This window comes from Enterobacter cloacae complex sp. IR5428 (assembly GCF_049238585.1).
Taxonomy (GTDB): Bacteria; Pseudomonadota; Gammaproteobacteria; order Enterobacterales; family Enterobacteriaceae; genus Enterobacter; species Enterobacter intestinihominis.
Map to the genome: position 1 here is coordinate 1 of NZ_JBMKHV010000016.1, position 93,887 is coordinate 93,887.

A 93,887-nucleotide genomic window follows, 5' to 3' on the forward strand; every position below is an offset into this window, starting at 1 on the left:
AATGGCGAAGAAACGGTCTAAATAGGCTGATTCAAGGCATTTACGGGAGAAAAAATCGGCTCAAACATGAAGAAATGAAATGACTGAGTCAGCCGAGAAGAATTTCCCCGCTTATTCGCACCTTCCCAAGCATACTGTTGGTACCTCCCCCCCATTCTTTGCCTGTGTCCAGGAGGAGGATTTTACGTTTTTGCGGCATGTCTGAATCCGTATGCTACCCTTCATCTGACCGCATTATAAAGAATTTACTGAAATAAAATAGATTTTTTGTATTTCTTTGTCTTTTTATAAGGAAAGGTTTTAAACGCGCTTATTTTAAAAGTGCGATTTAAGACTTTAATCGCCTCTTCTCAATTCGATAGTATTAGCGCAAAAATTTTATGTTGTTTTTGAGAGGGTGCGAATATGTTTAAAATAACGGTTTGCTTATTAACGTTTAACTCCGAAAGAACGTTGCACGATGTTATTCCTCCTCTTTTAAAAATAGCGGATGAATTCGTTGTAGTTGATTCCGGAAGTACAGACGCAACGATATATATTTGCCAGAGTTATGGATTGTCGCCCATATTCAAAAAATATAGCTGGCACGGCGAGCAGATGAACCATGCCATATCCCATGCGCACAACGACTGGGTGCTGTGCATGGACAGTGACGAAATACTCGATCAAGAAACCGTTGGTGCTATTTTAAAATTAAAAATGGGCGATGAACCCGAATCGGATATGGCGTGGCGGATATGTCGTCACTGGTTTGTTCTGGGAGAAAATGTCCGAACGATTTATCCAGTCTCATCTCCGGATTATCCGGTGCGTCTTTTTAACCGTACGCAGTCGCGATTTAATAACCGGCCAGTAGACGATCAGGTTGAAGGTTTTCTCCGTTCTGAACGTATTCCTGGCTATGTCAGACATGATACGTTTTATTCACTGCATGAACTTTTCAATAAATTAAACGGATATACCACTCGCCTGGTTCAATATCAGACGATACGTCCCTCTCTTGGTCGCGGCGCGATCAGCGCTATCGGCGCATTTTTCAAATGGTATCTGTTTAGCGGTGCGTGGCGTCAGGGCAAAGTGGGTGTGGTGACAGGGTTTTATGCCACGACGTACAGTTTTTTGAAGTATTTCAAGGCCTGGTATCAGGATCGGGAAAAGAAAGAGTCCGTTGCAAAAGAGCAGTCGGACTCTTATCTGGCAGAATAGGCGTTAGCCGATCAGGCTTTTTTTCCCCAACCCTGCCACTGTTGCTGGACGTATTTAACCAGCGTACTGCTGCTGATGCTTTCGCCAATCACCGTGAAGAAGCGGGTTGCATAGACCGGTTCAGGCGGCTGTTTCAGCGAGCAGTTCTTCACGCCGCGGAATGGATTACGCGGCTGCGTTGTGGGTGGTTGCGCGCTACCCGGACGGGAAGTATCCACCTGAGGTTCATTGAGCAGATCGCTCGGACGCACCAGCGTGATATCGGCGGGTAAGCCCGGCAACATTTGCTGCAAAACGCGAACGGTAGACGGATGCGGATGCCCAATGGCAATCGCCGAACCGTTACGGCGCGCCAGCTGTACCGCGCGGTTGAACTGCACGCGGATATCCGCTTCGTTCTGGGAGTCGTCCAGGAAGACTTTGCGCTTGATGACTTTTACACCCGTCCCCTGAGCGGCACGCATCGCCTGGCTGTTGCCGATGGTCATGCTGTCGAGGAAGTAGAGATTGTAACGCTCCAGCGCCTGCATCACTTTCAGCATACCGTACAGGCTGGAGGTCATCGCGCTGCCCATATGGTTATTCAGACCCACGGCATACGGCACTTTATTGTACGCATCGCGGATGATGCGATCGATCTCGTCGCTGCTCATGTCCGGACGCAGGGTATCTTTTTCCAGCGGCTGCTTGCTGAGAGGGGCCATCGGCAGATGGATGAGGACCTGATGGCCGCCATTGTGCGCTTTGGTCGCCATTTCATGCGCGTGAGGCGCATTAGGCAGGACGGCGACAGAGATGGCTGACGGCATCGCCAGCACCTGATTTTCATAGTGTGGTCGATAACCGAAGTCATCAATCACAATCGCGAGTTTGCCTGCATAAACCGGTGCAGCCAGCGCCAGTGCGCTGACGACGGAAAAAACAATTCGACGAAATTGAAGCAAAACTTATCTTCCCAACCACGGCTGTGGATTGACCGCCTGACCCTGACGACGAATTTCGAAATAGAGTGACGGGCGGCCCTGACCGCCACTGCTGCCCACAAGGGCAATGGGTTGACCCGCGCGCACCTGAGTGCCAACGCTGACCAGCGCGCTCTGGTTGTAGCCGTAAAGACTCATGTCGCCTTTACCGTGCTCGACCACCACCACGAGCCCGTAACCCTGTAGCCAGTCGGCCAGGATCACGCGGCCATCGGCGATGGCTTTCACTTCGCTACCTTCAGACGCACCGATAACGATCCCCTTCCAACGTAGCTCACCCTGCAACTGTTCGCCATAGCGATGCAGGATCGTACCGCGAACGGGCCAGTAAGCCTGACCACGCGGGGAGCCGAGGCCGCCGGTACGCGACATCAGGGAACGTTCATTTTCAGTCGGTTTGTAGGTGGTGCCTTTCCGGGAGGCTTCCTGCTGCTTATTACGCACCGCCTGCGCTTCGCGCGCTTCTTTTTCGGCGCGCGCTTTGGCCGCGGCTTCTGCCCGGGCAATGCTGTTACGCAGTCTGGATTCGTTGGCGCGCATTTCGCTCAGCTGGCTTTGTCCTGCCTGGATAGAGGACTCCAGCCCGGCGAGCGTCTTCTTACGCTCATTGCGCGCCTGCTCAAGCTTCTCCTGCTGCGCCTGCTGATCGTAGAGCAGCGTTTGCTGCTGGCTCTGCTTCTCTTCCAGCTCGGCTTTTTGCGTGGTGACTTCTTCGCGCGTCTGTTTCAGCTGCGCAATGGTCTCCTGACGAGCCTGGTTGAGATAGCCGAAATAGGCCTGTAAACGCTGACCGCGCTGGCTCTCTTCACCGCTGAGGATCAACTGAAGGCCTGTGTGCTCACCCTGGCGGAAAGCGGCATCAAGCTGTGCAGCAAGGTTCCGCTCCTGGGCATCGCGCTGACGCTCCAGTTTCGCAATCGATGCGTTCATTTCATCGATTTGCTTATTAAGCTGGGCAAGGGTGTTTTGTGTTTCACGCAGCTTACGCGCGGCGGCGGAAATAGCCTCTTCCTGCTTTTTAAGCTGGGCAAGCAGGGCAGCGCGCTGCTGCTGCTGCTGGCGTACCACACGCTCTTTGGCGGCGATATCGGCCTGAATGGATTTGAGCTGGTCGCGGTCATCCGCGTGGGCAGATGCGGCGCACAGCAATACGCCAGCGCTGAGTGCGCTGGCGCAAAGCAGAGGTCTGACTGATAACCGAAACGGCTTCACGACCCATGTGATTGAAAAAATCGCCTTTCCCCTCATGGGGAGCGATTATTCCACGATGAACAGCGGCTTGCCAGTCATCTCTTCAGGGATTTCCATACCCATCAGCGACAACATGGTTGGCGCGATGTCGGAAAGCTTGCCGCCTTCCACTGCTTTCACTGACTTATCACCTACATAAATCAGTGGAACAGGCAGGTTGGTATGGGCGGTATGCGCCTGACCGGTTGCCGGGTCACGCATCTGTTCTGCGTTACCGTGGTCAGCGGTGATCAGCAGCTGGCCGCCCACGGATTCAACCGCTTTCGCGACCTGCTCAACGCAGTGGTCCAGCGCTTCAACCGCTTTAACGGCAGCTTCCATCACGCCGGTGTGGCCCACCATGTCGCCATTCGGATAGTTACAGATGATGGTGTCGTATTTACCGCTTTCGATCGCGGCCACCAGTTTTTCGGTCAGCTCCGCAGAGCTCATTTCTGGCTGGAGATCGTATGTGGCGACTTTCGGTGAGTTAATCAGGATGCGGTCTTCGCCTTTAAACGGCTCTTCTACGCCCCCGTTAAAGAAGAAGGTCACGTGCGCATACTTCTCAGTTTCGGAGATGCGCAACTGCGTTTTATCGTTTTTCGCCATCCACTCGCCGAAGGTATTTTCCAGGGAAGCGGGTGGATACGCGCATGGGGCTTTGATATCCGCTGCATACTCGGTCAACTGGATGAAATCGATCTTCGCCACTTTCTTACGGGCGAAACCGTCGAAATCGCTGTTGACGAAGGCGCGGGTGATTTCGCGCGCGCGGTCAGCACGGAAGTTCATGAAGATCAGCGCATCGCCATCTTCCATAGCGGCATCGGCCTGGCCTTCAGCGCGGATCACGGTTGCCTTCACAAATTCGTCGTTTTCATCACGCGCGTAAGCCGCTTCCAGGCCTTCAACGGCGGTCGGGAACTGGAACTCGCCTTTTGCCAGGGTCAGCAGATCATAGGCTTGCTCAACGCGGTCCCAGCGGTTGTCGCGGTCCATGGCATAGTAACGACCAACGATGGATGCCACGCGGCCTTTGCCCAGTGCGGCAAATTTATCTTCAAAGGCTTTCAGAGAACCTTTTGCGCTGCGTGGCGGCGTATCGCGACCATCCAGGAAGGCGTGCAGATAGATTTTTTCCGCACCGCGCTCGGCGGCCAGTTCAACCATCGCCATGATGTGATCTTCGTGGCTGTGCACGCCGCCTGCAGAGAGCAGGCCCATAATGTGCACGGCCTTGCCTGCGGCAACGGCTTTATCTACCGCTCCGGTGAGCGTTGGGTTGGCAAAGAATGTACGTTCTTTGATTTCAACGTCCAGGCGCGTCAGGTCCTGATAAACGATACGGCCTGCGCCCAGGTTAACGTGACCCACTTCAGAGTTGCCCATCTGACGATCCGGCAGGCCGACTTCCAGACCAGACGCATCAATCAGGGTGTGGGGACGTTTTGCCCATAGCGCATCCATAACCGGGGTTTTGGCGTTGAAAATGGCGTTATCCTGTTGATCTTCACGGTAGCCATAGCCATCCAGAATCACCAGTACCATAGGTTTTTTAGAAACCGACATTGCGACAACCTCATGCTCAAGAGACAAAAAATTTGCGTAATTTTACTACAGCTGAATCGATAAAATAGCCGCAGAAGATCAAAGAAAGCGCGGGGGCAAGGCTGTTCTCAGGCCATTTTGAGGCTTTTTTTACGTGGCATGCCGCAGAAAATAGATTAGCTTTATGTCGCTGGCTGTATTTGCCACAGCGCACAGGTATACTCCTGTCCTGGTTTTTTTAATCACTTAGTCGGGAGTTGTTACCCCCCATGCAAGAAATTATGCAATTCGTTAGCCGCCACCCGGTTCTGAGCATCGCGTGGATTGGCCTGCTGGTCGCTGTACTGTTCACCACATTTAAGGGACTGACGTCTAAAATTAAGGTGATCACCCGCGGTGAAGCGACACGTCTGATCAACAAAGAGGACGCCGTGGTTGTCGATCTGCGTCAGCGCGACGATTTCCGCAAGGGCCATATTGCAGGTGCTATCAACCTGCTGCCAGCGGAAATTAAAGCGAACAACATTGGTGAGCTGGAGAAGCATAAAGCCCAGCCGATTATTGTTGTTGACGGCACTGGCATGCAGGCGCAGGAATCTGCCAACGCACTGCATAAAGCAGGCTTTGAAAACGTAACGGTGCTGAAAGAAGGCATCTCCGGCTGGAGCGGGGAGAATCTTCCTTTAGTGCGCGGTAAATAAGGAGTTAAGTGATGGCCAATATTGAGATCTACACCAAAGCAACGTGCCCGTTCTGCCACCGAGCGAAAGCGCTGCTGTCCAGCAAAGGCGTAACGTTTAAGGAACTGCCGATTGATGGTGACGCGATTAAACGCGAAGAGATGATCCAACGCAGTGGTCGCACAACGGTTCCACAGATTTTTATTGATGCGCAGCACATTGGCGGCTGTGATGACTTGTATGCGCTCGACGCCCGCGGTGGACTCGATCCGCTGCTGAGCTAGAGACTTTAGGACAATTAAAAAGGGTTTTTCCATGTCAGAACAAAACAACACCGAGATGACTTTCCAGATCCAGCGCATCTACACCAAGGATGTCTCTTTCGAAGCGCCAAATGCGCCGCACGTTTTCCAGAAAGACTGGCAGCCAGAGGTTAAACTTGATCTGGATACCGCATCCACCCAACTGGCGGATGACGTGTATGAAGTCGTACTGCGTGTCACCGTGACCGCCTCCCTGGGCGAAGAAACTGCATTCCTGTGCGAAGTCCAGCAGGGCGGTATCTTCTCTATCGGCGGCATCGAAGGTAACCAGATGGCGCATTGCCTGGGTGCATACTGCCCGAACATCCTGTTCCCGTATGCGCGTGAATGCATCACCAGCCTGGTTTCTCGCGGTACATTCCCGCAACTGAACCTTGCGCCAGTCAACTTTGATGCGCTGTTTATGAACTATCTACAGCAGCAGGCTGGCGAAGGTGCCGAACAACATCAGGATGCCTGATGAGCACTGTTAATGCGTCAATGACTGTGATCGGTGCCGGCTCTTACGGCACCGCTCTTGCCATCACACTGGCAAGAAATGGTCACGACGTGGTCCTGTGGGGCCACGATCCAAAACATATCGCGACGTTGCAACACGACCGCTGCAACGTGGCGTTTCTCCCGGACGTTCCGTTCCCTGACTCACTGTATCTGGAAAGCGACCTCGCGACCGCGCTGGCGGCCAGCCGCAATATTTTGATTGTGGTGCCAAGCCATGTGTTTGGCGAAGTCCTGCGTCAGATTAAGCCGCTGATGCGTGCGGATGCGCGTATTGTGTGGGCGACGAAAGGGCTGGAAGCGGAAACCGGACGTCTGTTGCAGGACGTTGCCCGCGAAGCGCTGGGAACAGCGATCCCGCTGGCGGTGATCTCCGGGCCGACATTCGCCAAAGAGCTGGCTGCGGGCTTGCCGACGGCGATCTCGCTGGCGTCCACCGACCAGGCATTTTCCGACGATCTTCAGCAACTGCTGCACTGCGGCAAAAGCTTCCGCGTGTACAGCAACCCTGATTTTATCGGCGTACAGCTGGGCGGCGCGGTGAAGAACGTCATTGCCATCGGGGCCGGGATGTCTGACGGCATCGGCTTCGGCGCGAATGCGCGTACGGCGCTGATCACCCGTGGCCTGACCGAAATGTCACGCCTGGGCGAAGCGCTGGGCGCCGATCCGGCCACCTTTATGGGGATGGCTGGGCTGGGCGACCTGGTGCTGACCTGCACCGACAACCAGTCGCGTAACCGCCGCTTTGGCATGATGCTCGGACAGGGCAGCGATGTAAAAAGTGCGCAGGAGAAGATTGGTCAGGTGGTTGAAGGCTATCGCAATACCAAAGAAGTTCGCGAATTGGCGCATCGTTTCGGTGTCGAAATGCCAATAACCGAGGAAATTTATCAGGTATTGTATTGCGGAAAAAATGCGCGCGAGGCAGCATTGACCTTATTAGGTCGTGCGCGCAAGGACGAGCGCAGCAGCAATTAGCCGGGAAGTATCGTCACCTGAATGACCCAGCCAGCGCAGAACTGGCTGGTCATTAACTATCGTCTGGAGCAAGCAATGCCGTGTGAAGAACTGGATATCGTCTGGAATAATATTAAAGCCGAAGCCCGAGCGTTGGCCGACTGTGAGCCCATGCTGGCCAGTTTCTATCACGCGACGCTACTCAAGCACGAAAATCTCGGCAGCGCTCTGAGCTACATGCTCGCCAATAAACTGGCTTCCCCTATCATGCCTGCTATCGCTATTCGCGAGGTGGTGGAAGAGGCCTACGCTGCCGATCCGGAAATGATTGCTTCTGCCGCCTGCGATATTCAGGCCGTGCGCACGCGTGACCCGGCGGTAGATAAATACTCCACGCCGCTGCTGTATCTCAAAGGCTTCCACGCCTTACAGGCGTACCGCATCGGCCACTGGTTATGGAATGAGGGACGCCGCGCGCTGGCCATCTTCCTGCAAAACCAGGTTTCCGTGACCTTCCAGGTCGATATTCACCCGGCGGCGAAAATTGGCCGCGGGATCATGCTCGATCACGCCACCGGCATTGTTGTCGGTGAAACGGCGGTGATCGAAGATGACGTGTCGATTCTGCAATCCGTTACGCTGGGCGGTACCGGTAAAACCAGCGGCGATCGCCATCCGAAAATTCGTGAAGGGGTGATGATTGGCGCGGGTGCTAAAATCCTTGGCAATATTGAAGTCGGACGCGGCGCAAAGATTGGTGCGGGATCGGTTGTGCTCCAGCCTGTACCGCCGCACACCACCGCCGCTGGCGTCCCGGCGCGCATTGTCGGTAAGCCAGACAGCGATAAACCGTCGATGGATATGGATCAGCACTTTAACGGTATTCACCACACCTTCGAATACGGCGACGGTATCTGAACGCTGGAACACTCAAATAAAAAAGCCCGGTGAGTTAATGCACCGGGCTTTTGATTAGTTGCGGTATAACACTTTGATAATGTGATAGCCGAACTGCGTATGCAGTGGGCCGGTTGGCTCCAGCACCGGGCAGGAGAAGACCACTTTATCAAACGCCGGAACCATCTGGCCCTGGCGGAACTCGCCTAAGTCACCACCGCGTTTGCCTGACGGGCAAATCGAGTGTTTCTTCGCCAGTTTGCCGAAGTCGGCGCCGTTTTTAATCTGTTCGAGCAGATCCTGTGCCAGTTTTTCTTCTTTAACAAGGATATGGAGTGCTGCTGCTGTTTTTGCCATGATCGTGCCTTGAGTCAACGAGTTTACGATCGGTATACTACCACGCGTTTTTCCTCCTCTCCCGACTTTCATTGAGTGATCATTTATGCGTTTAAACCCCGGACAACAACAAGCTGTCGAATTCGTCACCGGACCCTGCCTGGTGCTGGCGGGAGCGGGATCCGGTAAAACACGCGTGATCACCAACAAAATCGCCCACTTAATTCGGGGTTGTGGATACCAGGCGCGCCATATCGCGGCGGTCACCTTTACCAACAAAGCGGCGCGTGAGATGAAAGAGCGCGTCGGCCAGACGCTGGGCCGTAAAGAGGCGCGCGGGCTGATGATCTCCACCTTCCACACGCTGGGTCTGGATATCATCAAGCGCGAATACGCGGCGCTGGGAATGAAGTCCAACTTTTCGCTCTTTGATGACACCGACCAGGTGGCGCTGCTCAAAGAGCTGACGGAAGGGCTGATCGAAGATGACAAAGTGCTGTTGCAACAGCTGATCTCGACGATCTCGAACTGGAAAAACGATCTGATGACGCCGGCCCAGGCTGCGGCAAGTGCCAAAGGCGAGCGTGACCGCATCTTTGCCCACTGCTATGGCCTGTACGACGCGCATATGAAAGCCTGCAACGTACTGGATTTCGACGATCTGATCCTGCTGCCGACGCTGCTGCTTCAGCGGAATGAAGAGGTGCGCGAGCGCTGGCAGAACAAAATTCGTTACCTGCTGGTGGATGAATATCAGGATACCAACACCAGCCAGTACGAGCTGGTGAAGCTGCTGGTAGGACAGCGCGCGCGTTTTACCGTTGTAGGCGATGACGATCAGTCGATTTACTCCTGGCGTGGCGCACGTCCGCAAAACCTGGTGCTGCTGAGCAAAGACTTCCCGGCGTTGCAGGTGATTAAACTGGAGCAGAACTACCGTTCTTCCGGGCGTATCCTGAAGGCGGCGAACATCCTGATTGCCAACAACCCGCACGTCTTTGAGAAGCGCCTGTTCTCTGAACTGGGTTACGGGACCGAGCTGAAAGTCCTTAGCGCCAATAACGAAGAGCACGAAGCGGAGCGCGTAACCGGCGAGCTGATTGCCCATCACTTCGTCAACAAAACTGAATACAAGGATTACGCGATCCTCTATCGCGGAAACCACCAGTCGCGCGTCTTTGAAAAGATGCTAATGCAGAACCGCATCCCCTACAAAATCTCCGGCGGTACGTCGTTCTTTTCGCGTCCGGAAATCAAGGATCTGCTGGCCTATCTGCGCGTGCTGACCAACCCGGATGACGACAGCGCTTTCCTGCGCATTGTAAATACGCCGAAGCGCGAGATTGGCTCTGCGACGCTGCAAAAGCTGGGTGAATGGGCGATGACCCGCAACAAAAGTCTGTTCACCGCCAGCTTCGATATGGGGCTGAGCCAGACCCTGACCGGGCGCGGCTATGACGCCTTAACCCGATTTACCCACTGGCTGGGTGAGGTGCAGCGTCTGGCAGAGCGCGAACCCGTGGCGGCAGTACGCGACCTGATCCACGGCATTGATTACGAATCCTGGTTGTATGAAACCTCCGCCAGCCCGAAAGCGGCAGAAATGCGCATGAAAAACGTTAACCAGCTCTTCAGCTGGATGACCGAAATGCTTGAAGGATCTGAGATTGACGAGCCGATGACCCTGACGCAGGTGGTCACCCGCTTCACGCTGCGCGATATGATGGAGCGCGGCGAGAGTGAAGAAGAAGCCGATCAGGTCCAGCTGATGACGTTGCATGCCTCGAAAGGGCTGGAGTTCCCGTATGTCTATCTGGTGGGGATGGAAGAGGGCCTGCTGCCGCACCAGAGCAGCATTGATGAAGATAACGTCGACGAAGAGCGCCGTCTGGCCTACGTGGGGATCACCCGTGCGCAGAAAGAGCTGACGTTTACGCTGTGCAAAGAGCGCCGTCAGTATGGTGAGCTGGTGCGCCCGGAGCCGAGCCGTTTCCTGCTGGAGTTGCCTCAGGACGATCTTATCTGGGAGCAGGAGCGTAAAGCTATTACCGCTGAAGAGCGGATGCACAAGGGGCAAGCCAACGTGGCGAACATACGCGCCATGCTGGCGAAAGCCAAAGAGAAAGGATAACAATTTTGTAGGCCGGGTAAGGCGAAGCCGCCCCCCGGCACGCTTCAAGGGTCACTTCACATCAAGCGCCCAGTGCACATAGCTCTGCCACTGGCACTCCTGCTCGATCAACTCTGCTCCAAGTGGATGATCTTCTAGCCAATTTTCCGGCAGCGTCAGCGTCAGTTTTTCATCGTCTGCCACCAGCGTAATGGCCGGGAGGAGATCGTCGCGACGCCGGCTGGCAAACAGAATCGCCAGACGAAGTAAGCGGCAGAGATGTTCGGCCACGCGCGGCGGTACAGCGTTTTGCTGATGGAGTGAAGAGAGGTCAACGGCGTTGGTTTGATTCAGCAGCAGGGTCGCGAGCAATTTTTTCTGCGCGGGAGTGTAGCCCGGCAAATCGAGATTACGCACCAGCCAGGCTGCGTGTAGCGGCGCTTGTTTGTACTCAACGCTAAGCCCAATTTCATGCAACGCACACGCACTTAGCAGCAAATCGCGGCTTAACGGTTCGATATCCCAACGTGATTTAACCTGATCCGCAAAGAGCGATGCCAGTTGGCCCACTCGCTGCGCCTGATCGGTATCCACAATAAAGCGGCGCTGGACGTTACGTAGCGTACGGCTTCGAATGTCCTGATCCACCGAAAGATGCAGCATCCCATAGACCAGACCTTCGCGCAGTGCGCCGCCTGCCAGGGTCATGCACTGGATGTTTAGCTCGGTGAAAATGGCGATGAGAATGGCTAGCCCGCTGGGGAAGACCAGCGCACGTTCGAGCGTCAGCCCTTCAATTTCCAGCTCTTCCAGACGACCACATTGAATGGCGCGCTGTTTAAGCTGCTGGAGTTTAGCAAGCGTGATCCGCTCATCCATCCCCTGCGCCATCATGATTTCCTGCAACGCCTGTACAGTTCCTGACGCCCCAACACACACTTTCCAGCCGTGGTAGCGCAGTTCGTCCATGACCGGACGCAGCACTTCACGCGCGGCATTTTCAGCCTCGTCGAAGTTTTCTTGCGCGAGATTGCGGTCAGTAAAGTAGCGCTCAAGCCAGGTTACGCAGCCCATCGACAGACTGAACAGCGAGGTCGCCTGGGCACCCGTGCCGGTCACCAGTTCAGTACTCGCTCCGCCAATATCCACCACCAGACGGCGATCGTCGCCCCCGGTAGTGTGCGCCACGCCCTGATATATCAGACGCGCTTCTTCTTCACCGCTGATGACTTGCACCGGGCAGCCGAGAATTTCCTGCGCTTTGGCAATAAAATCGACGGCATTAACCGCCAGACGGAGCGTCGCGGTCGCGACAACGCGGATTTGGGCATGCGGTATGTCCTGCAGACGCTCTGCAAAGAGGCGCAGACACTGCCAGCCACGTTCCATGGCTTCGGGAGAGAGGTGATTATCGCTGCTCAGGCCCGCCGCCAGGCGGACCTTGCGCTTGATGCGCGTCAGCGTCTGTATGCTTCCCGCCACCTCGCGTACAACCAGCATATGAAAACTATTCGAACCGAGATCAATTGCCGCATAGAGCGAGGTGGAACTGAGCATCATTTTTTAACCTGAACGACGACGATTACGCGGCGCACCGCCGGAACGACGCGGGCCATTACCGGTACGTGGACGGGTAAGGCGCTTAGGTGGCGGCAGTTCGCTCATCAGCGCGTCCGGATTGTATTTACTCTGTGGAATAGAGTGACCGATATAGGTCTCAATGGCCGGAAGGTTCAGCGCATACTCTTCACATGCAAGGCTGATGGAGTGACCGCTTGCGCCGGCACGACCGGTACGACCGATACGGTGTACATAGTCTTCACAGTCATCTGGCAGGTCATAGTTAAAGACGTGCGTCACGGCTGGAATGTGCAGGCCACGGGCCGCCACGTCGGTCGCGACCAGAATATCAAGGTCGCCACGAGTAAATTCGTCGAGAATGCGCAGGCGTTTTTTCTGCGCCACGTCGCCGGTCAGCAGGCCCACACGGTGACCATCTGCCGCCAGGTGGCCCCAAATATCTTCACAGCGGTGTTTAGTGTTCGCAAAGATGATCGCGCGATCCGGCCACTCTTCTTCGATCAGGGTTTGCAGCAGGCGCATTTTCTCTTCATTAGAAGGATAGAAGAGCTCTTCTTTAATGCGGTGCCCGGTTTTCTGCTCCGGTTCTACTTCCACATATTCCGCATTGTTCATCTGCTCGAATGCGAGTTCACGTACGCGGTATGACAGGGTTGCGGAGAACAGCATGTTCAGACGCTGGTTTGCCGCAGGCATACGGCGGAACAGCCAGCGGATGTCTTTAATGAAGCCCAGATCGTACATGCGGTCTGCTTCATCCAGCACCACGACCTGGATTGCCCCGAGGTTGATATGGTTCTGTTTAGCGTAGTCGATAAGACGGCCTGTGGTCCCAATCAGGATATCCACGCCGCTTTCCAGCACTTTCAGCTGTTTATCGTAGCCGTCGCCGCCATAGGCCAGGCCAAGTTTCAGGCCAGTGGCTTGCGCCAGGGGCTCAGCGTCTGCGTGGATCTGTACCGCCAGTTCTCGCGTCGGGGCCATAATTAGCGCGCGCGGCTGGTTAACTTTGCGGTCTGCAATCGCTGGGTGAGAAAGTAAATAATGAAACGTTGACGTTAAAAACGCCATCGTTTTGCCAGTACCGGTTTGCGCCTGCCCTGCAACATCACGACCGGCCAGCGTCAGCGGCAGGGCGAGAGCCTGAATGGGCGTGCAGTTATGAAACCCTTTAGTTTCAAGGGCTTCGATCACCTTTGGGTGCAGGGCGAAGTCGGAAAACTTCTGTTCTGTTAAATGTGTTTTGCTCATAGTGTGGTAGAATATCAGCTTACTATTGCTTTACGAAAGCGTATCCGGTGAAATAAAGTCAACCTTTAGTTGGTTAATGCGACATCAACACGTCGTTGGTGGAGACAAAACCAACGTACCAGGCTTATTCCTGTGGAGTTATATATGAGCGATAAAATTATTCACCTGACTGACGACAGTTTTGACACGGACGTACTTAAAGCTGACGGGCTGATCCTCGTTGATTTCTGGGCTGAATGGTGTGGTCCTTGCAAAATGATCGCTCCGATTCTGGATGAAATCGCTGACGAATATCAGGGCAAACTGACCGTTGCCAAGCTGAACATCGACCAGAACCCGGGCACCGCGCCAAAATACGGTATCCGTGGCATCCCGACCCTGCTGCTGTTCAAGAACGGTGACGTGGCGGCGACCAAAGTGGGCGCACTGTCCAAAGGTCAACTGAAAGAGTTCCTGGACGCTAACCTGGCGTAAGGTTTCTCCGCTGAGCGTCCAGAGCGCCTAATTAATGGTGAGCTCTGGACGCCCGGCTTTAGTCGTGCTAAGTTAGCTATGACTACGTTTTAAACATATCTTGTTGTTTGAATCTTGTTTTACCCGATACTTCCCGTTGTTAACTTAAACAGTGCGTGAAGTTGCTAGATTCCGGGCTTGTCACTCAATCCGTCTTGTCGTTTCAGTTCTGCGTTCTTTCCCTGTGACCAGACAGCGAACAGACATGAGGTGATGGCCGCTAAACAGGCATGGATGACCCTGCCATACCATTCACAACATTAAGTTCGAGAATCACCCCGAGTTTAAGAACCCACACCATTATGAATCTTACCGAATTAAAGAATACGCCGGTTTCTGAGCTGATCACTCTCGGCGAAAATATGGGACTGGAAAACCAGGCTCGTATGCGCAAGCAGGACATCATTTTCGCCATCCTGAAGCAACACGCTAAGAGTGGCGAAGATATCTTTGGCGACGGTGTGCTGGAGATACTGCAAGACGGATTTGGTTTCCTCCGCTCTGCAGACAGCTCCTACCTCGCCGGCCCTGACGACATCTACGTATCCCCTAGCCAAATCCGCCGTTTCAACCTCCGCACTGGTGACACCATTTCAGGTAAGATTCGTCCTCCAAAAGAGGGTGAACGCTACTTTGCGCTGTTGAAGGTTAATGAAGTCAACTACGACAAACCGGAAAACTCCCGCAATAAGATCCTGTTCGAGAACTTAACGCCGCTGCACGCGAACTCTCGTCTGCGTATGGAGCGTGGTAACGGGTCTACTGAAGACTTAACCGCTCGTGTGCTGGATCTGGCATCGCCAATTGGTCGTGGCCAGCGTGGTCTGATTGTGGCACCACCGAAAGCCGGTAAAACCATGCTGCTGCAAAACATCGCGCAGAGCATTGCTTACAACCATCCAGACTGTGTGCTGATGGTGCTGCTGATTGACGAACGTCCGGAAGAAGTGACCGAGATGCAGCGTCTGGTGAAAGGGGAAGTGGTTGCGTCAACCTTCGACGAGCCTGCTTCCCGCCACGTTCAGGTTGCGGAAATGGTTATCGAGAAGGCGAAACGCCTGGTTGAGCACAAGAAAGACGTGATCATCCTGCTCGATTCCATTACCCGTCTGGCGCGTGCCTACAACACCGTGGTGCCGGCTTCCGGTAAAGTACTGACCGGTGGTGTGGATGCCAACGCCCTGCATCGTCCGAAGCGTTTCTTCGGTGCGGCGCGTAACGTGGAAGAGGGCGGTAGCCTGACCATTATCGCGACGGCGCTGATCGATACCGGCTCCAAAATGGACGAAGTTATCTACGAAGAGTTTAAAGGTACAGGCAACATGGAACTGCACCTTTCTCGTAAAATCGCAGAAAAACGCGTCTTCCCGGCGATTGACTACAACCGTTCCGGTACCCGTAAAGAAGAGCTGCTTACCACTCAGGAAGAGCTGCAGAAAATGTGGATCCTGCGCAAAATCATCCATCCAATGGGCGAAATCGACGCAATGGAATTCCTCATTAACAAACTGGCGATGACTAAAACGAACGACGATTTCTTCGACATGATGAAACGCTCGTAACGCAAATAATCCCAGTAAACGCCACGTTTTTACGTGGCGTTTTTTATTTATGGACTATACGCTATTACCACACACTCCCAATTTTGACCGGTCGGTGCGACAATAAGAAGGTTTGCACAGTCAAAGAAATAATTGATTGAAAAACATACAAAGGGAGTTGTGATAAGCCTTCTTTAATCCTTCTGAGGCAGAGGCTTCATGGTTATACTTCCGGGACTAACATTTGTTGAGAGCAATCCATTGTGAATCTACTCACTGCAGTAACTGAGCTGATCAGTATTTTTTTATTCACAACCTGTTTTTTGTTCATTGCGCGCAAGGTAGCAAAAAGAATTGGGTTAGTGGACAAACCGAATTTCCGTAAACGTCATCAGGGGCTTATTCCGCTGGTGGGCGGCATTTCGGTATACGCAGGCATCTGTTTCACATTCGGGATCGCGGATTACTATATCCCCCATGCCGCACTCTACCTGGCATGTGCCGGTGTGCTGGTACTGGTCGGCGCCCTTGATGATCGTTTTGATATCAGCGTGAAGTTCCGCGCGACGGTGCAGGCGGCCATTGGCATCATTATGATGGTGGTGGGCGGCCTCTATCTCAGAAGCCTGGGCTACGTGTTTGGTCCCTGGGAGCTGGTGCTTGGGCCGTTCGGCTTCTTCCTCACGCTGTTTGCCGTGTGGGCGGCTATCAACGCCTTTAACATGGTTGATGGCATAGACGGTCTGCTCGGTGGGCTGTCCTCTGTTTCGTTTGGCGCAATCGGCATCATTTTATGGTTTGACGGCCAGTACAGCTTGTCAATGTGGTGTTTTGCCATGATTGCCGCCATTCTGCCTTACATCTGCCTGAACCTGGGTGTGTTAGGGCGTCGCTATAAAGTCTTTATGGGCGATGCGGGCAGTACCCTGATTGGCTTTACGGTGATCTGGGTCCTGCTGGAGACCACGCAGGGTAAAACGCACCCTATCAGCCCGGTAACGGCTCTCTGGATTATCGCCATCCCGCTGATGGACATGGTCGCTATTATGTACCGTCGTCTACGTAAAGGGATGAGCCCGTTTTCTCCCGATCGGCAGCATATTCATCATCTGATTATGCGCGCCGGCTTCACGTCTCGTCAGGCGTTTGTGCTGATTACGCTAGCGGCTGCTATTCTGGCTGCGATTGGCGTTGCCGCGGAATACGCTCATTTCATTCCTGAATGGGTAATGTTGGTATTATTCTTGCTAGCATTTTTCATGTACGGTTACTGCATCAAGCGTGCATGGAAAGTTGCGCGTTTTATTAAACGTTTAAAACGCAGGATGCGTCGGAACAGTGGCAAAAACACAACATTAACTAAGTAAAACCGGGACTATGATGACTCAACCGTTGGCGGGAGCGAAATCAGTGGGCACTGAGAACGAGCTGGATATTCGTGGTTTGTTTCGAGTGTTATGGCAGGGCAAACTGTGGATTGTGGGGATTGGCCTGGGGTTCGCGCTGTTAGCGCTTGCCTACACCTTCTTTGCGAAACAAGAGTGGAGCGCCACGGCGATCACAGACCGACCAACGGTGAATATGCTTGGAGGCTACTACTCCCAGCAGCAATTCCTGCGTAATCTTGATATCAAGGCCAATCTGGCGACCCCGGATCAGGCCTCGGTGATGGATGAGTCCTACAAAGAGTTTGTGATGCAGCTGGCGTCGTGGGATACACGTCGCGATTTCTGGTCCCAGACAGACTACTACAAGCAGCGCATGGTCGGTAACAGCAAAGCGGATGCCGCGCTGCTGGATGATTTAATCAACAACATTCAGTTTATGCCTGGCGATGTGCTCCGTAACGTTAGCGACAGCGTGAAGCTGATTGCGGAAACGGCGCCGGACGCCAATAACCTGTTGCGTCAGTACGTTGCTTTTGCCAGCCAGCGTGCGGCCAGTCATCTGAATGACGAGCTGAAAGGCGCCTGGGCTGCGCGTACTATTCAGATGAAAGCGCAGGTCAAACGTCAGGAAGAGGTCGCTAAGGCCATCTTCGCCCGTCGCGTGCATAATATTGAGCAGGCGCTGAAGATTGCGGAACAGCACAATATTTCCCGTAGCGAAACGGATGTTCCGGCTGACGAACTCCCTGATTCAGAAATGTTCCTTCTTGGTCGCCCAATGCTTCAGGCACGTCTGGAAAATATCCAGGCCGTTGGCCCTGACTTTGACCTTGATTACGACCAAAACCGCGCCATGCTCAATACGCTCAACGTCGGTCCAACGCTGGACCCGCGTTTTCAGACCTATCGTTATTTAAGAACGCCTGAAGAGCCTGTAAAACGCGATAGTCCGCGTCGCGCATTCCTGATGATCATGTGGGGGATTGTGGGCGCACTGACTGGCGCTGGCGTAGCGTTATTGCGTCGCCGCACAAACTAAGAACGCCGTCTACGATGAAGGCTGCGGCCTTCATCGTCTAATCGAAGAGAATCGATGTGAAAGTACTAACCGTATTTGGCACCAGGCCGGAGGCCATCAAGATGGCGCCTCTGGTTCATGCGCTGGCCAGAGATCCTGATATTGAAGCGAAAGTGTGCGTGACTGCCCAGCACCGTGAGATGCTCGATCAGGTCTTAACCCTCTTTTCTATCGTCCCGGATTACGATCTCAATATAATGAAACCGGGACAGGGACTGACGGAAATCACCTGCCGTATTCTGCAAGAATTAAAGCCTATTCTGGAGTCGTTCAAGCCGGATGTAGTGCTGGTGCACGGCGACACCACCACCACCGTGGCGACCAGCCTGGCCGCGTTCTATCAGCGTATCCCTGTTGGCCATGTCGAAGCGGGACTGCGTACCGGCAATCTTTATTCCCCGTGGCCGGAAGAGGCCAACCGTACGCTCACCGGTCACCTGGCGATGTACCATTTTGCGCCAACCGAGAACTCACGTCAGAACCTGCTGCGCGAAAATATCAGCGACAGCAAAATCTTCGTTACCGGCAATACGGTCATTGATGCGCTGATTTGGGTGCGTGACCGCGTGCTGGCTAACAGCGAGCTTCAGGCAGAACTCGCTGCGCGCTATCCGTTCCTGAACAACGGCAAGAAAACGATTCTGGTGACGGGACACCGCCGCGAAAGTTTTGGCCGTGGCTTTGAGCAAATCTGCCACGCGCTGGCTGAAATCGCCGCGCAGAATGAGGATGTGCAGATTGTCTATCCGGTGCACCTTAACCCTAACGTCAGCGAACCGGTCAACCGTATCCTGGGCCACGTGGAAAACGTGCTCCTGATAGAGCCGCAGGACTATCTGCCATTTGTCTGGCTGATGAACCACGCCTGGCTGATCCTGACCGATTCTGGCGGCATTCAGGAAGAGGCGCCTTCCCTCGGTAAGCCGGTACTGGTGATGCGCGAAACCACTGAACGTCCGGAAGCGGTCACTGCCGGTACCGTGCGTCTGGTGGGAACGGATCCGCGTCGTATTGTCGAAGAGGTCACGCGCTTACTGCATGACGAAGAAGAGTATCAGGCGATGAGCCGTGCCCATAACCCGTACGGGGACGGGCAGGCTTGTGGACGTATTTTGCACGCACTTAAACACAATCGGGTAACGCTATGAGTTTTACTACCATCTCTGTTGTTGGTCTCGGCTATATCGGGCTGCCTACTGCGGCGGCCTTTGCCTCTCGTCAAAAGCAGGTTATTGGCGTAGATATCAACGCGCATGCGGTAGAAACCATCAACCGTGGCGAAATTCATATCGTGGAGCCCGATCTCGATCGTGTGGTGAAAAAGGCGGTGGACGATGGCTTCCTGCGCGCCAGCACCACGCCGGTAGAAGCCGATGCGTACCTGATTGCGGTTCCAACGCCCTTTAAAGGCGATCATGAACCTGACATGGTTTACGTCGAGGCGGCGGCAAAATCCATTGCGCCTGTGCTGAAGAAAGGGGCACTGGTTATTCTTGAGTCCACTTCACCTGTTGGGGCAACCGAGCAGATGGCACAGTGGCTGGCCGAGGCGCGTCCCGATCTCAGCTTCCCCCAGCAGGCGGGCGACCAGGCCGATATCAACATCGCCTACTGCCCTGAGCGCGTACTGCCAGGCCAGGTGATGGTGGAACTGATTAAAAATGACCGCGTGATTGGCGGCATGACCCCAGTCTGCTCCGCGCGCGCCAGCGAGCTGTATAAGATCTTCCTTGAAGGCGAATGCGTGGTGACCAACTCCCGTACCGCCGAGATGTGCAAACTGACCGAAAACAGCTTCCGCGATGTTAACATTGCATTTGCGAATGAACTGTCGTTGATTTGCGCCGATCAGGGGATTAACGTCTGGGAACTTGTTCGCCTTGCCAATCGTCACCCACGCGTGAACATCCTTCAGCCGGGGCCGGGTGTGGGTGGGCACTGTATCGCTGTCGATCCGTGGTTTATCGTGGCGCAGAATCCGGAACAGGCACGCCTGATTCGCACCGCGCGCGAAGTAAACGACCACAAACCGCACTGGGTTATCAACCAGGTGAAAGCCACGGTGGCGGATTGCCTCGCCGACAGCGGCAAACGTGCCAGTGAGCTGAAAATTGCCTGCTTTGGTCTGGCATTCAAACCGAATATTGACGATCTGCGCGAAAGCCCGGCAATGGAAATTGCCGAAACGATCGCAGCCTGGCACACCGGTGAAACGCTGGTGGTTGAGCCGAATATTCATGCGTTGCCGGCAAAACTTGCCGGTCACTGCACCCTTACCGCACTGGATGACGCGCTGGCGACGGCGGATGTGCTGGTGCTGCTGGTGGATCACAATGCGTTTAAAGCGGTCTCCGCTGATGCCGTGCGTCAGCAGTATATTGTTGATACTAAGGGCGTTTGGCGTTGATTACTCTCAACGGCGTGCTGGAGTCCCTTGAGTGGGAAAGCGTATTTTTTTCGCTCCCCTCAGCGATAGTGCGTCTGCGCGATAACGCTCCTGCGTTGCAGGACGCAGACTTCAGCGCCTGGCAGCGCGTACAGGCTAAGATCCCGGCGGACCGCGCCGATCTGCTGGACGCGCTCCAGCAGCACGGATTCCGGCTGGTCGAGGGCGAGGTTGATCTCTCTGTTACCGTGGCCCGCCACGGCTCACCGGGCGCGGAAATTGCAACGGAGCAGGATATCCCCGCGCTGCGCAAGATGGCGGCGCTGGCTTTCGCTCAAAGCCGTTTCCGGGCGCCCTGGTATGCGCCCGATGACAGCGGCCGCTTTTATGCCCGGTGGATAGAGAATGCGGTTAAAGGCACGTTTGACCACGTCTGTCTGGTGTTCCGTACTGCCGGTGGGCAGATTCAGGGTTTTGTTTCGCTTCGCAGGCTCAACGAGCACGAGGCGCGCATCGGTTTGTTAGCCGGGCGCGGCATGGGCGAAAAACTCATGCAGGCGGCGCTGCACTGGGCGGAGCAACAACAGGTATCGACGCTGCGGGTCGCAACCCAGATGGGCAACACCGCTGCGCTTAAACGTTATATTGCGAGTGGTGCCAGCATCGACGCCACCGCCTACTGGTTATACAGGTGACAAGATGATTCCATTTAACGCGCCACCCGTTGTGGGCACTGAACTTGATTACATGCAGTCGGCTATGGGCAGCGGCAAGCTCTGTGGCGACGGTGGTTTTACCCGTCGCTGCCAGCAGTGGATGGAGCAACGTTTTCACAGTGCCAAGGTGCTGCTGACGCCGTCCTGTACCGCATCGCTCGAAATGGCCGCGCTGCTGCTGGATATTCAGCCCGGCGATGAAGTGATCATGCCGAGCTACACCTTCGTCTCCACGGCGAACGCGTTTGTCCTGCGCGGGGCGAAAATCGTGTTTGTGGATATCCGTCCGGATACCATGAACATCAACGAAACGCTGATTGAAGCGGCGATCACCGACAAAACGCGGGCAATTGTTCCGGTGCATTACGCGGGCGTGGCCTGTGAAATGGACACCATCATGGCCATCGCCAAAAAGCACAACCTGTTCGTGGTGGAAGATGCCGCGCAGGGCGTGATGTCCACCTACAAAGGTCGCGCGCTGGGAACCATCGGTCATATCGGCTGCTTTAGCTTCCACGAAACCAAAAACTACACCGCAGGCGGCGAAGGCGGCGCGACGCTGATTAACGATCGTGCCCTTGTCGAGCGTGCGGAAGTGATCCGTGAAAAAGGGACCAACCGCAGCCAGTTCTTCCGCGGTCAGGTGGATAAATACACCTGGCGCGATATCGGCTCAAGCTACCTGATGGCGGACTTGCAGGCCGCGTATCTCTGGGCGCAGCTGGAAGCGGCAGAGCGAATCAATCTGCAACGCCTCTCCCTGTGGCAAACCTACTACGACGCGCTGGAGTCGCTGGCTAAAGCCGGACGTATTGAACTGCCGACTATTCCGGCAGACTGCATCCACAACGCCCACATGTTCTATATCAAGCTGCGCGATAACAACGATCGCAGCAAGCTGATTGCCTGGCTGAAGGAGGCGGAAATTATGGCGGTATTCCACTATATTCCGCTGCACTCCAGCCCGGCTGGCGAAGCCTTCGGGATGTTTGCCGGTGAAGACCGCTACACCACCAAAGAGAGCGAACGTCTGCTCCGCCTGCCCCTGTTCTACAACCTCGCGCCGGTGAACCAGCGTACGGTGATCAATTCGCTTCTGAGTTATTTCGCCTGATATGTCTCTGGCAAAAGCGTCGGTGTGGACGGCAGCGTCCACACTAGTAAAAATTGGCGCCGGGTTACTGGTCGTCAAGCTGCTGGCCGTCTCATTTGGTCCGTCAGGCGTTGGGCTGGCAGGGAACTTCCGCCAGCTGGTCACAGTGCTTGGCGTGCTGGCAGGTGCCGGGATATTCAATGGCGTCACCAAATACGTCGCGCAGCATCATGACGATGCCGAAAAGCTTCGCACGGTGGTGGGCACCTCCTCTGCTATGGTGCTGGGCTTCTCTACGTTGCTGGCCATCGTCTTTTTGCTGGCGGCGGCACCTGTTAGTCAGGGACTGTTCGGACACACGCACTATCAGGGACTGGTGCGCCTGGTGGCGTTCGTTCAGATGGGCATCGCCTGGGCGAACCTGCTGCTGGCGCTGATGAAAGGCTTCCGTGATGCCGCCGGGAATGCGCTGGCGCTGATCCTCGGCAGCATCATCGGCGTTATCGCCTACTACTTTTGCTATCGACTGGGCGGCTATGAAGGCGCGCTGCTGGGGCTGGCGCTGGTGCCTGCGCTCGTTGTCGTTCCGGCAGCGTTTATGCTGATGCGCAGAGGCAATGTCCCGCTGGGTTACCTGAAACCGCAGTGGGACAAGATGCTGGCGGGGCAGCTAGGAAAGTTTACCCTGATGGCGCTCATCACTTCGGTAACGCTTCCCGTGGCTTACGTGATGATGCGAAACCTGCTGGCAGCGCATTACAGCTGGGATGAAGTGGGGATCTGGCAGGGCGTAAGCAGCATTTCAGATGCTTACCTCCAATTTATTACGGCTTCCTTTAGCGTCTATTTGCTGCCAACCTTATCGCGCCTGACGTCCAGGCAGGATATTACCCGCGAGATTTTTCGCGCCCTGCGTTTCGTGTTGCCGGCGGTTGCGATCGCCAGCTTTACCGTGTGGTTACTGCGTGATTTCGCCATCTGGCTGCTGTTTTCAGCGAAGTTTACCGCCATGCGCGATCTGTTTGCCTGGCAACTGGTCGGCGATGTGCTGAAAGTGGGGGCATACGTTTTCGGCTATCTGGTGATTGCGAAGGCTTCGCTGCGGTTGTATATCCTGGCAGAGATCGGCCAGTTTGCGCTGCTAACGGCATTTTCTCACTGGCTGATCCCCACCCACGGTGCGCTGGGGGCGGCGCAGGCCTATATGGCAACTTATATCGTTTATTTCGCTGCCTGTTGCGGCGTATTTTTACTTTGGCGTAAACGCGCATGACTGCACTGATACACATACTGGGATCGGATATCCCGCATCATAACCAGACCGTTCTGCGGTTCTTCAACGATGAACTGGCATCCGGCACGCCCGATGCGCGTGAGTTTATGGTCGTTGGATGCGATAACGGCCTGAGCGCGGCGTGTCCGGCATTGCATATCACCTTCTGGCCAGACAAAGCGGCGCTGACGAAGGCCGTGGTTGCTAAAGCCAAAGCGGATCGAAGCCAACGTTTCTTCTTCCATGGACAGTTCAATACCGGACTGTGGCTGGCGCTGTTAAGCGGCGGGATCAAACCTTCTCAGTTCAGCTGGCATATCTGGGGAGCGGATCTCTACGAAGTCTCCCGTGGCTGGAAGTTCCGACTTTTCTATCCGCTGCGTCGTCTGGCGCAGGCGCGCGTGGGCTGCGTTTTTGCTACCCGAGGCGATCTCAACTATTTTGCTAAACAGCACCCGAAGGTTCGCGGGGAGCTGCTCTATTTCCCGACCCGTATGGATCCGGCGCTGAACACCATGGCGAATGACACGGTTCGAGAGGGCAAGCTGACCATCCTGGTGGGGAATTCCGGCGATCGCAGTAACGAGCATGTCGCGGCGCTGAGGGCGGTGCATCAGCAGTTTGGCGACACGGTGAACGTGGTGGTGCCGATGGGCTATCCCGCCAATAACGACGCCTACATCGATGAAGTTCGCCAGCAGGGGCTTGCGCTGTTTAGCGCGGAAAACCTGCACATTCTCAGCGATAAGCTGGAATTTGATGACTATCTCGCGCTGCTGCGAAAATGCGATCTGGGCTATTTCATCTTTGCCCGTCAGCAGGGGATTGGCACGCTGTGTCTGCTGATTCAGGCGGGCGTACCCTGCGTGCTCAACCGCGAAAACCCGTTCTGGCAGGACATGGCCGAGCAGCATATTCCGGTGCTGTTTACCTCTGACACGCTTAATGTCGAGGTGGTACGGGAAGCGCAGCGTCAGCTCACGCTGGTGGATAAAAATAGCATCGACTTTTTCAGCCCGAACTACCTCACGCCGTGGCACCGCGCGCTGCGTATTGCTTCAGGAGACAACGCATGAGCCAGTTGCAGTTTAGCGGCTTGCTGGTGGTCTGGCTGCTGAGCACGCTGTTTATCGCCACGCTCACCTGGTTTGAATTCCGGCGGGTACGTTTTAACTTCAACGTATTCTTCTCGCTGCTGTTTTTGCTGACCTTTTTCTTTGGCTTCCCGCTGACCAGCATCCTCGTGTTCCGCTTTGATGTTGGCGTCGCGCCGCCGGAAATCTTGTTGCAGGCGCTGCTCTCTGCGACCTGCTTCTACGCGGTGTACTACGTCACTTATAAAACGCGCCTGCGCGCGGCAAAAGACACCACCCCTCGTCGTCCGCTGTTTACCATGAACCGGGTAGAAACCCATCTGACGTGGGTTATGCTGATGACTATCGCCCTCGTCAGCGTGGCGATTTTCTTCATGCATAACGGCTTTTTACTGTTTAAGTTGCAGTCCTATAGCCAGATTTTCTCCGCCGAAGTCTCCGGCGTCGCGCTCAAGCGTTTCTTCTATTTCTTTATCCCGGCGATGCTGGTGGTCTTTTTCCTGCGTCAGGACAGCAAAGCCTGGCTGTTCTTCCTGGTCAGCACCGTCGCATTTGGCATTCTGACCTACATGATCGTCGGCGGCACCCGCGCCAACATCATTATCGCCTTCGCGATTTTCCTGTTTATCGGCATTATTCGCGGCTGGATCTCGCTGTGGATGCTGGCGGCGGCAGGCGTCTTTGGCATTGTGGGGATGTTCTGGCTGGCGCTGAAGCGCTACGGGCTGAACGTGGCCGGCGACGAAGCGTTTTACACCTTCCTGTATCTGACGCGCGACACCTTCTCGCCGTGGGAAAACCTGGCATTACTGCTGCAAAACTACGACAAGATCGAATTCCAGGGGCTGGCGCCGATTGTTCGCGATTTCTATGTCTTTATACCGACGTGGCTGTGGCCCGATCGTCCCGGCATTGTCCTGAACACGGCGAACTACTTCACCTGGGAAGTGCTGAACAACCATTCGGGTCTGGCGATTTCCCCAACCCTGATTGGCTCGCTGGTAGTGATGGGCGGAACGTGGTTTATCCTGCCTGGCGCGATCGCGGTAGGGCTGATAATAAAATGGTTCGACTGGCTATATACGCTGGGTAACGAAGAGACCAACCGCTACAAAGCCGCTGTTTTGCACAGTTTCTGTTTCGGTGCCATTTTCAATATGATCGTTCTGGCGCGCGAGGGGCTGGATTCATTCGTCTCACGCGTGGTGTTCTTTATGGTCGTTTTCGGACTCTGTCTGCTGCTGGCAAAACTGCTGTACTGGTTGTTTGACAGTGCAGGGCTTGTGCACAGACGTGAGCCACAGGGCAGCACAACGCTGTCGCAAGTCTGAGTAGGGATTATCATGACGGATACAACTTCAGCCCCGCGTTATGCACTGCGCGGGCTACAGCTGATTGGCTGGCGTGACATGCAGCACGCGCTGGATTTTCTGTTCGCGGACGGGCAGATGAAGTCGGGCACGCTGGTGGCCATCAACGCAGAAAAAATGCTGGCGGTTGAAGATAATGCGGAAGTGAAAAGCCTGATTGAAGCCGCGGAGTTTAAATACGCAGACGGTATTAGCGTGGTGCGTTCAATTCGTAAAAAGTTTCCAGACGCTAATGTGTCTCGCGTGGCGGGTGCTGACCTTTGGGAGCGGCTTATGGAGCGCGCAGGCGCTGAAGGCACGCCGGTATTTTTGATCGGCGGCAAGCCAGAGGTGCTGGCGCAGACCGAACAAAAGCTGCGTAGCCAGTGGAATGTTAACATAGTGGGCAGTCAGGATGGCTATTTCAGGCCGGAAGATCGCCAGGCGTTATATGAGCGCGTGCGCGACAGCGGGGCGAAAATTGTCACTGTCGCTATGGGGTCGCCGCGCCAGGAAATACTGATGCGCGATTGCCGTCTGGTCAGCCCGGATGCGCTTTATATGGGCGTTGGCGGCACCTACGACGTCTTTACCGGCCACGTTAAGCGTGCGCCCAAAGTCTGGCAAAATCTGGGGCTGGAGTGGCTCTACCGCCTGCTCTCCCAACCGACGCGTATAAAACGACAGATTCGCCTTCTGCGCTACCTCGCCTGGCACTACACCGGGAAAATGTAATCAATATGCAGCGCGATCTGCTGTTCGCGCTGCAACGCCCCCCGCAAAACTGCTGAGTTTATGTGCAATGCATTCATTTTTTTAATGCATTGTTTGCCATTTGCCAGAATTTAAGAAACCATTCGCTCCGTATTTCAGTACCCCTCAAAACAATACCCGGCAACAAGTCGGGAAACAGCAAACACAACCGAGGAATTATGGCAGAGAAAAAACCGGAGCTTCAGCGTGGGCTGGAAGCTCGACATATTGAACTGATCGCGCTGGGCGGGACTATCGGCGTTGGCCTGTTTATGGGCTCGGCAAGCACGCTGAAGTGGGCGGGGCCTTCCGTCCTGCTGGCGTATATTATTGCCGGACTGTTCGTCTTCTTCATCATGCGCTCAATGGGCGAAATGCTGTTTCTGGAGCCGGTGACGGGCTCTTTCGCCGTTTACGCCCACCGGTATATGAGCCCGTTCTTTGGTTATCTCACGGCCTGGTCGTACTGGTTTATGTGGATGGCCGTGGGGATTTCGGAGATCACCGCCATCGGGGTCTACGTGCAGTTCTGGTTCCCGGAGATGGCCCAGTGGATACCCGCGCTTATTGCCGTAGGGCTGGTGGCGCTGGCGAACCTTGCCGCCGTTCGTCTTTACGGCGAAATCGAGTTCTGGTTTGCGATGATCAAAGTCACCACCATCATCGTGATGATTGTCGTTGGCCTTGGGGTCATCTTCTTTGGCTTCGGTAACGGCGGGCACGCTATCGGTTTTGGTAACCTGACCGGGCACGGCGGCTTCTTTGCGGGCGGCTGGAAGGGCTTTCTGACGGCACTCTGTATCGTTGTCGCCTCCTATCAGGGCGTTGAGCTGATCGGCATTACCGCTGGTGAGGCGAAAAACCCACAGGTCACGCTGCGTAGCGCGGTAGGCAAGGTGCTGTGGCGTATCCTGATTTTCTATGTGGGCGCGATCTTCGTTATCGTGACCATTTTCCCATGGAACGAGATCGGCACCACCGGCAGCCCGTTTGTCTTAACCTTCGCTAAGATTGGCATCACGGCGGCAGCCGCCATTATCAACTTTGTGGTGCTGACGGCGGCGCTCTCCGGCTGTAACAGCGGAATGTACAGCTGTGGGCGTATGCTTTACGCGCTCTCGCAAAACAAACAGCTGCCGGCGGTGATGGGTAAAGTCTCCTGCGTGGGTGTACCGGTGGCGGGCGTAGCGGTGTCGATTGTGATTCTGCTGATTGGCTCTTGCCTGAACTACATCATCCCGAATCCGCAGCGCGTGTTTGTTTATGTTTATAGCGCCAGCGTGCTGCCGGGGATGGTACCGTGGTTTGTCATTTTGATTAGCCAGCTGCGTTTCCGACAGGCGCACAAAGAAGCGATCGCCAGCCATCCATTCCGTTCCATTCTGTTCCCGTATGCGAACTATTTGACGATGGCGTTCCTGATTTGCGTATTAATTGGAATGTACTTTAATGAAGATACCCGCATGTCGCTGTTTGTCGGGATGATCTTCCTGGCTGCCGTCACAGCTGCATATAAACTTTTTGGCCTGGGTCGCCGTGGCTCCGCCCATAAAGTGGAGGAATAAGCGGCAAAATGTGCAAACCATAACCAAACGCGCATTTTTTTCAAAAAAGCACTAGACAGCGGGGTCGGAGGTACGTAATATCCAGCCCCGCAACGGCGCTAAGCGCCCGTAGCTCAGCTGGATAGAGCGCTGCCCTCCGGAGGCAGAGGTCTCAGGTTCGAATCCTGTCGGGCGCGCCATTTTAGTCCCGGCGCTAGAGCTGCGGTGGTCTGAGAAGTAGTCAGAACCGCGTGAAAGAATACAGTGGTGGCTATAGCTCAGTTGGTAGAGCCCTGGATTGTGATTCCAGTTGTCGTGGGTTCGAATCCCATTAGCCACCCCATTATTGAAAGAGTTGTGAATTGCGAAGGTGGCGGAATTGGTAGACGCGCTAGCTTCAGGTGTTAGTGTTCTTACGGACGTGGGGGTTCAAGTCCCCCCCCTCGCACCACGACTTTTAATGAGTTGAACTAAAAATTCAAAAAAGCAGTACATCGGCGAGTAGCGCAGCTTGGTAGCGCAACTGGTTTGGGACCAGTGGGTCGGAGGTTCGAATCCTCTCTCGCCGACCAATTTTGAACCCCGCTTCGGCGGGGTTTTTTGTTTTCTGCGCTTTTTCATCCTGTAGCCATTCCCCGACAACACTCTATATCCTTGTCGCGATTCAGCGACATATAAGCTGTTAATAATAAAGAATTTATTATTTTCTCTCTTAACCTGTCTCCTGGTGACGACAGATTTCCGCCCTTAGCGCGATTTTGTATGGCGTAAGGCGTCTCTTAACAACATAATTTCCTTTTATCTTAAAATGTTGCGCGATGTAAAAGTTATGCGTGTAAACCTGGCACATTACATGCAATAATATGCGTGTAGATGCTCATTCCATCTCTTATGTTCGCCCTAAGGCCTCATAAACTCAGGAATGACGCAGAGCCGTTTACGGTGCTTATCGTCCACTGACAGATGTCGCTTCGGCCTCATCAAACACCATGGACATAACGTTGAGTGAAGCACCAAATATGTTGTCTTACAGACCTGTTTTAACGCCTGCTTTTATAGCAGGCGTTTTTTTATGGGTACAAAAAAGGAGGCCATCTGGCCTCCTGGATAATTACTGCTGCGTTCCGTTATTGTGTAGCGTAAGCAGAAGCCCATCACGCCGCATGGCTGCGGCCTCTTCCGGCTTGTGCTGCTTGTCCAGCGAATCAGCAAGCCAGGCGTAATCAAATGCGTCCGGGCGTTGCTTCAGCGCTGCGCGGAAGGCGAGACTCGCCTCCTGCCACTCGCCGTGTTTCATCAAAGACTGGCCCAGCGTACTCCACAGCAGCGGGCGATCGCCCACGGTTTTGATCTGCTGGCGCAATGCTTTTTCTATTTGTTCCGGATTGTTGGTTTTCAGACGCGGGATGACCATCACCAGGCGGTCATCATACTGTCGCTTGAGACCGTCGAGAAGGATCTCCTGCGCGGTGTCATGGTCGTCACACTCAATCAGATGTTCTGCCATCGCCACCTGAAGGGGAACCTGCTGGCGCGTTTTGCGGCTCTGGTTTTTCCACCAGGTTTTCAGGCCGTCGCTGCCAAGATCGGCGCGCGCCTGATCCATCAGGCCAATCCAGGCCAGACGCTGAAGTTCATCACGATGTTCATCATCACCCACGTCGGCTTTCGCCATGGAAGGGATAATGTCCAGCAGCGAACCCCAGGCACCTGTCCGAATGTATGCCTGCTCCGCAAGACGCAGCACTTCCGGATGACGAGGGGTAATTTCCAGCAGACGGTCAACGCCGTGACGTGCGGCATGGTTTTCATTGCGCGCCAGTTGCAGACGAACGCGGGTGATCTCAACCGGAATCGGATCCTTAGTTGAGAGCTCAGATGCGCGTTCAAGATGCTGATTGGCGCGGGCCTCATCGCCTCGCTGTTGCGCCGCCTCAGCGGCCAGCAGATAGTTAACAACCGGCTGTTCTGCATGGTCGGCATTTTTCGACATCAGCTTTTCAACCTGCTGATAGTCGCCTTCGGCCAGCTTCAGCAACGCTTGCTCGGTCTGCTTACGGGCGCGACGGCGCTTACGGCCAACGAACCAGCCGCGCGTGTGAACCCCGGTACGGAAAATCCGACGCAGGATCCATTCCACTGCCAGCAGGACGACCACACCCAGGATCAGGATGATCACCAGCCCTGTCACGCTGGTTTCGACGTTGTAGTTATCGGTCTGGATCAATACGTAACCCTGGTGACCCGCGAGCATCGGTCCCAGTACAATCCCGGCGATCAGCAGGATGAAGAGTAAGAAGACTTTTAGCATCATCACTCTCCTTGCGGCGCGCTTTCAGGCGCTTCAGCCGGGCGCTCTGCCGGAACGCCCGGCTGGGCCAGCAGGTTACGCACGCGCGTCTGCATGATCTTCTCCAGAATCGGCTGGCTTTCCAGCTTGTCCGGCACGTTCATGGTGATGTTTTGCTGGCTCAGCTTGTCGATATCCTCCAGGAACGCGGTCGTGGTTGCGTCATTGGTATCGTAGTAAGCACGTACCCACGTTGAAACGTTATCCAGCGCCTGTTTGTAGGTCTCTTCCTGGTGACGCGGTACGGCCTGAGCAGCCACCAGCAGGCGGGAGCGAATGTTTTCGCGCAGATAAACATCCTGGTTCGGTGCCAGCAGCGGCACGGCGGTTTCATCGCGGCGGCGAATGGTAATAAAGCTGTCCATAAAGTTCTGCCAGCTCTTTTGCAGGTTGATACGCCATTCGCTCAGGGAGCTGGACAGCTCGGTGCCGTCAGAATCCATCGGGGAGTCATCGTCGTTGTTATCGGCCAGCTGAAGGTTATCAATCTGGTTGGAGAGCTGATTTACCTTAAGGATGATACCGTCGTAGTCGACCTGAGAAACCGCAGACAGGCTGGCGATATCTTCCGTAATAGCGCGGCGTGCGTTGATGAGGCTCGGATCGTTCATATCGGCCAGGCTTGCGTCGGCGCTTTTCAGCAGCGCGGCGGCGGTGGTGACATCCTGATCGCTCCAGAGCTTGCGCCCGGCCAGCTTCACCAGAAAATCGGCCTGTGAGAGCAGCCAGGTTTTGGCATCGGTTCCCGAAATCGTGGCGACTTTCTCCTGCACTTCGCTCAGCTGTTTGGTCAACTCTTCACGTTTGCTGTTCGCGTCGGCGAGGGCGGCAGCCTGCTGTTTGATCACGCCTTCCAGCTCAGCTTTTTGCGTCTCCTGCGCTTTCTGTAGGGCGGTGATTTGGTTAACCAGCGCGTCGCTGGTGGCCGTCTGGTTGGTGCCTTGTTTCTTCACCAGTCCGTAGAGACCCACGCCTGCGGCCAGCGCAATCGCGATGGCAATCACGCTCAGCGTGAGGCTGGTTTTATTGCTGCCGTTTTTCTTCTCAACGGTTTTGTCTGTCGTCTCTGGCTGTGACGTGGTGTCCACAGTCTCCCTGGTCTCTTCAACCACGGCGGAGGATTTTTCGTGTTCCGTCATTATGGCTTCCCATTTGAGAGTTATTGTAATGCGCGCAGCAGCGCATCGTTGTCGGCGTTATCAGCGATCCGAATATCCTGCCAGCCCAGTTCCCGGGCGTGGTTCGCCAGACGCTCGCTGACGACCAGAAGCCGACAGCGGAGTAACCAGTTTTCGCGATACCAAAGCGGAATCAGCGACCAAAGCTGTTGTAACATTTCACCGCTGGTAACCACCAGCGTATTAATGCCGCGCGCATGCCAGCGCATGGCTTCTTCCGCGCCATCATAGTGTTTCGCACAGCGCTGATAGCACTCCACAAACGTCACGTCTGCGCCGCGTTCGCGCAGCGTCTCGCCCAGCAGTTCGCGGCCACCGTTGCCGCGCAAAATGAGCGCACGCTTTCCGGCAATAGTTTGTAATTCAGGTAATTGTAGCAAGACTTCGCTGATTTCCCGATCTAACGGGTAACGAACATCGATTCCGCTCGCGGTATGTAAGGCCAGCGCCGTGGTGCGCCCGATGGCGAAATAGCGGGGTGCGTGGGGCCAGTTAACGCCCTGCTGTTGTAGCTGCGCATGGGCAAATTCCACGGCATGCTGCGATAGCGCAAAGAGCAGATCACCTTCCTGCAAGGCACGCATCTGGTCAGCGAGCGTAGGCAGCTCGCGACCGGGGGAGAATTCAATCAACGGAAAACTCCAGGCCACCTGCCCCAGTGCGCGCAGACGGCTCACTAACTGCTCTCCTGCGGGAGAAGGGCGGGTGACAAGTATGCTCATGCAGGGGGCTCTCCGTTATAGACCTCAGCCAGAATTTCACGCGCGCCGTTACTCAGCAGCTCTTCCGCCAGCGATACGCCAAGCGCCTCGGCATCCTGCGGCTTGCCGCGACGTTCACCGCGAACCATCTGCGAGCCGTCCGGCGCGCCAACCAGCGCACGCAGCCACAGCTCACCGTCAGTTAATTCAGCATAGCTGCCAATTGGCACCTGACAGCCTCCTTCGAGGCGAGTATTCATCGCGCGCTCGGCTTTTACGCGAACGGCGGTATCGTCATGATTCAGCGGCGCGAGCAGTGCCTGAGTACGCGCATCATCCAGACGACACTCAATGCCGACGGCACCCTGGCCGACGGCGGGGAGCGACAGCTCCGGCGGCAACGCCACGCGAATACGTTCTTCCAGCCCCAGGCGTTTCAGGCCCGCAACCGCAAGAATAATGGCATCGTAGTCGCCGTTATCCAGCTTGCCAAGGCGTGTGCCGACGTTCCCGCGCAGCGAGCGAATCACCAGATCCGGACGACGTTCAGCCAACTGACACTGGCGGCGTAAACTTGACGTGCCGACCACGCTGCCTGCCGGCAACGCATCAAGCGAGTCATAGCGATTAGAGACAAACGCATCGCGCGGATCCTCGCGCTCGCAGATGGTCACCAGCCCCAGCCCTTCCGGGAACTCAACGGGCACATCCTTCATCGAATGCACGGCGATATCGGCGCGGTTCTCAAGCAATGCCAGTTCCAGCTCTTTGACAAACAGACCCTTTCCGCCCACTTTGGCCAGCGGCGTATCAAGAATGACATCGCCACGCGTGACCATTGGCACCAGCTCAACGCGTAATCCGGTGTGGCAGGCTTCCAGGCGCTGCTTAACATAATGTGCCTGCCAGAGCGCAAGAGGACTTTGGCGTGTGGCAATTCTCAAAACATTGTCTAACATGCTTGTTACCGTCATTATCAATCGCTAACCATCCTAACATTGTTGACACTCGGATGGCAGTTTTACGGTTGATGAAGAGTGAGAGGGACAGGGCGGCGTTCGCGTCAGCCACCGCCGTATTCAGGAATTTACACGTACAGAACGGTGCTACACTTGTATGTAGCGCATCTTTCTTTACGGTCAACCGGCAAGGTGTTAAATTGATCACGTTTTAGACCATTTTTTCGTCTGTACCACCAGAAAACAACAAGGCGAAAAAGGGTAACGGTTATTTTTTGAAATACTGCGGGTCCGCTGCTTGTTCTGTTTTGAATGGCGTGCGACACCCGGAAACATCAGGCGATACGTCTTGTACCTCTATATTGAGACTCTGAAACAGAGACTGGATGCCATCAATCAATTGCGTGTGGATCGCGCGCTTGCTGCCATGGGCCCTGCTTTCCAGCAGGTATACAGTCTACTGCCGACATTGTTGCACTATCACCATCCGCTAATGCCGGGTTACCTCGATGGTAACGTTCCCCAGGGCATTTGCCTCTTCACGCCTGATGAAACCCAACAGCACTATCTGACTGAACTTGAGCTTTACCGTGGTATGCCGCCGCAGGTTTCGCCGAAAGGCGAGCTGCCGATTACCGGGGTTTACTCCATGGGCAGCACGTCATCGGTTGGGCAAAGTTGTTCTTCTGACCTGGATATCTGGGTCTGCCATCAGTCCTGGCTCGACAATGAAGAGCGCCAGCTGTTGCAGCGTAAATGCAGTCTGCTGGAGAGCTGGGCGGCGTCGCTCGGCGTGGAAGTGAGCTTCTTCCTGATTGATGAAAACCGTTTCCGCCATAACGAAAGCGGCAGTCTGGGTGGTGAAGACTGCGGCTCGACTCAGCATATTCTGTTGCTGGATGAGTTTTACCGTACAGCGGTTCGCCTGGCCGGAAAACGTATTCTGTGGAATATGGTGCCGTGCGATGAAGAAGAGAATTATGACGACTACGTCATGTCGCTTTACTCGCAGGGCGTACTGACGCCAAACGAGTGGCTGGATCTGGGCGGTCTGAGCTCCCTGTCCGCCGAAGAGTACTTTGGTGCAAGCCTCTGGCAGCTCTATAAGAGCATTGATTCACCGTACAAAGCGGTGCTGAAAACCCTGCTGCTGGAAGCCTACTCCTGGGAATACCCCACGCCGCGTCTGCTGGCGAAAGATATTAAGCAGCGTCTGCACGACGGGGAGATCGTCTCCTACGGGCTTGATGCCTACTGCATGATGCTGGAACGCGTCACCGAATACCTGACGGCCATTGATGACGCCACGCGTCTTGACCTGGTGCGTCGATGTTTCTATCTCAAAGTCTGTGAAAAACTGAGCCGCGAGCGCGCCTGCGTTGGCTGGCGCCGTGAAGTGGTCAGCCAGTTAGTCAAAGAGTGGGGATGGGACGAAGCGCGTCTCGCCATGCTTGACAACCGCGCCAACTGGAAAATCGATCAGGTGCGCGAGGCGCACAACGAGCTGCTTGATGCGATGATGCAGAGCTACCGCAACCTGATCCGCTTTGCCCGCCGTAACAACCTTAGCGTTTCTGCCAGCCCACAGGATATCGGGGTGCTGACCCGTAAACTGTACGCCGCGTTTGAAGCGTTGCCGGGCAAGGTAACGCTGGTGAACCCACAGATTTCGCCTGACCTGTCTGAACCGAATCTGACCTTTATCTACGTGCCGCCGGGCCGCGCAAACCGCACCGGGTGGTATCTGTACAACCGTGCGCCAAGCATGGATTCGATCATCAGCCATCAGCCGCTGGAGTATAACCGCTACCTTAACAAGCTGGTGGCCTGGGCCTGGTTTAACGGCCTTCTCACCTCACGCACCCGGTTGTTTATCAAGGGCAACGAGGTGGTCGATTTAGCCAAATTGCAGGAGATGGTGGCGGATGTCTCGCACCACTTCCCACTGCGTCTGCCTGCGCCGACGCCAAAAGCGCTCTACAGCCCGTGTGAGATTCGCCATCTGGCGATCATCGTCAACCTGGAATACGACCCGACGGCGGCCTTCCGCAATCAGGTGGTTCACTTTGACTTCCGTAAGCTGGACGTCTTTAGCTTCGGTGAGCAGCAAAACTGCCTGGTGGGCAGCGTGGATCTGCTGTACCGCAACTCGTGGAACGAAGTGCGTACCCTGCACTTTAACGGCGAGCAGGCGATGATCGAGGCGCTGAAAACGATCCTCGGCAAGATGCATCAGGATGCCGCGCCGCCGGACAGCGTGGAGGTGTTCTGCTACAGCCAGCACCTTCGCGGCCTGATTCGTACCCGCGTGCAGCAGCTGGTGTCTGAGTGCATCGAATTGCGTCTTTCCAGCACCCGGAATGAAACCGGACGCTTTAAAGCGCTGCGCGTCTCCGGCCAGACCTGGGGGCTGTTCTTTGAGCGCCTGAACGTGTCGGTGCAGAAGCTGGAGAACGCCATTGAATTCTACGGCGCGATTTCACACAACAAACTGCATGGCCTGTCGGTTCAGGTGGAAACCAACCACGTTAAGCTGCCGCAGGTGGTGGATGGCTTTGCGAGTGAAGGGATTATTCAGTTCTTCTTCGAGGAGTCGGGCGATAACGCCGGGTTTAATATCTACATTCTGGATGAAACCAACCGTGCCGAGGTGTATCACCACTGTGAAGGCAGCAAAGAGGAGCTGGTGCGCGACGTCAGCCGGTTCTATTCATCCTCGCACGATCGCTTTACCTACGGCTCAAGTTTTATCAACTTCAACCTGCCGCAGTTCTACCAGATTGTGAATGTGGATGGACGAGCGCAGGTGATCCCGTTCCGTACGCAGGCGATTACCCCTGCGGTGCCCGCTAACCAGGAAACTGCGCCGCTGTTGCAGCAGTATTTCTCCTGAACCTTTTCGCCGGGCGGCGCTAACGCTTACCCGGCCTACGGTCCGAGCTGCTGTTGCCGGGTGGCGCTAACGCTTACGCGGCCTACGGTCTGAGCTGCTGTTGCCGGGTGGCGCTAACGCTTACCCGGCCTACGGTCCGAGCTGCTGTTGCGGTTGGCGCTCACGCTTACCCGGCCTACGGTCCGAGCCGCTGTTGCCGGGTGGTGCTAACGCTTACCCGGCCTACGGTCTGAGCTGCTGTTGCCGGGTGGCGCTAACGCTTACCCGGCCTACGATCCGAGCTGCTGGTGCGGTTGGCGCTAACGTTTACCCGGCCTACGGTCCGAGCTGCTGTTGCGGTTGGCGCTCACGCTTACCCGGACTATGGTTCGAGCCGTTGTAGGCCCGGTAAGGCGTAGCCGCCACCGGGCAACAAAACTACCTGAAACTCACGTTCTCACCCGCCTGCGCGGTTGCCGCCTGCTCCAGCAGATCCCAGAACGTTTCGCCGCTGCGGTCGCAGATCCACTCGTCACCTTTTAGATCAAAGTGATAACCGCCCTGTTTCGCCGCCAGCCACACCTGGTGAAGCGGCTCCTGACGGTTAATAATAATCTTGCTGCCGTTTTCGAAGCTTAAGGTCAGGATCCCGCCGTTGATTTCACAATCGATATCGCTGTCGCCGTCCCACTCGTCGATACGCTCTTCGATGGTCATCCACAGGGTATCGGCAAGGCGATGAAATTCACTGTCGTTCATGGTTTTATTCCTGTTTTTCGTGATGGCGGCAGTATAACGCTAAATAATTCCCGTTGCAGGAAAGCGGCAAACTCTTGCTTTTGTGTCTTCTCCTGCGATGATAGAAACAGATTTGAACTTACGGGCAACCTCTACATGAAAAACGTCTTTCGAACGCTTGCCGTTCTTGTCACTCTGTTTAGCCTGACCGGCTGTGGACTGAAGGGACCACTGTACTTCCCGCCAGAGGATAAAAACGCACCACCGCCGACAAAACCAGTGCAAAGTGGTATCGAGTCATCTACGCCGGATACCAACGATCGCGGCAATAACGGCGGCCCGACTCAGGTCAATCTCTGACGATTACGTTCTGTACCCGCGCAATGGAGCAAATGATGCAGTTCTCTAAAATGCATGGCCTTGGCAACGACTTTATGGTCGTCGACGCGGTAACGCAGAATGTCTTTTTCTCCCCGGAACTGATCCGTCGTCTGGCGGATCGGCACGTGGGCGTGGGGTTTGACCAGCTGCTGGTGGTGGAACCGCCTTACGATCCTGACCTGGACTTCCACTATCGCATTTTTAACGCCGACGGCAGCGAAGTTTCCCAGTGCGGCAATGGCGCACGCTGTTTTGCCCGCTTTGTTCGGCTGAAAGGGCTGACCAACAAGCGCGATATCCGCGTCAGCACCGCCAATGGCCGGATGGTGCTCAGCGTCACCGACGACGAACTGGTGCGCGTGAACATGGGCGAGCCGAACTTCGAACCCTCTGCCGTGCCGTTTCGCGCCAACAAAGCGGAAAAGACCTATATTATGCGTGCCGCCGAGCAGACAGTATTGTGCGGCGTCGTCTCGATGGGTAACCCGCACTGCGTGATTCAGGTAGATGATGTGCAAACCGCGGCGGTTGAAACGCTCGGCCCGGTGCTGGAAAGCCACGAGCGCTTCCCGGAGCGGGCGAACATCGGTTTCATGCAGGTGGTGAAGCGTGAACACATTCGCCTGCGGGTTTACGAGCGCGGCGCGGGCGAAACCCAGGCCTGCGGAAGCGGTGCCTGTGCGGCGGTGGCCGTCGGTATCTCGCAGGGGTTACTGGCGGAAGAGGTTCGCGTGGAATTACCGGGCGGGCGTCTTGATATCGCCTGGAAAGGAGCGGGTCATCCACTGTACATGACTGGCCCGGCGACACATGTTTATGACGGGTTTATCCATCTATGAAGCAACCAGGGGAAGAACTGCGGGAACCTGTAACGGAGCTGGATGACAGCGCTGTTGTGGATTACCTGCTGCACAATCCTGAGTTTTTTATCCGCAATGCACGCGTCGTCGAAAGGATGCGCGTGCCGCATCCGGTTCGCGAGACCGTGTCGCTGGTTGAATGGCACATGGCGCGCTCGCGCAACCACATCAATCAGCTCGAAGAGAACATGACGCTGCTGATGGAGCAGGCCAGCAATAACGAAAGCCTGTTCTATCGTCTTCTGCACCTTCAGGCGCGTCTGGCTTCCGCGCACAGTCTCGAAGAGTTCCTCAACCGCTTCCACCGCTGGGCGCGCGAGCTGGGGCTGGCAGGCGCGACGATCCGTCTCTTTCCCGACCGCTGGCGCATTGGCGCGCCGTCCGGGTTTACCCATCTGGCGCTGAGCCGTCAGGCGTTTGAGCCGCTGCGCATTCAGCGTCTGGGCCATGAGCACCACTATCTGGGGCCGCTTAACGGGCCAGAACTGCTGGTGGTGCTGCCAGAAGCCAAAGCTATCGGCTCGGTGGCGATGTCGCTGATGGGGCGCGATGGTGACCTGGGTGTGATGTTATTTACCAGCCGCGACGCGCATCATTATGAACAGGGGCAGGGCACGCAACTGTTGCAGGAGATCGCCCTGATGCTGCCTGAGCTGCTGGAGCGCTGGATTGAGCGCGTATGACGGACGGACTGCTCGCCACTGACGTCACCCGTTTTCTGCGCTATCTTGGCGTAGAACGCCAGCTTAGCCCTATTACGCTGCTCAACTATCAGCGTCAGCTTGATGCCATCATGCAGATTGCCGATGAAATCGGTCTTAAAAGCTGGCAACAATGTGACGCCGCCACGGTTCGCGGCTTCGTTGTGCGTAGCCGTAAAAAAAACTTAAGCCCGGCGAGCCTGGCGCTCCGGCTCTCTGCCCTGCGCAGTTTCTTCGACTGGCTGGTCAGCCAGGGCGGTCTGAAAGCCAACCCGGCAAAAGGGATCGCCACGCCAAAGGCCCCGCGTCATCTGCCGAAAAATATCGACGTCGACGACGTAAACCGCCTGCTGGATATCGATCTTAACGATCCGCTGGCCGTGCGCGACCGCGCGATGCTGGAGGTGATGTACGGCGCGGGCCTGCGTCTCTCTGAGCTGGTGAACCTCGACTTAAAGCACCTCGATCTGGAATCTGGCGAAGTGTGGGTGATGGGCAAGGGCAGCAAAGAGCGCCGCCTGCCGATCGGCCGCAATGCGGTCTCCTGGATTGAGCACTGGCTGGATCTGCGCGGTCTGTTTGGCGCGGAAGAGGATGCGCTGTTCCTGTCGAAGCTCGGCAAGCGGATCTCGGCGCGTAACGTGCAGAAGCGCTTTGCGGAGTGGGGCATTAAGCAGGGGCTGAACAGCCACGTTCACCCGCATAAGCTGCGCCACTCTTTTGCGACGCACATGCTGGAATCAAGCGGCGACCTGCGCGGCGTACAGGAGCTGCTTGGTCACGCGAATCTGTCGACCACCCAAATCTATACCCACTTAGACTTCCAACACCTTGCCTCGGTGTATGACGCGGCGCATCCACGCGCCAAACGGGGGAAATAATGCGTTTTTACCGCCCACTCGGTCAGATCTCAGCCCTGACGTTTGATCTTGATGACACCCTTTACGACAACCGCCCAGTGATCCTGCGTACCGAGCAGGAGTCGCTGGCGTTTGTGCAAAACTACCATCCTGCGCTGAAAGCGATCCAGAACAAAGAGTTCCAGAAGCTGCGTCAGTCCCTGCGGGAAACCGAGCCGGAAATTTACCATGACGTGACCGAATGGCGCCGCCGTGCGGTTGAGCAGGCGATGCTCAATGCCGGCCTGAGCGCGCAGGACGCGGCCATGGGTGCCGAAGCGGCCATGGAAAATTTCGCCAAATGGCGCAGCCGAATCGACGTGCCGCAGGAGACCCACGACACGCTGGCGAAGCTCGCCGAAAAGTGGCCGCTGGTCGCCATTACCAACGGCAACGCTCAGCCTGAACTGTTTGGTCTGGGGAACTATTTTCAGTTCGTGCTGCGCGCGGGCCCGCACGGACGCTCGAAGCCGTTCAACGATATGTATCATCTGGCGGCGGAAAAACTGGATTTGCCGCTCGGTGAGATCCTGCACGTGGGCGACGACCTGACCACGGACGTCGCCGGGGCGATCCGCTGCGGCATGCAGGCCTGCTGGATCAAGCCGGAAAATGCCGATCTGATGACTACCCCGGATAGCCGTCTTCTGCCGCACGTGGAAATTTCACGGTTGGCATCCCTCACGACGCTGATATAATCATCAATTGTTCTGTATAAATTAACAGGGTTTTGGCGAATGGAAACATTTGCCCGCCCGACATGACGTGACGGTGCCAATGGACGTTTCTTACCTGCTCGACAGCCTTAATGACAAACAGCGTGACGCGGTTGCCGCCTCGCGTACAAACCTGCTGGTACTGGCTGGAGCGGGCAGTGGTAAGACGCGCGTGCTGGTTCACCGTATCGCCTGGCTACAGAGCGTGGAGAACTGCTCGCCGTACTCGATTATGGCCGTGACGTTCACCAACAAGGCGGCGGCGGAGATGCGCCACCGTATCGCACAGCTGATGGGCACCAGCCAGGGCGGCATGTGGGTTGGCACCTTCCACGGCCTGGCGCACCGTCTGCTGCGCGCGCACCATATGGACGCTAACCTGCCGCAGGATTTCCAGATCCTCGACAGCGAAGACCAGCTGCGCTTACTGAAACGTCTGATCAAGGCGATGAACCTCGACGAGAAGCAGTGGCCGCCGCGTCAGGCGATGTGGTACATCAACGGTCAGAAAGACGAAGGGCTGCGTCCACACCACATTCAAAGCTTCGGTAACCCGGTTGAGCAGACCTGGCAGAACGTCTACAAGGCCTATCAGGAAGCGTGCGATCGCGCCGGTCTGGTGGATTTCGCCGAACTGCTGCTGCGCGCCCACGAGCTGTGGCTCAACAAACCACATATCCTGCAACACTACCGTGAACGCTTCACCAACATTTTGGTGGACGAATTCCAGGATACCAACAACATTCAGTACGCGTGGATCCGCCTGCTGGCCGGGGATACCGGCAAGGTGATGATCGTGGGCGATGACGACCAGTCTATCTACGGCTGGCGCGGCGCGCAGGTGGAGAACATCCAGCGCTTTCTCAACGATTTCCCCGGCGCGCAAACCATCCGTTTGGAGCAGAACTACCGTTCTACCAGCAACATACTGAGCGCGGCCAACGCCCTGATTGAGAACAACAACGGGCGACTGGGTAAAAAGCTGTGGACCGATGGCGTCGACGGCGAACCGATTTCGATTTACTGCGCCTTCAACGAGCTCGACGAAGCCCGCTTCGTGGTGAACCGCATTAAAACCTGGCAGGAGAACGGCGGTGCGCTGGAGCAGTGTGCCATTCTCTATCGCAGCAACGCCCAGTCGCGCGTGCTGGAAGAGGCGCTGTTACAGGTGAGCATGCCGTACCGCATTTATGGCGGTATGCGCTTCTTCGAACGTCAGGAGATCAAAGATGCGCTCTCGTATTTGCGTCTGATTGCCAACCGTAACGACGATGCGGCGTTTGAGCGCGTGGTGAACACGCCGACGCGCGGCATCGGCGATCGTACGCTGGACGTGGTGCGTCAGGCCTCGCGCGATCGTCAGCTCACGCTATGGCAGGCATGCCGCGAGCTGTTACAGGAAAAAGCCCTCGCCGGACGCGCCGCCAGCGCATTGCAGCGCTTCCTGGAGTTAATCGACGCGCTGGCGCAGGAAACGGCCGACATGCCGCTGCACGTCCAGACCGACCGGGTGATCAAAGATTCCGGCCTGCGCACCATGTACGAGCAGGAAAAAGGCGAGAAGGGCCAGACCCGTATTGAGAACTTAGAGGAGCTGGTGACGGCAACGCGCCAGTTCAGCTACAACGAAGAAGACGAAGACCTGATGCCGTTGCAGGCATTCCTCTCTCACGCCGCGCTGGAGGCGGGTGAAGGGCAGGCCGATACCTGGCAGGATGCGGTTCAGCTGATGACCCTGCACTCCGCGAAAGGTCTGGAGTTCCCGCAGGTGTTCATCGTCGGGATGGAAGAGGGGATGTTCCCGAGCCAGATGTCGCTGGATGAAGGCGGGCGTCTGGAAGAGGAGCGTCGTCTGGCCTACGTGGGTGTGACCCGTGCGATGCAGAAACTGACCCTGACCTACGCGGAAACCCGCCGCCTGTACGGGAAAGAGGTGTATCACCGTCCGTCGCGCTTTATCGGCGAACTGCCGGAAGAGTGTGTGGAAGAGGTGCGCCTGCGCGCCAGCATCAGCCGTCCGGTCAGTCATCAGCGTATGGGCTCGCCAATCTCGGAAACCGATACCGGTTACAAGCTGGGCCAGCGCGTGCGCCACTCGAAGTTTGGCGAAGGCACCATCGTCAATCTGGAAGGCAGCGGCGAGCACAGCCGTTTGCAGGTCGCGTTCCAGGGGCAGGGGATCAAATGGCTGGTGGCAGCCTATGCCAAGCTGGAAAGTGTGTAACTTTCAGAAAAATATCACTATTTTGTAATAATCTGCTAGCCTCATACGTTGAAGGTCAATTAATGCCCTTCAGCGTTCCGTTGCGTGTTGACGCCACAGTTATTGCTGGCGTAACATGCGCGCACGATTACGCTAAGAGGACATTCGCCTTGGACACACCCAGTAGATACTGGCTCAATTCCCTGTCATCCAGGAACAACTCCTAAGGCTATCTCCTCTTGCTGATGGCCTTAGTGGTTGTCAGCGACTGCATCATTCCCGTCGCGCTGAGTCAGGCTGTTTAATGGTCTGAAACCCAATTTGTTTCTGTGTGCCCACCGAACTGTCCGATATTTTTTGCATTGGGAGTCCCGGTCATGTTGAGCGCATTTCAACTCGAAAATAACCGACTGACTCGGCTTGAAGCCGAAGAGTCACAGCCCCTCATTGATGCCGTATGGGTGGATCTGGTCGAGCCGGACGACGATGAGCGCCTTCGCGTACAATCTGAACTGGGGCAAAGCCTGGCGACACGCCCGGAACTGGAAGACATCGAAGCATCCGCCCGTTTTTTTGAAGACGAAGACGGCCTGCACATTCACTCCTTCTTCTTCTTCGAAGATGCCGAAGACCACGCGGGGAACTCCACCGTGGCGTTTACCATCCGCGATGGCCGCCTGTTCACCCTGCGCGAGCGCGAACTGCCTGCGTTTCGTCTCTACCGCATGCGCGCCCGCAGCCAGGCGATGATGGACGGTAACGCCTATGAGCTGCTGCTGGATCTGTTCGAAACCAAAATCGAACAGCTGGCGGATGAAATCGAAAACATCTACAGCGACCTGGAAAAGCTGAGCCGCGTGATCATGGAAGGCCATCAGGGCGATGAGTACGACGAAGCGTTGTCCACGCTTGCAGAGCTGGAAGATATCGGCTGGAAGGTGCGTTTGTGTCTGATGGATACCCAGCGCGCGCTGAACTTCCTGGTTCGCAAGGCGCGTCTGCCGGGCGGTCAGCTGGAGCAGGCGCGTGAGATCTTACGCGATATTGAATCCCTGCTACCGCACAACGAATCCCTGTTCCAGAAGGTCAACTTCCTGATGCAGGCGGCAATGGGCTTTATCAACATCGAGCAGAACCGCATCATCAAGATCTTCTCGGTGGTTTCCGTGGTGTTCCTGCCGCCGACGCTGGTGGCATCCAGCTACGGGATGAACTTTGAGTTTATGCCGGAGCTGAAGTGGAGCTTTGGCTACCCGGGGGCGATTATCTTTATGATCCTCGCCGGGCTGGCGCCGTACCTGTACTTCAAGCGGAAGAACTGGTTGTAAAAATCAGGCGGGTGGCGCTGCGCTTACCCGCCCTACAAAGCACCTAAATTCCTCTGCGAGTCCTGCGCTGGGTATAAATTGCATCCGCAACGAAAATCGCCAGCGCCACCCAGATAAAGGCAAACGTCACCATCTTATCCGCACCCGGCACCTCGCCGTAAAACACCACCGCCAGCAGGAACATCAGCGTCGGGCCGATGTACTGGAAGAAGCCAAGCGTCGAGAGACGCAGACGCGTTGCCGCGCCGGTGAAGCACAGCAGGGGAATCGTCGTGACCACGCCCGCCGCCATCAGCATCAGGTTCAGCGACCATGGGTTGCTGCCCATGTGGCTGGTGGCGCTGTCGGCAATACCGAACAGGTAGATCGCCGCGACAGGCAGCAGCCACAGGGTTTCAAACAGCATTCCCGTCTGCGCTTCCACGGCGATTTTTTTACGCACCAGGCCGTAGAAGGCAAAGCTGAACGCCAGCCCCAGGGCGATAACCGGCAGTGAGCCGAAGGTCCACAGCTGTACCAGCACGCCGCAGAAGGCCAGAATCACTGCCACCCACTGCATCCGGCGGAAACGTTCGCCGAGGAAAATCATCCCCAGCACGATGTTCACCAGCGGGTTAATGAAGTACCCCAGGCTCGCTTCGAGCATGTGATGGTTATTCACCGCCCAGATAAACAGCAGCCAGTTTCCGCCAATCAGCACCGCAGAGAGGGCAAGCAGGAAGACCTTTTTCGGGGTTTTCAGTAGCGTTTTGACGCCTGACCACTGACGGCTGATGCTCATCAGCGCGATCATAAAGAAAAACGACCAGATGACGCGGTGAGTGAGGATCTCGTCCGCCGGGACATAGGCGATAAGCTTGAAGTACGCCGGTGCGATACCCCAAATAAAATAAGCGGCAAGGGCGAGTAAAACGCCCTGCCGCGTCTGTTTAGCATCCATCGGGAAAATCCGTTACAAAAAAGTGAAGTAATTTTACCCGAATTTGCCGTCTCAACCCACCATATAAGTGGCGGTTGCGCTGGCGATATAAACCTGCTCCTCGTTATGCAGCTCAACGCGGGCGACGGCAACTTTATTCCCGGCGCGCAGCAGGCTGCTGGTGCAGGTGAAGCGGTTTCCGCGTCCCGGACGCAGATAGTCGACGCGTAAATCTATGGTGCCCATGCGCGACAGGCGCTGGCGTAACTCATCTTCGTTGATGGTGTCATGGCGCGTCAGCGTGCTGCCCACGCACACCAGACCGGCCGCCACGTCCAGCGCAGAGGCAATCACCCCGCCGTGCAAAATGCTTTGCGCCCAGTTACCGACCATCATTGGCTGATTATTGAAACTCAGCTGAGCGAAGTCTTTTTCGTATCGCTCCAGCTCAAGACCCAGTGCACGGTTGAATGGCATGTGATACACAAAAATCTCGCCCACGAGCTTTAAGGTTTCTTCGGCGGTGAGTGTGGCTGACATCTGACGTGGCATCCTTGTTGTTAACAAAATGTTGATTTTATGCTTCAGGATAAAGGAATGCCACTTTAAGAAACGAGGAAGCGGAAGTTATCGCAGAAGTCTGTAGAATGCCCGGACAAAACTATTCATTAAATGTCACAATTTCAGGAGAACACCACCGATGCGGACGTATCTGGGTTGGTTACTGGCGGCGGTTGCGCTGCCCCTCACAGCATATGCGCAGGAAGCGACGATCAAAGAAGTGCATGATAAACCTGCCGTTCAGGGCAGCATCATCGCCAATATGCTTCAGGAGCATGACAATCCGTTCACGCTCTACCCCTATGACACAAACTACGTGATCTATACCCAGACCAGCGATCTCAACAAAGAGGCGATAAGCTCCTATAACTGGTCTGACAATGCGCGTAAAGATGAGGTGAAGTTCCAGCTCAGCCTGGCCTTCCCGTTATGGCGCGGCATCCTGGGGCCGAACTCGGTGCTTGGTGCATCTTACACGCAGAAGTCATGGTGGCAGCTCTCCAACAGCGGGGAATCTTCACCGTTCCGCGAAACCAACTATGAACCGCAGCTGTTCCTCGGTTTCGCCACTGATTATGAGTTTGCAGGCTGGACGCTGCGAGACGTGGAGGTGGGCTATAACCACGATTCCAACGGTCGTTCCGACCCAACCTCACGCAGCTGGAATCGCGTTTATACGCGTCTGATGGCGCAGAACGGCAATTTCATGGTGGAAGTGAAGCCGTGGTACGTGGTGGGCAGCACCGATGACAACCCTGATATCACCAAATACATGGGCTATTATCAGCTTAAAGTGGGCTATCAGCTGGGTGACGCGGTGCTGAGCGCCAAAGGGCAGTACAACTGGAATACCGGCTACGGCGGCGCAGAGCTGGGCCTGAGCTACCCGGTGACGAAACACGTTCGTCTCTATACCCAGGTGTATAGCGGTTATGGCGAATCGCTGATCGACTATAACTTCAACCAGACCCGCGTTGGTGTGGGCGTCATGCTGAACGATATTTTCTAAGCTGCTCGAATGTTTTTGCGTTAAACGTTGAAGTTTCTCTCTCAGGCGCTGAAAATAGCGCCTGTTTCATTTCTGGCATATGGGGTTAACGTGGCGCAGGCGGAAGTATTGAATCAGGAATCGCTGGCTAAACAGGTTTTGCATGAAACCTTTGGCTACCAGCAGTTCCGTCCTGGCCAGGAAACCATCATTGAAACCGTGCTGGAAGGCCGCGATTGCCTGGTGGTCATGCCGACCGGCGGCGGAAAATCGCTCTGCTATCAGGTGCCCGCGCTGGTACTTAATGGCCTGACGGTTGTGGTCTCCCCCCTTATTTCCCTGATGAAAGACCAGGTCGACCAGCTGCTTGCCAACGGCGTGGCGGCGGCCTGTCTTAACTCGACGCAAACCCGCGAGCAGCAGCAAGAGGTGATGGCCGGGTGCCGCACCGGGCAGATCCGCCTGCTGTATATCGCGCCAGAGCGCCTGATGCTGGACAACTTCCTCGATCACCTGGCGCACTGGAACCCGGTGCTGCTGGCGGTGGATGAAGCGCACTGTATCTCCCAGTGGGGGCACGATTTCCGCCCGGAATATGCCGCCCTCGGCCAGCTGCGTCAGCGCTTCACTGAGCTGCCGTTTATGGCGCTTACCGCCACGGCGGATGACACCACGCGTCAGGATATCGTTCGCCTGCTGGGGCTGAAAGACCCCTATATTCAGGTCAGCAGCTTCGACCGGCCGAACATCCGCTATATGCTGATGGAAAAGTTCAAGCCGCTGGATCAGCTCCTGCGCTACGTGCAGGAGCAGCGCGGCAAGTCCGGCATCATCTACTGCAACAGCCGCGCGAAGGTGGAAGACACCGCTGCGCGTCTGCAAAATCGCGGCTTTAGCGCGGCGGCATACCATGCCGGGTTAGAAAACCACATCCGCGCCGACGTACAGGAAAAATTCCAGCGCGACGACCTGCAAATCGTGGTCGCAACGGTGGCGTTCGGGATGGGGATCAACAAGCCCAACGTGCGCTTTGTGGTGCACTTTGATATCCCGCGCAATATCGAATCCTATTATCAGGAAACCGGCCGCGCCGGGCGTGATGGCCTGCCTGCGGAAGCGATGCTGTTTTACGATCCGGCGGATATGGCGTGGCTGCGCCGCTGTCTCGAGGAGAAACCGCAGGGGCAGTTGCAGGATATCGAACGCCACAAGCTTAACGCGATGGGTGCCTTCGCCGAAGCGCAAACCTGCCGCCGTCTGGTGCTGCTCAACTACTTTGGTGAAGGGCGTCAGGCGCCGTGCGGCAACTGCGATATCTGCCTCGACCCGCCGAAGCAGTACGACGGTCTGATGGATGCGCGCAAAGCGCTCTCGACTATCGGACGCGTGAACCAGCGCTTTGGGATGGGCTACGTCGTCGAAGTGCTGCGTGGGGCTAACAACCAGCGTATCCGCGACATGGGGCACGACAAGCTGCCGGTTTACGGCATCGGGAAAGACCAGAGCCACGAGCACTGGGTAAGCATCATCCGCCAGCTGATCCATCTCGGCTTTGCCACGCAAAATATTGCCCAGCACTCTGCGCTTCAGCTTACCGAAGCGGCGCGACCGGTCCTGCGCGGTGAGGTTGAACTGAAGCTCGCCGTTCCGCGCGTCGTCGCCCTGAAGCCGCGCGTGATGCAGAAATCCTACGGCGGCAACTACGATCGCAAGCTGTTCGCCAAGCTGCGCAAGCTGCGTAAAGCCATTGCCGATGAAGAGAACATCCCGCCATACGTGGTGTTCAATGACGCGACGCTGATCGAGATGGCCGAGCAAATGCCACTCAGCGCCAGCGAGATGCTCAGCGTCAACGGCGTCGGCACGCGCAAACTGGAGCGCTTTGGTAAAGAGTTTATGGCGCTTATCCGTTCCCACGCTGATGGTGAGGATGAGGAGTAGTCAGCCGGGCGAAAAAGTGCCAGGATGATGACTCACTACATTATTTCCCCGCGAGCTAATTATGTTAATGCTATTTCTCACCGTGGCGTTAGTGCACATCGTTGCGCTGATGAGCCCTGGCCCTGACTTCTTCTTCGTGTCACAAACGGCCGTCAGCCGCTCCCGCAAAGAGGCGATGATGGGTGTGCTCGGTATCACCATGGGCGTTATGGTCTGGGCGGCGGTTGCGCTGCTTGGTCTGAACCTGATCCTGGCGAAAATGGCGTGGCTGCATAACATCATCATGGTTGGCGGCGGTCTGTACCTGTGCTGGATGGGCTACCAGATGCTGCGCGGGGCGCTGAAGAAAGAAGAGAAAAAGCCGGAAGAGCCAAAGGTTGAGCTGGCAACGGGCGGCCGTAGCTTTGTGAAAGGGCTGCTGACTAACCTGGCGAACCCGAAAGCGATTATTTACTTCGGCTCTGTGTTCTCGCTGTTTGTGGGGGATAACGTCGGTGCGGGCGCGCGCTGGGGGATCTTCCTGCTAATCGTTGTTGAGACGTTCGCCTGGTTTACCGTTGTGGCAAGCCTGTTTGCTTTACCGGCGATGCGTCGCGGCTACCAGCGCATCGCGAAGTGGATCGACGGCTTTGCCGGCGCACTGTTCGCCGGCTTCGGCATTCATCTCATCATTTCTCGCTAAGCATGACGCGCTGACGCAAGCAGCGCGCCAACCAGCATAAACAGCGAACCAAAGACTTTGTTCAGGGCCTTCATTTGTTTAGGCCCTTTGATCCATGCCGCAATTCGCTGCGCCAGCGTCGCGTAACCAATCATCACAATGATATCGACAATTATGGTGGTCGCGCCCAGCACCACGTACTGCATCACCTGGGGCTGATGCGGCACGATAAACTGCGGGAACAGGGCGGCGAGGAACACAATGCTTTTCGGGTTGGTCAGGTTAACGAATACCGCGCGCTTAAACAGGTGGCCGCGTGTTTGTGTCCGGGAGAGCGTATGCAGATCAATCGAGCCTGCGGCGCGCCACTGTTGAATACCCAGCCAGATAAGATACGCTGCGCCAGCCCATTTCAGCACCTCGAAGGCCAGCACCGAACGGGAGAACAGCGTGCCCAGACCAATCCCCACCAGCACAATGTGAATGCCAAGCCCTGTCTGTAAACCGGCAATTGACGCCGCCGCGCCGCGATAGCCGTGATTAATGGAGGTGGTCATGGTGTTGATTGCGCCCGAGCCAGGTGAAAGGCTGAGGATGATGGATGTCAGCAGGTAAGCGAACCACCACTCGAAGGTCATTTGAAACTCCCGGATCGTCTGTTTTTATGCCACAATACGCTATTGTTGAGTCATTTTGTGACCGGTGACGAAAAAAACGATATTCCCTGAATTACGGGGGGTGGAAACCCAATGTTTCAGCAGAAAAAGGACTGGGAAACACGAGAAAACGCATTTGCTGCTTTCTCCATGGGGCCGCTGACCGATTTCTGGCGCCAGCGTGAGGAAGATGAGTTTATGGGCGTCGGGGATATCCCGGTACGCTTCGTTCGTTTCCATGATGAAAAAAATGACCGGGTGATTGTGGTTTGCCCCGGGCGCATCGAAAGCTATATCAAATATGCCGAGCTGGCGTATGACCTGTTCCATCTGGGCTTTGATGTGTTAATTATCGACCATCGCGGGCAGGGGCTTTCCGGCCGGATGCTGCCGGATACCCATCGCGGCCACGTGGATAACTTCAGCGATTACGTCGACGATCTGGCCGCGTTCTGGCAGCAGGAAGTGCAGCCCGGACCGTGGCGCAAGCGTTATATTCTTGCCCACTCCATGGGGGGCGCGATCTCGACGTTGTTTTTGCAGCGCCATAAGCACCAGTGCGACGCCATTGCGCTGACCGCGCCGATGTACGGCATTGTGATACGTTTTCCTGACTGGATGGTGCGCCATCTTCTCGACTGGGCTGAGGGCCATCAGCGCATTCGTGAAGGCTATGCCATCGGAACAGGACGCTGGCGGGCGTTGCCGTTTGCCATCAACGTGTTAACCCACAGTCGGCAGCGTTATCGCCGCAACCTGCGTTTTTATGCCGATGAACCGCGTCTGCGGGTCGGCGGCCCCACCTGGCACTGGGTGCGGGAAGGTATTCATGCCGGTGAGCAGGTGCTGGCGGGCGTAGGCGATGATGACACGCCGACGCTCCTGATCCAGGCGGAAGAAGAGCGTGTGGTGGATAACCGCATGCATGACCGCTATTGTGAACTTCGCGCCGCGGCGGGCCATCCCTGTGAAGGGGGTAAACCGCTGGTCATCAACGGTGCGTACCATGAGATCCTTTTTGAAAAGGACGCTATGCGCTCAGTCGCGCTCAACGCCATTGTTGAATTTTTCAACAGGCATAACTGATTATTGTTTTCCACCAGAGGTTGAAATCCCTATGTACCAGGTTGTTGCATCTGATTTAGATGGCACGCTGCTTTCCCCCGACCACACCCTGTCGCCTTATGCGAAAGAGACCTTAAAACTCCTGACTGCCCGCGGCGTGAACTTTGTGTTCGCCACCGGCCGCCACCACGTGGACGTGGGGCAGATCCGCGATAACCTGGAGATCAAGTCGTACATGATCACCTCCAACGGTGCGCGCGTACACGACACGGACGGCAACCTGATTTTTACCCACAATCTCGATCGCGACATCGCCACTGATTTGTTCGGCATTGTGCATAACAACCCGGATATCGTCACTAACGTTTATCGCGACGACGAGTGGTTTATGAACCGTCATCGCCCGGACGAAATGCGTTTCTTCAAGGAAGCCGTCTTCAACTACTCCCTGTATGAACCGGGTTTGCTGGATCCTGAAGGGATCAGCAAGGTGTTCTTTACCTGCGAAAGTCACGAAGCGCTGCTTCCGCTGGAGCAGGCGATCAACGCCCGCTGGGGAGACCGCGTGAACGTGAGCTTCTCCACGCTGACTTGTCTGGAAGTGATGGCGGGCGGGGTGTCCAAAGGTCACGCGCTGGAAGCGGTCGCGAAGCGTCTGGGCTTTGATCTGAAAGACTGCATCGCGTTCGGCGATGGCATGAACGATGCCGAGATGCTCTCCATGGCGGGCAAAGGCTGCATCATGCAGAACGCGCACCAGCGCCTGAAAGATCTGCACCCGGAGCTGGAAGTGATTGGCACCAACGCAGACAACGCGGTACCTAAGTATTTGCGCAAACTGTTCCTTGAATAATCTTCATTTGATTGTTTATTGTTCAGATGTCAACTAAAGAGTTCGCTACAATGCCTCTCCTTCTTTCTGAGAGACAAGCATTGTGGCGCTACTCATTATCACCACTATTCTGTGGGCCTTCTCCTTTAGCCTGATTGGCGAATACCTTGCCGGATCGGTCGACAGCTACTTTTCGGTGCTGATGCGTGTGGGGCTGGCGGCGCTGGTGTTCCTGCCGTTCCTGCGTACCCGCGGGCAATCGCTGAAAACCATTCTGCTGTACATGCTGGTAGGCGCAATGCAGCTCGGCATCATGTACCTGTTCAGCTTCCGGGCTTACGTCTACCTCTCCGTCTCGGAATTTCTGCTCTTTACCGTGCTCACGCCGCTCTATATCACGCTGATTTACGACCTGCTCAGCAGGCGCCGCCTGCGCTGGGGATATCTGCTGAGCGCGGCGCTGGCAGTCATTGGCGCGGCGATAATTCGCTATGACAAGGTGAGCGATCACTTCTGGACCGGGCTGATGTTCGTCCAGCTCGCCAATATCAGCTTCGCCATCGGGATGGTGGGCTACAAACGCCTCATGGAGACCCGCCCGATGCCGCAGCATAACGCGTTTGCGTGGTTCTATATGGGCGCAGCGATTGTCGCGATTGCGGCATGGTTTATGCTCGGCAACCCGCAAAAGCTGCCAACCACCCCCGTGCAGTGGAGCGTTCTGGTCTGGCTGGGCGTGGTGGCGTCGGGGCTGGGCTACTTTATGTGGAACTACGGCGCGACGCAGGTAGACGCCGGAACGCTGGGGATCATGAACAACGTGCACGTGCCGGCGGGGCTACTGGTGAACCTCGCCATCTGGCAGGAACAGCCGCACTGGCCGAGTTTCCTTATTGGGGGAACGGTGATCCTGGCTTCGCTGTGGGTACATCGCCGCTGGGTCGCTCCGCGCTCCGCACAAACGGAAGATGGTCGCACGCGTGGTTCCGCGCTGAGCGAATAAACGCTTCCGTAATCGGCTGACGCTGCTCGCCGTCGCGCACGGCGGCGTACAGCCGGCTCCACAGTCCTTCACCCAGGGTTTTGGTAACCACCAGACCCTGGCGTTCAACCGTCTCGACCACCCAGTGCGGCAGCGCCGCAATTCCCATTCTGGCCGCCACCATCTGAATTAACAGCAGCGTGTTATCCACGCTCTTCAGCTGTGGGCTGATGCCTGCGGGTTGCAGGAAATGGCGCCAGATATCCAGACGACTGCGCTGTACCGGGTAAATCAGCAGCGTCTCCGTTGCCAGATCTTCCGGCGTGATGCGCGTTTTGGCGGCCAGCGGATGGTCCGGGGCCAGCACCAGACGTACCTCAAAATCAAACATTGGAGAATAGTGCAGACCGCTGCGCGGCAGAATATCTGAGGTCATCACCAGATCCAGCTCACCCTGCTGAAGCGACGGCTGCGGATCAAACGTGACGCCGGACTTGAAGTCCATTTCCACCTGCGGCCACTTCTGGCGGAAATTCTCAAGCGCGGGGGTTAGCCACTGAATACAGCTGTGACACTCAATGGCGATGCGCAGGGTGGTCTGCTGCGGCTCGTTGCAGGACTGCAACGCGCTGGCAATCTGCGGCAGCACCTGGTTCGCCAGCTGAAGCAAAATTTCGCCCTGCGGCGTAAAGCGCAAAGGCTGGCTCTTACGCACAAAAAGACGAAAGCCGAGGCGTTGTTCCAGATCGCTGAACTGGTGAGAAAGGGCAGACTGAGTCTGGTGCAGCGTGGCCGCTGCCGCCGCAAGAGAACCGCAGTTCCGCAACGCTTGTAGCGTTTTCAGGTGTTTTATCTCGATCATGAAAGTCCTTCACTTCGCCATGAACATTTTGCGCTTGAGGAATATACAGTACCTGCCAATTATAGATGTGTAAACATCTGGACGTCTAAATAACGAATTTCACAAGGGGCATACCATGACAATCCGCACTCACACTCTCGGTTTCCCTCGCGTTGGCCTGCGTCGCGAGCTAAAAAAAGCGCAAGAAAGCTACTGGGCAGGTAACGCCACCCGTGAAGAACTGCTGGCGGTGGGACGTGAGCTGCGCGCGCGTCACTGGGAACAGCAAAAACAGGCGGGCATTGACCTGCTGCCGGTGGGCGATTTCGCCTGGTACGACCATGTTCTGACCACCAGCCTGCTGCTTGGCAACGTGCCGGCTCGCCATCAGAACAACGATGGATCGGTGGATATCGATACCCTGTTCCGCATCGGCCGTGGCCGCGCGCCAACGGGTGAGCCAGCGGCAGCGGCGGAAATGACCAAGTGGTTCAACACCAACTATCACTATATGGTGCCGGAGTTCGTTAAAGGCCAGCAGTTCAAACTGACCTGGACCCAGCTTCTGGATGAAGTGGACGAAGCGCTGGCGCTGGGTCACCAGGTGAAACCCGTGCTGCTGGGGCCGATAACCTACCTGTGGCTGGGCAAAGTGAAAGGTGAACAGTTCGACCGCCTCAGCCTGCTGAACGACATTCTGCCGGTTTATAAGCAGGTGCTGATTGAGCTGGGCAAACGCGGCATTCAGTGGGTGCAAATCGATGAACCGGCGCTGGTGCTTGAGCTGCCGCAGGCGTGGCTGGACGCCTTCAAACCGGCGTATAACGCGCTCACCGGGCAGGTGAAGCTGCTGCTGACCACCTACTTCGAAGGCGTCACGCCGAACCTGAAAACCATTACCGCGCTGCCGGTTCAGGGTCTGCACATTGACCTCGTTCACGGCAAAGACGATGTAGCAGAGTTGCACAAGCGTCTGCCAGTGGACTGGCTGCTCTCTGCCGGTCTGGTGAATGGTCGTAACGTCTGGCGTGCCGATCTCACCGAGAAATATGCACAAATTAAAGACATAGTCGGTAAACGTGAATTGTGGGTGGCCTCTTCCTGTTCCCTGCTGCATAGCCCGATTGACCTGAGCGTGGAGACCCGACTCGACCCTGAGGTGAAAAGCTGGTTTGCCTTCGCCCTGCAAAAGTGTGAGGAGCTGGCTCTGCTGCGCGACGCGTTGAACAGCGGCGACACGGCAGCGATTAGCGACTGGAGCGCTCCGATCCAGGCGCGCCGTCACTCGACGCGCGTGCATAACCCGGCAGTGGAAAAACGTCTGGCGGCCATCACCGCCCGGGACAGCCAGCGCCAGAGCCCGTATGAAGTGCGCGCCGAAGCCCAGCGTGCGCGCTTTAACCTGCCCGCGTGGCCGACCACGACAATCGGCTCCTTCCCGCAGACTACCGAGATCCGCAGCCTGCGCCTGGACTTCAAAAAGGGCAATCTGGATGCGAATCACTACCGCACCGGTATTGCGGAACACATCAAACAGGCGATTATCGAGCAGGAACGTTTAGGTCTGGACGTGCTGGTGCACGGTGAAGCCGAGCGTAACGACATGGTGGAATACTTCGGTGAGCACCTGGACGGGTTTGTCTTTACCCAGAACGGTTGGGTGCAGAGCTACGGCTCCCGCTGCGTGAAGCCGCCGGTGGTAATCGGCGACGTCAGCCGCCCGGAAGCGATTACCGTGGAGTGGGCGAAGTATGCCCAGTCTCTGACCGACAAACCGGTAAAAGGCATGCTGACGGGTCCGGTGACCATTCTCTGCTGGTCGTTCCCGCGTGAAGACGTAACCCGGGAAACCATCGCCAAACAGATCGCCCTGGCGCTGCGCGATGAAGTTGCGGATCTGGAAGCGGCCGGGATTGGCATCATTCAGATCGACGAACCTGCGCTGCGTGAAGGTTTGCCGCTGCGTCGCAGCAACTGGGATGCTTACTTACAGTGGGGCGTGGAGGCGTTCCGCCTCAACGCGGCCGTCGCGAAGGACGATACGCAGATCCACACCCACATGTGTTACTGCGAATTTAACGACATCATGGACTCCATTGCCGCGCTCGACGCCGATGTGATCACCATCGAGACCTCGCGTTCAGACATGGAACTGCTGGAGTCGTTCGAAGAGTTCGACTACCCGAACGAAATCGGGCCGGGCGTGTACGACATTCACTCCCCGAATGTGCCAAGCGTGGAGTGGATTGAATCGCTGCTGCAAAAAGCGGCCCAGCGCATCCCGGCGGAACGTCTGTGGGTAAACCCGGACTGCGGCCTGAAAACCCGTGGCTGGCCTGAAACCCGCGCGGCGCTGGCGAACATGGTGCAGGCGGCGCAGAATTTGCGTCAGGCTTGATGAAATGTAGGCCCGGTCAGGCGTAGCCGCCACCGGGCTTTTTGCTTTTACGCTTTTTTCCCGCCGTACTGGCTAAACCATGTCAGCATCCGCTGCCAGCCATCTTTCGCCGATTCCGCGTGATAGCTCGGACGATAATCGGCATTAAAGGCGTGCCCGGCTTCCGGATACACCACAATTTCCGCCTTCGCGTTTGCTGCGCGCAACGCATGGCGCATGGTCTCGACCGTATCAAGCGGGATCCCGGTATCCTGACCGCCATAGAGCCCCAACACAGGCGCATTTAAATCCGTGGCAATATCAACAGGTTGCTTCGGTGAATTCAGCGTTTTTTCACCCACCAGCTTGCCGTACCAGGCCACGGCCGCTTTTAGCTGCGGGTTATGCGCGGCGTACAACCAGCTAATGCGTCCGCCCCAACAGAAGCCAGTCACCATCAGACGATGCGCATCGCCACCGTTGCGCGCTGCCCAGCTGGCAACGTGGTCGAGATCGGCCAGCACCTGCGCGTCCGGCACTTTGTTGACCAGGTTGCTGAACAGCGTCGGGATGTCGCTGTAATCATTCGGATCGCCCTGACGGAAATAGAGTTCCGGCGCAACGGCCAGGTAACCCTCCAGCGCCAGACGGCGGCAGAGGTCGCGAATATGTTCATGAACGCCAAATATTTCCTGCACCACGATCACGATGGGCAGCGGGCCATCGGCGGATTTTGGCCGCGCGTGGTACGCTGGCATGTTCTCTCCCTGGGAGGGAATGGAGGTCTCGCCTGCGGTAATGGCCTCTTCAGGGGTTGAGACGATGGTTGAAGCATGCGGGGCCGCAGCAGGTGCAAAACCGATTTTTTCAGTCATGGCATTCTCCGTACCAATGAATGGATTAGCGCAAAGATAAATATAGACACCAGGTTAACAACCCACAGTGCCTTATAGCGTCTATCTTTTGTGCAGCACCCGGCGATATAACTTGTTAATGTGATGTGAATCACCATTTTATGGAAATTAACTGCAATCATTTTCATTCATGGTGAGGTGTGTCACGAAATAATGCACATTGCTTCTGTAAAGTACCGTTTTACTTCTTCTGACAAACCGACCCACAGAGGAGTCACCTATGTCTAAGTCTGATGTTTTTCATCTCGGCCTCACTAAAAACGATTTACAAGGGGCTACGCTTGCTATCGTCCCTGGCGATCCTGAGCGTGTGGAAAAGATCGCCGCGCTGATGGATAAGCCGGTTAAGCTGGCAGCGCATCGCGAATTCACCACCTGGCGCGCAGAGCTGGACGGTAAAGCGGTGATCGTGTGCTCTACCGGTATCGGTGGCCCGTCTACCTCTATCGCCGTTGAAGAGCTGGCACAGCTGGGCATTCGTACTTTCCTGCGCATTGGCACCACAGGCGCCATTCAGCCGCACATCAACGTGGGCGACGTGCTGGTTACCACCGCATCCGTGCGTCTGGACGGGGCAAGCCTGCACTTTGCACCGATGGAATTCCCGGCAGTGGCTGATTTCGAATGCACCACCGCGCTGGTTGAAGCCGCGAAGTCCGTGGGCGCCACCACCCACGTGGGCGTCACTGCCTCTTCCGATACCTTCTACCCGGGCCAGGAGCGTTACGACACCTTCTCTGGTCGCGTGGTGAGCCGTTTCAAAGGCTCAATGGAAGAGTGGCAGTCGATGGGCGTCATGAACTACGAAATGGAATCTGCGACGCTGCTGACCATGTGCGCAAGCCAGGGTCTGCGTGCCGGTATGGTGGCGGGCGTTATCGTCAACCGTACCCAGCAGGAGATCCCGAACGCTGAAACCATGAAGCAGACTGAAAGCCATGCGGTGAAAATCGTGGTTGAAGCGGCGCGCCGTCTGATCTAATTCTCTCTTCAGTGCTAAAAGGCCGACATGCTCGGCCTTTCTTTTTTGCGTAACGCCTCGCAGGAAAACCCTTTCAAACTGGACGTTCATACAGCACAATTCTATTTTGTGCGGGTTACACGTGGATGCAGGGGGCATTGTGGATATCTCAATCCTGGTTTATGCGGTAGTTGCGCTGGTGAGCGTGGGGATTGGCTGGCTCATTTGCGGCTACCAACATGCTCAGCAGAAAGCCGATCAGCTGGCAGAGCGCGAAGAGATCGTCGCCGAACTCAGCGCGACGAAACAACAGCTTGCGCTGTGTGACCACTGGCGCGATGAGTGTGAACTGCTCAATAACGAACTGCGCAATCTGCGCGACATTAACACCTCGCTGGAGGCCGATCTCCGGGAAGTGACCACCCGCCTTGAATCCACCCAACTGCACGCCGAAGACAAAATCCGTCAGATGATCAACAGCGAGCAGCGTCTTAGCGAGCAGTTTGAGAACCTTGCGAACCGCATTTTTGAGCACAGCAATCGCCGCGTGGATGAGCAGAACCGCCAGAGCCTGAACAGCCTGCTGACGCCGCTGCGTGAACAGCTGGACGGCTTTCGCCGTCAGGTGCAGGACAGCTTTGGTCAGGAGGCTCGCGAGCGCCACACGCTGGCGCATGAGATCCGTAATCTCCAGCAGCTGAATGCGCAGATGGCTCAGGAGGCGGTTAACCTGACGCGCGCACTGAAAGGTGATAACAAAGCGCAGGGAAACTGGGGCGAAGTGGTCATGACGCGCGTGCTGGAGGCCTCTGGCCTGCGTGAAGGATACGAATACGAAACGCAGGTCAGCATTGAAAACGATGCGCGCTCGCGAATGCAGCCGGATGTCATTGTTCGTCTGCCGCAGGGTAAAGATGTGGTTATCGACGCCAAAATGACGCTGGTGGCCTATGAGCGCTACTTCAACGCGGAAGATGACTATACCCGCGAGACAGCGTTGCAGGAGCATATCGCCTCCGTGCGTAACCATATCCGTCTGCTGGGCAGAAAAGATTATCAACAGTTGCCGGGGCTGCGATCGCTGGATTATGTGCTGATGTTCATTCCGGTTGAGCCAGCCTTCCTGCTGGCGCTCGACAGACAGCCCGAACTGATCACCGAAGCGCTGAAAAATAACATTATGCTGGTCAGCCCCACCACGCTGCTGGTGGCGTTACGTACCATTGCCAACCTGTGGCGTTATGAGCACCAAAGCCGAAACGCGCAGCAGATTGCCGATCGCGCCAGCAAGCTGTACGACAAAATGCGGCTGTTTGTGGACGATATGTCCTCGGTGGGGCAAAGCCTGGATCGCGCGCAGGATAACTACCGCCAGGCGATGAAAAAACTCTCCTCCGGGCGCGGCAATTTGCTGGCGCAGGCGGAGGCGTTTCGCAGCCTGGGGGTGGAAGTTAAACGCGAGATTAATCCGGAACTGGTGGAGCAGGCTACGGCTCAGGACGAAGAGTTTCGTCTGCGTGAAGGCGACGGTGAGCAAAATAGCCGCAATGAAGACAATGGGTTAGCGGCGAGTTTATCCCCCGAAGCGCAGTCGGCGCGTTTCTTTCGCGGTGGTTGAAACGTAGGGCAAATGCGCCCAATCTGTTACACTTCACGAACATTTGACTGATTAGCAGGCTCTGAGATGGTTGACGATTCACAAGACACAACGCACTTTGGCTTTCAGACTGTCGCCAAAGCGCAGAAAGCTGACATGGTGGCCCACGTATTTCATTCCGTGGCGGCGAAGTACGATGTGATGAATGATTTGATGTCGTTTGGCATTCATCGCTTGTGGAAGCGCTTCACTATTGATTGCAGCGGCGTGCGCCGTGGACAAAAGGTGCTGGATTTAGCCGGCGGCACAGGGGATCTGACCGCTAAATTCTCCCGTCTGGTTGGCGAAACTGGTCGCGTGGTGCTGGCAGATATCAACGACTCCATGCTGAAAATGGGACGCGAAAAGCTGCGTAACATCGGCGTGGTAGGCAACGTTGAATATGTTCAGGCCAACGCCGAAGCGCTGCCGTTCCCGGACAATACGTTCGACTGCATCACCATCTCCTTCGGCCTGCGTAACGTGACCGATAAAGATAAAGCGCTGCGCTCTATGTACCGCGTGCTGAAGCCGGGTGGCCGACTGCTGGTACTTGAGTTTTCTAAACCGATTATCGACCCGCTGAGCAAAGCTTACGATGCCTATTCCTTCCACGTTCTGCCGCGCATCGGCGAGCTGGTGGCAAACGATGCAGAAAGTTACCGTTATCTGGCCGAATCCATCCGAATGCACCCGGATCAGGACACGCTGAAAGCGATGATGCAGGATGCGGAGTTTGAAAACGTGGAATACTTCAATATGACGGCGGGTGTCGTCGCGCTGCATCGTGGTTACAAGTTCTGAGTGGAGGTTTCCCGTGCCCATTAAACCCTTAGTCACCGCAGGCATCGAGAATGTACTGAATGCCTTTCTGTATCGCGCCCCGGCGCTGAAAACCGCACGTCAGCGGCTTAACGGAAAGGTGCTGCGTATCGTTTTAAAAGAGTTCTCGACGCCGCTTGTGCTGGTCTTCAGCGAACGCCAGCTTGACGTTCTGGGGGAGTGGGAAGGCGAGGCTGACTGCTCGGTGATTACGCACATGAGCGTATTGCCAAAACTGCGTGACCGTCAGCAGATGACGGCGCTTATTCGCAGCGGTGAGCTGGAGGTCGAGGGCGATATTCAGGTGGTACAGAACTTCGTTGCACTCAGCGATCAGGCTGAATTTGACCCCGCGGAACTGCTGGCGCCCTATATCGGCGACATCGCGGCTGAAGGGATAAGCAAAACGCTGCGCACGGGTTCCACTTTCCTGCGTAAAGGCCTGCTCCGTCAGCAGCGCTATGCTGCCGAGGTGCTGACCGAAGAGTGGCGTATGGCGCCTGGGCCTTTAGAAGTCGCCTGGTTTGCAGAAGAGACCGCGGCAGTTGAGCGCGCAGTTGATGCGTTAACCAAACGGCTTGAAAAACTGGAGGGCAAATGACGCCTGGTGAAATTCGGCGCCTCTATTTTATCGTTCGCACCTTTTTGAGCTACGGGCTCGACGAGCTTATCCCCAGAATGCGTATCACCCTGCCGCTTCGGCTTTGGCGTCGCACGCTGTTCTGGATGCCGAATCGCCATAAGGATCAGGAGCTGGGCGCACGCCTGCGTCTTGCGTTGCAGGAGCTGGGACCGGTCTGGATCAAGTTTGGGCAGATGCTCTCAACGCGTCGCGACCTTTTCCCGCCGCAGATTGCCGATCAGCTCGCGCTATTGCAGGACCGCGTCGCTCCGTTTGACGGAGAGAGAGCGAAGAAACAAATCGAAGAAGCGATGGGCAATATCCCCATCGAGACCTGGTTTGATGATTTCGACATTCAGCCTCTGGCCTCTGCCTCTATTGCGCAGGTTCACACCGCGCGCCTGAAGGAGAATGGCAAAGAGGTGGTCATTAAGGTGATTCGCCCGGATATCCTGCCGGTTATCAGAGCGGACATGAAGCTGATCTATCGCCTGGCTCGCTGGGTGCCGCGTCTGTTGCCGGATGGCCGCCGTCTGCGTCCGCTGGAAGTGGTACGGGAATACGAAAAAACGCTCATCGATGAACTTAACCTGCTGCGTGAATCGGCGAACGCCATTCAGCTGCGTCGAAACTTTGAAGACAGCCCGATGCTGTATGTTCCTGAAGTTTATTCTGACTACTGCAGTCAGAACATGATGGTGATGGAACGTATCTACGGCATCCCGGTCTCGGACGTGGTAGCGCTGGAAAAACAGGGCACCAACATGAAGCTGCTAGCCGAGCGCGGCGTGCAGGTCTTCTTTACTCAGGTTTTCCGCGACAGCTTCTTCCATGCTGACATGCATCCGGGCAACATTTTCGTCAGCTATGAGCACCCGGAAGATCCGAAGTACATTGGCATCGACTGCGGTATTGTCGGCTCGCTGAATAAAGAGGATAAGCGTTATCTCGCCGAGAACTTTATCGCTTTCTTCAATCGCGACTACCGTAAGGTGGCCGAACTGCACGTGGATTCAGGCTGGGTTCCGCCAGATACCAACGTGGAAGAGTTTGAATTTGCGATCCGTACCGTCTGTGAGCCAATTTTTGAAAAGCCGCTCTCAGAGATCTCTTTCGGGCATGTTCTGCTCAACCTGTTCAACACCGCACGTCGTTTTAATATGGAAGTGCAGCCACAATTAGTTTTACTTCAGAAAACATTACTTTACGTTGAGGGCGTAGGCCGCCAGCTCTATCCTCAGTTAGACTTGTGGAAAACCGCGAAACCGTTCCTCGAATCCTGGATTAAGGATCAGGTCGGTATTCCAGCCCTGGTTCGCTCGCTTAAAGAGAAAGGCCCGTTCTGGATTGAAAAAATGCCAGAAATTCCTGAACTGGTTTACGACAGTTTGCGTCAGAGCAAGAACCTTCAGCACAGCATGGATAAAATCGCGCACGAGCTTCAATCCAGTCGCGTGCGTCAGGGGCAGTCCCGCTATCTCTTCGGAATTGGCGCGACGCTGCTGATAAGCGGCACGTTGCTGTTGATCAATCGTCCGGACTGGGAAATGATGCCAGCCTGGATTATGGCTGCCGGTGTGGTTGTCTGGCTTGCTGGCTGGCAAAAAACACGCTGAATTAGCGTCGCTATCGAGGGATTGCATACGTATAATGCGATCTGACTAATTAATCATCTATCACTGGGGAACACGCATGGGTGGTATCAGTATCTGGCAGTTAGTGATCATTGCCGTCATTGTTGTGCTGCTGTTCGGCACGAAAAAACTCGGATCAATTGGTTCCGACCTGGGCGCGTCAATCAAAGGCTTCAAGAAAGCCATGAGCGATGATGAGAATAAGCAGGAAAAAAGCGGTCAGGACGCTGATTTTACCGCTAAATCTATCGCCGATAAGCAGGACGAAGCCAAAAAGGAAGAGGCCAAACGTCACGATAAAGAGCAGGTGTAATTCGTGTTCGACATTGGTTTTGGTGAGTTACTGCTGGTCTTTGTGATTGGTTTGATTGTGCTGGGGCCGCAGCGTTTACCCGTTGCGGTAAAAACTGTCGTGGGCTGGGTGCGTGCGCTCCGTTCGCTGGCAACGACCGTGCAGAACGAGCTGGCGCAGGAACTGAAGCTTCAGGAATTTCAGGACAGCCTGAAAAAGGTTGAAAAGGCGAGCATGGACAACCTGACGCCGGAGCTGAAAGCATCCATGGATGAGTTGCGCGAAGCGGCTGAATCCATGAAGCGCTCATACAGCGTTAACGATCCTGAGAAGGCGAGTGATGAAGCAAACACCATCCATAATCCGGTGGTGAAGGGCAGCGAAGAGCAGCGCGAGGGTGTGACGCCTTCCAGCGCGGAACATCAGGCTGCTTCGCCAGAGCAATCGCCGCAGGAGCCCGAAGTGAAAAAGCAGGTGCCGCCGGAAGAGCCCGTGGTCAAAACGGCTGAGGTAAAACCCGCCGCGCCCGTTTCCGAATCATCCCCCTCGTCGAGTGATAAAGCGTAAACATGGCAGTAGATGATACTCAACCGCTGATTACGCACCTCATTGAGCTGCGTAAGCGTCTGTTAAACTGCATTATTGCGGTTTTCCTCATTTTTTTATGTCTGGTCTATTTTGCCAACGATATCTATCAGGTGGTTTCCGCACCGCTGATTAAGCAGATGCCGCTGGGCGCAACGATGATTGCAACGGACGTTGCTTCGCCGTTCTTTACCCCGATCAAGCTGACCTTCTGGGTGTCGTTGATTGCCTCTGCGCCGGTCATTTTGTATCAGGTCTGGGCATTTGTGGCACCCGCGCTGTACAGGCATGAACGCAAGCTGGTTATTCCGCTGCTGGTGTCCAGTTCGCTGCTGTTTTATATCGGTATGGCGTTCGCCTACTTCGTTGTCTTCCCGCTGGCCTTTGGCTTCCTGACGCATACCGCGCCGGAAGGGGTACAGGTGTCGACGGACATCGCCAGCTACCTCAGCTTCGTTATGGCGCTGTTTATGGCCTTTGGTGTCGCCTTCGAGGTGCCCGTCGCGATTGTCCTGCTCTGCTGGGTGGGGGTGACCACGCCTGACGATCTGCGTAAGAAGCGCCCGTACATCCTGGTGGGGGCATTTGTCGTAGGTATGCTGTTAACGCCACCGGACGTCTTCTCGCAAACCTTACTGGCGATACCCATGTACTGCCTGTTTGAAGTCGGCGTATTCTTCGCTCGTTTCTACGTCGGAAAGGGGCGTACCCGGGACGAAGAAGACGAGCCGTCTGAAGAGACCACTAAAGAATAAAACCAACCGCCCGTCAGGGCGGTTGTCATATGGGGATACGTATGTTTGATATCGGGCTTAACCTGACCAACGCCCAGTTTGCGAAAGACCGCGATGAGGTGGTGGCGCGCGCCTTTGCCGTCGGCGTGAACGGGCTGTTACTGACGGGAACGAACCTGTATGAGAGCGAGCAGGCACAGCTGCTGGCGCAACGCTATCAACACTGCTGGTCCACCGCAGGCGTGCACCCTCATGACAGCAGCCAGTGGGCGCATGAAAGCGCTGAGGCGCTTCATCGTCTGGCGGCTACGCCAGAAGTGGTTGCCATTGGCGAATGCGGGCTTGATTTCAACCGTAACTTCTCGACGCCTGAAGAGCAGGAGAAGGCATTTACCGCCCAGCTCGCGCTGGCTGCAGAGCTGGGGATGCCGATGTTTATGCACTGTCGCGATGCGCATGAACGTTTTCTGGCGCTACTGGACCCCTGGCTGGAGAAACTGCCAGGCGCGGTGTTGCACTGCTTTACGGGCTCCCGTCAGGAAGCGCTGGATTGCCTGAACCGCGGGCTTTACTTGGGTATCACGGGCTGGGTGTGCGATGAGCGTCGTGGGCTGGAGCTGCGCGAGCTGTTATCCGTAATCCCGGCCGATCGTTTGTTGCTGGAAACGGATGCGCCGTATCTGTTGCCCCGGGATATGCAGCCCAAACCGGCATCACGACGTAACGAACCGGCTTATCTGGGACACATTGCTGAGCGAGTGGCGTACTGGCGCGGGGAAGATGCGCAGTGGCTGGCAGCCCAAACCGATGACAACGTGCGTCGTCTGTTCGGCGTGCAGTTCTAAACTTTGCGGAAATCGGTGTTTTTAACGCTCTGTAACACCTCTTTGTTCAGCAGGTTGAGCAACAGCATAGAACGCGCTTCACCGTCTGGTTCAGCGAAGATGGCCTGTAACCCTTCAAAAGCGCCTTCGGTGATCACCACGCTGTCCCCGGCATAAGGGGTTTCCGGATCGGTAATATCTTCAGGCTGCTGGTAGACAGAGAGCTGATGAATAACCGATGACGGTACTCTTGCCGGATGGGCGCCAAAACGTACAAAATGGCTGACGCCGCGCGTGGCGCTGATCGTCGTGGTGTGGATCACTTCGGGGTCGAACTCAACGAACAGATAGTTCGGGAACAGAGGCTCACTGACGGTCGTGCGTTTTCCACGCTGCATTTTTTCAAGCGTGATCACGGGCGTCAGGCAGTTAACAGACTGACGTTCAAGATGTTCCTGTGCGCGCTGAAGTTGCCCGCGTTTGCAATACAGTAAATACCAGGCCTGCATAATCACTCTTCCCATTGTTCGGGGCGCAAGCATACCAAAACCCTGGCGGGATCGCTAAGGTGATTATAATGGCGAAAAAGAGAGTAAGTCGTGGAAGTTCACGCTAATTTAACAAAATTACAGCATCACGCGGTCTTACGCCGTATAATGAAGCGCTTACAGAGAGGCCATGATTAACTGCATGAAATACCACGATCTACGCGACTTCCTGGCGCTGCTGGAAAAGCAGGGCGAACTCAAACGCATTACGCTTCCTGTTGATCCGTATCTGGAAATGACAGAAATCGCTGACCGCACCCTGCGCGCGGGCGGCCCGGCGTTGCTGTTTGAAAACCCAAAAGGCTACGCCATGCCGGTACTGTGCAACCTGTTTGGCACACCTCGCCGCGTGGCGATGGGCATGGGGCAGGAAGATGTCACGGCGCTGCGTGAAGTGGGCAAACTGCTGGCCTTTCTGAAAGAGCCGGAGCCGCCAAAAGGGTTCCGCGACCTGTTCGACAAGCTGCCGCAGTTTAAGCAGGTGTTGAATATGCCCACCAAACGCCTGCGCGGCGCGCCATGCCAGCAAAAAGTGCTGGAAGGCGATGCAGTTGATCTGACCAAAATTCCCATCATGCAGTGCTGGCCTGAAGATGCCGCACCGCTGATTACCTGGGGCCTCACCGTGACGCGTGGGCCGCATAAAGAGCGTCAAAACCTCGGCATTTATCGCCAGCAGCTGATTGGCAAGAACAAGCTCATCATGCGCTGGTTGTCCCACCGCGGTGGCGCGCTGGATTTCCAGGAGTGGTGCGCGGCCCATCCGGGCGAACGCTTCCCGGTTTCCGTAGCGCTGGGTGCCGATCCGGCAACCATTCTGGGCGCGGTGACGCCTGTTCCTGATACGCTGTCTGAATATGCCTTTGCAGGGCTGCTGCGCGGCACCAAAACCGAAGTGGTGAAGTGCATCTCCAATGACCTGGAAGTGCCAGCCAGCGCAGAGATCGTGCTGGAAGGTTACATTGAACAGGGCGAGCTGGCACCCGAAGGGCCGTACGGCGACCACACCGGCTATTACAACGAAGTGGATAACTTTCCGGTATTCACCGTCACGCACATTACCCAGCGTGAAGATGCCATTTATCATTCAACTTACACTGGCCGCCCACCGGATGAACCGGCGGTACTTGGCGTGGCGCTGAACGAAGTGTTCGTGCCGATCCTGCAAAAGCAGTTCCCGGAAATTGTTGATTTTTATCTGCCGCCGGAAGGGTGTTCGTATCGCCTGGCGGTGGTGACGATGAAGAAGCAGTATGCCGGTCACGCTAAGCGCGTGATGATGGGCGTATGGTCTTTCCTGCGCCAGTTTATGTATACCAAGTTTGTGATTGTCTGCGATGATGACGTCAATGCCCGCGACTGGAATGACGTCATCTGGGCCATCACCACGCGTATGGATCCGGCGCGTGATACGGTGTTAGTGGAAAACACGCCGATTGATTATCTGGACTTTGCCTCGCCGGTTTCCGGCCTTGGTTCAAAAATGGGACTGGATGCCACGAACAAATGGCCTGGCGAAACCGACCGTGAATGGGGTCGCCCGATCGAAAAAGATCCTGCCGTGACCGCGCGAATTGACGCGATCTGGGACGAGCTGGCCATAATGAATAACGGTAAGGCAGAATAAGACCGTTTAGCCCTATAGACTTCCCGACAGAGAGAGCGAATGACAACCTTAAGCTGTAAAGTGACGTCGGTAGATGCTATTACCGACACCGTATATCGCGTCCGTTTGGTTCCTGAAGCGGCATTCTCATTCCGTGCCGGTCAGTACCTGATGGTCGTGATGGACGAGCGTGATAAGCGTCCTTTCTCTATGGCCTCAACGCCAGCAGAGAAGGAATTTATTGAGCTGCATATTGGTGCGTCTGAGCTTAACCTGTACGCGATGGCCGTGATGGATCGCATCCTGAAAGAGCGTGAAATCGTGGTCGATATTCCTCATGGCGAGGCCTGGCTGCGTGAAGACGAAGACCGTCCGCTGATCCTGATTGCCGGTGGTACAGGCTTCTCCTATGTCCGCTCTATTCTGTTGACGGCGCTGGCGCGTAATCCAAATCGCGATATCACCATCTACTGGGGCGGCCGTGAAGAGAAGCACCTTTACGATCTGTCTGAGCTGGAAGCGCTGAGCGTCAATCATCCAAACCTGCGCATCGAGCCGGTCGTCGAGCAGCCGGAAGAGGGCTGGCGCGGGCGCAGCGGCACGGTGCTGACTGCGGTATTGCAGGATCACGGAACGCTGGCCGGGCACGATATCTACATTGCCGGTCGCTTTGAAATGGCGAAAATTGCCCGCGACCTGTTCTGCAACGAGCGTGACGCGCGGGAAGATCGTCTGTTTGGCGATGCGTTTGCGTTTATCTGATTGTGAGACCCGCTTCGGCGGGTTTTTTACGCTCGGGCAATAGCGCTGGTGAAAATTTAACCTTGAAATGGGCGGCGCATTGCCGTTATTCTTGTTCCCGTTAAATTTCGCCCTCAGGAGCGCCCCCCAAAAATGAACAAACACGACTGATGAATTTCGATCCTTGCTCAACGCATCGCGTCGGCAGGGGATGTTTTGATTTCATTCAGGAGTGCTTATGGCTCATTTTGCGCAATCCCCCTCTTTTATTTTGCATCAGGTCACCTGTCAGTTTGCGACGGGCGATATCCTTTTTGGTCCACTGAATCTTTCTCTGGATGCGTCAGTGTGTGCGCTGGTTGGCCGCAACGGCAGCGGTAAAACACGCCTTCTGCGTCTGCTGGCAGGGGTTGATGAACCCGCCAGCGGTCACATTGAGCGCTTTGGTACACACGTCTATGTGGCGCAGCAGCAGGATATTTCTGCGGATACGACTCTTGCCGGACTGCTTGGTTACGACGCGATCTTTGCGGCGCGCACGCGCATCGACGGCGGTCATTATGAACCCGACGATCTCGACACGCTCGATGGTTACTGGGATCTGGCTGAACGGCTAAGCCAGGCTTTTATCGCTGCAAAACTTCCCTCTTTTGAGCCGAACAAACGCGCGGCAGAGCTAAGCGGCGGCGAGCGCATTCGTGCCTTGCTGTGCGGTGCATTCACCGCGGATGCTGATTTCCTGCTGCTGGACGAACCGACCAACCACCTCGACAGTCAAGGCCGCGTGTGGTTCTACGAGCAGCTTTCCCGGTATCAGGGCGGGGTGCTGGTGGCCTCTCACGACCGTGAGTTGCTGGCCCAGGTACCGCGTATCCTTGAACTGAGCGCGTTGGGCTTGCGCAGCTACGGCGGGAATTATGCTGACTATCGAACCCAGCGTGATGCTGAGCAGCTGGCTGCCCGCGCCGCGCTGGAGCATGCTGCCACCGAACGCAAGCGTACCCGCGCCCGTATGCATAAAGAGCATGACGACAGCCAGCGTCGTTCGGCCAAAACGCTTCGCACGGTCGACAGCCTTAACATCGCCTCGTTTGAACGGGTCAAATACAAAGGGGCGGCGAAAGAGCGGATTGGTTCCTGGAAAAAACAGCATAGCGATCAAAATCATGCCCTGAACGCTGCGGTTAACCAGGCACGCGAGCGGGTTGAAGAGGATAACGCGGTGATGTTTACCCTGCCGGGCAGTGAAATCCCGGAAGGAAAACAGGTGCTGGTGCTGGAAGAACTGGTGCTTCCGCACGTGCCTGTCTCCCCGATAAACTGGCGAATGGATGGCCCGATGCGCGTGGCGCTACGCGGGCCGAACGGCTGTGGGAAATCCACGCTGTTGAAAGTGATGTTGGGCGAAACCGCCCCTGTTACGGGAACCTGTAAGGTCTCCGTCAGATGTGCTTATCTCGATCAGCATCTTTCCCGGCTGGATCTGTCGCAGTCGGTGATGACACACCTTAGCCTGGGCAATACGCCGCTCGAAGAGGGGGCGCTGCGTACCCGTTTAGCGCAGCTTCAGCTGGGCGCAGAGAAAGTGACACTTCCACTGGCCGATCTAAGCGGCGGCGAGCGCCTGAAGGCCGCACTGGCCTGCGTATTGTGGCGTGAAGCGGCAACGCAGCTGTTGCTTCTGGATGAGCCGACCAACCACCTCGATCTGGCTTCCGTTCAGGCCATTGAAGCGGCCCTGGCCGATTATCCCGGCGCGCTGCTGGTGGTGTCGCACGATGAAGCGTTTTTAGCAGGATTAAAGCTGACGCATGAGCTGGTGTGGGAAGAGTCGGGATGGCGATGTGAAAGCCTCTAAACACAAGCCCCCGCAAGGGCGGGGGCAAACAAACTTTATCAGGCTAACTGCTTGCGAAGGTCAGGGTTTGCCTGGATCAGGCGCATCAGCTTTAGCTCGGCTGGGGTAGGTTTTTCACGCTTTGACTCCCACTCCAGCACCATCGCTACGCTGACACCCATCGCTCTTGCGAATTCATCTGTTTTCAGGCCCGACCCTTTGCGTAAACGCTCAAATTCACTAAAAGGATTGGACTTTTGATTCAGGGTAACCGTCGGCGGTACATCTTTAAAAATAATCTGTTCCAGGCTGCTCAGCAGCTCAAACTCAGGATCTTTTAATTCCATTGAGAACTCCTCATAAATCACACATCGGGATCATGAACATCAGAGAGCATGTTAAGAATAGTCCCTAAACCAAACACAGGATCGTCACGGTTGTGATTAATTGTGCGATAACGATCGCTTTACCCGTTTCAGCTATATGGATAGTTATGCTAATTACCTGATTAATCATATGTAGGGATGCACAGGTATTTTTTTGTAAATAGTCAGTACAAAAACGGCAATACCCGTTTTGCATGAAAACTCTATCTTGCAAGGCTGACCTGGACTATCCTTGTCAGCGTTGGGCACGCGTGTGCCGGTGTGCGCTTTTTGGGTGAAAGGAGTAATAAAATGGCGACAGGAAAGTCCTGCTCTCGCTGGTTTGCGCCTATTGCGGCGTTGTTGATGGTTGTTAGCCTGAGTGGGTGTTTCGATAAAGAAGGCGATCAGCGCAAAGCGTTTATCGATTTTCTACAGAATACAGTGATGCGTAGCGGCGAGCGTTTACCAACGCTGACTGCGGATCAGAAAAAACAGTTTGGTCCATTCGTGTCGGATTACGCCATTCTGTATGGCTATTCACAGCAGGTAAGCCAGGCGATGGATTCCGGTATTCGCCCGGTAGTGGATAGCGTGAATGCCATCCGCGTTCCACAGGATTATATGACCCAGCGCGAACCGCTGCGCCAGTCAAATGGCGCGCTTGGGGTACTGAGCCAGCAGCTGCAAAATGCCAAAATGCAGGCTGATGCGTCGCGCTCCGCGTTGAAGCAGGACGAGGATCTCAAGCCGGTTTATGACCAGGTGTATGAGAAAGTCGTGACCAAGCCGTCAAACGCCTTGCAACCACTGATCCCGGCGGCGCAAGTCTTTACTCAGCAGCTGGTTCAGGTGGGTGACTTTATTAATGAGCAGGGTACGCAGGTGAGCTTCGTCTCTAACGGTATCCAGTTCCCGACCTCCCAGCAGGCGAGTCAGTACAATACGCTGATAGGGCCGCTGGCGTCCCAGCATCAGGCCTTTAGCCAGGCCTGGAGCGCAGCGGTCGCTGCAACGGAATAAGAAAAACCCCCGCTTCGGCGGGGTTTTTTTATGCATGATGAAAATAACGCTTGTCATTCTTCTACCATATCGGTATAACTATCTTCGTCGGTTTGTTACACAGACCTAAAGCAGTTTAGTAAAGCAGTCCAGATTGTTATCCATAGATACCCTTCGTAGTGACCCTTCCTTCATCGCTTAAAAATCTGTAACGCAATCCATCAAGCCGGAAGGCACAATATATTTGTTAATAAGGTAATTTCTATGTCTGCTAAAATGACTGGTCTGGTAAAATGGTTCAACGCTGATAAAGGTTTCGGCTTCATCACTCCTGACGATGGCTCTAAAGACGTGTTCGTACACTTCTCTGCTATCCAGAACGATGGCTACAAATCTCTGGATGAAGGTCAGAAAGTTTCCTTCACCATCGAAAGCGGCGCTAAAGGCCCAGCAGCTGGTAACGTTGTAAGCCTGTAAGCTTCCAACCCAGTAGCACAAAATTCAAAAACCCGCCTTCTGGCGGGTTTTTTCGTTTCTACTGTTGTATCTGCGGGTTAACGCAGTTCTTATCCACTTTACCGCCGAGCGCGGCAATCAGGTTATCCACGGCGGTCGCCGCCATGTTGTAGCGTGTTTCGTGAGTGGCTGAGCCGATGTGGGGCAGGGCGACGACGTTTGGCATGTTCAGTAGCGGAGAATCCACCGGCAGTGGCTCCTGTTCAAACACGTCCAGACCGGCGGCGTGGATCTCACCGTTTTGCAGTGCCTCAATCAGCGCCTTCTCATCGACCACCGGGCCGCGACCTGCGTTGATGAAAATGGCCGATTTCTTCATCTTTTCAAACGCCGCCCTGCCGATGAGATGACGCGTTTCATCCGTCAGCGGCAGGATCAGGCAGACAAAGTCGGCTTCCTGCAACAACGTATCAAGCTCGCAGTAACGGGCGTTGAAACGTTCTTCAGCTTCAGCGTGATGACGGCGTGCATTATACAGAATGGGCATGTTGAAGCCGAAATGGGCGCGCTGTGCCAGCGCCAGACCGATACGGCCCATCCCAACAATCCCCAGCGTTTTGCCATGTACGTCCACGCCGAACCAGTCCGGGCCAATGCTTTTCGTCCATTCGCCCGCTTTCACGCGCTCAGCCACCTCCACCACGCGACGAGCAGTGCTGAGCACCAGCGCCATCAGCGTGTCGGCGACGGTTTCCGTCAGAGCATGTGGCGTGTGCATCAGCAGGATGTTGCGCGCGTTAAGCGCATCCACGTCGAAATTGTCGTAGCCCACAGAAACGGTTGAGGTTGCACGAAGCTTCGGCATTTTCTCCAGCAGCGCTGCATCCACCTTTTCGCTTGAACCCAGCAGGCCCTCGGCGCAGGCAAACGCGTCGGCGTGCTGTGCCACGGTTTGCGGGCTGAGGTTCTTTACCCGGGTAACGGTAAAGTGTTCCTCCAGGCGTTTTTGCAGATCTTCAGGCAGTGCTTTGTACAAAATGACGGACGGCTTCATGCTAATCTCCGTTGATTTAAAAGGATTCAGGCGTGGCGTGCGCCGACGGGTAGCTGTTGATTATTAGCAGGCTTAACGATCAGAGTAAGCCATACCGAGGCAAAAAGCGCCACCCCCATAAAGATGTAAGAAGCTGAAGGGCTGCCGGTGGCGCCGTTCAGATAGCCCACAAACCACGAGCCAAAGAACGAACCCAGCGCACCCATACTGTTGATCAGCGCCATCGCGCCCCCTGCGACGTTACGCGGCAGCATTTCCGGGATGATGGCAAAGAACGGACCATAGGGGGCATACATGGCCGCACCCGCAATCACCAGCAGCGTATACGAGGCCCAGAAGTGGTTCGCGCCTACGGCCCAGGAACCAATGAAGGCAAAAGCAGCGATCAGCAGGAGTGGCCAGACGAACAGCTTTCGGTTTTGCAGCTTGTCCGATGCCCAGGAGACGATAATCATCGCGATGGTTGCAGCCAGGTAAGGCACTGATGACAGCCAGCCCACTTCCACCATGCCAAGGTTTTCACCGCCGCTGCGGATAATCGACGGCAGCCACAGAACAAAGCCGTACACGCCAATACTCCAGGTAAAATACTGTGCGCATAGCAGAATAACGTTCCGGGAGCGGAAGGCTTCGCCGTAGTTACGCACCGCTTTCAGCCCCTGCTGCTCTTTATCCAGCTGCGCCTGGAGTGCGGCTTTTTCGTCTTCAGAAAGCCATTTTGCCTGGGCTGGCTTATCTTTCACCAGCACCCACCAGCAGAAGGCCCAGATAATCGCGGGAACCCCTTCGATGATGAACATCTCGCGCCAGCCGAAGGACTGGATCAGATAGCCGGAAACCACCGACATCCACAGCACGGTGACCGGGTTACCGAGTATCAGGAACGTATTGGCACGTGAACGCTCAGATTTTGTGAACCAGTTGCTGATGTAAATCAGCATTGCTGGCATGACGGCCGCCTCAACCACGCCGAGAATAAAGCGAATAGCCGCCAGAGCAGGAATGTTATTCACCACGCCAGTCAGCGATGCACATGCACCCCATAAGATCAGGCAGATGAAAATGAGCTTTCGCACGCTGCGGCGTTCAGCGTAAATCGCGCCGGGGATCTGGAAGAAGAAATAACCCAGGAAGAAGAGGGCGCCCAGCAGGGAGGAGACCCCTTTGGTGATCCCGAGGTCTTCGTTGATCCCGGCGGCGGATGCAAAACTGAAGTTGGCACGATCAAGGTACGCCAGGCTGTACGTGATAAACACGATTGGCATGATGTACCACCAGCGTTTTACTGCATTGGTCGAACTGTTCATAGGCTTGCCTCTGTTGTTGAGGTTGTTGCCGCCGTTGTCTGTAGGGTACACGGTGGCTTAATTATCTGGTGCGGATTGCTGCCCTCACCCTGGCCCTCTCCCTGTGGGAGAGAGAATTCAGACTCCGAGCTCTGCTCGTGTTGGTAATCCTTCGCTGTCGCCCTGCACCTGAATCGCCAGCGAACCAATTTTGTTGCCTCGCGCCACGGCCTGCGACAGCGGTTTGCCCTCCAGCAGGGCGCTGATGACCCCGACGGCAAACCCATCGCCCGCACCCACGGTATCGACCACGTTATCGACTTTTACCGCAGCGACGGCGCCTTGCTCGCCGTCGGCAGTTTTGAACCATGCACCGTCAGCACCGGTTTTCAGCACCACGGCTTTTACTCCTTTGTTGAGGTAAAAATCAGCAATGCCTTCCGGCGTGCTCTCGCCAGTGAGGATCATTCCCTCTTTTACCCCCGGCAGTACCCAGTCCGCCTGAAACGCCAGTCGGTTGAGTTTCTCAACCATCTCCGCTTCGCTTTTCCACAGCACCGGACGCAGGTTTGGATCAAAGGAGATCGTTTTGCCCTGCGCTTTCATTGCCGAAGCGGCATGATCGAGTAAATCGTACGAACTGGCCGAGAGCGCCGCCGCCACGCCGCTCAGGTGCAGGTGGCGCGCGGAGGAGAAATACGCGGCGTGATAATCATCCACGGAGAGATGGCTTGCCGCTGAGCCTTTACGGAAATACTCCACAATGGGATCGGTTCCATTTTCAACTTTAGATTTCAGCTGAAAGCCCGTCGGGAAGCGTCCGTCGAGAGTCACGCCTGCGGCATCAATGCCCTCTTTTTTCAGCGAGTCGAGTACGAAATGGCCAAAGCTGTCATTTCCCACGCGGCTTACCCAGCCAACATTCAGCCCCAGCCGCGCAAGGCCGGTAGCAACATTCAGCTCAGCACCTGCAACGCGTTTGATAAAGTGCTCCACTGCGCTCAGCTCGCCTGTTTCGGTGGCGACAAACATCGCCATGGCCTCGCCGATGGTGATGACATCCAGCGTCTTGTGCATGGTCTACTCCTCGCGCAGCAGGTTGACGTAATGGCGGGTGACGGCGGTGAGATCCGTCCCTTCCAGCGGAAATTCGATACCGCGTGGCGCATCGGCAGGGAGTTGATTAAGCAGATCCCGCCAGCGAGAATCGGTCTGATCCGGCGCGACGGCGCGGAATTGCGCCTTATGCGGGACCGCGGCCTTCACATGAATGTAGCTCACGGCGGGAGCCAACTGACGTGCAGCCTCTTCCGGGGAGTCGCCAACCCACAGCCAGTTGCCCATATCGAACGTCAGCGTGACCGGCAGCGCCATTACCCGGCAGGCGGCTTTGAAGCGCTGCATCGGAGCGAGCTGACCGCAGTCGGTCTGGTCGTTTTCCACCACCAGCGTCATGCCGCTTTCATCCAGCAGTACGCGCAGGGCTTCAAGCGGTTGTTTGTCGCTGAAATGGCCCAGCGAGACTTTAAGCCACAGCGCGTTCAGGGTGCTGGCTTCGCTAAGGTAGCGCGGAAGATCCGGGTTGAGGGTTCCATCGGGCATAAACAGGGGGGCCGGGGCGGAGTAGCACGCCAGTAAACCCAGCAGTTCAATGGACTCGCCGAGCGCAGGCAGGGCCATTAACTCGTCGCTGCTGAAGAGCTCGCGGCGGATTTCAACGCCATCAGCCCCTGCGCCGGCAATAACGGGAAGCATCGCCCGTTGACCGCCTGCTTGTCGCACCTGATCCGCGCCATACGCGGCGGTGACCACCATAATTTTCCTGCTCATTTCCTGACTCCAGGGCGTAATCGATAGTATTACGCTAGATGGAACCGGTTCCAAAGAAAAGATCGGGATGCTGAATTTATGATCGCTGTCACGAAGGGGAAATTAACGGGCAGTAGAGCCGCGAACGATCAGCTCGCCAGAAAAAACCTGCTCGCGTACGGCGTCGCGGGTGCCTTCAATGCGGCGAACCACTTGTTCAACCGCGGCATAGCCGATCTGCCAGGTGGGTTGTTTGAGGGTGGTAATGCCTACGCCAGCAAGTTCAGCCCACTCCAGTTCATCAAAGCCGAGTAAGCCGATGTCGCTGCCCCAGTGCAGGCCAATGCGTTTAAGCGAGCGGGCAACCTGAAGCGTCAGCGCCCCGTTCGCGGAGATCACCGCTTTGCGCATACCCCGATGGCGGGTATGGAACTGGCGCAGGGTATTATCCAGCTGATCGGCTTCATGGAGGGAGATTTCGGCATTTTCGGCGATCACACCGGGATAACGCGCCAGCGTGGCACGAAATGCAGCCAGGCGGTCGCGGCGGGTGTTAACCATACCCAGCGGTTCGCTCAGGAACAAAATGGCTTCGAAACCCTGTTCAATCAGATGTTCGGTAGCAGTGGTGGCCGCCTGGGTGTTATCCAGCCCGACCACATCGCAGGCAAATTCCGGGATTTTGCGGTCAATAAGCACCATCGGCAGCGACGATTGTTGCAGGCGATTCAGTCCCTCTTCGCGCATCCCGACGGCATTGACCACGATCCCTTCCACCTGATAGCTGCGCAGCAGATCGAGGTAGTGCAACTCCTGATCAACTTCGTTATTGGTGTTACAGACCAGCGGGGTAAAGCCTTTCTCACGGCACGCCGCCTCAATGCCGCTGAGGACGTTAACGGAGTAAGGGTTGGTGATATCGGCGATGATGAGGCCAATCAGACGGGTACGACCCCGCTTGAGGCCGCGCGCCATCAGGCTGGGACGGTAGTCGAGATCGGCAATGGCCTGTTCAATTCGCGCCAGCAGCGCATCGGAAAGCAGGTGTTTCTCGCCGTTGAGGTAGCGTGAAATGCTGGTTTTACCGGTTTTGGCGGCTTTCGCCACGTCGCTGATGGTGGCCCGGGTTGGTTTGCTCATCGCTGATTTCCCTGAAATTAGTGAGAATACCTTAGCGGGAAAATCTGACGAATCAAGCAATTTGCCGGGTGGCGGTCTGATGCCCTCACCCCAACCCTCTCCCACGGGAGAGGGCGCAAACACTAAAAACGGCAACGGGGTTGCCGTTTTGCTTTTACCTACTGCACAGGGCTCAACGTAATCTCAACGCGGCGGTTCTGCGCTTTGCCTTCCGCCGTGCTGTTGCTGGCGATCGGGTTAGCCGGACCCATGCCGCTGGTGCGGATGCGGTTCGCTTCTACGCCCTGGGTGATCAGCGAGCTGGCCACGGAATCGGCACGCTGCTTCGACAGACGCATGTTCAGATCCTGGCTGCCGGTACTGTCGGTGTAGCCAATCACGTTCACGGCAGTTTTGTTGTACTCTTTCAGCACCGCGGCCACGCCGGTCAGGGTGTTCGCGCCTGCGGGTTTCAGCGTCGCGCTGCTGCTGTCAAAGGTCACGTTGTTTGGCATGTTCAGGATGATGTTGTCACCGCTGCGCGTCACGCTCACGCCTGTACCTTTCATTTTGTCACGGAGTTTTGCTTCCTGCACATCCATGTAATAACCCACGCCGCCGCCCAGGGCTGCGCCTGCCGCTGCGCCAATCAGCGCACCTTTACCGCGATCTTTCTTGGAGGAGGAGAGTGCGCCAACGCCAGCGCCCACCAGGGAACCAATACCCGCGCCAATGCCGGATTTACCCGCTTCGCGTTCGCCGGTGTAAGGGTTGGTTGTGCAGCCTGAAACAGCCAGAGCACCGCTCACCAGAGCGGCAATAACGAGTACGCGTTTTTTCATCTTATTTCCTTAATCCTTTTTATTCTTTGCCACGACGGACGTGGCAGTGGATTATGACGTCCGAATACGGAGAAAATTCAGTGTATAACTCTGAAATTTGTCACAAACGATAAACTGCCTCAATGAAAGGCCGTCATACCTGCACGCAACCAGGAGCGCACGCTTTGAGCACCTCAACAAAAACCATTCTGACCGCCGCCCACTGGGGGCCGATGCTGGTCGAAACCGATGGCGACACCGTGCTGTCGTCTCGCGGGGCTTTGCCTTCGCGCCATCTCAACTCTTTACAGACCGTCGTTCGCGATCAGGTACATAGCAAAACTCGCGTACGCTGGCCGATGGTGCGTAAAGGCTTTCTGGCGTCACCGGATAAACCGCAAGGTATTCGCGGGCAGGATGAGTTCGTGCGCGTGAGCTGGGACGATGCCCTGGCGCTGATCCATACGCAGCATAAACGCATCCGCGACAGCTATGGCCCGTCGTCCATTTTTGCCGGCTCCTATGGCTGGCGCTCAAACGGCGTGCTGCATAAGGCCGCAACCCTGCTGCAACGCTACATGAGCCTGGCTGGAGGATATACCGGCCATCTGGGTGATTACTCGACCGGCGCGGCGCAGGCGATCATGCCGTATGTCGTGGGCGGGAATGAGGTTTATCAGCAGCAGACCAGCTGGCCGCTGGTGCTGGAGCATACAGAGGTGGTGGTGCTGTGGAGCGCCAACCCGCTCAATACCCTTAAAATTGCCTGGAATGCGTCCGACGAGCAGGGCGTTTCCTACTTCGATGCGCTGCGCAAAAGCGGCAAGCGCATCATCTGTATCGATCCGATGCGTTCTGAAACGCTTGATTTCTTCGGCGACAGCGCCGAGTGGATCGCGCCGCATATGGGCACCGACGTGGCGATGATGCTGGGTATCGCCCACACCCTGGTGGAGAAGGGCTGGCACGACACGGAATTTCTGACGCGCTGCACAACGGGGTTCGATAAATTTGCCGACTATCTGACGGGCAAAACCGACGGTATCGCCAAAACCGCAGAGTGGGCTGCGGCGATTTGCGGCGTTGATGCCGCTAAAATCCGCGAACTGGCAGCGTTATTCCATAGCCATGTCACGATGCTCATGTCCGGATGGGGGATGCAGCGCCAGCAGTTTGGCGAGCAGAAGCACTGGATGCTGGTGACGCTCGCCGCGATGCTTGGGCAGATTGGCACACCCGGCGGCGGTTTTGGCCTTTCCTATCACTTTGCCAACGGCGGCAACCCGACGCGTAAAGCGGCGGTGCTGGCGTCCATGCAGGGCTCGGTGCAGGGTGGCGTGGACGCTGTGGATAAAATTCCGGTGGCACGCATTGTTGAAGCTCTGGAGAACCCCGGCGGGTTTTATCAGCACAACGGTCAGGATCGCCATTTCCCGGATATTAAGTTTGTCTGGTGGGCGGGTGGGGCCAACTTCACCCATCACCAGGATACCAACCGCCTGATCCGCGCCTGGCAGAAACCGGAGCTGGTGGTGATCTCGGAGTGCTTCTGGACCGCGTCAGCGAAACATGCCGATATCGTTTTGCCCGCCACGACCTCGTTCGAGCGTAACGATCTCACCATGACGGGGGATTACAGCAACCAGCATATGGTGCCGATGAAGCGCGTCGTGGCTCCCCGGGATGAAGCGCGGGATGATTTTGACGTCTTTGCTGACCTGAGTGAATTATGGGAAGCGGGCGGACGGGAGCGTTTCACCGAGGGCAAAACGGATCTGCAATGGCTGGAAACGTTTTACCAGATTGCCTGCCAGCGCGGGGCTGCGCAGGGCGTGACGCTGCCGCCATTTGCTGAATTCTGGGAGGCGAATCAACTCTTCGAAATGCCGGAAAGCGAGCAGAACGCACGGTTTGTGCGCTTTGCTGACTTCCGTCGCGATCCGGAGAATCACCCGTTAAAAACCGAAAGCGGGAAGATTGTGATCCACAGCGAGCGCATCGCCAGCTTTGGCTACGCGGACTGCCCGCCGCACCCGGCGTGGCTGGAGCCGGACGAATGGCATGGCAATGCGCAGCCGGGGCAGCTTCAGCTGCTGTCTGCCCATCCTGCCCATCGTCTGCACAGCCAGCTCAACTATTCGGCTCTGCGCGAGCAGTATGCGGTGGCGGGTCGTGAGCCGATCGCGCTGAATAGCGACGATGCAAAGGCGCGGGGGATTAACGACGGCGATCTCGTTCGCGTCTGGAACGCACGCGGGCAGGTGCTGGCTGGCGCCGTGGTGAGTGACGGGATCCGCCCAGGCGTGTTCTGCATTCATCAGGGAGCATGGCCGGATCTGGCGCTGGAAGAGGGCGGTATTTGTAAGAACGGCGCCGTAAACGTGCTGACCAAAGATCTCCCCAGCTCGAAGCTGGGGAATGGCTGTGCGGGGAATACGGCGCTGGCATGGGTGGAGAAATATGAGGGGCCGGCGCTTCCCCTTACGGCATTTGATCCGCCTGCCAGCTCATGATCCACGTCGGGTGTTGGGTATCATCCTGCCAGGCGCTGTCTTCGATGCGAAAACCCTGAGCATGATAGAAATTCACCGCCCGCACGTTTTTCTGATACACCTCCAGGGTTAAATACGGGTAGTGCTGCTGAACATAGTTCAGCAGCGCACGCCCGATCCCCCTTCCGATGAACGCCGGGGCGACAAACAACGCCCCCACGAACTGGAACTGCATGACGCTGATAAAACCGCACAGGGTTCCGTTTTCCTCCCAGACCCAGGTCTCGGCGGCGGGAAGGTAATCATCCCGCACTACCGCTTCATTCGCTTGCCAGTAACTTGCGTCGATAAACGGATGCGCCTCGGTGGTGCTCTCCAGCCACAGACTCAAAAGCGGAGCGGTATCCTCACTTTGCCATTTGCGGATCATGGTGGCCCTCCGGGTGGCAGAAGCAGCCCTTAATGTGGTCATTGACCAGCCCGCAGGCCTGCATAAAGGAGTAACAGATGGTGGTGCCCACAAACTTAAAGCCGCGTTTTTTCAGCGCTTTTGACAGGGCATCTGAGGCGGGGGTAGACGTTGGGATCTCTGCAAGCGTGGCGGCCTGCGTCACCTTCGGCTCGTTATCCACAAACGACCAGACAAAAGCTGAGAAGGGTTCGCCGTTTTGCTCCATCGCCAGATAAGCACGCGCGTTACCAATAATGGCCTGTATTTTACCGCGATGGCGGATGATACCGGTATCCAGAACCAGCCTTTCCACGTCTTCGTCGGTCATGGCGGCCACCGCAACCGGATCGAAATGGTGGAAGGCCTTGCGATAGTTCTCACGCTTTTTCAGAACGGTGATCCACGACAGCCCGGCCTGCTGGCCTTCAAGGCAAATCATTTCAAACAGTTTTTTACCGTCGGTTTCCGGCACGCCCCATTCCTTGTCGTGATAATCGATATAAAGCTGATCCTGGCTTACCCAGCCGCAACGTTGCATAGGTCATCTCCCTTCCTGATACGTTAACGCAAAAATTTCAATCTGCCCGGCTTGACGTGTTTGCTAAAGAGACAATAGTTAATACAGGGCTATACGCCCTAATACCTCTTCGAACAATGACATATATCGCCGAACTCGGCTCTTTCTGGAGTCGCTTTGATGATGTTAAAAAAAATCAGTGGTCGCCATGCTGCTTCTGGCCTGGTGGGTGTCTCAGCCTGCCTGCTTATATGTAACACCGCTTTTGCGTGGCAACAGGAATATATCGTTTCAGATGCACAAAGTAATACGACGGAACGCTATACATGGGACGCCGATCACCAACCTCGTTATGAAGATATTCTCGCGGAGCGTATCAACCATTCGCAGAATGCTGCGGGCTTTGCCCTGAACGACCCATCCGGTTCAGATGCGGAAACCGTTCTGAGCGTTGGCTGGAATTTTCCCGTGACGGGACATTTTACCACCGGCCCCGTCATGGCGTGGCGCACTGATGGCGCTCCCCCTGCAACGGTGAATGCATTTGGTGAGGTAACTACCACGCAGCCGCTTACCGATCCCCTCTGGCATGCCAGCGTGAACTCGTTGGGGTGGCGCGTTGATACGCAGTATGGTGATTTACATCCCTGGGCGAAGATCAGCTACAACCAGCAGTCGGAGGAAGAATATTTGTACACCCTGGGCTTAAGCGCCAAATTTTAGGGTTGTTACTTTTTTAAACGCTGCGGTAACATATTTAATACAATAACGGCGCGGGCTGTGGTGATAGTGGTCACTCACCTTTAAGCGTTTTCTTTTCCGGCAAGGTCATTCATTCCCGCTTCCAGGCATTTCATTCCGTATCTCCTGCATTTCATGCCGTTTTACCCCTGGCGTTTTGGGGTTTTGTTTATCGTGTCCTCAGCGAACTTCCTTAATTTCTCTTGCAGGACACTGCCATGAACACATCAACTTATAACCGCACGCGTTGGCTGACGCTTTTCGGCACCATCGTTACCCAGTTCGCACTGGGCTCGGTCTATACCTGGAGCCTGTTTAACAGCGCCCTGTCCGATAAGCTCGGCGCACCGATAAGCCAGGTGGCATTCTCCTTCGGCTTGCTGAGCCTTGGATTAGCGATTTCCTCTTCCGTGGCGGGCAAACTTCAGGAGCGCTTCGGCGTGAAGCGCGTAACCATGGCCTCCGGGATCCTGCTGGGCGTGGGCTTCTTCCTGACGGCACATTCAAACAACCTGATGATGCTGTGGCTAAGCGCCGGGGTGCTGGTGGGTCTGGCGGACGGCGCAGGTTATCTGCTGACGCTGTCTAACTGCGTGAAGTGGTTCCCGGAGCGTAAAGGGCTTATCTCCGCGTTTGCCATTGGTTCATATGGCCTGGGCAGCCTGGGGTTCAAATTCATTGACTCCCATCTGCTGGCCTCGGTTGGGCTTGAGAAAACCTTTATGATCTGGGGCGTGATTGTGCTGGTAATGATCCTCTTCGGCGCCACGCTGATGAAAGATGCGCCGCAGCAGGAAGTGAAAACCGTTAACGGCGTGGTGGAGAACGATTTCACCCTCGCTCAGTCCATGCGTAAGCCGCAGTACTGGATGCTGGCGGTGATGTTCCTGACGGCCTGCATGAGCGGTCTGTATGTCATCGGTGTGGCGAAAGATATCGCGCAGGGGATGGTAAAACTGGACGCGGCGACGGCGGCAAACGCGGTAACGGTCATCTCCATCGCTAACCTCTCGGGTCGTCTGGTACTGGGTATCCTGTCTGACAAAATCGCCCGTATCCGTGTGATTACGCTGGGGCAGGTCATCTCCCTGGTGGGTATGGCAGCACTGCTGTTCGCTCCGCTGAACGAGGCGACATTCTTTGCAGCAATTGCCTGCGTAGCCTTTAACTTTGGCGGCACTATTACCGTCTTCCCGTCACTGGTGAGCGAGTTCTTCGGCCTGAACAACCTGGCGAAAAACTACGGCGTCATTTATCTCGGCTTCGGTATCGGCAGTATTTGCGGTTCACTGATTGCCTCGCTGTTTGGCGGCTTCTACGTGACCTTCTGCGTGATATTCGCTTTGCTGATTATTTCGCTGGCGCTGTCCACCACGATCCGTCAGCCGCAGCGCGAACTGTATAAAGAAGCGCATGTATGATGCGATGAAAAGAGGCCGCAGGGCCTCTTTTATTTATTTCTAAATCGCTTCCGGACTTGCTATTTTGTAAAAATCTTCATCGATTCACATTCTCTGCTGCCACTTTTCTTCCCTGCTGTGGTCTACTTATCGCGCTTGTAGACGTTTCTGATAACGGTTTCTCTCGCATCTACTTACTCTGTCAGCTTTCTCACTGAGATTCGGCGGGTTTTTATACCCCTTCCCCCAGGGTTGTTTGCATGAAATATATTAGGTCTCTTACCCAGCAAAGATTGTGTCTGATGCTGGCTGTCTATATCGGTTTGTTTCTGAATGGCGCGGTGCTGTTCAGACGAGTGGAAGGTTATTTCGAACACCTCACTGTAAGAAATGGAATTTTTGCCGCGATTGAAGTGTTTGGCTCAATTCTGGCGACCTTCTTCCTGTTACGCCTGCTCTCTCTCTTTGGCCGTCGTACATGGCAAATTCTGGCCTCGCTGGTGGTGATTATCTCCGCCGCCGCAAGCTATTACATGACATTCATGAACGTGGTCATTGGCTACGGTATTGTGGCCTCGGTGATGACCACGGACATCGACCTCTCGAAAGAGGTGGTGGGCCAAGGGTTCATCCTGTGGACGATTCTGACCTGCCTGATCCCGCTCTTCTTTATCTGGAGTAACACCTGTCGCTACACCCTGTTACGCCAGTTGCGTACCCGGGGACAGCGCATCCGCAACGTCGCCGTCGTTCTTCTGGCGGGTCTGCTGGTATGGGCGCCTATTCGCCTGATGGAAAAGCAGCAAAAACGGATCGAAAAAGCGACAGGCGTGGATATGCCAAGCTACGGCGGCGTGGTGGCTAACTCGTACCTGCCGTCTAACTGGCTGTCGGCGTTAGGTCTTTACGCCTGGGCTCAGGCGGACGAATCCAGCGATGTGAAATCGCTGATTAACCCGACCAAAAAGTTCACCTACCAGGCTCCGGCTGACGGGCTGGATGATACTTACGTGGTCTTCGTTATCGGCGAAACGACGCGCTGGGATCATATGGGTATTCTCGGTTATGACCGCGATACCACCCCGAAACTGGCGCAGGAAAAGAATCTGGTGGCATACCGCGGCTACTCCTGCGATACCGCCACGAAGCTCTCGTTGCGCTGTATGTTTGTTCGCGAGGGCGGTGCGAGTGATAACCCTCAGCGCACTCTCAAAGAGCAAAACGTATTTGCTGTTCTGAAGCAGCTTGGATTTAGCTCCGATCTGTTCGCCATGCAAAGTGAGATGTGGTTCTACACCAACACCATGGCGGATAACATCGCCTACCGCGAGCAGATTGGCGCCGAGCCGCGTAACCGCGGAAAGAACGTTGATGACATGCTGCTGCTCTCTGAGATGGAACAGTCGCTGAAAAACCATCCGCAGGGTAAGCACCTTATTGTTCTGCATACCAAAGGGTCACACTACAGCTACTATCAGCGTTACACGCGCGATTTCGCCAAATGGACGCCTGAGTGCGTCGGCATTAACAAGAACTGTAGCAAGCAGGAGTTGATCAATGCCTATGATAACTCGATTCTGTATGTGGATACCTTCCTCAGCCGGGTGATTGACCAGCTTCGCGATAAGAAAGCGATTGTGATCTACGCGGCCGACCACGGCGAGTCCATCAACGAGAAAGAGCATTTACACGGTACGCCGCGTAAGCTGGCGCCACCAGAGCAGTTCCGCGTGCCGATGATCATGTGGATGTCGGACAAGTATCTGGAAAACCCGGACAAAGCCAAAATGTTTGCCCACCTGAAACAGCAGGCAGAGATTAAGGTACCGCGCCGTCACGTTGAGCTGTACGACACTATTATGGGCTGTCTCGGCTATACCTCACCGAACGGTGGGATTAACGAAAACAACAACTGGTGTAAACTCCCTGATAACACCACAAAAGCCGCGCAGTAGCTGGTCTGGCGAGAATATCGCCAGTTGAATGGCTTTTTGAAAATAAGGGATTGACGAGGGCGCACCTCAGCAGTAAGATGCGCTCCGCATTCGGCGAGTAGCGCAGCTTGGTAGCGCAACTGGTTTGGGACCAGTGGGTCGGAGGTTCGAATCCTCTCTCGCCGACCACATTCTAAAAAGGGCTAACCGCAAGGTTAGCCCTTTTTGCATTAACGCGTTACCCCGCACGAGTCCTCAAAATACCCCTTAGCCCTGCTTCCCCCTGCCTGCTTGCGGTTTTGTGACATAATCCATTGTATTTTTTTATATATAGTTTGATCTTTTTTCGCGTTGCTTATGGATAACCTCAGCATTTTTCGCTGTGCGTTTTAACGTTCGCGGTATTTAGTGCTCAGATAATCACCATTCTGTAAGAAAATTTACCCATTCTGAATAAAACTTAATCACTGAGTGTTGCGAAATATGAAGATAATTGTGCTGCATCATGGCGAGTAGCATAAATTTCTCTGCTGAAAACTCACGGTCAGGGTTTTTTTAATCTTTGTTTGCGGTTTCTCACACTCCACGTAAATCCCCGCCACCTGTATTGACGTTTTCACATTCTGTTGACAGATTGTAGGGCACGAGGGGCATTTCAGGGAGGATCTGCGCTGCAACTCAAACGCTCTTCTGAAAGGATTCTCTATCCCTTTTAACGCCCTCGGGCATCACCGACCGGACCGGGTAAAAAATAAATAAAGGTCAGGCGGCGTAACACAACAAAGCAAAACATCACATTGGAGCACAATAATGAGTATTTCCTTGAAGAAGTCAGGGATGCTGAAGCTTGGTCTGAGCCTGGTGGCCATGACCGTCGCAGCAAGCGTACAGGCAAAAACCCTGGTTTACTGTTCTGAAGGCTCTCCGGAAGGCTTTAACCCACAGCTCTTTACCTCTGGTACGACTTACGACGCAAGCTCTGTACCGATCTATAACCGTCTGGTTGAATTTAAAACCGGTACCACGGAAGTGATTCCTGGCCTGGCTGAAAAGTGGGATATCAGCGAAGACGGTAAAACCTATACCTTCCACCTGCGTCAGGGCGTGAAGTGGCAGGACAGCAAAGAATTCAAACCTACGCGCGACTTTAACGCCGATGACGTAGTGTTCTCCTTCGACCGTCAAAAAAATGCCCAGAACCCGTACCATAAAGTGTCTGGCGGCAGCTATGAATACTTCGAAGGGATGGGTCTGCCAGACCTGATTGCTGAAGTGAAAAAAGTGGACGATAAAACCGTTCAGTTCGTGCTGACGCGTCCGGAAGCGCCATTCCTCGCTGACCTGGCGATGGACTTCGCCTCTATTCTCTCTAAAGAGTACGCGGACAACATGCTGAAAGCCGGCACGCCGGAAAAAGTGGACCTGAACCCAATCGGTACCGGCCCGTTCCAGCTGCTTCAGTACCAGAAAGATTCCCGTATTCTGTATAAAGCCTTCCCGGGCTACTGGGGCACCAAGCCGCAGATCGACCGTCTGGTCTTCTCCATCACGCCTGACGCATCCGTGCGTTACGCAAAATTGCAGAAAAACGAATGTCAGGTGATGCCGTATCCAAACCCGGCTGACATCGCGCGCATGAAGCAGGACAAAAATATCAACCTGATGGAGCAGGCGGGCCTGAACGTGGGTTATCTCTCCTTCAACACCGAGAAGAAACCGTTCGATGACGTGAAAGTGCGTCAGGCGCTGACCTACGCGGTGAACAAAGAAGCGATCATCAAAGCCGTTTACCAGGGCGCTGGCGTTGCGGCCAAGAACCTGATCCCACCAACCATGTGGGGCTATAACGACGACATTAAGGACTACACCTACGATCCTGAGAAAGCGAAAGCGCTGCTGAAAGAAGCGGGCCAGGATAAAGGTTTCACCGTTGAGCTGTGGGCGATGCCGGTACAGCGTCCTTACAACCCGAACGCACGTCGTATGGCGGAAATGGTTCAGGCTGACTGGGCGAAGATTGGCGTACAGGCCAAAATTGTGACCTACGAGTGGGGCGAGTACCTGAAACGCGCCAAAGCGGGCGAACACCAGGCGGTCATGATGGGCTGGACCGGCGACAACGGGGATCCGGACAACTTCTTCGCGACCCTGTTCAGCTGTGCGGCAGCGAAAGACGGTTCCAACTACTCTCGCTGGTGCTACAAGCCGTTTGAAGACCTGATCCAGCCGGCGCGTGCGACCGATGATCACAACAAACGTATCGAACTGTACAAGCAAGCTCAGGTTGTCATGCACGATCAGGCTCCGGCGTTGATTGTTGCTCACTCCACCGTGTACGAGCCAGTGCGTAAAGAAGTGAAGGGCTACGTGGTCGATCCACTGGGCAAACACCACTTCGAAAACGTGTCTGTTGAATAATAAGTAGGGTGTTCTCCCTCTCCCTGTGGGAGAGGGCAGGGGTGAGGGGCGTGCATGCATCCCCTCACCCTAACCCTCTCCCGAAGGGAGAGGGAATTTACATTTGTGAGCAATACAGACGTCACGCTACTGAGCGTGCGTCATCAGAGAGAATCCGGGTTATGTTGCAGTTCATCCTCCGACGTCTGGGACTGGTTATCCCGACGTTTATCGGTATCACCCTTCTCACTTTTGCCTTCGTCCATATGATCCCGGGTGATCCGGTGATGATTATGGCGGGCGAGCGTGGTATCTCCCCTGAACGTCATGCGCAACTGCTGGCTGAACTCGGCCTTGATAAGCCGATGTGGCAGCAGTACCTCCACTACATCTGGGGCGTATTACACGGCGATTTAGGGATTTCACTGAAAAGCCGTCTTCCGGTGTGGGACGAGTTCGTGCCGCGTTTCCAGGCGACGCTGGAACTCGGCATCTGCGCCATGATCTTCGCGACCGCGGTGGGGATTCCCGTCGGCGTGCTGGCTGCCGTTAAGCGTGGCTCTATTTTCGACCACACCGCCGTTGGCCTGGCACTGACCGGCTACTCCATGCCTATCTTCTGGTGGGGCATGATGCTGATCATGCTGGTCTCGGTGCAGTGGAACCTGACGCCGGTCTCCGGACGTGTCAGCGATATGGTTTTCCTTGACGACACCAACCCGTTAACCGGCTTTATGCTGATTGATACGGCGATCTGGGGCGAAGAGGGCAACTTCATTGATGCGGTTGCGCACATGATCCTGCCTGCAATGGTGCTTGGCACCATCCCACTTGCGGTGATCGTGCGTATGACTCGTTCCTCCATGCTGGAAGTGCTGGGCGAAGATTATATTCGTACTGCCCGCGCTAAAGGTCTGACCCGTATGCGCGTCATCATCATTCATGCCCTGCGTAACGCCATGCTGCCGGTGGTGACCGTTATCGGTTTGCAGGTCGGTACGCTGCTGGCCGGGGCGATCCTGACCGAAACCATCTTCTCCTGGCCAGGCCTTGGACGCTGGTTGATTGATGCGCTGCAACGCCGTGACTATCCGGTTGTGCAGGGCGGTGTATTGCTGGTCGCGACGATGATTATCCTCGTCAACCTGCTGGTCGATTTGCTGTACGGCGTGGTGAACCCGCGTATTCGTCATAAGAAGTAAGGGGCCATCATGTCACAAGTTACTCAAAATAAAGCGGTTACCGCACCGGTGCCAATGACGCCGATGCAGGAATTCTGGCACTACTTCAAGCGCAACAAAGGAGCGGTCGTCGGGCTGGTATATGTTTCCATCATGATCCTGATTGCGGTGTTTGCGAACTTCCTTGCGCCGTATAACCCCGCGGACCAGTTCCGTGATGCGCTGCTCGCGCCACCGGCCTGGCAGGAAGGTGGTAGCCTGACGCACCTGCTCGGTACTGATGACGTTGGCCGCGATGTGCTGTCTCGTCTGATGTACGGCGCGCGCCTCTCTCTGCTGGTTGGCTGTCTCGTGGTGGTGTTGTCGCTGATCATGGGCGTTGTGCTTGGTCTGGTGGCGGGCTACTTCGGCGGCATCGTTGATAACGTCATCATGCGTATCGTCGATATCATGCTGGCATTGCCAAGCCTTCTGCTGGCCCTGGTGCTGGTCGCGGTCTTTGGTCCTTCGATAGGCAATGCCGCGCTCGCGCTAACGTTCGTTGCGCTTCCTCACTATGTCCGATTAACCCGTGCGGCCGTGCTGGTCGAGGTGAACCGCGATTATGTAACGGCATCTCGAGTGGCGGGTGCGGGGGCGATGCGCCAGATGTTCGTCAATATTCTTCCTAACTGCCTTGCACCGCTGATTGTTCAGGCGTCGCTCGGTTTTTCTAACGCCATTCTTGATATGGCCGCTCTTGGCTTCCTTGGCATGGGTGCGCAGCCGCCAACACCGGAATGGGGCACCATGCTCTCCGACGTGTTGCAGTTCGCGCAAAGCGCCTGGTGGGTCGTCACCTTCCCGGGTCTGGCGATTCTGCTGACGGTGCTGGCATTCAACCTGATGGGTGATGGTCTGCGTGATGCACTTGATCCCAAACTGAAGCAGTAAGAGGCACGAGATGGCGTTATTAAATGTAGATAAATTATCGGTGCACTTCGGCGATGAAGGCACACCGTTTCGTGCTGTGGACCGCATCAGCTATAGCGTAAATCAGGGCGAAGTGGTTGGTATCGTTGGGGAGTCCGGTTCCGGTAAGTCAGTGAGTTCACTGGCAATCATGGGGCTGATTGACTATCCCGGCCGCGTAATGGCGGAAAGCCTGGAGTTCAATGGTCAGGATCTGCAGCGCATTTCCGAAAAACAGCGCCGCCAGCTGGTGGGAGCGGAAGTGGCGATGATCTTCCAGGACCCGATGACCAGTCTGAACCCGTGTTACACCGTGGGTTTCCAGATTATGGAAGCCATTAAGGTGCACCAGGGCGGTAACAAGCAAACCCGTCGCCAGCGCGCTATTGACCTGCTAACGCAGGTGGGTATACCCGATCCGGCATCGCGTCTGGACGTTTATCCGCACCAGTTGTCCGGTGGGATGAGTCAGCGTGTAATGATCGCGATGGCCATTGCCTGTCGACCAAAACTGCTGATTGCCGATGAACCGACAACCGCGCTGGACGTGACCATTCAGGCGCAAATTATTGAGCTACTGCTGGAGTTGCAGCAGAAAGAGAATATGGCGCTGGTGCTGATTACGCACGATCTGGCGCTGGTGGCTGAAGCGGCACACAAAATCATTGTGATGTATGCAGGCCAGGTGGTGGAGACCGGGAGTTCACACGATATCTTCCGGGCCCCGCGTCATCCCTATACGCAGGCGCTGCTGCGCGCGCTGCCGGAGTTCGCGCAGGATAAAGCGCGTCTGGCCTCGCTGCCGGGGGTGGTACCGGGTAAATATGACCGTCCTCAGGGCTGTCTGCTTAACCCGCGCTGCCCGTATGCGACGGATAAATGCCGCGTCGACGAGCCGGAGCTGAACCTGTTAGCTGACGGACGTCAGTCGAAATGCCACTACCCACTCGATGATGCCGGGAGGCCAACACTATGAGTACGCAACAAATGCTGTTGCAGGCCATCGACCTGAAAAAACATTACCCGGTGAAGAAGGGCCTCTTTGCTTCTGAGCGCCTGGTAAAAGCGCTGGATGGTGTCTCCTTTACTCTCGAACGCGGAAAAACGCTGGCGGTGGTAGGGGAATCTGGCTGTGGGAAGTCCACGCTGGGCCGTCTGTTAACGATGATTGAAGTTCCGACTGGCGGCGAGCTTTACTATCAGGGCCAGGATCTGCTCAAGCACGATCCGCAGGCGCAGAAACTGCGACGTCAGAAAATCCAGATTGTGTTCCAGAATCCGTATGGTTCGCTGAACCCGCGAAAAAAAGTGGGGCAGATTCTGGAAGAGCCGCTGCTGATCAACAGCAACCTGAGCAAAGAGCAGCGTCGTGAAAAAGCGCTGGCGATGATGGCGAAGGTGGGCCTGAAAACCGAGCATTACGATCGCTATCCGCATATGTTCTCTGGCGGTCAACGTCAGCGTATCGCCATCGCCCGTGGTCTGATGCTCGACCCGGACGTGGTGATTGCCGATGAACCGGTTTCGGCGCTCGACGTATCCGTGCGTGCGCAGGTGCTGAACCTGATGATGGATTTACAGCAGGATCTTGGGCTGTCGTACGTTTTCATCTCCCATGACCTGTCTGTGGTTGAGCACATTGCCGATGAGGTGATGGTGATGTATCTGGGACGCTGCGTAGAGAAGGGGACGAAAGATCAGATCTTTAATAACCCGCGTCATCCATATACTCAGGCACTACTGTCTGCGACGCCGCGACTGAACCCGGATGACCGTCGTGAGCGCATTAAGCTGACCGGCGAGTTACCAAGCCCGCTTAACCCGCCGCCGGGATGTGCGTTCAACGCCCGCTGCCGTCGCCGCTTCGGTCCGTGTACGCAGTTGCAGCCACAACTGAAAGATTATGGCGGACAGCTGGTGGCCTGCTTCGCGGTCGATCAGGATGAAAACGGCGAAAAGCCGCATGCATAAAGGAAAAAACCGGCGATAAGCCGGTTTTTTTACGTCTGAGATCTACTTCCGTAAACGAATCTGGTCAACGGCGTGTTTCTCACTCTTGGTGAGGATCAGGCTTGCACGTTCGCGCGTCGGCAGGATGTTCTCTTTGAGGTTGACGTAGTTGATCTCATTCCACAGCCCGGTCGCCACGTTGATAGCCTCTTCTTCAGAGAGCTGAGCGTAGTTGTGGAAGTAAGAATCCGGGTCGGTGAACGCCCCTTCACGGAACTTCAGGAAGCGGTTGATATACCAGCGTTGCAACAGATCTTCAGGCGCATCCACATAAATTGAGAAATCGACGAAGTCAGAGACAAACACGTGATGCGGATCGTGAGGGTAATCCATCCCGCTTTGCAGTACGTTTAAGCCCTCCAGAATCAGGATGTCGGGCTGCACCACCGTTTTGTCACCATCCGGGATGCGGTCGTAGATCAGATGCGAGTAGACCGGTGCGGTAACGTTCGGCACGCCCGATTTTAAATCAGAGACAAACTTTACCAGGCGGTGCATATCATAAGAGAGCGGGAAGCCCTTCTTCTTCATCAGGCCGCGTTCTTTCAACACCTCATTGGGATGCAGGAAGCCGTCGGTGGTGATCAGCTCCACGCTGCGGTGTTCCGGCCAGCGGCTCAGCAGCGCCTGTAGCACGCGCGCGGTGGTACTTTTACCCACTGCCACGCTGCCCGCAATACTGATGATATAAGGAATACGTTGACCGTTCGTGCCGAGGAACTGTTCCAGTACGGCCTGACGACGCAAGTTGGAGCTGATATAAAAGTTAAGCAAGCGAGAGAGGGGGAGATAGATTTCTGCCACCTCTTCCAGGGAGAGATCTTCGTTTATCCCTTTTAGCCGTGCGATTTCACCTTCCGTCAGTGTCATAGGGACGGAGTCACGCAGGGCTGCCCACTGGCTACGGTTAAACTGAAGATAGGGCGTCATTAACGTTTGCTCTTTTTTGCTCATAAGCATGCTTCTGTGAACCATCACGAAACGGCGGGTGCGGGCTCATCACATAGTTAATTTTGGACAATGGGCAGGAGGTTAACACCAGATGAGAGGAATAATAAGAAAAAATATGGGAAAGCGATGCTTAACCGGGCAGGCATCACCCGGGGCTATAGCGTGCCGAAATCAGGCGTTCATGTTGGATTTTTAATCACGAGCGGATGAATTTACAGCGGTTAGCCCTGGTTTCGAATAAAATGTGAGCGAAAGAACGTTTTATGCAATTTTTTAGTTGCATGACTGCGCAGGTCTCCATAGAATGCGCGCTACTTGATGCCGACTTAGCTCAGTAGGTAGAGCAACTGACTTGTAATCAGTAGGTCACCAGTTCGATTCCGGTAGTCGGCACCATCAAGTCCGGTGGGGTTCCCGAGCGGCCAAAGGGAGCAGACTGTAAATCTGCCGTCACAGACTTCGAAGGTTCGAATCCTTCCCCCACCACCACTTTCTGGCAGCGTCAACGCCGCCGGAGCTGGTTGGAAAAATTGACCAGCTCGAACAGAAAAGAGAGAAATCTCTTTTTTTGTTACAGAAAGAACTGGGTAGCCGAGTTTCAGGATGCGGGCATCGTATAATGGCTATTACCTCAGCCTTCCAAGCTGATGATGCGGGTTCGATTCCCGCTGCCCGCTCCAATACGTGCTGATATGGCTCAGTTGGTAGAGCGCACCCTTGGTAAGGGTGAGGTCCCCAGTTCGACTCTGGGTATCAGCACCACTTCACTTCTCCCTCCCTTTCTCTCTGTTTCAATGTAAATGTATTCAACAGTTCAGGCATTTTCGCCTGGTTGATGTGGTGATATCACCGATTTATCCGTGTCTTAGAGGGACAATCGATGTCTAAAGAAAAGTTTGAACGTACAAAACCGCACGTTAACGTCGGTACTATCGGCCACGTTGACCATGGTAAAACAACGCTGACCGCTGCAATCACTACCGTACTGGCTAAAACCTACGGCGGTGCTGCTCGTGCTTTCGATCAGATCGATAACGCACCAGAAGAAAAAGCTCGTGGTATCACCATCAACACCTCTCACGTTGAGTATGACACCCCGACTCGCCACTACGCACACGTAGACTGCCCAGGCCACGCCGACTATGTTAAAA

The 93,887-nt window shown here is 55.6% G+C and carries 87 protein-coding genes and 9 tRNA genes; 69 read left to right on the top strand and 27 right to left on the bottom strand.

What is annotated here, in order from left to right:
• Positions 1–405 precede the first annotated feature (405 nt).
• Positions 406–1,206: a glycosyltransferase family 2 protein gene (locus tag ACOTXC_RS19215; protein ID WP_126490055.1), complete on the top strand. Its 801-nt coding sequence runs from the start codon at positions 406–408 to the stop codon at positions 1,204–1,206.
• Positions 1,207–1,217: 11 nt separating this feature from the next.
• Here the strand turns inward: ACOTXC_RS19215 and ACOTXC_RS19220 are convergent, their stop codons facing one another.
• Genes ACOTXC_RS19220 through gpmM form a run of 3 tightly spaced genes read right to left on the bottom strand, consistent with a single transcriptional unit; the run spans position 1,218 to position 4,991 of the window.
• Positions 1,218–2,150, bottom strand: a complete 933-nt coding sequence (locus ACOTXC_RS19220) for a divergent polysaccharide deacetylase family protein (protein WP_063150581.1) — start codon at positions 2,148–2,150, stop codon at positions 1,218–1,220.
• 3 nt (positions 2,151–2,153) lie between these two features.
• Positions 2,154–3,413 carry a murein hydrolase activator EnvC gene (envC, locus tag ACOTXC_RS19225; RefSeq protein ID WP_260472309.1) on the bottom strand — a complete coding sequence of 420 codons (1,260 nt, stop codon included), beginning with the start codon at positions 3,411–3,413 and terminating at the stop codon, positions 2,154–2,156.
• Positions 3,414–3,446: 33 nt separating this feature from the next.
• Positions 3,447–4,991 carry a 2,3-bisphosphoglycerate-independent phosphoglycerate mutase gene (gpmM, locus tag ACOTXC_RS19230; protein WP_017383605.1) on the bottom strand — a complete coding sequence of 515 codons (1,545 nt, stop codon included), beginning with the start codon at positions 4,989–4,991 and terminating at the stop codon, positions 3,447–3,449.
• Positions 4,992–5,239: 248 nt separating this feature from the next.
• On the opposite strand from gpmM, the gene ACOTXC_RS19235 reads away from it, so the two are divergent.
• The 5 genes from ACOTXC_RS19235 to cysE all read left to right on the top strand — a co-directional run bounded on the left by ACOTXC_RS19235 (position 5,240) and on the right by cysE (position 8,349).
• Positions 5,240–5,671, top strand: coding sequence for a rhodanese-like domain-containing protein (locus ACOTXC_RS19235; protein ID WP_003860840.1), 432 nt, complete (start codon positions 5,240–5,242; stop codon positions 5,669–5,671).
• Positions 5,672–5,682: 11 nt separating this feature from the next.
• Positions 5,683–5,934, top strand: coding sequence for a glutaredoxin 3 (grxC, locus tag ACOTXC_RS19240; protein ID WP_003860837.1), 252 nt, complete (start codon positions 5,683–5,685; stop codon positions 5,932–5,934).
• A gap of 31 nt (positions 5,935–5,965) precedes the next feature.
• A complete protein-coding gene (secB, locus tag ACOTXC_RS19245) occupies positions 5,966–6,433 on the top strand; it encodes a protein-export chaperone SecB (RefSeq protein ID WP_003860835.1) in 468 nt (155 codons plus the stop codon).
• Positions 6,433–7,452, top strand: a complete 1,020-nt coding sequence (gene gpsA / locus ACOTXC_RS19250; RefSeq protein WP_006812398.1) for an NAD(P)H-dependent glycerol-3-phosphate dehydrogenase — start codon at positions 6,433–6,435, stop codon at positions 7,450–7,452. Before secB ends, gpsA begins: the two co-directional genes overlap by 1 nt.
• Positions 7,453–7,527: 75 nt before the next feature.
• Positions 7,528–8,349, top strand: coding sequence for a serine O-acetyltransferase (gene cysE, locus ACOTXC_RS19255; protein WP_022646641.1), 822 nt, complete (start codon positions 7,528–7,530; stop codon positions 8,347–8,349).
• 54 nt (positions 8,350–8,403) lie between these two features.
• Here cysE and ppiC read toward each other — a convergent pair whose 3' ends face one another.
• Positions 8,404–8,685: a peptidylprolyl isomerase PpiC gene (ppiC, locus tag ACOTXC_RS19260; RefSeq protein WP_006812396.1), complete on the bottom strand. Its 282-nt coding sequence runs from the start codon at positions 8,683–8,685 to the stop codon at positions 8,404–8,406.
• Positions 8,686–8,770: 85 nt separating this feature from the next.
• Between ppiC and rep the strand changes: the two genes are divergently transcribed.
• Complete coding sequence (gene rep / locus ACOTXC_RS19265; RefSeq protein ID WP_022646642.1) at positions 8,771–10,795, top strand: DNA helicase Rep; 2,025 nt, start codon at positions 8,771–8,773, stop codon at positions 10,793–10,795.
• Positions 10,796–10,846: 51 nt separating this feature from the next.
• On the opposite strand, the gene gppA is transcribed toward rep, so the two are convergent.
• Together gppA and rhlB are read right to left on the bottom strand one after the other, a co-directional pair.
• Positions 10,847–12,331, bottom strand: coding sequence for a guanosine-5'-triphosphate,3'-diphosphate diphosphatase (gene gppA / locus ACOTXC_RS19270; protein ID WP_063200598.1), 1,485 nt, complete (start codon positions 12,329–12,331; stop codon positions 10,847–10,849).
• A gap of 6 nt (positions 12,332–12,337) precedes the next feature.
• The gene (gene rhlB / locus ACOTXC_RS19275; RefSeq protein ID WP_022646644.1) at positions 12,338–13,606 is read right to left on the bottom strand and encodes an ATP-dependent RNA helicase RhlB; all 1,269 of its coding nucleotides are present in this window, start codon (positions 13,604–13,606) and stop codon (positions 12,338–12,340) included.
• 144 nt (positions 13,607–13,750) lie between these two features.
• Between rhlB and trxA the strand changes: the two genes are divergently transcribed.
• The 17 genes from trxA (at position 13,751) to ACOTXC_RS19360 (ending at position 28,906) form a co-directional block, all read left to right on the top strand.
• The gene (trxA, locus tag ACOTXC_RS19280; RefSeq protein ID WP_006812392.1) at positions 13,751–14,080 is read left to right on the top strand and encodes a thioredoxin TrxA; all 330 of its coding nucleotides are present in this window, start codon (positions 13,751–13,753) and stop codon (positions 14,078–14,080) included.
• Between the two features lie 341 nt (positions 14,081–14,421).
• Entirely contained in the window at positions 14,422–15,681 is a 1,260-nt protein-coding gene (rho, locus tag ACOTXC_RS19285; RefSeq protein ID WP_001054528.1) for a transcription termination factor Rho, read from the top strand.
• Between the two features lie 242 nt (positions 15,682–15,923).
• On the top strand, positions 15,924–17,027 hold the full coding sequence (wecA, locus tag ACOTXC_RS19290; RefSeq protein ID WP_001050933.1) for a UDP-N-acetylglucosamine--undecaprenyl-phosphate N-acetylglucosaminephosphotransferase: 1,104 nt from the start codon (positions 15,924–15,926) through the stop codon (positions 17,025–17,027).
• Between the two features lie 13 nt (positions 17,028–17,040).
• Entirely contained in the window at positions 17,041–18,087 is a 1,047-nt protein-coding gene (wzzE, locus tag ACOTXC_RS19295) for an ECA polysaccharide chain length modulation protein (RefSeq protein ID WP_022646646.1), read from the top strand.
• A gap of 56 nt (positions 18,088–18,143) precedes the next feature.
• The gene (gene wecB, locus ACOTXC_RS19300; protein ID WP_032622055.1) at positions 18,144–19,274 is read left to right on the top strand and encodes a non-hydrolyzing UDP-N-acetylglucosamine 2-epimerase; all 1,131 of its coding nucleotides are present in this window, start codon (positions 18,144–18,146) and stop codon (positions 19,272–19,274) included.
• Positions 19,271–20,533, top strand: a complete 1,263-nt coding sequence (gene wecC / locus ACOTXC_RS19305; RefSeq protein ID WP_421767909.1) for a UDP-N-acetyl-D-mannosamine dehydrogenase — start codon at positions 19,271–19,273, stop codon at positions 20,531–20,533. The genes wecB and wecC overlap by 4 nt, the downstream gene beginning before the upstream one ends.
• Positions 20,530–21,207, top strand: a complete 678-nt coding sequence (gene rffC, locus ACOTXC_RS19310; RefSeq protein WP_046621722.1) for a dTDP-4-amino-4,6-dideoxy-D-galactose acyltransferase — start codon at positions 20,530–20,532, stop codon at positions 21,205–21,207. Before wecC ends, rffC begins: the two co-directional genes overlap by 4 nt.
• Before the next feature lie 4 nt (positions 21,208–21,211).
• A complete protein-coding gene (gene rffA, locus ACOTXC_RS19315; RefSeq protein ID WP_421767910.1) occupies positions 21,212–22,342 on the top strand; it encodes a dTDP-4-amino-4,6-dideoxygalactose transaminase in 1,131 nt (376 codons plus the stop codon).
• 1 nt (position 22,343) lies between these two features.
• Positions 22,344–23,594: a lipid III flippase WzxE gene (wzxE, locus tag ACOTXC_RS19320; RefSeq protein ID WP_303756247.1), complete on the top strand. Its 1,251-nt coding sequence runs from the start codon at positions 22,344–22,346 to the stop codon at positions 23,592–23,594.
• The gene (locus tag ACOTXC_RS19325; RefSeq protein ID WP_023305223.1) at positions 23,591–24,670 is read left to right on the top strand and encodes a TDP-N-acetylfucosamine:lipid II N-acetylfucosaminyltransferase; all 1,080 of its coding nucleotides are present in this window, start codon (positions 23,591–23,593) and stop codon (positions 24,668–24,670) included. The genes wzxE and ACOTXC_RS19325 overlap by 4 nt, the downstream gene beginning before the upstream one ends.
• Positions 24,667–26,019 (top strand): ECA oligosaccharide polymerase, encoded by a 1,353-nt coding sequence (wzyE, locus tag ACOTXC_RS19330; RefSeq protein WP_017693948.1) that lies wholly within the window; start codon positions 24,667–24,669, stop codon positions 26,017–26,019. Before ACOTXC_RS19325 ends, wzyE begins: the two co-directional genes overlap by 4 nt.
• A gap of 12 nt (positions 26,020–26,031) precedes the next feature.
• The gene (gene wecG / locus ACOTXC_RS19335; RefSeq protein ID WP_015570015.1) at positions 26,032–26,772 is read left to right on the top strand and encodes a lipopolysaccharide N-acetylmannosaminouronosyltransferase; all 741 of its coding nucleotides are present in this window, start codon (positions 26,032–26,034) and stop codon (positions 26,770–26,772) included.
• A 197-nt stretch (positions 26,773–26,969) separates the two neighbouring features.
• Entirely contained in the window at positions 26,970–28,355 is a 1,386-nt protein-coding gene (gene thrP / locus ACOTXC_RS19340) for a bifunctional threonine/serine APC transporter ThrP (protein WP_417930217.1), read from the top strand.
• 102 nt (positions 28,356–28,457) lie between these two features.
• Positions 28,458–28,534: transfer RNA gene (locus tag ACOTXC_RS19345), tRNA-Arg, on the top strand.
• 67 nt (positions 28,535–28,601) lie between these two features.
• Positions 28,602–28,677 (top strand) — tRNA-His (locus tag ACOTXC_RS19350).
• Positions 28,678–28,698: 21 nt separating this feature from the next.
• Positions 28,699–28,785 (top strand) — tRNA-Leu (locus ACOTXC_RS19355).
• A 44-nt stretch (positions 28,786–28,829) separates the two neighbouring features.
• Positions 28,830–28,906, top strand: a tRNA-Pro gene (locus ACOTXC_RS19360).
• A 539-nt stretch (positions 28,907–29,445) separates the two neighbouring features.
• Here ACOTXC_RS19360 and hemY read toward each other — a convergent pair.
• From hemY to hemC, 4 genes are read right to left on the bottom strand one after another with little or no spacing between them, the layout of a single operon-like run.
• Positions 29,446–30,645 (bottom strand): protoheme IX biogenesis protein HemY, encoded by a 1,200-nt coding sequence (gene hemY / locus ACOTXC_RS19365; protein WP_032622057.1) that lies wholly within the window; start codon positions 30,643–30,645, stop codon positions 29,446–29,448.
• Between the two features lie 2 nt (positions 30,646–30,647).
• Complete coding sequence (hemX, locus tag ACOTXC_RS19370; protein ID WP_421767911.1) at positions 30,648–31,823, bottom strand: uroporphyrinogen-III C-methyltransferase; 1,176 nt, start codon at positions 31,821–31,823, stop codon at positions 30,648–30,650.
• Between the two features lie 20 nt (positions 31,824–31,843).
• Positions 31,844–32,584, bottom strand: a complete 741-nt coding sequence (gene hemD / locus ACOTXC_RS19375; RefSeq protein WP_023299041.1) for a uroporphyrinogen-III synthase — start codon at positions 32,582–32,584, stop codon at positions 31,844–31,846.
• Entirely contained in the window at positions 32,581–33,522 is a 942-nt protein-coding gene (gene hemC / locus ACOTXC_RS19380) for a hydroxymethylbilane synthase (RefSeq protein ID WP_038415042.1), read from the bottom strand. Before hemC ends, hemD begins: the two co-directional genes overlap by 4 nt.
• 349 nt (positions 33,523–33,871) lie before the next feature.
• On the opposite strand from hemC, the gene cyaA reads away from it, so the two are divergent.
• Positions 33,872–36,415, top strand: a complete 2,544-nt coding sequence (gene cyaA, locus ACOTXC_RS19385) for a class I adenylate cyclase (protein ID WP_022646660.1) — start codon at positions 33,872–33,874, stop codon at positions 36,413–36,415.
• A 417-nt stretch (positions 36,416–36,832) separates the two neighbouring features.
• Here cyaA and cyaY read toward each other — a convergent pair whose 3' ends face one another.
• Complete coding sequence (gene cyaY, locus ACOTXC_RS19390; RefSeq protein ID WP_032626549.1) at positions 36,833–37,153, bottom strand: iron donor protein CyaY; 321 nt, start codon at positions 37,151–37,153, stop codon at positions 36,833–36,835.
• 135 nt (positions 37,154–37,288) lie between these two features.
• On the opposite strand from cyaY, the gene lptM reads away from it, so the two are divergent.
• The 8 genes from lptM (at position 37,289) to corA (ending at position 44,220) form a co-directional block, all read left to right on the top strand.
• Entirely contained in the window at positions 37,289–37,492 is a 204-nt protein-coding gene (gene lptM / locus ACOTXC_RS19395) for an LPS translocon maturation chaperone LptM (protein WP_006812373.1), read from the top strand.
• A 35-nt stretch (positions 37,493–37,527) separates the two neighbouring features.
• Positions 37,528–38,352, top strand: coding sequence for a diaminopimelate epimerase (gene dapF / locus ACOTXC_RS19400; RefSeq protein ID WP_022646661.1), 825 nt, complete (start codon positions 37,528–37,530; stop codon positions 38,350–38,352).
• On the top strand, positions 38,349–39,056 hold the full coding sequence (locus ACOTXC_RS19405; protein ID WP_023295731.1) for a DUF484 domain-containing protein: 708 nt from the start codon (positions 38,349–38,351) through the stop codon (positions 39,054–39,056). Before dapF ends, ACOTXC_RS19405 begins: the two co-directional genes overlap by 4 nt.
• A complete protein-coding gene (gene xerC, locus ACOTXC_RS19410; protein ID WP_022646663.1) occupies positions 39,053–39,955 on the top strand; it encodes a tyrosine recombinase XerC in 903 nt (300 codons plus the stop codon). The genes ACOTXC_RS19405 and xerC overlap by 4 nt, the downstream gene beginning before the upstream one ends.
• A complete protein-coding gene (gene yigB / locus ACOTXC_RS19415; protein ID WP_022646664.1) occupies positions 39,955–40,671 on the top strand; it encodes a 5-amino-6-(5-phospho-D-ribitylamino)uracil phosphatase YigB in 717 nt (238 codons plus the stop codon). The genes xerC and yigB overlap by 1 nt, the downstream gene beginning before the upstream one ends.
• Before the next feature lie 79 nt (positions 40,672–40,750).
• Positions 40,751–42,913 (top strand): DNA helicase II, encoded by a 2,163-nt coding sequence (gene uvrD, locus ACOTXC_RS19420; protein ID WP_017383586.1) that lies wholly within the window; start codon positions 40,751–40,753, stop codon positions 42,911–42,913.
• A gap of 149 nt (positions 42,914–43,062) precedes the next feature.
• Complete coding sequence (ysgD, locus tag ACOTXC_RS19425) at positions 43,063–43,119, top strand: YsgD/CorL family protein (RefSeq protein WP_212743980.1); 57 nt, start codon at positions 43,063–43,065, stop codon at positions 43,117–43,119.
• A 150-nt stretch (positions 43,120–43,269) separates the two neighbouring features.
• Positions 43,270–44,220 carry a magnesium/cobalt transporter CorA gene (corA, locus tag ACOTXC_RS19430; protein ID WP_003860807.1) on the top strand — a complete coding sequence of 317 codons (951 nt, stop codon included), beginning with the start codon at positions 43,270–43,272 and terminating at the stop codon, positions 44,218–44,220.
• 43 nt (positions 44,221–44,263) lie between these two features.
• On the opposite strand, the gene rarD is transcribed toward corA, so the two are convergent.
• Both rarD and yigI read right to left on the bottom strand, forming a co-directional pair.
• Positions 44,264–45,160, bottom strand: coding sequence for an EamA family transporter RarD (gene rarD / locus ACOTXC_RS19435; RefSeq protein WP_032622061.1), 897 nt, complete (start codon positions 45,158–45,160; stop codon positions 44,264–44,266).
• A gap of 51 nt (positions 45,161–45,211) precedes the next feature.
• Positions 45,212–45,679, bottom strand: coding sequence for an acyl-CoA thioesterase YigI (yigI, locus tag ACOTXC_RS19440; protein ID WP_006812366.1), 468 nt, complete (start codon positions 45,677–45,679; stop codon positions 45,212–45,214).
• A gap of 160 nt (positions 45,680–45,839) precedes the next feature.
• Between yigI and pldA the strand changes: the two genes are divergently transcribed.
• The 3 genes from pldA (at position 45,840) to rhtC (ending at position 49,311) form a co-directional block, all read left to right on the top strand.
• A complete protein-coding gene (gene pldA, locus ACOTXC_RS19445) occupies positions 45,840–46,709 on the top strand; it encodes a phospholipase A (protein WP_022646666.1) in 870 nt (289 codons plus the stop codon).
• 90 nt (positions 46,710–46,799) lie between these two features.
• The gene (gene recQ, locus ACOTXC_RS19450) at positions 46,800–48,629 is read left to right on the top strand and encodes an ATP-dependent DNA helicase RecQ (RefSeq protein ID WP_421767912.1); all 1,830 of its coding nucleotides are present in this window, start codon (positions 46,800–46,802) and stop codon (positions 48,627–48,629) included.
• A gap of 61 nt (positions 48,630–48,690) precedes the next feature.
• A complete protein-coding gene (gene rhtC / locus ACOTXC_RS19455) occupies positions 48,691–49,311 on the top strand; it encodes a threonine export protein RhtC (RefSeq protein WP_006179256.1) in 621 nt (206 codons plus the stop codon).
• Here the strand turns inward: rhtC and rhtB are convergent.
• Positions 49,308–49,928, bottom strand: a complete 621-nt coding sequence (gene rhtB / locus ACOTXC_RS19460; protein WP_006812363.1) for a homoserine/homoserine lactone efflux protein — start codon at positions 49,926–49,928, stop codon at positions 49,308–49,310. The two genes, rhtC and rhtB, sit on opposite strands and share 4 nt — an antisense overlap.
• Before the next feature lie 111 nt (positions 49,929–50,039).
• On the opposite strand from rhtB, the gene pldB reads away from it, so the two are divergent.
• The 3 genes from pldB to ACOTXC_RS19475 all read left to right on the top strand — a co-directional run bounded on the left by pldB (position 50,040) and on the right by ACOTXC_RS19475 (position 52,846).
• Positions 50,040–51,032 (top strand): lysophospholipase L2, encoded by a 993-nt coding sequence (gene pldB, locus ACOTXC_RS19465; protein WP_022646668.1) that lies wholly within the window; start codon positions 50,040–50,042, stop codon positions 51,030–51,032.
• Between the two features lie 31 nt (positions 51,033–51,063).
• On the top strand, positions 51,064–51,864 hold the full coding sequence (yigL, locus tag ACOTXC_RS19470) for a sugar/pyridoxal phosphate phosphatase YigL (RefSeq protein WP_023299050.1): 801 nt from the start codon (positions 51,064–51,066) through the stop codon (positions 51,862–51,864).
• An 82-nt stretch (positions 51,865–51,946) separates the two neighbouring features.
• On the top strand, positions 51,947–52,846 hold the full coding sequence (locus ACOTXC_RS19475) for a carboxylate/amino acid/amine transporter (RefSeq protein ID WP_003860795.1): 900 nt from the start codon (positions 51,947–51,949) through the stop codon (positions 52,844–52,846).
• Here ACOTXC_RS19475 and metR read toward each other — a convergent pair.
• The gene (metR, locus tag ACOTXC_RS19480) at positions 52,734–53,687 is read right to left on the bottom strand and encodes an HTH-type transcriptional regulator MetR (protein ID WP_015570000.1); all 954 of its coding nucleotides are present in this window, start codon (positions 53,685–53,687) and stop codon (positions 52,734–52,736) included. The two genes, ACOTXC_RS19475 and metR, sit on opposite strands and share 113 nt — an antisense overlap.
• 115 nt (positions 53,688–53,802) lie before the next feature.
• Here metR and metE point away from each other — a divergent pair, with 115 nt between their 5' ends.
• On the top strand, positions 53,803–56,064 hold the full coding sequence (gene metE, locus ACOTXC_RS19485; RefSeq protein WP_421767913.1) for a 5-methyltetrahydropteroyltriglutamate--homocysteine S-methyltransferase: 2,262 nt from the start codon (positions 53,803–53,805) through the stop codon (positions 56,062–56,064).
• A 47-nt stretch (positions 56,065–56,111) separates the two neighbouring features.
• On the opposite strand, the gene ACOTXC_RS19490 is transcribed toward metE, so the two are convergent.
• Positions 56,112–56,918 carry a dienelactone hydrolase family protein gene (locus ACOTXC_RS19490; RefSeq protein ID WP_161177378.1) on the bottom strand — a complete coding sequence of 269 codons (807 nt, stop codon included), beginning with the start codon at positions 56,916–56,918 and terminating at the stop codon, positions 56,112–56,114.
• Positions 56,919–57,177: 259 nt separating this feature from the next.
• Between ACOTXC_RS19490 and udp the strand changes: the two genes are divergently transcribed.
• The 9 genes from udp to tatD all read left to right on the top strand — a co-directional run bounded on the left by udp (position 57,178) and on the right by tatD (position 65,088).
• Positions 57,178–57,939 (top strand): uridine phosphorylase, encoded by a 762-nt coding sequence (udp, locus tag ACOTXC_RS19495; RefSeq protein WP_003860792.1) that lies wholly within the window; start codon positions 57,178–57,180, stop codon positions 57,937–57,939.
• Positions 57,940–58,078: 139 nt separating this feature from the next.
• Positions 58,079–59,536 (top strand): DNA recombination protein RmuC, encoded by a 1,458-nt coding sequence (gene rmuC / locus ACOTXC_RS19500; RefSeq protein ID WP_046621691.1) that lies wholly within the window; start codon positions 58,079–58,081, stop codon positions 59,534–59,536.
• Between the two features lie 66 nt (positions 59,537–59,602).
• Positions 59,603–60,358: a bifunctional demethylmenaquinone methyltransferase/2-methoxy-6-polyprenyl-1,4-benzoquinol methylase UbiE gene (gene ubiE, locus ACOTXC_RS19505; protein WP_022646673.1), complete on the top strand. Its 756-nt coding sequence runs from the start codon at positions 59,603–59,605 to the stop codon at positions 60,356–60,358.
• A gap of 13 nt (positions 60,359–60,371) precedes the next feature.
• A complete protein-coding gene (gene ubiJ / locus ACOTXC_RS19510) occupies positions 60,372–60,977 on the top strand; it encodes a ubiquinone biosynthesis protein UbiJ (RefSeq protein WP_022646674.1) in 606 nt (201 codons plus the stop codon).
• Positions 60,974–62,614 (top strand): ubiquinone biosynthesis regulatory protein kinase UbiB, encoded by a 1,641-nt coding sequence (gene ubiB / locus ACOTXC_RS19515; protein ID WP_022646675.1) that lies wholly within the window; start codon positions 60,974–60,976, stop codon positions 62,612–62,614. The genes ubiJ and ubiB overlap by 4 nt, the downstream gene beginning before the upstream one ends.
• A 76-nt stretch (positions 62,615–62,690) precedes the next feature.
• Positions 62,691–62,945, top strand: coding sequence for a Sec-independent protein translocase subunit TatA (gene tatA / locus ACOTXC_RS19520; protein ID WP_022646676.1), 255 nt, complete (start codon positions 62,691–62,693; stop codon positions 62,943–62,945).
• A 3-nt stretch (positions 62,946–62,948) separates the two neighbouring features.
• Positions 62,949–63,491, top strand: a complete 543-nt coding sequence (tatB, locus tag ACOTXC_RS19525) for a Sec-independent protein translocase protein TatB (protein WP_022646677.1) — start codon at positions 62,949–62,951, stop codon at positions 63,489–63,491.
• 2 nt (positions 63,492–63,493) lie between these two features.
• On the top strand, positions 63,494–64,264 hold the full coding sequence (tatC, locus tag ACOTXC_RS19530; RefSeq protein WP_022646678.1) for a Sec-independent protein translocase subunit TatC: 771 nt from the start codon (positions 63,494–63,496) through the stop codon (positions 64,262–64,264).
• A gap of 41 nt (positions 64,265–64,305) precedes the next feature.
• On the top strand, positions 64,306–65,088 hold the full coding sequence (gene tatD, locus ACOTXC_RS19535) for a 3'-5' ssDNA/RNA exonuclease TatD (RefSeq protein ID WP_058676814.1): 783 nt from the start codon (positions 64,306–64,308) through the stop codon (positions 65,086–65,088).
• On the opposite strand, the gene rfaH is transcribed toward tatD, so the two are convergent.
• Positions 65,085–65,576: a transcription/translation regulatory transformer protein RfaH gene (gene rfaH / locus ACOTXC_RS19540; RefSeq protein WP_032626529.1), complete on the bottom strand. Its 492-nt coding sequence runs from the start codon at positions 65,574–65,576 to the stop codon at positions 65,085–65,087. The two genes, tatD and rfaH, sit on opposite strands and share 4 nt — an antisense overlap.
• Before the next feature lie 172 nt (positions 65,577–65,748).
• On the opposite strand from rfaH, the gene ubiD reads away from it, so the two are divergent.
• From ubiD to ACOTXC_RS19555, 3 genes are all read left to right on the top strand, one after another.
• Entirely contained in the window at positions 65,749–67,242 is a 1,494-nt protein-coding gene (gene ubiD / locus ACOTXC_RS19545) for a 4-hydroxy-3-polyprenylbenzoate decarboxylase (RefSeq protein ID WP_088581798.1), read from the top strand.
• Between the two features lie 39 nt (positions 67,243–67,281).
• Complete coding sequence (gene fre / locus ACOTXC_RS19550; RefSeq protein WP_003860778.1) at positions 67,282–67,983, top strand: NAD(P)H-flavin reductase; 702 nt, start codon at positions 67,282–67,284, stop codon at positions 67,981–67,983.
• Positions 67,984–68,200: 217 nt separating this feature from the next.
• Positions 68,201–69,820, top strand: coding sequence for an ABC-F family ATP-binding cassette domain-containing protein (locus ACOTXC_RS19555; protein ID WP_046621685.1), 1,620 nt, complete (start codon positions 68,201–68,203; stop codon positions 69,818–69,820).
• A gap of 38 nt (positions 69,821–69,858) precedes the next feature.
• Here ACOTXC_RS19555 and ACOTXC_RS19560 read toward each other — a convergent pair whose 3' ends face one another.
• Positions 69,859–70,146 (bottom strand): HTH-type transcriptional regulator, encoded by a 288-nt coding sequence (locus ACOTXC_RS19560; RefSeq protein WP_003860776.1) that lies wholly within the window; start codon positions 70,144–70,146, stop codon positions 69,859–69,861.
• Between the two features lie 330 nt (positions 70,147–70,476).
• On the opposite strand from ACOTXC_RS19560, the gene ACOTXC_RS19565 reads away from it, so the two are divergent.
• Together ACOTXC_RS19565 and cspE are read left to right on the top strand one after the other, a co-directional pair.
• Positions 70,477–71,187 (top strand): DUF3053 domain-containing protein, encoded by a 711-nt coding sequence (locus tag ACOTXC_RS19565; RefSeq protein ID WP_023299059.1) that lies wholly within the window; start codon positions 70,477–70,479, stop codon positions 71,185–71,187.
• Between the two features lie 243 nt (positions 71,188–71,430).
• The gene (gene cspE, locus ACOTXC_RS19570; RefSeq protein WP_003860775.1) at positions 71,431–71,643 is read left to right on the top strand and encodes a transcription antiterminator/RNA stability regulator CspE; all 213 of its coding nucleotides are present in this window, start codon (positions 71,431–71,433) and stop codon (positions 71,641–71,643) included.
• 58 nt (positions 71,644–71,701) lie between these two features.
• On the opposite strand, the gene ghrB is transcribed toward cspE, so the two are convergent.
• The 6 genes from ghrB to ACOTXC_RS19600 form a co-directional block, all read right to left on the bottom strand.
• A complete protein-coding gene (gene ghrB / locus ACOTXC_RS19575) occupies positions 71,702–72,676 on the bottom strand; it encodes a glyoxylate/hydroxypyruvate reductase GhrB (RefSeq protein ID WP_022646684.1) in 975 nt (324 codons plus the stop codon).
• Between the two features lie 26 nt (positions 72,677–72,702).
• Complete coding sequence (locus tag ACOTXC_RS19580) at positions 72,703–73,983, bottom strand: MFS transporter (RefSeq protein WP_001089079.1); 1,281 nt, start codon at positions 73,981–73,983, stop codon at positions 72,703–72,705.
• A gap of 117 nt (positions 73,984–74,100) precedes the next feature.
• Positions 74,101–75,039, bottom strand: coding sequence for a sugar kinase (locus tag ACOTXC_RS19585; protein WP_063850214.1), 939 nt, complete (start codon positions 75,037–75,039; stop codon positions 74,101–74,103).
• Positions 75,040–75,042: 3 nt separating this feature from the next.
• Positions 75,043–75,792 (bottom strand): sugar phosphate isomerase/epimerase family protein, encoded by a 750-nt coding sequence (locus ACOTXC_RS19590; protein ID WP_023305240.1) that lies wholly within the window; start codon positions 75,790–75,792, stop codon positions 75,043–75,045.
• A 102-nt stretch (positions 75,793–75,894) separates the two neighbouring features.
• Positions 75,895–76,911: a LacI family DNA-binding transcriptional regulator gene (locus ACOTXC_RS19595; RefSeq protein WP_063146908.1), complete on the bottom strand. Its 1,017-nt coding sequence runs from the start codon at positions 76,909–76,911 to the stop codon at positions 75,895–75,897.
• A 158-nt stretch (positions 76,912–77,069) separates the two neighbouring features.
• Positions 77,070–77,732: an OmpA family lipoprotein gene (locus ACOTXC_RS19600; RefSeq protein ID WP_063152728.1), complete on the bottom strand. Its 663-nt coding sequence runs from the start codon at positions 77,730–77,732 to the stop codon at positions 77,070–77,072.
• A gap of 122 nt (positions 77,733–77,854) precedes the next feature.
• On the opposite strand from ACOTXC_RS19600, the gene ACOTXC_RS19605 reads away from it, so the two are divergent.
• Positions 77,855–80,224 (top strand): molybdopterin guanine dinucleotide-containing S/N-oxide reductase, encoded by a 2,370-nt coding sequence (locus ACOTXC_RS19605; protein ID WP_180251107.1) that lies wholly within the window; start codon positions 77,855–77,857, stop codon positions 80,222–80,224.
• Here the strand turns inward: ACOTXC_RS19605 and ACOTXC_RS19610 are convergent.
• The gene (locus tag ACOTXC_RS19610; protein WP_022646690.1) at positions 80,193–80,633 is read right to left on the bottom strand and encodes an N-acetyltransferase; all 441 of its coding nucleotides are present in this window, start codon (positions 80,631–80,633) and stop codon (positions 80,193–80,195) included. The genes ACOTXC_RS19605 and ACOTXC_RS19610 overlap by 32 nt on opposite strands.
• Entirely contained in the window at positions 80,611–81,192 is a 582-nt protein-coding gene (tag, locus tag ACOTXC_RS19615) for a DNA-3-methyladenine glycosylase I (protein ID WP_022646691.1), read from the bottom strand. Before tag ends, ACOTXC_RS19610 begins: the two co-directional genes overlap by 23 nt.
• A gap of 159 nt (positions 81,193–81,351) precedes the next feature.
• Between tag and ACOTXC_RS19620 the strand changes: the two genes are divergently transcribed.
• From ACOTXC_RS19620 to dppF, 9 genes are all read left to right on the top strand, one after another.
• Positions 81,352–81,894, top strand: a complete 543-nt coding sequence (locus ACOTXC_RS19620) for a lipase (protein WP_126490046.1) — start codon at positions 81,352–81,354, stop codon at positions 81,892–81,894.
• 236 nt (positions 81,895–82,130) lie between these two features.
• Positions 82,131–83,333 (top strand): L-lactate MFS transporter, encoded by a 1,203-nt coding sequence (locus ACOTXC_RS19625; RefSeq protein WP_023299065.1) that lies wholly within the window; start codon positions 82,131–82,133, stop codon positions 83,331–83,333.
• A gap of 239 nt (positions 83,334–83,572) precedes the next feature.
• Positions 83,573–85,267 (top strand): kdo(2)-lipid A phosphoethanolamine 7''-transferase, encoded by a 1,695-nt coding sequence (gene eptB, locus ACOTXC_RS19630; protein ID WP_022646694.1) that lies wholly within the window; start codon positions 83,573–83,575, stop codon positions 85,265–85,267.
• 91 nt (positions 85,268–85,358) lie between these two features.
• A tRNA-Pro gene (locus tag ACOTXC_RS19635) sits at positions 85,359–85,435 on the top strand.
• A 621-nt stretch (positions 85,436–86,056) separates the two neighbouring features.
• Positions 86,057–87,664: a dipeptide ABC transporter periplasmic-binding protein DppA gene (gene dppA / locus ACOTXC_RS19640; RefSeq protein ID WP_022646695.1), complete on the top strand. Its 1,608-nt coding sequence runs from the start codon at positions 86,057–86,059 to the stop codon at positions 87,662–87,664.
• 161 nt (positions 87,665–87,825) lie between these two features.
• Positions 87,826–88,845 carry a dipeptide ABC transporter permease DppB gene (gene dppB, locus ACOTXC_RS19645; RefSeq protein WP_022646696.1) on the top strand — a complete coding sequence of 340 codons (1,020 nt, stop codon included), beginning with the start codon at positions 87,826–87,828 and terminating at the stop codon, positions 88,843–88,845.
• A 9-nt stretch (positions 88,846–88,854) separates the two neighbouring features.
• Positions 88,855–89,757: a dipeptide ABC transporter permease DppC gene (gene dppC, locus ACOTXC_RS19650; protein ID WP_022646697.1), complete on the top strand. Its 903-nt coding sequence runs from the start codon at positions 88,855–88,857 to the stop codon at positions 89,755–89,757.
• A 10-nt stretch (positions 89,758–89,767) separates the two neighbouring features.
• Positions 89,768–90,751, top strand: a complete 984-nt coding sequence (gene dppD, locus ACOTXC_RS19655) for a dipeptide ABC transporter ATP-binding protein (RefSeq protein WP_010426220.1) — start codon at positions 89,768–89,770, stop codon at positions 90,749–90,751.
• Positions 90,748–91,746: a dipeptide ABC transporter ATP-binding subunit DppF gene (gene dppF / locus ACOTXC_RS19660; RefSeq protein ID WP_417930207.1), complete on the top strand. Its 999-nt coding sequence runs from the start codon at positions 90,748–90,750 to the stop codon at positions 91,744–91,746. The genes dppD and dppF overlap by 4 nt, the downstream gene beginning before the upstream one ends.
• A gap of 42 nt (positions 91,747–91,788) precedes the next feature.
• On the opposite strand, the gene coaA is transcribed toward dppF, so the two are convergent.
• A complete protein-coding gene (coaA, locus tag ACOTXC_RS19665; RefSeq protein WP_032622068.1) occupies positions 91,789–92,739 on the bottom strand; it encodes a type I pantothenate kinase in 951 nt (316 codons plus the stop codon).
• A 317-nt stretch (positions 92,740–93,056) separates the two neighbouring features.
• On the opposite strand from coaA, the gene ACOTXC_RS19670 reads away from it, so the two are divergent.
• From ACOTXC_RS19670 to ACOTXC_RS19690, 5 genes are all read left to right on the top strand, one after another.
• A tRNA-Thr gene (locus ACOTXC_RS19670) sits at positions 93,057–93,132 on the top strand.
• An 8-nt stretch (positions 93,133–93,140) separates the two neighbouring features.
• Positions 93,141–93,225: transfer RNA gene (locus ACOTXC_RS19675), tRNA-Tyr, on the top strand.
• A 116-nt stretch (positions 93,226–93,341) separates the two neighbouring features.
• Positions 93,342–93,416 (top strand) — tRNA-Gly (locus ACOTXC_RS19680).
• Positions 93,417–93,422: 6 nt separating this feature from the next.
• Positions 93,423–93,498, top strand: a tRNA-Thr gene (locus ACOTXC_RS19685).
• 118 nt (positions 93,499–93,616) lie between these two features.
• The coding region (locus ACOTXC_RS19690) for a GTP-binding protein (protein WP_000031677.1) at positions 93,617–93,887 on the top strand (271 nt) is incomplete at its 3' end.

Bases quoted from the DNA above. Each gene is read 5' to 3' on its own strand.
- ACOTXC_RS19215 (WP_126490055.1), top strand. From the start codon at position 406: ATGTTTAAAATAACGGTTTGCTTATTAACGTTTAACTCCGAAAGAACG.
- gpmM (WP_017383605.1), bottom strand. From the start codon at position 4,991: ATGTCGGTTTCTAAAAAACCTATGGTACTGGTGATTCTGGATGGCTAT.
- ACOTXC_RS19235 (WP_003860840.1), top strand. From the start codon at position 5,240: ATGCAAGAAATTATGCAATTCGTTAGCCGCCACCCGGTTCTGAGCATC.
- grxC (WP_003860837.1), top strand. From the start codon at position 5,683: ATGGCCAATATTGAGATCTACACCAAAGCAACGTGCCCGTTCTGCCAC.
- secB (WP_003860835.1), top strand. From the start codon at position 5,966: ATGTCAGAACAAAACAACACCGAGATGACTTTCCAGATCCAGCGCATC.
- gpsA (WP_006812398.1), top strand. From the start codon at position 6,433: ATGAGCACTGTTAATGCGTCAATGACTGTGATCGGTGCCGGCTCTTAC.
- cysE (WP_022646641.1), top strand. From the start codon at position 7,528: ATGCCGTGTGAAGAACTGGATATCGTCTGGAATAATATTAAAGCCGAA.
- ppiC (WP_006812396.1), bottom strand. From the start codon at position 8,685: ATGGCAAAAACAGCAGCAGCACTCCATATCCTTGTTAAAGAAGAAAAA.
- rep (WP_022646642.1), top strand. From the start codon at position 8,771: ATGCGTTTAAACCCCGGACAACAACAAGCTGTCGAATTCGTCACCGGA.
- gppA (WP_063200598.1), bottom strand. From the start codon at position 12,331: ATGCTCAGTTCCACCTCGCTCTATGCGGCAATTGATCTCGGTTCGAAT.
- rhlB (WP_022646644.1), bottom strand. From the start codon at position 13,606: ATGAGCAAAACACATTTAACAGAACAGAAGTTTTCCGACTTCGCCCTG.
- trxA (WP_006812392.1), top strand. From the start codon at position 13,751: ATGAGCGATAAAATTATTCACCTGACTGACGACAGTTTTGACACGGAC.
- rho (WP_001054528.1), top strand. From the start codon at position 14,422: ATGAATCTTACCGAATTAAAGAATACGCCGGTTTCTGAGCTGATCACT.
- wzzE (WP_022646646.1), top strand. From the start codon at position 17,041: ATGACTCAACCGTTGGCGGGAGCGAAATCAGTGGGCACTGAGAACGAG.
- wecC (WP_421767909.1), top strand. From the start codon at position 19,271: ATGAGTTTTACTACCATCTCTGTTGTTGGTCTCGGCTATATCGGGCTG.
- rffA (WP_421767910.1), top strand. From the start codon at position 21,212: ATGATTCCATTTAACGCGCCACCCGTTGTGGGCACTGAACTTGATTAC.
- wzxE (WP_303756247.1), top strand. From the start codon at position 22,344: ATGTCTCTGGCAAAAGCGTCGGTGTGGACGGCAGCGTCCACACTAGTA.
- ACOTXC_RS19325 (WP_023305223.1), top strand. From the start codon at position 23,591: ATGACTGCACTGATACACATACTGGGATCGGATATCCCGCATCATAAC.
- wzyE (WP_017693948.1), top strand. From the start codon at position 24,667: ATGAGCCAGTTGCAGTTTAGCGGCTTGCTGGTGGTCTGGCTGCTGAGC.
- wecG (WP_015570015.1), top strand. From the start codon at position 26,032: ATGACGGATACAACTTCAGCCCCGCGTTATGCACTGCGCGGGCTACAG.
- thrP (WP_417930217.1), top strand. From the start codon at position 26,970: ATGGCAGAGAAAAAACCGGAGCTTCAGCGTGGGCTGGAAGCTCGACAT.
- hemY (WP_032622057.1), bottom strand. From the start codon at position 30,645: ATGCTAAAAGTCTTCTTACTCTTCATCCTGCTGATCGCCGGGATTGTA.
- hemX (WP_421767911.1), bottom strand. From the start codon at position 31,823: ATGACGGAACACGAAAAATCCTCCGCCGTGGTTGAAGAGACCAGGGAG.
- hemD (WP_023299041.1), bottom strand. From the start codon at position 32,584: ATGAGCATACTTGTCACCCGCCCTTCTCCCGCAGGAGAGCAGTTAGTG.
- hemC (WP_038415042.1), bottom strand. From the start codon at position 33,522: ATGTTAGACAATGTTTTGAGAATTGCCACACGCCAAAGTCCTCTTGCG.
- cyaY (WP_032626549.1), bottom strand. From the start codon at position 37,153: ATGAACGACAGTGAATTTCATCGCCTTGCCGATACCCTGTGGATGACC.
- lptM (WP_006812373.1), top strand. From the start codon at position 37,289: ATGAAAAACGTCTTTCGAACGCTTGCCGTTCTTGTCACTCTGTTTAGC.
- dapF (WP_022646661.1), top strand. From the start codon at position 37,528: ATGCAGTTCTCTAAAATGCATGGCCTTGGCAACGACTTTATGGTCGTC.
- ACOTXC_RS19405 (WP_023295731.1), top strand. From the start codon at position 38,349: ATGAAGCAACCAGGGGAAGAACTGCGGGAACCTGTAACGGAGCTGGAT.
- xerC (WP_022646663.1), top strand. From the start codon at position 39,053: ATGACGGACGGACTGCTCGCCACTGACGTCACCCGTTTTCTGCGCTAT.
- yigB (WP_022646664.1), top strand. From the start codon at position 39,955: ATGCGTTTTTACCGCCCACTCGGTCAGATCTCAGCCCTGACGTTTGAT.
- uvrD (WP_017383586.1), top strand. From the start codon at position 40,751: ATGGACGTTTCTTACCTGCTCGACAGCCTTAATGACAAACAGCGTGAC.
- corA (WP_003860807.1), top strand. From the start codon at position 43,270: ATGTTGAGCGCATTTCAACTCGAAAATAACCGACTGACTCGGCTTGAA.
- rarD (WP_032622061.1), bottom strand. From the start codon at position 45,160: ATGGATGCTAAACAGACGCGGCAGGGCGTTTTACTCGCCCTTGCCGCT.
- yigI (WP_006812366.1), bottom strand. From the start codon at position 45,679: ATGTCAGCCACACTCACCGCCGAAGAAACCTTAAAGCTCGTGGGCGAG.
- pldA (WP_022646666.1), top strand. From the start codon at position 45,840: ATGCGGACGTATCTGGGTTGGTTACTGGCGGCGGTTGCGCTGCCCCTC.
- rhtC (WP_006179256.1), top strand. From the start codon at position 48,691: ATGTTAATGCTATTTCTCACCGTGGCGTTAGTGCACATCGTTGCGCTG.
- rhtB (WP_006812363.1), bottom strand. From the start codon at position 49,928: ATGACCTTCGAGTGGTGGTTCGCTTACCTGCTGACATCCATCATCCTC.
- pldB (WP_022646668.1), top strand. From the start codon at position 50,040: ATGTTTCAGCAGAAAAAGGACTGGGAAACACGAGAAAACGCATTTGCT.
- yigL (WP_023299050.1), top strand. From the start codon at position 51,064: ATGTACCAGGTTGTTGCATCTGATTTAGATGGCACGCTGCTTTCCCCC.
- metR (WP_015570000.1), bottom strand. From the start codon at position 53,687: ATGATCGAGATAAAACACCTGAAAACGCTACAAGCGTTGCGGAACTGC.
- metE (WP_421767913.1), top strand. From the start codon at position 53,803: ATGACAATCCGCACTCACACTCTCGGTTTCCCTCGCGTTGGCCTGCGT.
- ACOTXC_RS19490 (WP_161177378.1), bottom strand. From the start codon at position 56,918: ATGACTGAAAAAATCGGTTTTGCACCTGCTGCGGCCCCGCATGCTTCA.
- udp (WP_003860792.1), top strand. From the start codon at position 57,178: ATGTCTAAGTCTGATGTTTTTCATCTCGGCCTCACTAAAAACGATTTA.
- ubiE (WP_022646673.1), top strand. From the start codon at position 59,603: ATGGTTGACGATTCACAAGACACAACGCACTTTGGCTTTCAGACTGTC.
- ubiB (WP_022646675.1), top strand. From the start codon at position 60,974: ATGACGCCTGGTGAAATTCGGCGCCTCTATTTTATCGTTCGCACCTTT.
- tatA (WP_022646676.1), top strand. From the start codon at position 62,691: ATGGGTGGTATCAGTATCTGGCAGTTAGTGATCATTGCCGTCATTGTT.
- tatC (WP_022646678.1), top strand. From the start codon at position 63,494: ATGGCAGTAGATGATACTCAACCGCTGATTACGCACCTCATTGAGCTG.
- tatD (WP_058676814.1), top strand. From the start codon at position 64,306: ATGTTTGATATCGGGCTTAACCTGACCAACGCCCAGTTTGCGAAAGAC.
- rfaH (WP_032626529.1), bottom strand. From the start codon at position 65,576: ATGCAGGCCTGGTATTTACTGTATTGCAAACGCGGGCAACTTCAGCGC.
- fre (WP_003860778.1), top strand. From the start codon at position 67,282: ATGACAACCTTAAGCTGTAAAGTGACGTCGGTAGATGCTATTACCGAC.
- ACOTXC_RS19555 (WP_046621685.1), top strand. From the start codon at position 68,201: ATGGCTCATTTTGCGCAATCCCCCTCTTTTATTTTGCATCAGGTCACC.
- ACOTXC_RS19560 (WP_003860776.1), bottom strand. From the start codon at position 70,146: ATGGAATTAAAAGATCCTGAGTTTGAGCTGCTGAGCAGCCTGGAACAG.
- ACOTXC_RS19565 (WP_023299059.1), top strand. From the start codon at position 70,477: ATGGCGACAGGAAAGTCCTGCTCTCGCTGGTTTGCGCCTATTGCGGCG.
- cspE (WP_003860775.1), top strand. From the start codon at position 71,431: ATGTCTGCTAAAATGACTGGTCTGGTAAAATGGTTCAACGCTGATAAA.
- ghrB (WP_022646684.1), bottom strand. From the start codon at position 72,676: ATGAAGCCGTCCGTCATTTTGTACAAAGCACTGCCTGAAGATCTGCAA.
- ACOTXC_RS19580 (WP_001089079.1), bottom strand. From the start codon at position 73,983: ATGAACAGTTCGACCAATGCAGTAAAACGCTGGTGGTACATCATGCCA.
- ACOTXC_RS19585 (WP_063850214.1), bottom strand. From the start codon at position 75,039: ATGCACAAGACGCTGGATGTCATCACCATCGGCGAGGCCATGGCGATG.
- ACOTXC_RS19590 (WP_023305240.1), bottom strand. From the start codon at position 75,792: ATGAGCAGGAAAATTATGGTGGTCACCGCCGCGTATGGCGCGGATCAG.
- ACOTXC_RS19595 (WP_063146908.1), bottom strand. From the start codon at position 76,911: ATGAGCAAACCAACCCGGGCCACCATCAGCGACGTGGCGAAAGCCGCC.
- ACOTXC_RS19600 (WP_063152728.1), bottom strand. From the start codon at position 77,732: ATGAAAAAACGCGTACTCGTTATTGCCGCTCTGGTGAGCGGTGCTCTG.
- ACOTXC_RS19605 (WP_180251107.1), top strand. From the start codon at position 77,855: ATGAAAGGCCGTCATACCTGCACGCAACCAGGAGCGCACGCTTTGAGC.
- ACOTXC_RS19610 (WP_022646690.1), bottom strand. From the start codon at position 80,633: ATGATCCGCAAATGGCAAAGTGAGGATACCGCTCCGCTTTTGAGTCTG.
- tag (WP_022646691.1), bottom strand. From the start codon at position 81,192: ATGCAACGTTGCGGCTGGGTAAGCCAGGATCAGCTTTATATCGATTAT.
- ACOTXC_RS19620 (WP_126490046.1), top strand. From the start codon at position 81,352: ATGATGTTAAAAAAAATCAGTGGTCGCCATGCTGCTTCTGGCCTGGTG.
- ACOTXC_RS19625 (WP_023299065.1), top strand. From the start codon at position 82,131: ATGAACACATCAACTTATAACCGCACGCGTTGGCTGACGCTTTTCGGC.
- eptB (WP_022646694.1), top strand. From the start codon at position 83,573: ATGAAATATATTAGGTCTCTTACCCAGCAAAGATTGTGTCTGATGCTG.
- dppA (WP_022646695.1), top strand. From the start codon at position 86,057: ATGAGTATTTCCTTGAAGAAGTCAGGGATGCTGAAGCTTGGTCTGAGC.
- dppB (WP_022646696.1), top strand. From the start codon at position 87,826: ATGTTGCAGTTCATCCTCCGACGTCTGGGACTGGTTATCCCGACGTTT.
- dppC (WP_022646697.1), top strand. From the start codon at position 88,855: ATGTCACAAGTTACTCAAAATAAAGCGGTTACCGCACCGGTGCCAATG.
- dppD (WP_010426220.1), top strand. From the start codon at position 89,768: ATGGCGTTATTAAATGTAGATAAATTATCGGTGCACTTCGGCGATGAA.
- dppF (WP_417930207.1), top strand. From the start codon at position 90,748: ATGAGTACGCAACAAATGCTGTTGCAGGCCATCGACCTGAAAAAACAT.
- coaA (WP_032622068.1), bottom strand. From the start codon at position 92,739: ATGAGCAAAAAAGAGCAAACGTTAATGACGCCCTATCTTCAGTTTAAC.